The sequence below is a fragment of the Chlamydia gallinacea 08-1274/3 genome, assembly GCF_000471025.2.
Lineage (GTDB): Bacteria > Chlamydiota > Chlamydiia > Chlamydiales > Chlamydiaceae > Chlamydia > Chlamydia gallinacea.
Genome location: NZ_CP015840.1, coordinates 749,726 through 865,068, shown reverse-complemented (window position 1 = coordinate 865,068; position 115,343 = coordinate 749,726). Strand labels below are relative to the sequence as shown.

Sequence of the window (115,343 nt, the reverse complement as noted above, 5' to 3'; positions counted from 1 at the left end):
ACGCAGGAACTTGACTCACTAAGGCATCGCCTATAACTGTCAGCCAAAAACTGTAACTATCACAATCTAAAGAACTGGCAAAATAAATAGCAGCACAGGAATTGACGATTAGCAAAATGCATCCTACAATGGCATCCCCTTTAATAAAACGAAATACTCCTTCCATTGAAGAAAAAAAATCACTTTCTTCAAATAAGTCCTGCTTCACTTTTTCCACGTCGACACTTGAAAGCCTTCCTTGGAATACATCAGAATCTAGAGACATCTGTTTCCCTGGAAGAGCTTCTAAAATAAAGCGTGCACGTACCTCAGCAACACGTTCGGCTCCTTTAGCAACAACCAAAAAATTAACTAAAAAAAACAGACAACAGGTAATGACTCCGGCCCCCAAACTTCCTAAAGAAAAAAATCGTCCCAAAGAGAAAATCATGGGGGAGGCCCAACCTGACGAGAGAATCCAACGTGTTGAGGCAAGGTTCAGGCCTAAACGAAACAAACAAAGATAGAGAAATAAGGGTGGGAAAAGCTTAGCTGAGTAAATTGACTTTAAAGAAAACACCCAGAAAACTAGGGTGAATGTAAAGATCAAGTTAATGCATAACCCAATATCTAATAAAACTTGGGGTAGTGGGAACACGAGAGAAAGAAGAATCCCTAAGGGAATAAGAGTCATTTGCCATGTTTTCTCTTGTGTAGTTATCACTCAGCGCCTCCCTTATGAGACTCTTCTAGCTTTTTCAATACTGTCAGAAAATATATATCTTCAAGCAAAACTCTTCTGGAAACGAATACAAGTTTTTATTGATCTTTATCTTGTAGACTATTTTCTTCTATGCTAACTTTCTTCTGACCTAATATCCATTTGTACGGAGTATAGCGCAGCCTGGTTAGCGCGGTTGCTTTGGGAGCAATAGGTCGGGGGTTCGAATCCCTCTACTCCGAATTCTTAAAGTTATATGAACTATAGATTTTTGAGAAAGCCATGGCAAAATTAATCGTTTGTTCTGAAGGTGAAGAAAAAGAATTTGATCTTGAAGAAGGATCGAGTATTGCCCAACCTTGCGAAGCTTCCGGAGTCCCCTTTGCTTGTACGGAGGGAGTATGCGGGACATGTGTTGTTGAAGTACTTGAGGGAAAAGAAAATCTTTCTGAATTCACTCAAGAAGAAATGGATTTTTTAGGGGAGGCAGAATTTAATGAGCGTTTAGCTTGTCAATGTAAAATTAAGTGCGGTTGCGTAAAGATCACATTTTAAATGTAATTGTAGCAATATGGAATGGAATTGCAATGTATCCTGCCAACGCGACGAGTGTTTCTTCAAATCGTCCTGATAGTGGCGTTTTGCGGCTAGAAGTTAAACAAAAATCCCATATAGTATTTCTCTCATCCCTTATTGTCTTGGTTACTTTAGAGATCATAATGGTAGCCGGCTTATTCTTTGCAGGAGTGATTAGCTCCTCCATCGCCATTCCTTTACTTGTGCTTACTCTTGTTTTTACAGGTGTTCTGGCTGCCCGGCATGCTACCAAATATCATTTGTCTCAGCCCCCAAGAAAAATTCTTCAGCCAACTACTAAAGACTATAAATCTATATTGCAATTTCATGCCCGTACTGTATCTAGCCTAAAGGAAATTTCTCTAGGGAGTGTAGCCCCCGTAACCACAACATCATCCTATTCTATATGGAAAATCCCCGCGACAAGTACCTATTTGATCTCTGCAGTAGGAGATATTGCTTCTCCTCGATTCCATACAAGTTTACCTAATCTCATGCTTGTAAATGCAGCAAACGCTTATATGCTCTCAGGAGGCGGAGGAACTAATCTAGCATTTACATCTGCTGTAAGTTTCGAGGGATGGATAAACTCAACCGAAGGCAAACAGAAGCTTCAAGTTGGCGAATGTACTGTAGGAAAGTGGGAAAACCCTGATGGTACGTGTAACGAACAAAACTCAGGTTTACCGAATTATTTAGCACAATTATTAGGTCCTAATGCTTGTGAGTGTCATAATAACCTAAGCTTATGTCAACAATATGTCTTCCAAGCCTATGAGAATTGTTTTCACAAGGGCACGTTAGTACAATCCCACCATATCCAATTGCCCCTAATTTCTTCCCATAATTTCGCCCCAGCAATAGGGGAAACCGTTGAAGAGAATGATTTATACACTGCTTGGATAGACACAGTAAAGTCTTCGTTTGTGCAAGCAGTTATAGCTTTTGCACGCAAACACCCTAGGTACCCCATGCTTATTGTGATAGTAAATAAAGATTCTCCAATTATTTAAAAATTGGAAAAATTATGATGTTATAAATTTTTATAATCACCTACTTTTGTAGTAAGAACCATTTTACTATCTCTACAATCAAAAATATCATCTAGACAGTAAGCATTTAATAAAGTAGAATTACATGAAATAAATTAATTTTATTAACGTCAAAATTCTCATCAGCAAATAAAAAAGCTTCTATACGATATAACTTTAAAAATACATGCATATCTTTCCCTCGAATAGAAATTCAGCCTTTAAATGACCACTATCGTTAATCATCCTTCTTCAGGAACACTCATAACTTTTCGCGAGAGGACACTTTCAACAACGTCCAAAATTGTTCGCATTGTCATTGTGATTATTGCTGCTCTTGTTGCTATAGGTTCAATTCTTGCTTCATCTCTCTCCGGGATCTTACCTCTTCTTTCTATTTGTGGTTTCTCTTTACTTTTACTTTCTATAATTGCTATTAAGCCGCTTCCTCCTCAACTGATAGGATCAACAAAAATTCCTCCACCTACACCGAATGAATCTCCTTTTCTTCTTACGGTGAATGAAACTACATCCCATACAAAAGTATTAGAAAATTGTGCGGAATTAGTTACTGATAACTGGAAACATCTTCCGAATATTATAGAAAACTCCTCAACAGTCTTTGTACAGAAAGTATGGAAATTTAATAACTCGCAAACGGTTCTTTTCTCCACGATAGGATCAATGTTTACACCACGAATACAGTGCTGTTGTAATCTAATGATTGCTTTAGAACCTAATACTTTTACATTTACTAATCTAGATATGCTGAATATTCAATATGACAACGTCAACCTCCTTGAGGGTCAGTGTTCATCTCTGCCTTGGAAAAATCGTGATGGCTCAACTAACAAACATCACTTAGGCCTTCCTAACTCTTTAGGATTCCTCCAAGGGCCTGATCCCTCTATTCACAAAAACAATCCTCTTGTTGCCTATTCGCTAGCCAAATCTGCTTATACTCACTGTATACAACATGCCGTGATGCTAGGTATGGATATGATTCAACTACCTCTGATCTCTACCTCTCCTTCACAAATGTCCAAAAATCCTCAAGAAGCTATGGCATGGAAATCTGCAATACAAACAGGTTTAGCTACCGCCGTGGCACAATTTGCTTTAACCAATCCAACTATGAATATGAATATTGTTGTCGTTAGTCCTCCAGGCTTGGGTTACCCTCTATAAAAACTACTAAACTTCAGTAAAATGGATAGATCACCTCCCTTGCAGAATGTTCTTTTTCTTGTAGACATAGTAATTTGTTTTATGAGAAATCTACCTACCTAGTAATTTTCTATTTTCTAAATACTTTATAATAAATTAAACTAATCCCTTTCTCATAGTGATAAATAAACTGTATCTACAAAATAATTATCTTAAGATCTCACAATGACATCCTCCTTTCCCAAGAACACAACTCGGCGCTATGCCCATTCAGTAAAAATAGGCAATCTATACATAGGTAGTGATCATACCATTAAAAATCAGTCCATGACTACAACCCCAACTGCAAATGTCGATGCTACAGTGGCACAAATTTGCGATCTTGTGGAAGCTCAATGTGACATTGTACGGGTTGCTGTACAGGGTATTAAAGAAGCTCAGGCATGCGAACGCATTAAAGAGCAACTTATAAACAAAGGGATTTATGTTCCTATAGTTGCGGATATCCACTTTTTTCCCCAAGCTGCTACACATGTTGTAGACTTTGTAGATAAAGTACGCATTAATCCAGGAAATTTTGTTGATAAGCGAAATATGTTTACAGGAAGAAGCCCTGCAAACTATGCGGATAGTCTTAAGCGCCTGGAAGATAAATTCACTCCTCTAGTTGAGAAATGCCAACGCCTTCAAAAAGCCTTGCGTATTGGAGTAAATCACGGCTCCCTCTCTGAACGCATATTACAACGCTACGGAGACACTATTGAAGGTATGGTAATGTCAGCTCTAGAATACATTACCATATGTGAAAAACTTGGCTATCGTGATGTTGTTTTCTCAATGAAATCCAGCAATCCTAAAGTTATGATTGCTGCTTACCGTCAACTTGCTAAAGATCTCGATGCTCGTGGCTGGCATTACCCTCTCCATTTAGGAGTTACCGAAGCAGGAATGGGAAGAGACGGAATTATCAAGTCTGCTGTAGGCATAGGTACCTTACTTGCTGAAGGATTAGGCGATACCATTCGTTGCTCTCTGACGGGATGCCCCACACAAGAAATCCCTGTGTGTACAGCTCTATTAAAACATACAACAGTGTATCATGATCTTCCTAAGCAACATAATCCCTTTGCTTTAGAGAATTCTGAAAGTTTTACCCGTGCTGCAAAAAACATCACCAAAACCACCCCATGGGGAGCTGTATACGGTGTATTTCTCAAACTCTATGAGCACCATCTAGAAGGAGCTTCCGCAGAGACTCTCTTAGAAGCTTTAGGTATTGATACAGAAACAAAGAAAACATCCCCAACAACTCCTGACGGAGTGGTTGTTCCAGAACATTTTCTAGACACTCCTATCGTGGAAAAGTTAAAAAACTACATCCTTGTCTTTCACTATTATCAAGTGCCTTGTCTATACGATGACAATGAAAATCTATGGGATACTGCATCTACACTAACATCTCCTTTTGTTCATTATCACGCCTCCCCTCCATTTATGCATAGTGTTAGAAACTTCTTTAAAAAGAAAAAACAACAAACGCAACCCGTAAAGCTTGTATTTTCTCAAGATACACAAGATGAATGCACTGCTACAGTATCTATAGCTACAGAATTTGGAGCCGTACTCTTAGACAATCTAGGCGATGCTGTAATCTTAGATCTTCCCTATATTCCTCTCCAAGTGTCCAGAGAAATTGCTTTCAGCACACTACAAAGCGCCGGAGTACGCTTAGTAAAAACCGAATATATCTCCTGTCCCGGATGTGGAAGAACTCTTTTTAATCTCCCTGAGGTAACAAAACGTATTCAAGAAAAAACTAAACATCTTGTAGGATTAAAAATTGCTGTCATGGGATGTATTGTAAACGGTCCAGGAGAAATGGCGGATGCTGATTTTGGATTTGTAGGATCTAAGACAGGTATGGTGGACTTGTATGTAAAACATACGTGTGTAAAATCTCACATTCCCATGGAAAATGCCGAAGAAGAATTAATCCACCTGTTAAAAGAGCATGGTGTTTGGAAAAATCCTGAATAATATGCGAGACCATGGGTACAACACATAAAGGCAATAACTTAACTAAGCTCGTATTCCCTGAGCTTGCGACTTTCCCCATTCGTCACGGCTTATTTCCTAAGCAACTAGATAATGAAGGAAAAGTCGACTCCCCTAAAAACGAAGATATTTGCCAATCTTTAGGAGCTCAGAGGTTTTGTGATCTCCACCAAGTACATAGTACAACAGTACGTCATGTGAAAAAAACAACACCTCAAGGATTACCTGGAGATGGTTTATATACTCAAGAGCCCTGGTTTTCTTTACATATTCGTCATTCGGATTGCCAACCAGCGATCTTCTATGATCCTGAGAAACATGTGATTGCTAATGTCCATGCCGGTTGGCGCGGACTTGTAGGGAATATCTACTCTGTCACAGTTGCTACTTTAAAAAAAGTATTTCACTCCCGTCCTCAAGACCTTATCGTGATTGTTGGCCCTTCTTTAGGTCCTGAATATGCTGTCTATCCTGATTACCAGGAACTCTTCCCCGCAAGCTTTTTCCCCTTAATGCCAGAAAAAAATCATATGGATTTTCGTGCTGTAGCTAGAAAACAACTTCTTGATTTAGGTATTTCTCGATCGAAAATTACGATTTCTGAACGATGTACTTATAAAGAACATGACACTTTCTTTTCTTCACGATACCGAAATCTTCATTCGGATCCTCAAGAGAAGAATCCTCACACAAAAAAAAGTAACGTGACCGCCGTTCTTCTTCTTCCTAGGGAATAAAATTAAAAACTTAGTAGAGATTCGGGACATTCGATAGCATCCTTAATTTGAACTAAGAACCCTACAGCTTCCTGCCCATCGATAATGCGATGATCATAGCTCAAAGCTACATACATCATATCTGCAATGGTTATTTCATCATTTATAACCACAGGGCGTTTCTGTATTTTATGCATGCCTAAAATCCCAACTTGAGGAGGATTAATAATTGGTGTAGATAGCAGAGATCCGTAAACACCACCATTGGTAATGGTAAAGCATCCGCCCTCTAATTCAGAAACAGAAATTTTTCCTTCACGTGCTCTCGAAGCTAAATCGGTAAGTTGTCCTTCAATATCCCCATTAGAAAGAGTATCACATCCTCGAATCACAGGGACAAGAAGGCCTCGTTCTGTTCCCACAGCTATACCAATATCATAATACTGGCGATAAACAATCTCATCCTTATCAATAAAGGCATTGATACATGGATAGGACTTGAGAGCTGCAACAACAGCTTTAACAAAAAAAGACATTAAACCTAATTTTACATGATACCGAGACAAAAACCTCTCCTGATTTTCCCTACGTAAATCCATCAATGGATTCATATGAATTTCATTAAATGTGGTTAACATAGCGGATTCATGAAGGGACGATACCAAACGACGGGAAATCGTTTTTCGTATCGAAGACATACGCTCACGAACTTCATTTTGCTTTGTTTCTTTAGGATTGTTTTGTATCTGATCACGCAAAGGAACAAAGGTCTTTCCTTTTGCTGGAGGTTCTTGGGAGGTTGTTCTTGGGAAACAAATGATTTCTGCTTCTATTGTGGTATTTTCTTCAGGAATGTGTTCTGTAGTTTCAGGAATTGCTTCATTAGCATCGTATATCTTAGCTACAAGTCCTCCTACAGAAACGCTATCTCCCTCAGAAACTTCCCAAACAATTCTTCCTGAAGCTGGAGAATAAATCAGTTGATTTACCTTATCACTTTCAATCTCTAGAATCCCTTGATTTTCTTGTACCAAACTTTCTGAAGTAACTAAAAGAGACGCTATAGTCACTGTACTTATAGATTCAGCAACATTAGGAATGCGCACTTCTGTAATCATACACTACCTAAAGAAAACAGTGTTTCCATTAATGTTAACAATTCTTGCTTGTGAAGACGTGAAGATCCTGTAGCCGGAGAACTACTTCGAGGCCGCGTTACACATAATAACTTCTTAGGAAATAGATCTTGAGTTGCCATGAATATATAATCATAGGCTCCCATATTCTGAGGCTCTTCTTGAAGCCAAACATAATGAATTACTTGAGAATACTTCCTAAGCAAATGCGATAGCTTCTCAAGATGCAAAGGATACAAACTCTCAATACGTAAACACGCAAAATCCTTTTCTCTCTTCTTCTGAGCTACAGTAGATTGAAAATCGTAATAAATTTTTCCTGAACACAAGACTAAAATTTTAGCATGATAATTCGGTTCACTATCTTCTAAAATTGCCTGAAATCCCCCATAACTAGCAAAGTCATCTATAGAACTAGTGCATTCAGGATATCGCAACAACATTTTGGGAGTGAAGACAATAAGGGGTAAGGAAAGATCCCTTTTTGTGTGCTCGCGAAGAATACGAAAATACTGAACAGGAGTCGAAGGAAGAACGATTTGAAAATTCCAATTTGCTGCCAACTGCAAATACCTTTCTATACGTGCAGAAGAATGCTCAGGCCCTTGCCCTTCATAACCATGAGGTAAAAGAACAACAAGATCGGAATGCAAATCCCATTTTTGAATAGCTGAAGAAATATACTGATCGAAAATGATCTGCGCCCCATTGGAAAAATCACCAAATTGTGCTTCCCAAATGACTAACGTACGTTCTGCTTGTTGTGCATATCCATATTCAAAACCTAAAACAGCATATTCAGACAAAGGAGAATTATAGATTTCTAAAGAACCTTGATCTGGAGACAAATGATACAAGGGCGTATACGTATCTCCGGAGTGTATATCACTCCACAACAAGTGCCTCTGACTAAAAGTTCCTCGGATCGAATCTTGACCAGAAATCCTCAAGGAAAACTTTTCTATGAGTAGTGAGGCAAAAGCCAGTTCCTCAGCCATCCCCCAGTCAAACCCTATTTCTCCACTAGCCATTTTCATTCTTTTTTCAATAAGAGATTTTATCTTAGGGTGGGGGGTGAAATTCTCTGGGAGACCACATAACTTCGAGCTAATTCCACGTACTGTATCCTGATCTAAAGAAACATCAAGAGAATTCACTAATAATTCCCCAAGATTCATACGATCACAATGTCGGCATCCCCTTGGAGAAAGTTGGAAATCTTTTTCTTTCAATAACTGAAATTCCTGATGTAAAATCTCGTGAACATCATTTTCTATCTGTACTAATTTGTCCTCAGAAATCTCTAAAAACTTTTGACTTAACAGGAATTTTCTAAAAATCTCACGAATCGAAGGTTTTTTCTTAATCTCATCATAAAGCAAAGGAGATGTGATTGAAGGATCATCACTTTCATTATGCCCATGTTTACGGTAACAACAGAAATCAATAATCACATCACATGCAAATTTCTCTCGTACCTTAAGGGAATATTCTATAGCTCGTAAACAGGAGACAACATCCTCTCCATTAACCCGAAATACGGGAATCCCAAACATCTTGGCAATATCTGTACAATAGGGTGTAGAGCGAGATTCTCGAGGTTGGGCAGTAAAGCCAATATGATTATTAATTACAATATGTAGAGTGCCTTTTGTCGCATATCCAGGGATCTGACTTAATTGTAAAGTTTCATAAACAACTCCTTGTCCTGAAAATGCGGCGTCACCATGAATCAAAATGGCTAAACAAGAATGTTCTTGATCTTCAGAATCTCTGTGTTGCAAAGCAGCGACAACTCCTTCGACCACGGGATCTACCGCTTCCAAATGGCTGGGATTAGGAAGCATAACACGAACAATTTCCTTTCCGCATCTATCCTGAGATCTCGATACATAGCCCTTGTGATACTTGACATCCCCCACATGATCAATTCCTCGAGATTGGGGATCATCTTCAAACTCCATGAACACATCTCTATAGGGTTTCCCAAAGACATTAGTTAACACATTTAATCGCCCACGATGGGCCATTCCAAACACATAATCTGTAATTCCTAGTCCCACTCCAAAATGAACAAGATGTTCCAACATGGGGATAAGGCTCTCTCCTCCCTCCAAAGAAAATCTTTTCTGACCTGTAAATTTAATCTGAAGGAACTCTTCAAAAAAGGATGCTTTACATAGATCTTGGTAACTTCTCAGCAACTCTTCTACAGATCGCGACGGTACCTTCCCCTCCATGAGCTGCCACACATATTCCTGCAATTGCGGAGAACACGTTAAAGCTTCTACTGCTAATCCACAACAATAACAGTTATCCAACTCTTGAATAAGCTCTCGAACAGAAACTTGTTCTTTAGGAAGCAACCCTAAAGAAGGCACCATTTCATTAAGATCAATTTTTTTGATTTTTTCTTGAATCAATGATGAGGGACTAGCAGAAGTCAATGGAGAAATTTGACTTTGCAAATACCCATAATACCTATAAATCATAAGAAGAAACTGAGCTTTTTTCTCCTGTAAAGTATCATGATCTTTCATCTCTTCTGATGAAGACAATGTGCTTTCAAGCCCCAATTGATATCCCTGAAAAAAGTATTTCCATGAAGAATCTATGGTTTCATTACGCAAAAATCGTTGAAACATAGACTCAATCCAAGCAATATCTAAAGAATGGACTTGTCCAGCAAACTCAGAATCCATATGATATTTGTTCTCGATAGATGCGATCAGAATTTCGTTTCATAGCAAATTTTTATTTTTCAAAAAAATAATCTTTATTTTTTTCTGTTGTTGAAAAAAAGCAGGGGATACATTACATCTGCCCTCTAGCATACAGGATGGTACCTACTAGATGAAAAGTGAACGACTTAAAAAATTAGAAGCCGAATTACATGACCTTACTCAATGGATGAAATTAGGGTTAGTCCCTAAAAAAGAAGTAGATAGGCACAAAGAAGAAATTCGTTCTTTAGAAAACAAAATCCATGAAGAAAAAGAACGCCTACAGCTACTAAAAGAAAGTGGTGAAATTGAAGAATACGTCGCTCCACGACGCTCCCCTACAAAAACCGTATATCCTGATGGCCCAAGTATGTCAGATATTGAGTTCGTAGAGTCCACAGAAACAGAAATCGAGCTGGACCCAGGGGAAACCTTAGAGATGGAATTCCACGATGAGGAACGTGAAGAAGGGGGAATAGAGGTCGATTATTCCCATGAGGATGACGAAGATCCGTTTAGTGATCGCAATCGCTGGAGACGAGGGGGAATTATTGACCCCGATGCTAATGAGTGGTAAGCAGCCTCTAGCTCTTTACATCCATATTCCTTTTTGTTCAAAAAAATGCCATTATTGTAGCTTTTATACAATTCCTTATCGCGAGGAATTAATAGAGCTCTATTGTGATCAAGTTCTTCAAGAAGGGTTACATAAGTTTGCATCCCTAAAAGAACTCTATTTTATTGATACGGTATTTTTCGGAGGAGGAACTCCTTCATTAATTCCTCCTCATTACTTAAATAAAATCCTTAATGTTTTATCTCCCTGTGCACGAGAAATTACCCTAGAAGCAAATCCTGAAAATCTATCGGAATCCTACTTATGCCAGCTAATGCAGACTCCCATCAATAGAATTAGTGTGGGAGTACAAACATTCCATGACCCCCTTTTAAAAGCTCTAGGAAGAACACATTCATCAACAACAGCTATTCAAGCTTTACATCGTTGCCATCAATATGGTTTTACAAATCTTTCTATTGATCTTATTTATGGTCTACCCACGCAAACTCTTGAGGATTTCATCTCAGACATCTACCAAGCTCTTTCTCTTCCTATTACCCATCTTTCTCTCTATAATCTCACTATAGACCCTCATACGTCGTTTTATAAACATCGACATGCTGTCCTCCCTGCCATTGCTAAGGATCAGTCCCTAGTAGCTATGAGCCTCTTTGCTGAAAACCACCTCACAGCCCAGGGATTCTTACGCTACGAACTCGCCTCCTATGCAAAACCAGGTGCAGAAGCCAAGCATAATCTCTACTACTGGACAGACCGCCCATTTCTAGGATTAGGCGTTTCTGCTTCCCAGTATCTGCACCACACGCGATCCAAAAATCTATCGAGAATCTCTCACTATCTACGTGCTGTACGTAAACATCTTCCTACTCAAGAATTCTCAGAGTGCCTCCCAGAAAAAGAACGTATTAAAGAATCCCTGGCTCTTCGACTACGACTAACTCAAGGAGCACGATGGAAAGACTTTCCCCTGGAGCTTCTGCACGCCTTGACCTCCCTACCGCATCTTCACGACCTCTTCGACAAAAACGATGAATTCCTTTTACTCAATCAACGGGGTCGTTTATTTCATGATACTATTGCAGAAGAAATCATGAATCTTTCTTTTTAATTTTAATAAAACAATAGTAATTGTTATTAGTTTCTAATAAAAAGAATTGATAATAACAACAAATTATGAAAAATAATACTGAGAATAATAAAATATATCAAAGCAATCCTTTTACTAGAAACACAAGAACCACGACCTCTGCAATCTTTACTGTCACTAGCAGCGGGATCTCATCTTCACAATCCATCAATATGAATAATCAAAATATTAGTGGACTAGGTACTCCCTCTAAGAGTTCTGATGCCGTATCTTTAGACTATCTCCAATCTAATTTCGTAGCAAAAAATGATCCTAATTCAGGATATCTTCCTACCACAGGAGGTACCTTGCAGGGGAACATTAATATGGGAGGGAATACCATTACCAACTTAACCATGTCTAGTTCTCCCCAAAATTCTGAGGCAGTAACTTTTAAGTACCTTTCCGACAAGGTAAATGAGGTTACAAATAACCAGAAACTCAATGAAGCAGTCACTCAAATGACTAACGCATTAGATACTATGTCTAACATTGAAGCCGCTCTGGGTATTGTCAATGAAGACCCCAATAATCCGGGAACTTTACCTCCAGCAAATCCTAAATTCATCAGTGTAAACGGTGGAACAATGAACGGTGATTTAAATATGAGTAATCACACCGTTACTGGCATAGCAACCCCCAAAGACACAGACACTCAAAGTGCTGTAAACGTGGAGTATGTCCAGAGTAAAACTACCCTACCTAAAGTGGGTATTCTAGGAAATACTGTGACTACAAGTGCAACTTCTTCAAGTTATCTTAACTGGAAAGAAGTCTCAACAACACCGCCTACGCCTACACCTTCCCCTTCGCCTACTTCACCTACAATACAACAACCCACATCGCTCATCTCACCAATAAAAACATCAACCTCGTCCTCCACACCGCCTTCTTCATCTACAACACCGTCATCTTCCTTAATCACCACCCCCAATTCTGAAACTTATTTAAAAATTGAAGATTCCGACACAACATCAATGAAAATTCTAGGAGCAGGAGTTCTCACACTCTGCTTTTCTGTTACCTCTACCTCACAAGACAAATCCAATATTAGTGTCATCCTAAATCCTAATACCACATCAGGTAGCGGAGGCGGATCAGGATCCTCAGGATCAACAGACACCGTGGTATACGAAGTTTCCGCCCTAGCATCAGGACAATCCGTATGTTGTCAAATTCCTGTGCAAACTGCAAACTCAACACTGAAAATCAAAGACAATGGAAACTCTACAGGAGGTTCCTCAGGGGGAGGCGGCTCATCAGGAACAGCAACAATCTCCTCATGGTCTTGGCAAGTTACCCTACTACCCGCAACATTCACTGCATCAACAAATCCATAAGAAATAAGAAAAAGGCTAAGAATATCTTAGCCTTTTTAGAAATTGTTTAATAACATGCTCTAAAAGACACACCCCACATTTTTTTAGATGCAGGAGTTGGTGTCACTTCTATAGATAAAGTCGTGGAAACTGATGGGGTATCCCCCGCGACAAAGACATAGTACTGCCCCACTAAATTCGCATCTGATTTCCCACTGCATGTATAGACTTCTGTTTTCGTTCCTCCATCTGGAGTTAACGATAGGGTACAGCTCACATCTGTTGCTGGAGATGAAGATGTCGAAGAAAAGTCATAGCAAAAGGATACGAAATACACACCCCGACGCAATAATTTTAGAGAGCTCTCATCCTGATAAGTCATAAACTTATCTGCACTTTTTGATGCCGTATGGGTATTATTTGATGAAGTAGAACTGGGGTAATTTAGACAAATAAAAGGCATATCCATGCCCGTCCACTCAGGATATGTGCTTGTCGTGGTTCCGGTTCCTGTTCCTGTAGAAGGAGTCAGAGAGGACAACGTCTTTGTAAAATCATCTACAGTAACTATTCTAGTTAGCGAAGAAGCATCCGTCCCATTAGAAATTGCTCCCAATGCCTGAGTCTTAGTTGATGTTCCTGATCCTGATCCTGAAGATGAAGTAATACACAACCCTGTAATCGTCGGGGCCTTATTTGACAGTCCATCTTCTTCCAACTGCTTAAAATTTAACGTTCCCTGCATGGTATTACCTTGAGCAATAACCAGCCATTTTGCTTCATTTGGCTTTTGTAAATCGCCACTTTTATTTGGAGATCCCAAATCCTTTGACAGCTGGTCTAATCCAGAACTAGGATCGGTCATTTTATCCATATGTTCAACTAGAGTGGTAACGTTATCCGCAATAACACCAATATCTTCTTGTACCATGCCTACAGAAACAATATCTTGTAGATTTACTTGGATATTCTTATACGAAGCGGGGAGACCGGAAATCACATGATTATTCATATTGATACCCCCTACCATAAGGCCACCACGTGTCCTTAAATAAGTACCACTAGTAGTGATATTCCCTTTGTTTAAATAATTATCTAGATCACTCTTTAGTGCAATACAGCCAGAAGGAAGAGCATCTGGTGGAGTTGTTATAGGTCGTGCTATGTTCTTAATTGTGGCATTACCTACATCCCAGGGTTTATGTATTCCTACTTCCGTCTCATTGCAGGAAACCGTAAGCTGATCATTAGGAATGGTTGTTGCAGAATTTTGTGAATTTATACTTTTTAAAGATTGTTTCATTTGTTAATCTTGAACTTATTTTTTAATAATTAACAAATAAAATAAAATGTTTTTAATTATAAACAACAAAACAAATAAAATAAATTCAATTTATATGAAAAAAGAATAGCTTCCTACTCTATAAATAACAAATTATAAACGCACCACTCTAATGAGTAAAGTTTCAATTGCTATTCGAGCATCCTGAACGTTGTTTTTAATTAAGCTCTCAATATAAAACAAATGGCTCAATGCCTGATATAAACGTTCTTTCCCATAAACAGAAAAAAGACGATTCTTCTGGTCTTTGTTATTTTCTTCCAGCGCACGCAATCCATACAAACATTGCCCACGTAAAAACATGATTAACTCTAAAGGGTCTTCTCCATGTTCATATAATAAAAAATGTAGGAATGTCTGGCTGTCCTGAACCTTTCTCTGTAATATGGCATCGCGAAATTTCCATAACGACACATGTTCTTCTTTCTCTACTCCTTCCACATCCTTATATTCTAAGACTTTCCTACTCCCAATACTACAAAGTAGCTTATGAAATTCCCCAAGAAGGTAATGCACTTCCTTCTGAGGAAATTTCTTTACAAAAGCTGATGCCAATGCAGAGGAACAAGAAATACCCAAAGACGCCGCTTTCTGAACTAGAAGAGTCGCCATACGTTTTTCCCTATCCGAAGGCCATTCTCCAAATAACGAAAGGAAAATTGCAGTAGGAAGGCATTTCTTCAAATCTTGAAAATAGGCTTGTTTAGTAGTAAATAAGACAAAGGTTAGGTGGGGATGCGGATTTTTAGCATAGTGAATCAAAAAATCTCGCATCGGTTGGGAAAATTTTTCTGCACGATAAATAGATATCGTCTCCCGAGAAGAAAATAATCCATAAGAGTCAGTCCATTGAGATACATCGCTAATGGCTAATCCGAAACCATCAAACTCTTGTATTTTCCCGGAAACTAATAACTCCATACAGACATGTTTATCTTCTTCAGAGTTAGAACCTATAACAACAAAGGAAGGGATCTTTTCCTGAAATAAGCGAACCAAATCCTCAAAGCTAGTATAATCTTGCACTCTCCCCTTAGCCTTCCCTCTATACACGATTGCCTATGGATGAACTATACCAAATTTCCTTCCTAACTGTACAGAAAGAGAGACATGCGATACCAGGAGTAAAAAAACGGCAAGAGATACCTCTTCATCTCCTACCGTTCACCCTCGCTTAATGAAACCCACTCCTAGCGAGCAACTAATTTCATTAACTGCTGACGCCAACCATGAGCTGTGCGAACACGACCTTTAGAACTGTATCTTCTTTTCGCAGAAGAAGAGCATACTTGCTTACAAGCTGCGGTATGCTTATGATTTTTGCAGCAAACAGATTTTGTTGCGCATTTTCTTGTAGCTGTTTTACTTACAACTTTTTTAGCAGCTGGCTTTTTAGTAGCAGTTTTCTTAGCTACACTCTTGCGAGATGTCGCTTTTCTTACTGTCTTACGTGCTGTCGCCTTACGAGCCGTAGACTTTTTAGCAGCTGGCTTTTTAGTAGCAGTTTTCTTAGCTACACTCTTGCGAGATGTCGCTTTTCTTACTGTCTTACGTGCTGTCGCCTTGCGAGCCGTAGACCTTTTAGCAGCTGGCTTTTTAGTAGCAGTTTTCTTAGCTACACTCTTGCGAGATGTCGCTTTTCTTACTGTCTTACGTGCTGTCGCCTTGCGAGCCGTAGACTTTTTAGCAGCTGGCTTACGTACAACCTTCGTTGCCGTTTTCTTGCTGCTACGTTTTTTTTGTACTCCTAACATTTTCATTTCCCCTAATTAGACAGGTCATTACTTACCTCATCTATCGGCAGGAAATTGAAAAACTTTAATAAAACAGCCATTTAATTTTAATAAATTAAAAACACAAATTCTCCACTAAAAAGTAAGAAACTAAAAAAACAATTACTTAGACAAAAATTTTGCTAAATAATAAGTGAGGCACCGGACGCCAAAACCCGAAGCATATTTCGGAAATAGATCTTCGTCTTTCTCACGATACGCCGTACCAGCAATATCCAAATGTGCCCAAGCTACAGAATGCTTATCTAAAAATCGTCTTAAAAAAAGCGCTGCTGTAATAGCTCCTGCACGATTATTTCCTATATTCTTCATATCGGCAATATCCGAGTTTAATGCTTTATCATACTTGTCAACGAGAGGTAATCTCCATAAAGATTCTCCTGTTTCTGCTGACGTTTCCAAAAGATCTTGAGCTAAAATATCATTATTCGAGAACAAACCTGCTACGTCCTCTCCTAAGGAAATTACCATCGCTCCCGTTAAAGTAGCAAAATCAATAATTCGTGTAGGATTACAGTATGTCAAAGCATAAGTCATTGCATCTGCAAGAATTAGTCGTCCCTCAGCATCTGTACTACCAATTTCTACAGATAGTCCTGACATCCCTATATAAACATCCCCCATCTTATACGCAGCAGCATCAATAGGGTTTTCTGTAGCAGGGATAATTCCTGTTACATTGACTGAGAGTTCCAACTCTGCTACCGCTGAAAGAATCCCTAAGACAGTCGCTGCTCCTGCCATGTCTTCCTTCATAGTTAACATAGCTTTCCCTGGCTTTAGATCGAGCCCTCCAGAATCAAAGGTTACCCCTTTACCAATCAATACAGTATGATCCTTGGATTTTGGCTTTCCCCGATAACTTAAAACAATAAAATAAGGATCTACAGCCGCGCCTTTAGCAACAGCAGCAAATAATCCCATTTTTTCCTTAAGAATTGCTTCTTTGTTAAGAATATTCACATCCAAACTAGGAAATTCCTTAGCTAGCCCTTGAGCAATACTTGCTAATTTTTTTGGAGTAATGTCGTCGGCATTCCCATTAACTAAATCTCGGGTAAGGTATACCCCCTCAAAAATACTCTCTTCTCTTCTAAAAATCGGCTCAGCAATCTTGGAGACAATACCATAGACAGTAACCTTAGTTAACAGAGGATCTGTAGAACTGTTGTCCCTACAATACTTAGGATAGCTGTAATTTAAGGATAACATTCCCGCTGCCAGATTTTTCACAAATTCCTCTGCAGAAATACGTAACGTAGAAATTGTAGGAAGAAGGACATTGATAGTCTTACACTTTGCTTTACGCAGCACGCGTGTTGCCCGAGCATAAGCTTCTAAAACCTCTTGTGAAGTTAATTCCTCATTTTTCCCTAAACCTAAAAGTAGGATACGCTTTTCAGGGACCTGCCCTAAACTATACAGCAATTCCATCCCACTACTTTTCCCTGTAAAATTATCCAAAGCTGCTTGATATACGGCTTCACAATCTTTTGTTACTGCTACAGCACATTTTGCCTTATTGTTTACCTTCCAAAAAGGCAAAATCACTGCGTCAGCCTTAACACGTTTATTACAAGACGCTTGAGAATAAAACAATACCACAGGTCACCTCTTCATAACTTTTCATTCGATTAAAAAGGAACATCTTCACAAACGTATTGCTGACCTTGTCCACAGCCAGCATACATATCCTTATCTGATAGGACTTCTGTATCTAAGCTTTCCCCTTCAAAACCTAAAGACATAGAATCTTGCTGAGAAACATTTTCCATTCCTGCTGAAAAACGCGTCTCTCCTCTGCCATTAAAAGGACTAAATTTCAAGGTATCTACACTAATTACTAAAGAAGACTGTGGTGTACCATCTTTACTCATATAGCTTTCCACAGCAATGTCTCCAGCAACAATCACTCCTGATCCTTTTTTCAAGTATGGGAGCATCTTATCATAACGATTATGCCAAATATTACATTTACACCATACTGTCTCGTCTTTTGTTCCCACACGAGACTTTACTCCTAAACGCAAAACAACAACACGTTTGCCTTTTGAAGTCATTCTTTCTTCAGGGTCAGCTCCCAGATACCCAAAAAAATAACCGCACATCATAACAACCACCTATTGCATCCTTCATTCCATTATAGATGCCCAGTAGCACTCTTAAAATTATGTAAAATTTCGATATTGGATCTATTTCCTAATCTAGAAAAAAACAGAATACACAAAACGAATGATGCTACCTAGAAGCCCCTACATGTAAGGAGTGTTATACATCTGCTAGTGAATATCGTCAATGAGTCTTCACATAGAAAAGTTAAAAACACTAGAGCAGTCAAAAAGACACCTCTTACACGTAATTCTAAAGCAGATAAAGAAAATTTAAGGCCAGCACTATAATTATGAAAAGTGCCCTTACCTATATTCAGAAAATATAAAATGATAATTTTCACAGAAAACGCGTCCTTATTTTCACCAAGCAAAAAGACGCGTTAATTTTACTAGGCGCGGATTCCTGAAGGAGGTGGTTGCATTCCTCCTCCTGTCTGAGGCATTTGAGGCATAGTATCTACAGAAGGTTCTCTACCAGCACAAATATCAGCACAAACAGTTCGCCATTTCACAACAGTTTCAATAAACAATTGAGCAAAAGCTTTTAATAGATTTGTTTCAGCATATTTCATATCAAGAACACAATGCATTAAAATTAATTGCTCTTTAGTTGCAACTCCAACACCACCGCCAGCCATTTGTCCACCAAGCATGGATCCCTCTAAGAGCTTTTCATATAAAAGCAACTTTCTTTGTGTATTGTCTGGCAAGCCATCTAATAAAGGAGCATAAACATACAAACGATCTGAATGCTCTTCGTAAGTGAGGTGAAGAGAAAATTCGCCATCAACAAACAAAATGCACGTATTATTTTGATCAAAAGCTACATCAGGGAGCTTGAGTTCTTTAGCAAAATTTTTTAGATTTTCCTCAGCATTTTGCCTGGACATGAGGGAATCTCCTTGTAAATGAGTTTTATTTCCTTAGGTTAACATAATGTAGATTTGTTAGTAAACGATTTCAAAGACTTAAAACCAAAAACTTTCTTGTGCTTCTGTACTAATTTTGGTATCAGATAAGTAATGTATAAAATTCATGTTTCCCCCGGTGCTCCATCACCTTTAGGAGCAACACAACTTACGTCTACACATTATCGTTTTGCTTTATTTTCATCCCATGCGGATCGCGTCGTTTTAGCTTTATCCGATCCTCAGGGGCATATACATGAAATTGCTTTATCCGATAGAGAAAATCGTACAGGAGATATATGGCATATCGAAATTGATGGAATTTCTGATCAATGGTCATACGCCTTTCGTGTTTGTGGTCCAGAAAGTACTCAAGAAAAATTCAACTTTCAGAAATATCTTGCCGATCCCTATGCGAAAAACATTCACTCCCCACACACATTCCTTTCTGAAAAAACATCAAAGGATTATGCCTTTAGTTATTTAAAACAGGAGAAATTTTCTTGGGATGGAGATCGTTGCCTTCATTTACCTAAAGAAGACCTTATCATTTACGAAATGCATGTACGTTCATTTACTTTAGCCTCTTCGTCACAAGTACGTCATCCCGGAACCTTTTTAGGAATTATTGAGAAAATCCCCTATCTAAAAAAATTAGGTGTTACCGCCATTGAGTTGCTTCCTATTTTTGAGTTTGATGAAAGTAGCAATCCATTTCGAAATTCTGATTTCTCTTCTCTTTGTAATTATTGGGGATATGCTTCTCTCAACTTTTTTTCTCCTTGTCGTCGTTATACCTATGCTTCTGATCCTTGTGCTCCTGCACGTGAATTTAAAACCCTTGTCAAAGCACTGCATAATGCAGGAATTGAGATTATCCTTGATGTTGTGTTTAATCACACAGGAATGAATGATACTCTTTGCTCCCTACCGTGGATAGATCGCTCTTCCTACTACATACTCGATTCTCAAGGCCAATTTTGTAACTATTCTGGTTGCGGGAATACAATCAATACCAACCATGTCCCCACAACACAGTGGATATTAGATGTTTTGCGTTATTGGGTACAAGAAATGCATGTGGATGGATTTCGTTTTGACTTAGCTTCAGTCTTTTCTCGCGATCCCAAAGGAAATCCTATTTCTCCTTCACCGATTTTATTAGCAATTACCTATGATCCAATTCTTGCGAACACAAAAATTATAGCAGAACCCTGGGATGCTGCAGGCTTATATCAAGTAGGATATTTTCCCACTCTTAATTCTCGATGGAGTGAATGGAATGGGTCCTACCGTGATACTGTGCGAGCTTTCTTGAATGGGAATGAAAATCTTATTGGCACTTTTGCCTCTCGTATCTCTGGATCCCAGGATCTTTATGCTCAGGGATCTCCGCACAATTCTATTAATTATATTTGCATTCACGATGGGTTTACTTTACATGACACTGTTGCTTATAATAATAAACACAATGAAGACAATGGAGAAAACAACCAAGACGGAACTGACGCCAACTATAGCTACAACTTTGGAGAAGAAGGGGCTACAGAAAACCCTAAAATTCTCGAGTTACGCCAACGCCAAATGCGGAATTTCTTTTTAACCCTTTTCTTATCCCAAGGTATTCCTATGTGGCAATCAGGAGATGAATACGGCCATACGGCAAAAGGAAATAATAATCGCTGGGCCTTAGATACACCTGCAAACTACTTTCTCTGGGATCAGTTAGAAAAACATCCCCACCTTATGGAGTTCGTTAGCCAAGCCATCAGCTTTAGAAAACAACATAAGGAACTCTTCAATCAAGGTTTCCTCACTCCTGAAAGGATCTCTTGGCTAAACTCTGAAGCACAACCTATACAATGGCAACCCAGTCACTATTTAGCTTACGAATTAAAGTACTCACGTTATAGCCTTTTCGTTGCTTTTAATTCAGGAACAACACCTATGGATATCAGGTTGCCTAAAATAAGAGAAAAGTTTCTTCCTTACCAACAAGTTGTCAATACAACAATAGGATTCGCACCACAAAAGATACTAGATAAGGTAACCTTAGATGCCTTTACGATCTTTGTAGCTATAAGTTATGCACAATAACTAACTCATATCCGCTACGTCGTTACTCCAAGATTCTATAACCACAAAATCGGCATTCTTATAAAACTTCTCAAGAATTTGGCGTGCGTTATAACCTTCTACAGCAAGCCGATCAACATTTGCTTGTAATAAACCATCTGCATCTATAATTAATCCTTCAGGGTTATCTACAATTAGCCTTGCTGTCCAATCTACAGCATCTTCTACGCCATAAAATTGCTTTGTAGCTCCGTAGCCAAAATAATGATCTTCCTCAGCAGTGACATGCCAAAATGTTTGAGGATTTTTAGATAGAAGTCTTTCATATAAAGCAGTTCTCTCTAAAATAACACAAGCAGACAAAGCTTCTTTATCTAACTCTTTTAAATATTTTGTAGAGAGAATGGATTTCAAATATTCTTCAACAGTCAACTCATTTGTGATTACAATGCAATTTCTCTCTGTTTTATAAATATAGAGAGCGCCTTTGTATTGTAATCCATTAACAAATAGCAATGCCGTATCTTCTATAGGCTCAATTTTTAAACATTGCACCCCAGAAAAATTTTCTCCCCAACGTACTCCACCATAAAGAGCATGAGCAGCACAACGCAAGCCTTGTGAAGCTGTTTGCAGCAATACATTATCTCCATATAAGCGGTAAGGTCCTTTAGCTTCGATTAAAGCTGTAGTACTTTCATCCAATAGGAGAACGCGGATTTTAGGCTCAGAAACCATAGATTGTTCTACAAAAGCATCGGAGACTTTGACTTCTGCGTAACTTGAAGCCCCTATACTCAAGGAAAGACTCAAAAGAACATACTTCCATATCTTCACTTTTCTTCTCCTAAACTCTGTAAGTTATCTGAACGCTTTTTCAAGTGATTGTAGGCGAGCGGGGTTACCATTCTTCCTCGAGAAGTTTTTTTCAACAAGCCTTTTAAAATTAAAAAGGGCTCGTACACATCTTCTAAAGTTTTAATATCCTCACCTACAGCCACGGATAAAGTCTTAATTCCTACAGGACCACCTTGATAATAATCCATTATTGTAGTGAGAAGTTTAACATCAATTTCATTTAAACCCCAATCATCTATTAATAGCATAGCTAAAGCTTTTTCTGCTACGACACGATTAATACAATTCCCTTCTCTTATTTGAGCAAAATCTCTTACCCAGCGTAAAAGATTATTCGCTAATCGAGGAGTGCCTCGTGATCGACGAGCAATCTCACATAAAGCATCTGTGTCTGCATCGACTCCTAACAAATACGCTGAACGTTTGAGAATGTTTGTCAAATCTTCATCTGAATAATACGACACCCTGCCTGTAAAAGCAAACCGTGCTCGCAAAGGTTCACTTAACATTCCTGAACGTGTTGTCGCTCCTACCAAACTAAAAGGAGCTAAATCTACTGAAACAGAACGCGCTCCTGGGCCAGAATCAATAGTAATATCAATTTTAAAATCCTCCATTGCTGAGTACAAATATTCTTCAGCTACTTTCCCCATACGATGGATTTCATCAATAAAGAAGACATCGCCTTCCTGAAGACTCGTTAATAATCCCAGTAAATCAGATGGTTTAACTAGCTGCGGGCCAGAAGCAACCACAAACCCTTTACCTAGGGTGAAAGCGATAATATGTGCCAAAGAAGTTTTCCCCAAACCCGGAGGACCAAAAAAAAGACAATGTCCAGGAACTTCCCCTCGTTGCATAGCGGCATGAAGAAATAACTCTAACCGCTCTGTCAACTGTGTTTGACCGCAAAATTCTTTTAGCCCCTTAGGGCGTAAAGAAATATCAAACTTTTTATCTTGATGTAAGACGGATACCTGATGTGTCATTACGTTACCGTTCTCTTCTCAAGTTTTTGAGAAGAGATATGAAATACTTTTTAAGAATTGTAATTCGTTTTTTGTACTTGCCTCACTTACCAGATCCCCAGCCGAAGGAGAGCTCTCTCAAAGCATGTATCACATTATCACTCCGTATGCAAGTACTAAGCTAACATAGCTTATTCATTTAAGGAATTCCTATCTACTAGAACATTAAGCCATCCTTACTATTAAAGAAATGCTCATCCCTATGCTGTAGGAAGATATCCATAGTGCTATAGACACATAGAAAATTTTCCCTTATTTAAATTCTACACGTCTCTTCTAGCCCTTTCCTAAAAGGCAAAGAAAATAAGCAGCTGCTTAGAATCTTTCCTATGAGGCATCAATAGTATTTTATAATTACTTATCATTTTCTAAATTCCACTCACTACAGTCATTAAAAATATTCCATCACAATTTATTTGAGATTTTTAGGTGTTTGCATATACACAAGAAAAGTGTATTCTAAGTCCAAAGATGATGTTTTCTAATATGTTCAGCATCTACAAGTCTAACCATAGGGTTTCTATATGAGCATTAAAGAAGATAAATGGATTCGCAAAATGGCACTTGCTTATGGCATGATTGAGCCATTTGTTGATAGGCAAATAAATACCCATGTTGAAACTGGAGAAAAGCTAATTAGTTATGGCTTATCGAGCTATGGCTATGATTTACGTCTATCTCGAGAATTCAAAGTGTTTACCAATGTATATAATTCTCTTGTAGATCCTAAACATTTCACAGAAAATACCTTTATTTCTATCACAGACGATGTCTGTATCATTCCTCCTAATTCCTTTGCTCTCGCCCATAGCGTAGAGTATTTTCGTATTCCCAGGAATGTTCTTACGATGTGTATTGGTAAGTCTACCTATGCTCGCTGCGGGCTTATCGTAAACGTTACTCCATTCGAACCAGAATGGGAGGGCTATGTTACTATAGAAATTTCCAACACGACGCCTTTGCCTGCAAAAATTTATGCTAATGAAGGGATTGCTCAAGTTTTGTTCTTTGAAGCTGATGAAACTTGCGAAGTTTCTTATGCAGAAAGGAAGGGTAAGTATCAAAAACAACAGGGCATTACTATTCCTATTGTCTAAAGTTTAGTCATGCAAAAAGTCACTTGGTCCAAGCACCTTGAAGAATTGGTATTGAATTCTTGGTGGTTAATTCTTTGTATACTTATCGGTGGATTTGTATATGATCGTGCTATTCATGAATTGCGAAAAGAAGAATTACGTTTGCAAAAACGTGCTTCCGAACTCCGGGAAAAAATTTTTCTTGCTGACAAAAAACAAAAAGAATTGCGTTTACATATCCAACATTGGAATAGTCCCTCGGTCATTGAGTCTGCGTTAATTTGCCGACTAGGATTAATCCCCCAAGGGTACACTAAGGTATGTTTTTCTCCTGTAAAAACCAAAAACACGGATTGAGATCAATATGATGATGCCTGCTGTATTAATCTTTTTCATCATATTGTTTACACTATGCTCGGGCTTCATTTCCCTATCACAAATAGCGCTTTTTTCTCTACCTACCTCGTTAATTTCCCATTACAAACGTTCGAAATATAAAAAACAGCAACTTGTCGCCTCTCTACTCTCTCATCCTCATCATTTATTAATTACATTGATTTTTCTTGATATTGGATTAAACGTTGGCATTCAGAACTGCGTGGCCATGCTAGTTGGAGATCAAGCTTCTTGGCTACTTCTTGTTGGCCTTCCTCTAGCATTAACACTATTCCTTGGGGAAATTTTGCCTAAAGCTGTTGCTCTACCTTATAACACACAAATTGCTTCTTTTGTTGCCCCACTTATTTTACTATTTACCAGGTTGCTTCGTCCTCTACTACATTGGGCAATTAGTGGTATTAACAATGTTGTACACTGGATACTTTCTACACAAAAAATGGACATTATTCAACCTCAGCAACTAAAAGAAGTCCTTCAAAGCTGTAAAGATTTCGGTGTTGTAAATCAAGAAGAAAGCCGTCTCCTCTATGGATACTTATCTCTGAGCGATTGCAGCGTTAAGGAACGAATGAAACCACGTCAAGATGTCCTTTTCTACGATATCCAAACCCCCATTAGCCAACTCTATGCTTTATTTTCTGAACAACATTGTTCCCGTGTTCCCGTATGCAATGATAATCTTCAAAATCTTTTAGGCATTTGTACAGCAAAAGCATTACTACTTCACGGTAAACCTCTACAATCTTCTGACGACCTTCTCCCACTACTTAATAAACCTTACTATATGCCAGAAACAATCTCAGCAAAAACAGCTTTATGCCACCTTGCAGCTGAAGATGAAACTTTAGGTATGATTATTGATGAATACGGTTCAATCGAAGGTTTGATTACTCAAGAAGATCTGTTTGAAATTGTTTCTGGTGAAATTATAGATCAACGAAGTGAAAAAGTTCTATATACAATGTCAGGGAAAGACGTTATTATTGCTGCAGGCACGATGGAACTTAGTGATCTAAGCGAAATTTTTAATATTAATCTCCCTACACATAATAATAGCGCTACCTTAGGAGGTTGGCTAACTGAGCAGATGGACTCTATTCCTAGTACAGGAACCAAACTCTTATGGAGGAATCTCATGTTCCAGGTCTTGGATGCTGCTCCCAATCGTATACGCAGAGTTTATATAAGGAAACTGCATGATTAATTCTTCTATTTTTTGGTTTGGGATCAATCTTCTGTGTATTATCCTGCAAGGATTCTATTCCATGATGGAAATGGCTTGTGTTTCCTTCAATCGGGTACGTTTGCAATATTATCTAACAAAAAACCATAAAAAAGCTCGTTACATTAACTTTTTGATTCGCCGACCCTATCGTTTATTCGGCACAGTAATGCTTGGAGTTAATATTTCCCTGCAAATAGGCTCCGAATCTGCAAGAAATTGTTACAAAGTATTAGGATTATCTCCAGACTATGCTCCCATAACGCAAATTATTTTGGTGGTGATTTTTGCAGAATTACTTCCTTTAACAATATCCCGAAAAATCCCCGAGAAATTAGCTCTTTGGGGAGCACCAATTCTCTATTATTCTCATTATATCGTCTATCCATTAATTCAGTTTATTGGTGGACTCACTGAAAGTTTGTATTTCCTATTAAAAATAAAAAAAGAAAAGTTAAATTCTACTTTGAGTCGGGATGAATTCCAAAAAGCTTTAGAAACTCATCACGAAGAACAAGACTTCAATGTCATTGCAACCAATATCTTTTCCTTAAGTGCGACTTCAGCAGAACAAGTATGCCAGCCCTTAGATCAAGTTGTCATGCTCCCTTCTACAGCCAATGTAAAAGACTTATGTCGTACAATTCAAAATACCGACATGGACTTTGTTCCCGTATACCACAAAGAAAGGAAGAATATTATTGGAATTGCTCTACCTAAAGACTTTGTAAATAAAAACCTTACCGACTCTTTAATTCACAACTTACATTCCCCTTGGTTTATCACAGCTAAATCCAAGCTCATACGTATACTCAAAGAGTTTCGAGATAACCGTTCTAGCGTCGCTGTCGTTCTCAATGCTTCTGGGGAGCCTATAGGGATTTTAAGTTTAAATGCCATTTTTAAAATCCTTTTCAACACATCGAATATTGCACAGTTGAAACCGAAAACCATATCGGTAATCGAAAGAACATTTCCAGGAAATACTCCACTCAAAGATATCCAAAAAGAACTTGGGATTGAACTCACACATTATGGAGCTGAGACTCTTGCTCAGCTTGTTTTACAACTTTTAGATACCCCAGCAGAAATTGGCACTTCAGTGATTACGAATAATCTATTACTTGAGGTTAAAGAAATCTCCTTATATGGAATTAAAAGCATATCCATTAAAAACTTACTTTCCTAATACTTACCAAGCCTCGTGTAACTGAGTAACCACCTTAACAACTTTTTCTATTGCTAAGTCGATTTCCTCCTGAGACAATAGGTAACTAAAGGAAAACCTCAAAGTAGACACAGCTATCTCTTGTAACACATTCATAGCAACTAGGGATTTAAATGCAGTAGTCGCTCCTGAAGAACATGCAGTACCATAACCACAGGCCACTCCTTCCATATCTAAGGCAATTTGTACTACCTCACCTTCTAAAGGGGGGAAAGCTAAAGAAGATATATTGCTAACACGTACCTGATCTTCACAATGAATCACTACCCCAGGAAGACGCTCCTTTATGTTCTTCTCAAAATAATTCCGGTACTTTATCAAGATTGTTGTAATCTCTTCTTGACGTGTCTCTAAAATAGAAAAAATATAAAATAAAGAGGCAATTCCCCAGAAATTTTCTGTTCCTGAGCGAAGGCCTCCTTGCTGCCCTCCACCAAAAAATACAGGAGAGAGCTTCGTCCCGGGAGCAATAAGCAAAACACCAATGCCAGAAAGGGCATGAAACTTATGTCCACTAAATGCCAGCATAGAAACTCCCTCAGGAACGTGCACGGCTTCTCTACCAACAATTGCCGTTGCATCTACAATAAACTGCACATGGTGATCACGAGCAATAGTCGCGATAGATGCAATATCAATCTTCGATCCTATCTCACTATTTACCCACCCTAAAATAATTGCTGAGGTAGATGGAGTGATGGCTTGCAAAATCTGTTGCGGAGAAACCACACATCTTCCGGGCTCAGGATCAATATACGATACGGATACATCAGCTTGCTTTAAAGGCTCAATAATAGCAGCGTGTTCCATACTGGATGTAACCACGTGGCTTCCCTTAGGAAGATTAGCTATAGCTAAATTTAAACTTTCCGTGGCACCCGAAGTATAGAGCACTTGTCCTGAAAAAGAAAGAACCTTTTGAATCAAGGTAGAGGTATCATATAGAAACTTCTTAGCTTTCTTCCCTGCACTATGCACGCTAGAGGGATTTGCATACACTCCTTCGGAAAATAACTGTTGTAAAAACTGAAGAAGACCGGGTTCAAGAAAAGACGTGGCATTATTATCCAAATAAATCATTACAGTTCCTGAATATCTAAACCAAGCACTACTGTATTCGGACTAACACTATAGTAACATTATCGACTCCACCACGACTATTCGCAAGGGAAATCAATAAATTTCCGCTTTCCTCTAAAGAAGAAGAACTCAATAAAATATCACGCATATCCCTATCAGAAACCATATTTGTCAAACCATCGGAGCAAAAAAGAAACAAATCTTTTTCTTCATAAGTAATATCTCGAATATCCGGAACAACGTGAGGACGACTTCCTAAAACATTAGTCAAAATATGGCGGTAAGGATACAACTTATCTAATTGTTGCGAAAGGCCATAACGATGTTTCAATCGATTTGCTAAGGAATGATCTTCCGTTAAACAACAAAATTCTTCTTCTCTCAAGCGATAAATACGACTATCCCCTACATGAAACACCCAGGCTTTACTTGCCAGAAACTGCATACAACTCAATGTTGTTCCCATTCCACGAAGATGAGATTCCATCAAACTATGGTCATAAATCAATTCATTAACTTTTGAAAGAATGTCTCGCACCGTCTTTCGATACTGATCATCTTGAAACCTGACTAATTGTGGCTGTTGCGCATCTATCATCTCCATTAAATTTATAATAGCCTCATGAGAAGCAACATCTCCTCCTAAATGCCCTCCCATACCATCAGCAATAGCCACTACTTGAGATGTAAGATTTACCTGCCAGAAATCTTCATTCCTTGATCGTACCATTCCAATGTCGCTCAACCCAAAATAATCAAAATTTACAGATTTATGCATATGAACTTAATCAGCAACCAATAAGTAGATAGAAAAAGAATCTGTTCTATTTTTCAAACAAATTAAAAACACTATTATGTAATATTCACTTGGATATAGCAGATTTCCATATTTATAGAAAAATTTATATGGTCTTCTAGATCTGATCCTAACAAGGGAACTTAAAAACGTATTTAAAGACCATAAATACCAAAATTTTAAAAGAAACTATCTAATTAGATGAAAAATATTCCCAAAATATGGCGAAAGCTTCTACAGCTTGTAGAGCCGTGCCTCCTGATGAGCAACCATGGGGTAATTGTAAAAAAGCGCGAGCGGCTAAGAACAACAATTGTGTTTGTACTGATCAAGGACATAACAATCGCGCTTTCATTCTAAAGTAAAAGAAATCTTAACCTCGTGGCATCGGTGAATCTAGCAAATGCCTCGAAGACGACCACTCGTCCCTATATCTTTACAAAACTTAAACAAAATAAAATTATCTGATGAATAAATAAATTAATGTAAATGAGTTATAATAGAGTCCTATTTTCATTTAAAATTAAAATAAGCAAATAAATTATGAACACTACAAATTATGTAAAATTTTTGGTTAAACCATTAACTAAGAGCTATTCTACTGAGAACCTCATATCAGAAAGTCAATACAATAAGAAGATACGACAACTTAAAGTCGCAGCTCTCATCATTTCCTTAGCTGCCATCCTAATTTCCACAGCAGGTATTGTCGCAGTCAGTCTAACAGGCTGTCTTCCCTTGATTGCCCTTCCTGTAGCAACAATGCTTCTTTCTATCGTATTACTTAAAGTTGTTTATCGACTCCGTCCTCGCATTTCTCCTGTTCCTATAGGTTTCTCAAACCTCGATCCTGACGATTTATTTACAGAAAATGACACAGCCCGATCTGCTGATGAAATATAAACACAAGGATCTATCTATAATCACCTAAGTAAGACCAGGATTCCAGATACTCTGCCCCGCATGAAAACGCATAAGCCATATTTTGATCACAGGCACAACCTCAAGAAAAATACAATCTATACCATTGAAATTCTTATACTTCTGATTGTTTTCAACATAACATTAAAAAATCAGAATGAAATAATCATAAACTAAAAAGACTTAAAATCATTGATTCTATAAACTGTTTCGCATCTACTACTATTTTATGGAAACGAACTATGACAACACCAATACAACAGCCATTGACACCGATAACAACGGTTCGCTGCCCTTCACAACCAACTCAATTACAACAAAGAAGACTGGCCGCAGTTCTTTGCACCATTTCCTTCATCTCCCTAGTACTCTTCTCTGCTTGCGTAGCTACAGCTATTACTTCGGGATGTCTACTTCTATGGACCTTACCTGTTACTGTAGCACTGGTCTTTGTACTAAGCGTCCTGGCTCTTCGCCGTTTATGTCCTAAATCTATTCCCGCCACTCAAGAACCAAAACCCTCCGAACCTTCCGAGAGCCCCGCTATAATAAAGTCTTAGCATAAGAAAAAACATTCAGAGTGTGGGAAACTGAATTATTTATTCATAGACAAAACGGCTTTCTATGATAAAGTAATCATTTCATCTAAAGCTTAGAGGTTTTCCTCTAAGCTTTTTTCTTTCAACGCTGTCCCTGCAGTATATTTTGACATGAAAATAATATACCTTTGCAGAAAACACGACTTATCCTATGAACTGATAGAAAAAGGCTCTAGTAAGGATACAACAGCAATGAAAACAAAATGGCTTATTTCTCTCCTTATATTCACATCACCCATGATGTTGCTCCCCGGTTGTACATTAATTCCTCAAGAATCTTGTGCCCCGACTCCTTCAAGTCTTCACGTCTAGAATAAACTTTTCAAGAGGCAATGTTTCAGTTTCTTTCATCTCTGGGACTTGTTTTTATTCTTTTCTTTGTTATAACTTAGCAGAAAGAATAAACTATTGGTGTATTCTTTTAAGGACGGGACGGGGAAACAGGATTCAGAAAATTTTCCCCAAGAAAAATAAATAAAAATATTCTGTTAAAGGACAGCGAATATGCGTAAACTCCTACTACTAGGTTTTTTGGGACTTCTGTCTATGAATTTATCTAGCTGTTCTTTTTCAGCTTCAGGAAGTTACCATCCTAAATTATATACCTCGGGAAGCAAGGCCAAAGGTGTTGTAGCCATGCTTCCCGTATTTTATCGTTCTGATAAAGTTTCTGAAGCTCTTCCTTGGAATTTACAAACGGAATTCACCCAAGAAATCAGTAAACGATTTCTCGCGTCGGATAAGCTTTTTCTTATTAAACATAATGCATCACCTCAAACCATTGCGCAATTTTATTCTGTAATTCCTCAAATCTCTTTGGACGCCTTAGGCTCCCTTCTTCCTGCAGAATTTATTGTAGCCACAGAAATTTTAGATCAAAAAACTGTGACAGATGCATTTGGAAATAATTCGATCACTGCTTCTGTACGTGTACGTGTTTTTGACATTCGTCATAATAAAGCATTGATGATCTATCAAGAAATCATTGAATCCAGCCAGGTAGCTCTAGCAGGCGCTAATAAAGATTATCATCGTTACGGATGGCAAACTAAGCATTTTGAAGCGACGCCTATGGGTCTTATGCACCAGCGACTATTTCGCGAAATCGTTGCTAGAGTCGAAGGCTATGTTTGTGCAAATTATTCGTAATCCATGATTACTTCTTTTTATTTATTGTTGTTATCCTTAGCATTAGCATGCTTTGCCTCACATAATTTTTTCTTATGGCCCAAGCCTGCAGGGAAAACTCCTCTACAACTATACCATGTTCTCTGGGGCGTAGTCCTTTTATTCCTCCCCGGTATCCTTCCATTTATCACAGGATCCTATTCAGAAGTTGTTGCCCGTTCACTACATGGCATATTCTTAGTTTGTGCTTTTATATTTTATCTTTTAGGGTTACCTATTGATGTTACCCGTAGTGTTATTTACTCAGCCAACCAACCTCTAGCAACATTCTCCTCAGCTATAGTTTCAGCCTTTCGCATGTGGATTATTTTCCTGCCAATGCCGACCATCATTGGGTACATTTTAAATGTTTTTTTAACTTTTTTATTCTCTAAAGAAATATTTCATGAGCAAATTCTTACTCAAGAAGTTCAGCAAAGTTTAACTTCAACAACATATGATCAGGGATTTTTTTTAAGTTTAAGCATCCTAGTCCCCTTTGCTGAGGAAATTTTTTTCCGAGGCTTCTTACAAACCTTTTTAAAAAATAAAATGCGGAGAGAGTATGCTCTTATCTATACCTCAATTATATTCGCACTTGCTCATTTAGAGCATTCCCTAGGATCTTTGCTCTTCGTGCCTATCCTTTTTCTTTTCTCTCTGTGCGCGGGATTTCTTTATGAAAAAGAGCGTCATATTGCCGCCCCAATTACATTTCATATTCTCTTCAATAGCACAAGTATTGTCATGCTATTCCTAAGAAATTATTAAGAAAAAGTAAGCTAGAGAAACACTTCTAGCAAAGAAAAAGACTTCTTAGGGCTGCTACTTCCCAGTCCTGACCCGGTTCAAAGGTTTTCTCTCTTAAAAGGTCCCTAGCTCACTGTTCCTTAATAATATAACTCACGAATTTTACTAAAGAGAAAATCCATAATAGTATCTTATTTTTCGCTTTTTTCTTTCAGTTTCCCTAGAAGCCATGCTTGTCGTGCTTCCTCATAAGAAATCGCTTTACTGGAAAACACATGAGGGGCTCGTCGTTGAATCTTAGAAAAAGCTTCGTGAATTACCCCATTGACAGAAGTCATTTTAAGAAATTCTAACTTAAAACACAGAACAAAAACTAACATGAGAATATCACCCGCTTCCGAAGTAATTTCTTTATTTGAATGGCCCTGATGAATAGCTTCTATAAGTTCTTCGCACTCTTTAAGAATACATTCAATTAAAGACAAAGCATCTTGCTTATCCGTCCAGGGACATACCCCATCCATGACCATTTTCCTAGATAAATCAATTAACTTAGAAAAATCATAACCTTGTGGCATTCCCTACCCCCTAGTACCATGGATTAAAGTATGTGCATTCTCTAACAACCAAGTTTTAATTTTTCGATGTCCCGAAGAAAAAGGCAATGCATCTATAGTATCTAGAGAATACAGTAATGCCGATTTCGGAAGAGATACTGCATGAAAAACCTTAGGTACTAAACGTACCCTATGATAAGTAAATGCATGGTGTTGTTCAGCTATATCACAGAAAAAAACTAATTGCGTACCTAAATGGCTCTCCATAGAGTGAACTAATGTAGCTGTATCAGAAAGCATTTCATTAGACCCTACCTCTATATAGGGAAATTCATACAAACCTGCCATCATTTCCTGAGGTTTCCTCTGCTCTAGCACAATGGCTCCTTCATAAAGGATAATGGCAACCCAACGATATAGCATAACAGTCTTTTTCCTAGCATGACGCACAGGCAGACACGCCTGTTTCCCCTCTTTAGCAGCTCCACAAACCCCGCGAATAGGACAAATCTCGCACTTAGGAGAACGCGTACACACACAAGCTCCAAGCTCTATTAAAGCTTCAGAAAATACTTCAGGATCTCTCGAAGGTAATAAAGATTGAGCTATGCGTGATATCCACGTCTTTGTAGATTCTAAATCTATAGAAGACTCAATTAAAAACACTCTACTAATCACGCGTAAAACATTGCCATCCACTGCTGCGACTTTTTTCTTGAAAGCAAAAGCTAAAATAGCATGTACAGTATAGGGTCCCAACCCATTAATCAATAATAGATCCAAATGATTATCTGGAATCTGTCCTGAAAACTCTTGCATCACCATACGAGCGCCGTACAATAAATTTCTTGCTCGCGTGTAATACCCTAACCCCTCCCAAAGCTTAATCACTTCATCTTCACTGGCTGCAGCTAAAGATTCAAGCGTAGGAAATTTTTGCATCCATTCAATAAAATAATTTACAACAACTTCTGCTCGAGTTTGCTGAAGCATAACTTCAGATACCCACACCCGATAAGGAGTAGGATTCTCTCTCCAAGGAAAACTCCGTTTATTTTCCCTAAACCACTGCTTTAATCTTTCTTTAGGAAATTTCTTTACCCTCTCAGAAAACACTATCTTTGTCATACAAATTCTCGTAAAATCTTACCTGAAGCTTTAAATATTCATGTTTTATGAAAAAGTTTACATGGATTGCCCATCATGCAGAAAGGCTATCCTCCTTTCTACGAACACAACTACCGGAATATGATAAATGTACAGTCGTGAGCTCTATACACTATCATGGATGCCGAATAAATGGCCGTGTCGAAAGATTTGAATCTTATAAAGTACAACCCGGGGATTGTGTCAGCTTAGTTATACAAGTACCTGAAGAACCTCAAATACTATGGGATCATCCCCAATGTTGTGTTTATGATAAACCTGCCTACCTATCCACAGAAAAACTTGCGAATAAATTACAACTACATATTGTCCATAGGTTAGACAGAGATACAACAGGATGTATTCTCTTTGCAAAATGCTCAGAAGCTATTTCTCCCCTCATGCAACTTTTCAAAAAACGAAAAATCACTAAACATTATACTGCTTTAGTCTTTGGCCATCCAAAAAAATCTTCAGGAACAATTATTTCTTATACAGCACCTAAATCACGCCGTTGTGGCGCTGTTCTTTTTGGAAACACCGACTCCTCTCGAGGAAAATTAACAATTACACGATGGTCTATCCTCTGCACCTATAAAAAATACTCCTTGATACACTGTGAACCCGTTACGGGAAGAACGCATCAAATTCGCTTACACATGCAAACATTGGGACATCCTATTGTAGGCGATATAGACTATGGTTCTCATAACCAACCAAAAAACATTTTTCGCCCCTTACTACATGCTCATTCCCTGAGTTTCCCCTTGCCATTCTCTAATGAAAATATTCATATCATAGCATCCTCTTCAAGAGATCCTAGAAAAGAAGCTGCCCACCTTCTAGACAAGTAACTACTACTGGTTAACAGTAGGAAAATACACGTGAATGATAGAAAGTAAACCCCACTCCCGTGAGGGAGTAGGGGAGGTGAAGTAGAATTAGAACTGGAATTTTGTTCCAAGGTCTACGGTGTAATTTCGAGAAGAACCTCGCAACTCGAAACCAAATTGAGAGAAAATTTCCATGCTAGGTGTTGGAGCTAGATGTGTTCCTGCCTGGACAATGAAGGCTTGTCTTGCAAGATTCGTTCCATAAGTTGTCCACACGCCTGTTGTAGGACTGACCAACAACGACACTAAACAATCAGGATTGCTTCTTACAAGATCGGGAGAATACGCAAGAGTAAGGTCATACGACGCTTGATTTTCATCTGAAAATCTCTCAAATTTCACACCTAAAGGCATAGCTAAATTCGTCAGATGACTACTCTCAAAATACCTACCCTCAGAACTATTGTTCTCCTTAAAGTCTTCTTGATGAGCATATACCAACTGGAACTTCAGGAAAGGAGAATAACTGTCGAAAAATCTCCATGTCTGGAATTCTATAGGTGTCTTAGCTCCTAGCTCAACAGCAAAGCAGTCATTGCCCCACTCTCCACGAATCTCTGGAAAGACTGTATTAGGGGGGGCGTATGTCGTTGTCATGTTGGTTTTCATGTCGTTGGACGCATGACTATAAGCCAACTGGGCATTAAGAACTAAAGGTGCCTGTGTCCCTAACATATTCTGAAGCAGTTGGTTCCACACATCCCAGAAAGAAATGTGTTGGTAGTAAACAGATCCTGCATATACATCCGATTTATTCTTAGAGACTAAGTAATCTTTATCTCTTCCGAACAATTGGCAGAAGGCTGCTGAGAAGATATCTTCTGTAGGGGTTGTTGCTAAGACTCCTAAAGCATAACCTGCACCTGAATGGCGGAATTTCCTTTGTGTGGGTGTTCCACTGCGATTTAGAAAGCTCGCTATTCCCGATACCCAGAACCCTCTATGGTAATCCGCACCTTGGATACTCATTTCCATAAGGTTTTGTAAAGCACGGATGTCGGCAAAAGCTCCCCAAAGGGTATTAGGAACTAAGGCACCTACACGCTCAGGGTTAGGGTTGTAGCCTGTTTGTTGCCAAGAAAGCGTAGTAGAGTTTGTGGCAGCGTTCGCTGCTTGAGACCAAGTTACCGTCCAATTTCCCTGATAACCATAATGTGCCGAAGGAATAAAATCTGTCAGGTTATCCGTAGGAATAGTTATTTGGCCGCTATTTGTCGATACTGATAATGCTGAGAAAGGAGTCGTTGTAGAAAAGACCGGTTGTTCGTAAGCGTTGCCGTCAGAATCAACTAAATTAACATTATTGATAGTGACGTTTTGACTTGCTGTCTGTGAAGAGATCTTGGCAGGAGTACCCCCCCCCCCCCCCAGAGATGCTACGTTAATCTCAAGGTTTTCTAAAGTAATCGTTTCTCCTCCAGAATTTGGAGTCTGTAGTGTCGTGCCTACATCCATAACCACCGCTGAACCCGCTGTCTGCTCAACTTTTTTAGCTTCTAAAGTCACTCCATCACGAAGAACCAAAGATCCCGCTGTCACTTTAAGTGGCTGTTTAAAGTAGGACTTTAGGTTATCATCCACTGCTCGCTCCGTTACTGATAGCCGCTCTCCTGAAAACACTATCTGACCCGTATAAGTAGCTGAGCCACTTCCTTTGTTGAGCTCTATATCTCCAGTGGTAGTTCCTGTATTAGAAATAGGATCATAAAAGTAGATCCCATAACCTTCACGAGCATTCAATGTAGTAAACTTCCCATTCGTACCCAAGTCAATCGCATTCCTTTTCGTAGTCGTAGATCCGCCTGTAGTGATAATAGTATTCCCATCAAATATTAAATCACCAAGCTCCGCTGTCAAACTACATTCGCCACTCGTACTATTAATACAAATCGCTCCTCCTGTAGGTGATGATGTCGATTTCACGGAGTTCCTCGTAAACAAAGTCGGACCTCCCGTCACTATCGTCAACTTATCCGCATAAATCGCTCCTCCACTCGTCGTAGAACTATTCCCTGAAAATATCAGCTCTTTGTTCCCCTCAAATTTCAAATCTAAATTATTGTTAGATGTATCTGTACAACAAATTGCTCCACCTTTACCATCTGTACTAGAGTTATTAGCCATGTTATCTTGAAACACAACAGAAGCATTACCAGAAAATGTCGTAGCTTTTGAAGAATGTAATGCTCCTCCTGCTTTTTCAGAGTTATTTTGAGAGAACAAAAGCTTCACATTGTTCGTTAAGTTAGTAGATTCAGTAGATTCAATGGCCCCACCATTATCTTTTGAAGTATTACCAATAAAACTTGCAGATATGGATGTCCCTTGTAATGTCAATCCTTGGCAGCTAATAGCTCCTCCCGCAGCAGTCGAGCAATTTTTCTCAAAAAGAAGCGTAGCATCATTACTAAAGGTTGTTGTCCCTGATGATTTTATTGCTCCATTTCCTGTGGCTCCAGGAGGGCACGATGTGCAAGAAAACAAAGAAAATCCAGATAAAGATAAATTCTTACTAGTATCACCTACTTCTATAACAGAGGGGGATGATGATGCATTAACATGGTCAAAACATAAGGAATACCCATTACCTACAAAAGAAAGATCTCCTTGACTTTCTTTAAAGCAGCTACTACTGAGCGCTGTGTTTGTGCCTGAACCTGTTCCTGCATACATAATGCAAACATCCCCAGTACAAATATATTGCGTTCCATTAGAATTAGAAGTCGTTAATGGACTGAAGCCTGAGCTAGCCGTATTCCCGTTATAACTCGTAGATGAATCCAAATTCTTCTCCGTAGGATTTGTAAAACCTAACGACGTAGACGCTATCATCCCCGAAGACACTAAAAACAAATAAACCGAATACTTCATTGTCATTTTCTAAAGTAAATTAAAGATAACTCAAGAAAAATCACAAAAATTATTAAAAGTAAAGATACGCTAAAGAAGTAATTAGTACTTACTAAATTAATAAAATGGGTACTACATCGAAATGTTCTTTTAAGAAGACTATGGGTAGTTCAACTTCAACTATCCTGTTATCTGCAAATTTTCAAAAAGAATATACCCTTCTCCATAGACCATAGAAATTCAACATTTTTCTACTATCCGCAAAGTATTTCTTAATAATGAAGAATCTGCTAACCTCGTTATCACTCTGCAAAATAAAGAAGGTAAGGGATGTTAAAAATTGATTTAACTGGGAAAATCGCATTCGTAGCAGGAATTGGGGATGATCAGGGTTACGGTTGGGGAATCGCTAAAGCATTAGCAGAGGCTGGCGCTACGATTCTTACAGGAACCTGGGTACCCATTTATAAAATTTTCTCCCAATCCTGGGATTTAGGAAAGTTCAATGAATCTCGGAAACTGTCTAATGGTGCTCTCTTAGAAATTGCCAAGGTCTATCCCATGGACGCAAGTTTCGACTCTCCTACAGACATTCCTCAAGAAATTGCAGAAAATAAACGCTATAAAGATGTTTCAGGATATTCGGTATCCGAAGTTGCTTCCCAAGTCACTGAAGACTTTGGACGCATTGATATCTTAGTACACTCTTTAGCAAATAGTCCTGAAATTTCTAAGCCTCTATTAGAAACCTCAAGAAAGGGTTACCTATCTGCTTTAGGAACTTCAAGTTATTCCTTAGTGAGTTTACTCCAACACTTTGGTCCCTCTATGCCTTCTGGTAGCAGCTGCATTTCTTTAACTTATCTAGCCTCGTCACGCGCTGTTCCTGGATATGGAGGAGGAATGAACGCTGCTAAAGCTGCATTAGAAAGTGATACGAAAATGCTTGCTTGGGAAGCAGGAAGAAAATGGGGTGTTCGCGTAAACACAATTTCTGCAGGCCCCCTAGCGAGTCGTGCAGGAAAAGCCATTGGCTTTATAGAACAAATGGTCGATTATTATTTGGATTGGGCTCCTATCCCCGAGCCTATGACGGCGGAACAAGTAGGAGCTGCTGCTGCATTTTTAGTTTCACCGCTAGCTTCAGCAATTACAGGAGAAACTCTTTATGTCGATCATGGAGCCAATATTATGGGAATTGGTCCTGAAATGCTTCCTAAGAATTCTGCAGACTAGAGTATTTCCCCATACCTGCCTCCCATGCTGGAAGAATCCCCAAATCTTTTGCTGGGGAGGCGAGAAAATCAGCCAAGCCATGCATATGCTTAGGTGAGGTGTTCATAACAATTTTAAAGTCCCCTCGCTCTAGTAAATCAATATCATTAACATCATCTCCAGAAGCTATAATAAAAGGCTTGTCTCCTTCGTAAAGCATATGGACAACACGATCAACAGCATAACCTTTAGACACAGATTTCTCAGTCATAAATAGTAAAGCATACTCAAAATCGAAAGGCCAACGCATTAAATTAATATTTAATCGTGATACTAGCTCTGTAGTTCCTTGTATTTTACGATATAACTCTTCGATATCGTTTTTTCTCCCAAAGACTTTCGCTACGGCTAACAAATCATAGGGATAATCTTGAGAAATTTTGTTCATTTCTACAAGACGAGAACGATCTTTAGAAGTAGGAAAGTACACAGAATCTAAACGCTTTAATAAATGATTTTCATGCGGAGAGGCAAAACGATAATATTGATCATTATGAATCACTCCAGACTCTATGCAAAATACTACAGGACTATCTTCTACATACTTTTCTAGAATAGGTAAAACATCACGAGAAATACCCTGAAAATAGAGAAACTTTTCTTGTTCAGACAACCATACACAAACCCCATTTTGGCATCCCAATAAGTAGGGAACTTGAAGAGAGGTAAATAACTGCTGTGCATAAAAAAAATATCGACCTGTCAAAAAAAATAACTCCCATCCCGATTGATATGCTTGAGTTAAAGTATTCAGCACTTGGGGAGGTAAGTGATGAGGCAAGTGAGTAATCGTTCCATCAATATCTGTAACTAATAATTTTCTCATAAAATCACCCATTTCCTCTATAACCTAGATGTATTTCCAACGATTCACAAAAAAAAATACAATGAAAAATCCTTAAACCACACTATTCCGTATTTTTGTAAAATTTAAGACCCTTGCTCTAAGTACATCATTGTTGCAGGAATAATAAAATTACAGTTTAATCTACTCTTAGCACTAGATCACATATTAACTTAATATAAATAAAAGTAATCTCTAAGATGATTTTCTAGGTAGCTTATATTGGGGTCTCAACTTATGACGCACGATTTTTTGTCTCGATTCCTTTTTCTTTCTGATGAGCTTGCCCTTTCTGATTCTCTACACGAGTCTGCCTCATTCCAAAGTATGTTCCCAGATAATATGAAAGTAGAAATGCTCAAAATGCTAGGATCCTTAGTGTTAGTCCTCACCTTATTCGGCATCGGAGTATGGATATTTAAAAAGTTCCTTAAATCTAGGGGGCAAAGTTTTGGTAATCACTCTACTATTAAAATTTTGGATAGGCGTTCTATCAACCCGAAAACCTGTATCTACCTTATCCGAGTTGTGAATAAAATCCTCGTTATTGCAGAAACTAATGATCGTATCACTATGCTATCTGAATTCCCTCCAGATACAGACATCAATGCTCTTTTAAAAAATGATGAAAACAAAAATTCCTTCTCTACTTCAGACGTATTGAGTAAGAGCATAAAAAAATTGCAAAGATCGCATAGCAATGAGCCAGTCCCTGCTCTTATAAACAAAGAGTAACAAAGTATATTTTACAAACTACTGAGAGAAAATCATATGACAACTTGGTCGTTAAATCAAAACAATCTATCCAATTTTCTAAAACAAGCTGAATTACAGCCCTTATTGGAAAGAGAAAGCCAACTTACCTACATTAATATCCAAGCGGACGACCATGAATTACCCTTGTTTTTTGTTATTCGTAATAAAGGAGAAGTCCTTCAAATGATTTGCTACTTCCCTTACCAACTACATGATGAGCACAAAGGAGCGACAGCACGCCTACTTCATTTACTTAATCGTGACTTGGATATTCCAGGGTTTGGAATGGATGAAGAACAAGGGCTGATCTTTTATCGCCTAGTTCTTCCTTGTTTAGAAGGACAGATTCATGAAACTTTATTACGCATATACATCGACACAATTAAATTAGTATGTGATAGTTTCTCACACGTTGTTGGCTTAATATCCTCAGGAAATATGAATCTTGATGAATTAAAAAAACAAGCAAAAAAAGAACAAACAAATACATAGAGATCATTATGACAGCTCTTATTTTTTATGACACTGAAACTACAGGAACACAAATAGATAAAGATCGTGTTATAGAAATTGCTGCTTTTAATAATGTCACAAAACAATCATTTGTAACCTATGTGAATCCCGAAATTCCTATTCCTGAGGAAGCTTCAAAAATTCATGGAATTACAGATTCTACAGTAGCTTCTTCTCCAAAATTTCCCGAAGCCTATAGGCAATTCCGCGACTTTTGTGGGAGCGACTCCATTCTTGTAGCTCATAATAACGATAGTTTTGATTTTCCCTTACTAGAAAAAGAATGCCGTCGGCATTCTTTAGATCCCCTAAACTTACGTACCATAGATTCCCTAAAATGGGCGCAAAAATATCGCCCGGATTTACCAAAGCATAATTTGCAGTACTTAAGACAAGTGTATGGTTTTTCTGAAAACCAGGCACATCGCGCTTTAGATGATGTCATTACCTTATACAATGTTTTTTCTTCCCTTATTGGGGATCTCTCCGCAGAGCAAGTTTTTTCTCTTATGCAAAATAACTGCCACCCTAAAGTATTTAAAATGCCTTTTGGGAAATATAAGGGTAAGCCCCTTACTGAAGTCCCCGCTTCCTATATCCAATGGTTAGAAAACCAAGGAAGTTTAGATAAAGATATGCAAGTAGCCATTCAATTAATGAAACAAATGTCCTCATGATACTCTCAGCCGCGTTTTCCCCTTGTCCCAATGATATCTTCTTATTCCGTGCTTTTTTAGAGCGTCATCCTGATATTCCGTTATTACAACAAATTACTGTTGCTGATATCTCTAGGCTAAATTCCCTAGCTTTGTACAAGAGATGCTCACTCATTAAAATTTCTGCTGCCTTACTACACCAAGTCTCTGAGCACTATCAGCTTATGGAGGTGGGAAATATTATTAGTTATGGGGTAGGGCCTTTGCTTCTATCTTCGTCTTCCCAACCTATAACTAAGATAGCTACTCCGGGAACAACAACCACAGCGCATTTATTATGTAAAATATTTTACCCTCAAGCAACTCTGATCCCCATGAAGTATGATACTATCATCCCCGCTCTGATCCGCGGAGAAGTAGAATCAGGAGTCGTGATCCATGAGGACAGATTTCATTATCCTCCACAATTATACCTTCGCGAAGACCTCGGAAACCTATGGGAAAACACTACGGGTCTTCCCTTACCTTTAGGTTGTCTTATTGTAGAAAAACATTTGCCTCAATCGACTATAGACATCCTAACATCTGCTTTACACACATCACTATCCCAAGCTCTTCAAGAAACTGAACAATCTATACAAACGGCTCTAGCTTATTCTAAAAATCCCAACGCTAACGTGATTAAAAAATTTATTGATACTTATGTAAACCAAGAAACCTTAGCATTATCCGGGTTAGGTAAACAAGCGCTGCAAAAATTATCTGAGTATGCAAATTCTTACTAACTATACTCGTCTTCTTTTCATCTTTGCCGATATGTGTGAAGCAGAGGCAGTAATTCAAGGATATCCTTTTGAGAAAAAACACCCGAATTTCTATACCTATAGAGATACAAATCACCTATGCTTTATGGATTTACTTATTCTTAAACAATGGGGAAGAGACGGGGTCATTTCTTCTTTAACCCCAGAACTCCTCTCTAACTACCATGCCTGTGTAAATATGGGTTTTGCGGGATCATCTTCATTTTGCTTTCCCCTGCATAACTGCTATACAATTACTAGAGTTGCGGAATTGAATTATGAGAATCCTCGGGATCCTTCCCCCCAACAGGAACTTACACTTCTTCCTCTGCCATCTCTTTCTTCGGCACACCTAGCATCTTCTTCCATTCCTTATAAATATGGTATGCTGGAGCACTTGCAGCTCATTGATATGGAGGGTTATACAATTGCCCAACTATGTAAAAACCATAACCTGCCATGTATAATGATAAAAATTGTTTCTGATTATACAACTCCAAAAGGTAGTGACTATCTCAAAAAAAACAAACATGCTTTAGCAGAGACTCTGTGCGTAACACTAAGAGAATGCTTAATTTCGATTATAGCTTTGGTGACCCCATCTAACGTAAAGAAGAGCTTACCAATTCTGCATTAGAATGAGAATCCTCCCGATCTTTAGCTCCAGACAATTTCCACATTTTAAAAAATGATGGGCACGTTGCTAGGAGTTCATCTTTCATTCCCTCAGCAACTTTCTCTCCATTCTCTAAATAAATTACTCGATCAACGTACTCTAGCGTAGATAACCTATGAGCAATAATGATCTGAGTACACTGTCCTTTCAGCTTGCCAATAATTTCTTTAATGTAATTTTCACTAATTGCATCTAAAGAAGAGGTCGCTTCATCTAAAATTAAAATCGAAGAATTTTTTAATAAGGCACGTGCTATTGTTAATCGCTGCTGCTGCCCTCCAGAAAGATTTTTCCCTGCTTCTTCTAATAAGCTATGGATCCCTTGCGGCATATTTTTCACAAATTCATAGGCACAGGCTTGTTTTAATGCGTCAATCACATCCTTTTCTGGGATATCTTTTCCACAAGTAAGATTATTCCAAATAGTATCGTAAAATAAAAAAGGCTTTTGTAAAACACAACCTATATGATCCCTCAACGAAGATTTACTGTAATCTTTCACAGAAAGACCGTCGAAAAGAATTTCTCCTTCAGAGACTTCATATAATCGAGGAAGCAATTGTATAATTGTTGTTTTCCCCGCCCCTGTGGGACCAACAATCCCTATAGCTTCTCCTTTCGCTATGGTAAAATTGACATCATGAAGAACCTTAGTACGTTCATCATAGGCAAACGATACATTCCGAAACTCAATACAACTTTGTAATCCACAAAATGTTTTCCCTTCATCGTCACGGTAAAGACTCGGATGAGAAAGAACCTCATAAAAACGCTCAGCGGCAGCGCAGCCTTTCATAATATTTGTATTTTCATCAGCAAATTTCTTTACAGGGTCATAAATAAGGTATAACAACCCGCAAAAAACAATTAACTCTTCAGGAGGAAGATGAAATTTATAGAGACCGATAATCACAACAAAAGCAAAAAACAAAGAAGCTATTGTATGCAATAATGGGCGAGGTAACAAAGCATAAGCAGCGCTCTTTTCTTCTAAAGCAGCAATTTGCGTATTTTGATCACAATATTTTTTAAAAGCAAATGCCTCTGTGCGAAATACTTTCACTGTAAGGATTCCTGCTAAAAAATCTAAAAGTACTGAGGAAAACTTATCCTGATTTCTTTGAATCTTTTTCGCCAGTAGTTTGATTTTCCTAGCAATCACAACAATGGGGAGTATCAATACAGGAAAAGCTACACAAAGAAGAAGAGAAAATTTCCACGATATTGATAAACAAATAATTAACGCTAGAACGAGAGTAATGGGAGCCTGCACATAATTCATCATCAGAGAATTTACTGCTAAGGCAATGGATGAAGAATCCGTAATCACACGACTACTTAAATTTCCCATATCGTGAGAATGAAAAAATGTCATGGGAAGATGCTGTAACGCAGCGAAATAATCTTTACGCAAATCACAACTCACACGAATAGAGACCACCTGAGCTAAAAACCGCTGAAAAAATAATGTCACAGCTTTGAAAATAGCTACTATTACCAAAAACAGGGCTAATGACGAAAAACGGGATAAATCCATATATTGAGAGATTTTTTTCGATAACCTAGCTGTTATTGAAGAAGATCCATTTCCATACTGGGCAATATAGGCGTTTGCCTGAGATAAGGTTATCCGATCAGAACCAGGAGAAATTTCTGACCACTTTGCTAAAATCTGTTGTTGGCTAAGCTCATACTCTTTTACGAGTCGATTATTTTTCTTATTAGCAAAAAGGACAAAGGCATCGGGACCTGTTTTAGCAATCATGCCTAGGGAAAAAATCTCTGCTTGTGAAGAGATTGTCAATCCAAGAATAGAGAGCAGAGAAAATCCCAATAAAATTAGGTGTTTTTTATGTCTGAGAACTGCTTTCAGAAGAAGTTTCATAAAGACCTATAGTCCGAAATTTCTGGTATCGTTTCTCTAATAAATTCTCTATGGACAGATCTTTTAATCGCAACCATTCCTGAAGTATGAATTTTTGCACACTGTCGTATATTGCCGCAGGATCATGGTGCGCTCCTCCCACAGGCTCTTTAATAACCACATCAACAATGGCAAACTGCTTGAGATCCTCACCATGCATTTTTAACATAGCAGCTGCTTCACTATTTTTCTTAGGATCTTTCCATAGAATGGAAGCACAACCTTCAGGAGAAATTACAGAGTAGTAGGAGTGCTCTAACATAGCAATAACATCGCCAATTGCCATGCCCAAAGCTCCTCCAGAACACCCTTCCCCAATAATAAGAACAATGATTGGCGTCTTCAATCTAGATAATTCAAAGAGATTATTAGCAATTGCCCAGCCTTGACCGCGCTCTTCAGCAGTCAATCCGGGAAACGCCCCGGGAGTATCTACAAGAAAAATAATAGGCAAATGAAATTTTTCTGCCATTTTTGCTAGACGGAGAGCCTTGCGAAATCCTTCGGGACATAGCATGCCAAAATTACGATGAACACGAGAAGCTGTGTCACATCCCTTCTCTTGGCCAATGAGCATGAACTTTTGTCCTTGAATTCTCGCTAATCCACCAACAACAGCAGGATCATCCCGAAAGGTCCTATCTCCAGCTAGTTCCATAAATTCATCACACATCCCTTCAATATAATTAACTGAACGAGGACGTGAGGGATGGCGACAAATTTGCACACGCTCCCAAGGAGTCAAATCGGAATAAATTTTTTCTTTTAACTTGTCTAGACGCCTTTCCAATTTTTGTATCTCAGAAGAGGAAAGTAAAGAATTTTTTTTGTTCTTTTCCTTAAACTCAGCGATTGTTTTCTCATACTCAACCACTTGTTTTTCGTGGGGAAGAAGCTCCATAATCACTCCTCTTACAGAAAAGGATAATTTTAATACAAATAATTCTTAAAAAACAATTATAAGATCATTTTAATGAGGATTAAAAAATGATTCTTTTTAATTACTTTTTTCAAAGACTAACGATACAGAGGAATCCTGATAAGGAATGTTAATTAAAAAATTACTTCCCCAAAAACTTTCCTTGCCTTGTAAAGAAAATATTTCCATATATCGACTAGAAGTTAAAATACGTAAAGAATCACGTTCTCCCTGGATAATGACATCATTTGCTGGCCCCTTATAAGAATCCAAAGAACCTGCTCGTAGCCGGGGCCCCTCTATCACCTGGCACATTTTTCCCTTACAAAAAATAGAAAACGTTAGGTTCCCTGTATTTTCTTCTGTTAAAAAAGAATTTACTTGACACCCCATCCCTGAAATCCGGAAATCATGACGCACCTGTATGCCCAAATGAGCGTCTTGTAAATAAGAAAATCCAGTGGACCTAGAATAAGGAAGCGAGGTTGAAGAAAGAAAAGAACAGATAACTTCTCCTATGTTCTCTACACAGGAAAACTCTTTAACTACTCCTGAAATTCCAAACCCCTGACAATCACTAATATCACCATAACAGGGACCGTAATTAACAATACCAACATCACCAAAATAATATGCCCCAACGCCACTCTTACAACCCGATCCAGAAATAAATGCAGACGACGAACATGTTCTCTGCATCCAAAAACCTAAATTCGGTTCAACAGAGGTGAATTCATTTACAATTTGTTGATCCAATTGATAAAGAAAAGATCTACTCAAAGAGGTTTTTTCCTTCGCAGGACGCGTAATCTCCTGGCTCCACAGAGAAGGAAAAATCGTTTCTTCATGCATAAACATTGACTGGTGAAAAGAACTCATCATTTCAGCAAGTTTTAAACTTGCGTCGTAAAATCTAGATATTTGTAAAAGCAATAAACCGAGCTCGGCATGCTCTCCAGGATAAGGTAGCCCTTTCCAAGGAAATCCTCCGCAACAAAATAAGCGTACAGCTCCAGAATTCTCCTGTTGTAGCTTTAAGAAATCTAACCCTAAATCCTGGCCTTCTTCTAAAGCCATCAATAGGTAAATAGCTCGAGCAATATCATGAACTTTTATCAGAGGATGATAGCGAAAAAATTTAAAGACAAAATCTCGAAGCTCTTTATTCTGACAAGCATAAATGAGCTCCTTCACTTGCGCATCAAAATTCACACGGGGAAACACTTCGATACATTCTTGTAATCTTGGCTGTAATCCCATCGTTATGCACAATTTTACTCAGAAATAGATTGCGTCCAGACAATAATAATAACAAACTTTAGAGTCAAGTCTCTAAATCATCTTAAAAACTTGACTCAAGGATTAAATACAAAAGGCACAAAAAATTAAGAATTATTCGAAGGAGTTTCAATCAAACGCTTCATCCGTTTTCCTGGTGTAAACTTTACAGCACGTCGTGCAGGAATATGGATGGGCACCGCAGCATTTTTAGGATTACGACCCACCTTAGGTTTTCTTTCTACTACCTGGAGAACACCGAAATCCCTAAATTCCAATCTATCACCTTTGACTAGAGCATCTGTCATCTTATCCAAAAAATTTTGGATTACGGTGCGCACATGATTCGGATGAATCTTATGGTCCTGAGATATTGTACTGATCAGTTTTTTCTTAGTCATGGTAGCCATATTAGCCGTTGCCTCCCTAATTAAAGTGCCCTAAAGTAACTAATTGAGTAGCCCTAAATAATAAACTTTTGAAGTATAAGCGTATCATATCTATTCATCCTTTGGATTCAAGATATTTTTTAAAATATAAAGCCCTACCATAAGTTCAATCAAGTTCAGGAGGGGAGAAAACTATACGTAACAAGAAATAAAAATTCACATGTATGCTAAATGAGGCAAGTACGTGACTTCTTTAGCCCAAATTGCTACAGTACTAATCCAAGTGTCCTCGTAGCTCAGTAGGATAGAGCGGTTGCCTCCTAAGCAACAGGTCATGCGTTCAAATCGCATCGAGGACGGTATTATAATTTTTAATTTGCACTAGTTTTGATAGATTTTTTTTTCGTATTGAATGAGCCTATCTTCTGAAAATCTGGCCCAGTAAGAAATGTATGAATCCCTTCGGCAATTCCCTTAGCTATATGCATGCGGTAACGCGCATCTAAAAGAGCAGCTCTTTCTCTAGCATTAGATAAAAATCCAGTTTCTATTAGCACAGCCGGCATCGTAGTTTCTCGAATAACAGCAAAGTTTCCTTCCTTCACTCCACGACTTTTCAATGCACCATGTTTTTTCATAGAATTTAAAAGATTTTTAGCCAAAGCTTCTGAAGCATGCGATCGTACTGCTGTTGCTTGTTTCCCACTATAAAAATAAATCTCTGTGCCAAAAGCAGATGCATTAGATGAATAATTGCAATGAATACTAATAAAAACATCTGCTGTATTTTGATTAGCTAAAGCAACTCTCTTCCCTAAATCCACATACACATCCGACGTACGAGTGAGAACAGGCCTATAACCCATACGCTTAAGATAATTCTGCACAGCAAATGCTAGTGATAAAGCAAGTGTTTTTTCTTCATAGTGGAACTCTTTACTCGCAGTTCCTTGATCCTTACCTCCATGTCCCGGATCAATAAAAATCACCTCATTACGACGCACTCGCTGCAGGGGCTCAGCACCTTCTCCACAACTTCCTCTCAACAGACAAAATATAAGTAAAGCGCAATTACTCGACCGAGGATAGAATTTCCCGAACAACTTCCCTATCATCAAAAACAATAGTTTGATGCTTAAAGACTTGGTATGTCTCATGGCCTTTCCCTGCGACTAACACTATATCCTTACCAGAGGCAATGGACAAAGCATATGTAATTGCCTGTTTTCTGTCGATTTTGATAGAAAAATTTCTTTTCACAAAGCCCGAGCAAATATCTTCAATAATTGCCTCAGGATCCTCGCTACGAGGATTATCCGAAGTCACAACAGAAAAACCATAGGCTTCGGCTACCTGTGCCATAATTTTCCTTTTACTATGATCTCGATCGCCTCCGCAGCCAAAAACAATAATCAACCTCCCTTGATTCGGAAGTATTTTCTGCAACGCCCTACAGACATTATCCAAAGCATCTGGAGTATGTGCATAATCAACATACACGGGACAAGGAGAAGTTATCACAGGCTCTAACCGTCCACGAGGAGAAGAAACATGAGCTAAAGATGCGATACATTGCTTCAAATCGCAACCTAGCCGTTGATGGACAACAGCTACTGCCGCGAGTGCATTATACATATTGTACTCACCAATTAAAGGTAAAACACAAGGGAAATGCTCTCCACGATATACTATGTCACACTGTGTTCCTAAAGGCGAACAATGCAAATTACATGCCCGATAATCTGCAGGGCTATCCACTGCATACGTAATAGGACGCGCTTTCGCCACTTCTAAAAATTGCGACTTATACGGACAATCCGCATTAACAACAGCAAGACCGTTAGAAGGTAATAAAGAGAATAATCGTAATTTCGCTTCGATATAATTCTCAAATGAACCATGAAAATCCAAATGATCCAAAGTGATGTTAGTCAAAACACCAACATCAAAATCGATACAAGCTAAACGATTCTGAACTAACCCTATGGAAGATGTTTCCATGACAGCAACAGAAAGTCTATTTTTTACCATTTCTGCTAAATATTTCTGCAACAAACAGGCTTCGGGAGTAGTAAACCCATCTTGCACAGAATTATTTCCTAAATCATGTGCAATCGTTCCTATCAACCCCGAACGATAATGAAAGGAATCAAATAAAAACTTAATTAAATGTGATACCGTAGTTTTCCCATTTGTTCCTGTAACACCCACAACAGTTAACCTACTCGAAGGATAAGCATAATATTTTGCTGATATCTCTGCCTCCAATAAAGGAACATCTGGAGACACGATTTGAACCACAGGAATAAAAGGATTATATAGAGAAGAAGCAACAGCTATGGCACCATTTTGCACAGAAAAAGAAGAAAAGGTATTCCCATCATACTTCCTTCCCCGATGAGCTATGAAAATATCTCCAACACCCACACTACGCGAATCCTTAGTGATATTCCTAATCTCTAGTGGAGAAATTTTCCCATAAACTTTCGCATTGATATTCTGTAAGAGCTGTTTTAAATTCATCGTTCACCCTAAAGTCTGCTTAAAGAGTTACCTCTAATTTATTTACAGAACTAGCACACGTAGAAGCACCATACCGTTGCCTCAATCATATGCTCCCTACATGCATTAAGGGCTCATTTCCTGATCAGAATCTATCTAATCGACGGACATCAAGGCGAAAAGCTTTATCCATCTCTTTTATAAAACTTTCTTTAAATTTCACAAGTCAAAATATAACGTATTCGATCTATTTTCTATAAACACAACCTTCTAAGACATAAAATTCTAGCCTAGATTAATCTCTAGAGCAAATCTATCTATTTCCCTAAACGATTCCACTCCTCATATAAAGACTTTATTGCAGAAACCTCACTCGTATAATCATAAGTTTTCTTATCCTCTCTCACCCCAAGGTAAGGCAAAACACGATCAGCCACACGTGCAAATATAGGAGCTGCACATCGCCCTCCCATATAATTTTTGGTTCCATCTTCTCGCAAACCATGGTCAGGATCATCAATAGAAATCAACATTACTAAAGGAACACAAGATTCTTGAGGATATAAAGGAGTGATACCAATAAATGAAGAAATATGACGCTGCTTATCATACCTACCGTGAACTAGCTTTTCTGTAGTTCCTGTTTTTCCTGCACTAGAATAATTTTTCGGAGAAGCTCTATATCCTGTGCCCCCAGGATATGTTGTAAAGCGCATTGCTCTTAAAACATGATCCACGATTTCTTGAGAAAGTAATCTTTCTCCCTTTTCCTGAGGTCTGAATCTATATTCCTCTCCAGAAGAAGAGACGATTTTTTTAATTAACGTAGGTCGTATATCATACCCTCCATTAGCAAGAATAGCATATGCTCTAACCATTTGCATTCCCGTAACTAAAAGATTATACCCCATAGCTAAAGAATAAGGAGTCGATAGCGACCATTCAGGAATACCATGAAGATGAAAGCGTTTAGGGGAAGGAACTAATCCCGAGGCTTCTCCCGGTAACTCAATACCCGTTTTTTTACCAAAACCCAGAGCGGATAATTTTTCTTCATACCAAAGATTTCCTAAATTCTGAACAATACGATCTGCAAGCTGAGCAACATAAACATTAGAAGACTTTTGAATCGCCATATACATATTTAAGCGACGATTTAAAGAGATATCTCTTAAAGGAAATTGTTTTCTACCTGGAAATATGGTGCGTGTAACATCAATAGGATCATTAGGATGAAAAAGAGACTTTTCCCCTCGTTTTTCCATCTCTTCATTGGCAAGCAAAGCGATAGCAACCGTGATTGGTTTCATAATAGAACCCGGTTCGAAGACATCACTGACCGATGAAACTTTGGTATATTCTATCTTTTCTTTATCATTAAAAAAAGTTTTGTAATCCGCGGGATTAAAAAAAGGATACTGGGCAAGAGCAAGAATCTCTCCTGTATAAGAGTTCATTAAAATAAGGCGTCCTCCCTTTGCCTTAGCTTCCTTAACGCCTCTCTCTAACTCTTCTTCCGCAATAGTTTGTATGCAAGGATTTACCGTGAGGTAAATATCTGCACCATCTTTAGGAATTTTTGTGATCTTGTCAACATCTAAACGATTTAAAGGAGACCGTAAAAGTTTACGTTCCCCCGGCTCTCCCTCTAAAATATGATTAAAATAGGCTTCTAACCCTCCAGTAGGGAATGCTTTCCCCGTTTTCTCATCTTTGTAATCCCTAAGTGTATGAAGAACTTGCCCTAAAAGTTTACCAAAAGGATAAGAACGTTGGTAATCAGAGATAAAAAATAGCGCATTAGAAGGCAATTTATGCTTCACAGCGTATTTTCTCCACCAACTAAGAATACGATCCCGTTCCACATGATTTAACCAAAGAACTAATTTACGATGGCGAGATCGTTTATCAAACTCCCCACGCATGCACGCATAATTCCCTTCGCCAACTAGGGAAAATATGGTTCTTGCTATCGTGTCCCGATGACATTCAGGAATAGCAACAGCATCTACACACAAATGAAATTTAGTAATATCTACAGCTAAAGGCTGAAACTGCTCCTGTTCACCAGAACGAGCATTCATCTGAGAAAAAAATGTTCCCCGACGAAAAGGATCTTTAACACGAAATTCATGTTGACCGAGAGCCTCAATGGCCCAATGCTTTCCTTCGCAAATCTGAATTTTATAATAACGTAGGATAAGAAGAGAATAAGAAAGTAGCACCCCACAAGTAATCAGAGCTAAATATTTACGATGATTCATGGATCAAAATATATTCTTTCTCTTCACTAGGATAATGTAAATATTGATACTCAGACAAACGAGCAATGTGCATCAAATGCTCGGGACTTTCTAACTTATCAATAAGAAAACCCAAAGCTACATTCTCTTGTTCTCTTTGACGCAAGGTAGACCATAAACAAGGAATTTCCAACCGAAGCTTTGTTAAATCATTTTGTTTATTCACATACGAATACAACAAACTCCCAAGAAAACAAAAACATAAAACTAATCGTAAGAAACGATACTTATTCATGAGATAGATTTTTCAAAACACCGTAATTTTGCTGATCGCGCTCTAGGATTGTTACGAATTTCTTCATAAGTTGGCATAATGACTTTCTTAGTCAAAACTCTTCCTAATCCCTGGTCCTGAGCTTTGCGGAAAAACCATTTTACAGGACGATCTTCAGAACTACAAAAAGAAATTACCAAAAAACGCCCCTGAGGAGCTAACCAATGGATAGCAGACTCTAACAATACTTGCAATTGACTATCCTCTTGATTCACATAGACACGTAACGCTTGGAATACTAAAGTAAGTGGGTGGATCTTTTTTCGAAAACGATAAGAAGGCAAAGCCTGGGTCACAGCCTCTTTTAAATCACTAACTGTAAGAATTTTCTTGCGTTTACGGAAATTGACAATTGCTTTGGCTACACTTTTCCAATGAGGTTCTTCCCCATATTCACGAAATACCTTTCCCAAAGTTTCCTCATCCAAAGTATTCAGAACTTCACTTGCTGTTATCCCCTGCGACCTATCCATACGCATATCTAAAACATGATCCTCTCCCTGAAAACTAAACCCACGGGATAATGTATCTAATTGCATAGAAGAAACTCCAAGATCAGCTAGTATCCCATCATATGCATGATTCCTTCTAAAATCTTGAGAGAGATCTTGAAAAGAAGCATGACGAATCTGCACTCGATCGCCAAATTTCCTTAAGCGTTCACGAGCTAAAGACAGAGCGGACTGATCTCTATCAGAACCATCATACAGCTGAAGTGAAGGATAAGCAGAAAGAAATGCCTCTGCATGCCCTCCCGCACCTACAGTAACATCACAAAAAAATTTTGGATGACGATCAGAAAAAAAAGATAAACACTCTTGAAGTAAAACAGGAATATGAGGAGAACGCTCACCCATGGTTACTTAAAATCTTCTATGAACCCAACATGCAGCATCAATATACATCATTAAAAAGAATGGCGAAAGAATTCTCTTCATTGCCTCCGGAATTTCCCAGAGTAACGAAGACTATTGACTTTTTCCCTCACCCTACTATGATTTAGAAGTAGGGTCTTAAAGGCTATAGTATGGTAGAAATTTTCAATTACAGTACATCCGTTTACGAAAAACACGCCTCTAACAATAAGGCAGTGAATGATTTCCGTAAGGAAGTTCATATGGAAGGTGTGGCTATTCGTGATGTTGCCAAGCATGCTCAAATTTTAGATATGACACCTAAACCTTCAGCTCTGTCATCTCTAATGCAAACAAATCAAAAAACCCACTGGGCCTTTTTCTCTCCTCCAAGAAATTTTTATAAACAACGTTTTTCTACTCCTTATCTAGCTCCCTCATTAGGATCCCCTGATCAACAAGATAGCGATATAGAAAAAATTTCTTCTTATTTAAAAGTTCTCACACGTGGAAAGTTTTCTTATCAAAGTCGTGTGACTCCTTTTCTTTCGTATAAAGATCAAGAAGAAGAAAACAACGAGAATGAGGCAAGTGAAGATTGGGAAGAAGATACTTTAATTCAAGAAGGAAAGGTCTTGCTCAAAGCCATTGATTTAGGCTTAAAATCTTCCAATGTTATGATTGACTACGTCATTTCTCGTATTTTTCAATTCGTCCAAGGCTAAGCTATGTTAGATAATGAATGGAAAGCTATTTTAGGATGGGGAGATGAAGAATTAGAAGAATTGCGTATTTCTGGATATTCCTTCCTTCGTCAAGGGCACTATCAAAAAGCTATCCTTTTTTTTGAAGCTCTCGTCATTTTAGATCCTCTTAGTATTTATGATTTTCAAACCCTTGGGGGATTATATTTACAAGTAGGAAAGAATGCTGAAGCTTTGGTAGTCTTGGATCAAGCATTGCGAATGCAAGGAGATCATCTACCCACACTACTAAACAAAACAAAAGCACTTTTTTGTTTAGGTCGCATTGAAGAAGCCTCAGCTATTGCTGTCTATCTTGCCTCATGTGACCAGCCCCTTATTGCTAATGATGCTGAAGCCCTACTGATGAGTTACGCCAATAAAACCATAAAAAGAACTACAACTCTTTCTCAATAGCTTTTCCTTAGATTTATCTTGCTCATTTTGAAATTTCCCAATGGCTTTTTATAGAAAAAGTATTGATTGCTTATCAATACCAATGGTACATTGGCAATTTCTTCCGTAGCAAGTGCAAATTACCTGTCTCGGAGAAATCCTCAGCATAGAAAAGAGAGCAGCATGTTAACCTGTAGCGAATGTAATACTTGGGAACAGTTTGTCAATTATGTGAAAACGCGTTGCTCAAAAACGGCATTTGAAAACTGGATTTCCCCTATTCACGTCATAGAGGAAACTCAAGAAAAAATTCGTTTAGAAGTTCCTAATATTTTTGTTCAGAATTACCTTCTGGATAACTATAAAAAAGACTTATGTTCTTTTGTTCCTTTAAATGCTCAAGGCGAACCCGCTTTAGAGTTTGTTATCTCAGAAATCAAAAGACCTCCTACACAATCTCTATCTCCTCGAGAATCTCAAACGCTGTCTTTAGAAAATTCTGATGAACCTAAAGACTTTGAATTAAAGCTGAATTCTCTCTATCGCTTTGATAACTTTATAGAAGGTCCTTCCAACCAATTTGTCAAATCTGCTGCCATGGGGATTGCAAGCCATCCAGGACGTTCTTACAATCCTCTATTCATTCATGGAGGTGTGGGGTTAGGAAAAACTCATCTTCTTCACGCTGTAGGACATTATGTTCGGGAACACCATAAACATCTTCGCGTACATTGCATTACAACAGAAGCCTTTATTAATGATCTTGTTCACCACTTAAGAGTAAAGTCTATTGATAAAATGAAAAATTTTTATCGCTCCTTAGATCTACTTCTCGTGGACGATATCCAATTCTTACAAAATCGACAAAACTTTGAAGAAGAATTTTGCAATACGTTTGAAACTTTAATTAATTTAAATAAGCAAATTGTCATTACTAGTGACAAACCCCCAAGCCAGTTGAAATTATCTGAACGCATTATAGCAAGAATGGAATGGGGTTTAGTTGCCCATGTAGGTATTCCTGACTTGGAAACCCGTGTAGCTATATTACAGCATAAAGCAGAACAAAAAGGCTTGAATATCCCGAATGAAATTGCTTTTTATATTGCAGATCATATTTATGGCAATGTGCGACAGTTAGAAGGAGCCATTAATAAACTCACTGCTTACTGCCGCTTGTTTGGGAAAACTCTGACAGAAAATGTTATCCGTGACACCTTAAAGGAGCTTTTTCGCTCTCCCATAAAACAAAAAGTATCCATAGAAAGCATTTTAAAAAGTGTTGCTATGGTATTTCAAGTCAAGTTACAAGATCTCAAAGGTAACTCACGGGCAAAGGAATTGGTTTTAGCCCGCCAAGTCGCTATGTACCTAGCAAAAACTTTAATTACAGACTCTTTAGTCGCTATTGGTTCTGCTTTTGGGAAAACACATTCCACCGTACTCTATGCTTGTAAAACTATAGAAGAAAAAATAGAGAAAGATGAAACTTTAACGCGTCAGATTAATTTATGTAAAAACCACATTGCTGGCTAATCTAGGAGAACTCCCATGTTTCGTAGAAGTGGAAAAAGTCCTTTTGAAGATGTGCAAACACTATATGAAGAAGAAGCTCCTTCGCATTCCAACTATTCCTACTCTCGAACTGAACACCTAGATTCCCCTCCCAATCTCTTTGATACACCAAAATCTGTAGAAACACGCCCCCTGTCTTCCTATCCTGTAAATGAAGAAACACAAAAATGGACATCATCCTCCTCAGAAATTGAACCCTCTTTCCTTGTATCAGAAGAACCAGAGACTACCTTAGGAGAAGGAGTTACTTTTAAAGGAGAATTAGCGTTTGAACGTTTACTACGTATCGACGGAACCTTTGAAGGAATTTTGGTGTCTCAGGGAAAAATTATTATTGGCCCCAAAGGTTATGTAAAAGCAGATATTCAACTTCAAGAAGCGATCATCGAAGGTGTTGTTGAAGGTAATATCACAGTTACAGGAAAAGTGGAGCTACGGGGAGAAGCTATGGTAAAAGGAGATATTCAGGCAGCTACTCTATGCGTTGATGAAGGAGTCCGCCTTCTGGGTTATGTAGCTATTTCGGGCCTTCCCGAGGATCCACAAAAAGACTGATAAGAATAACCGGTTGAGGAGCATATCTTTCTATCACGTTTTGCCACTCCCTGGGTAAGGGATACGCAGAAAGAATACAAATAGGTCCTTTCTTTACATATTTTGTTAGGCTCTGTAGAAAGTATTTTATCGGAAGGATCCCTTGGTAAGGAATTCCAGTATCTTGATGTAATTTTTTCACGCATTCTTTAGATATCTTTGAGATAATATAAAAAATCTTTGTAGGCACTACTTGGTTCCACTCCCACTCTTTTCGTATTCCTCGTGCAAAAAATCCAATAGCAAATTTTTTTCCTCTGCAAGCTTGAGAATATAAATTAAGAGCTTCTGGTACTGGAGAATATAAATGAAAAGATTTCCGGGAAAATGAAGAAAGACATTGGTCACACGTAGACGCCTCTTCAAGTCCTAACAAAGAAAAACAATGAGGACATCTCCCAGTGCTTGAATGCATTCTCAATGCTTCTATGCAATGCCGACATAGAACTTTTCCTGGAAAGCGACAACCATAACATAAAATAGGAAAGAATAAGCGCGCAAAAAATATAAAAAATTTCCAAATCACAAAAAAATTTATTCCTAAAATTTCAACTAATTTGCTACTCTCCTGAACGTGTAGAAGCCTCGATTTCCCATCTCAAATAGAATGCTTAAGCGATTTGTTCATTCGATCTGGAAAATTTGTCAAAAAGACAAACTTCAACGTTTTACTCCAGTTGCAGACGCTATTGATACGTTTTGTTTTGAACCTATTCATATTCCTTCATCCCCCCCATTTATTCGCGATGCTGTAGATATTAAACGCTGGATGATGCTCGTAGTCTTTGCTTTATTTCCAGCAGTGTTTTTTGCTATCTGGAATGCGGGAACACAATTCCTTATCTACAGCTCACGAAATCCTCAGCTAATGGAAACATTCTTACATATCTCGGGATTTCGTAAATACCTTACTTTTGTCTGTCATGACATTGGCGTGTTTTCTATTCTTTGGGCAGGATGTAAAATCTTTTTCCCCCTACTTATCATTAGCTACACTGTAGGAGGAGCTTGCGAAGTTCTTTTTGCAATAGTCCGCAAACATAAGATAGCCGAAGGCCTTTTAGTTACGGGGATTCTCTACCCACTTACATTACCTCCAACTATTCCCTATTGGATGGCAGCTCTAGGCATTGCCTTTGGAGTTATTGTGAGTAAAGAGCTCTTTGGAGGAACAGGAATGAATATTCTCAATCCTGCATTATCTGCACGTGCGTTTCTATTCTTTACCTTCCCAGCAAAAATGAGTGGAGATGTGTGGGTAGGAAGCAATCCAACACAAATCAAAGCAAGCCTTCTAACCATGAATACCACTGCTGGGAAGTCTGTAATTGATGGTTTCTCACAATCTACATGTCTACAAACTTTGAATTCCACCCCCCCTACGGTTAAAAGGGTTCATGTCGATGCCATAGCGTCAAGTATTTTACACATGTCTCATGTCCCCACGGAACAGGTACTACAAACACAATTCTCTCTATGGTCTCAGTCCCATCCAGGGCTCACACTAAATAAATTAACTCTAGCACAACTACAAGAGTTTGTTACAGCTCCCTTGAGTGAAGGTGGGCTGGGCCTTCTTCCCACACAATTTGATTCTGCGTACGCTATTACTGATGTTATCTATGGATTCCAGAAATTTTCTTCTGGGAACCTTTTTTGGGGTAATATCCTAGGTGCCTTAGGTGAAACCTCAACTTTTGCTTGTTTGCTAGGCGCCATATTTTTAATTATCACAGGTATTGCTTCTTGGAGAACCATGCTCTCCTTTGGCATAGGAGCATTCCTCACAGCTTGGCTATTTAAAATCGTTAGTATTTTTGTTGTAGGCAAGCATGGTGCTTGGGCTCCTGCTCGTTTTTTCATTCCTGCTTACCGCCATATGTTCCTTGGAGGTTTAGCTTTCGGCCTCGTGTTCATGGCTACAGATCCCGTATCTTCGCCTACAATGAAATTAGCTAAGTGGTTGTACGGACTCTTTATTGGCTTTATGACGATCATTATCCGATTAATCAACCCTGCTTATCCTGAAGGAGTTATGTTGGCTATTCTCTTAGGAAATGTTTTCGCTCCCTTGTTTGATTACTTCGCTGTCAGAAAGTACCGACAAAGGAGTATTTAAATGTCTTCTAAAAAGCTTAAAAGCTATTTAAATCAAACTTGGTACATCATCTGTTTTATTTTATTATTAAGCTTTTTATCTGGAATTCTTCTTTCTACTGTTTATTACGTCCTTTCTCCCTTTCAAGAACGTGCTGCTATCTTTGATCGTAATAAACAAATGTTAACAGCAGCACATGTTATCGATTATTCCGGGAGGTTTCAAATCTATACAGAAGGTGAGTGGAAATATGCAATTTATGATAAGCAATCCCATGTATTAAAAGCTGTGAATGCGTATCCTCCCGCAGTTACAAGTTCTGTCTTAGATGCCTATTCTAAAAATTTTGTCCGCCCTTTGCTTACAGATAGGAAAGGACAAATTTTTTCCTTTGAAGAAAAAAACATGCAACTCTCAGAGTTTTTAGATGCACAACCCCAAGGGGATCTCCAAAAACAATCATTGCTACTTTTTTATGTCATTCTATCTAATACTGAACAAGCACGTACCATGACTACCGAAGCAATTATTAAAAATCCTCTTGTTGTTCAAGCCATCGTTCTCCCAATTTCGGGATTCGGCTTATGGGGACCGATGTATGGGTATTTGAGTCTAAAAAATGACGGAAACACTGTATTGGGAACTGCATGGTATCAACAAGGAGAAACTCCAGGATTGGGGGCAAACATTACAAATCCTCAATGGCAGAAGCAATTTTATGGAAAAAAAGTTTTCCTGCAGTCTTCCTCAGGGAATACAAGTTTAGCAACAGCTCCTTTAGGGTTGGAAGTTGTTAAAGGATCTGCAGAAGCTCTATATGGCACATCCCCTAAGGTTTTGTCTACGATCGACGGCATTTCAGGAGCTACCTTAACATGTAATGGGGTAACTGAAGCCTATTCTCAATCCCTCGCTCCTTATCGCAATCTGTTGTTATATTTTGCAAAGCTTCATACCCAAAGAGATTCCTATGACAACAAGTAAATCTTATAAAAATTATTTCATAGACCCTCTATGGAACAATAATCAACCTCTGATTGCAATTTTAGGAATCTGTTCTGCTCTTGCTGTAACAACAACAATAAGCACGGCCATAACTATGGGACTAGCGGTCAGCTTTGTCACAGGATGTTCTTCCTTTTTCGTCTCCTTATTAAGAAAAGTAACTCCCGACAGCGTACGTATGATTACTCAGCTAATTATCATTAGCTTGTTTGTTATCGTTATAGACCAATTTCTTAAAGCTTTCCTATTTAACATTTCAAAGATGCTTTCTGTATTTGTAGGATTAATTATTACCAACTGCATCGTTATGGGTAGAGCAGAAAGTCTAGCAAGAAATGTCCCTCCTCTTCCCGCGTTTTTAGATGGATTTGCTTCTGGATTAGGCTATGGTTGGGTATTAGTTTTCGTAAGTATTATTCGAGAAGTTTTTGGGTTTGGAACCTTATTCGGCATACGCATAATCCCTAAATGCTTTTATGCCTCGGAAATACATCCTGATGGCTATGAGAATTTTGGTTTGATGGTTCTTGCTCCCTCAGCATTTTTTCTTTTAGGTACCATGATTTGGGTAATAAATATTCTGAGATCTAAAAAAGTGAAAAAGTAAGTATGTGGTTAGGCGAATATACATGGCTCAATGTTTTGGGTATTTTTTTACAAGCAACCTTTATCCAGAATATCCTTCTTTCGAATTTTTTAGGGATGTGTAGCTACCTAGCTTGTTCTGGAAGAGTCTCAACGGCAAATGGATTAGGCATGTCCGTAGCTTTGGTTCTCACCATTACTGGAAGCATTAATTGGTTAATTCATACTTTTATAACTAAGCCCCGTGCTTTGGCCTGGCTATCTCCAACCCTAGCGGATGTAAATTTAGGTTTTCTGGAGCTAATTATTTTTATTGTCGTGATCGCTGCTTTCACACAAATCTTAGAACTCTTCCTAGAAAAAGTTTCACGAAATCTCTACCTCTCCTTAGGAATCTTCTTACCATTAATTGCTGTAAACTGTGCCATATTAGGAGGCGTGCTTTTCGGTATTACTCGTAATTATCCTTTTATTCCCATGATGATTTTTTCCTTAGGATCTGGATGTGGCTGGTGGTTAGCCATTGTACTATTTGCCACGATTAAGGAAAAATTTGCCTATTGCGATATTCCTAAAAATCTACAAGGCACAGGCATCTCATTCATCACCACAGGCCTTATGGCCATGGCATTTATGAGCTTTACAGGAATTGATATTGCAAAACCTGCAACAATTTCCGTTTCCGTAGAAGAACAAATACCCCCAATAACAGAAATTCCTACAGATACAGAAACCATTCCATTAAAGAAAAGTCGTCTTACTCGTCCTAAGATGAAACCCTTTATTAAAAGAGGAAAAACTGCAGTAAATTAACTCGGCTCATCGTGCCTCATAACCTTCCATTGGATCCATAGCCAATTTAACGGGAGAAGAAGAGCATGAAAGCATGCTTTGCACAATAAAAATCGCCATATAAATAAGAATACAACAAGCTAAAAAAGCTGCTGTATATAAAGCTAAAGGAGTAACTACTGCCGTTTGAACAGTAAAGACTATCATGACTAATAAAGCTAAAGCAGCCATAAATACAGAAAAAGCTTTCGAAAAGACGTTTATATTTATTGTTCTTTCCGAACTTCTTTCTAATTTGCGTAATAATGCCGCTGTATTTTCACATTGCGAAGAAGAAGTTTGAAATCTACGAACATGAACAAGCATAAATCAGCTATCCTTTAACTATTGTTTATAAGATTCCCACTATCAATGACCAATTTCCCATAATGATGAAAGAAATAATACTGCACACAAGAACAAACTAGTGCTACTAACGTTATGGAAGCACTAATAATTCGTATGACAAGTTGCGTAGAAATCAAGGGAACAACGAAAAGCCCGTAAGCCGCAAGAGAAATCACAAACAAGCTCAATAATGTAATGGTAAGAGAAAGTCCCTTCAAACATCTGGATGGCATAACTTGATTACTTGCTACCTGTATTACAGGAGAAACGCAACTATTCACAGATGAAGACATAGTAAAACAAGCGTTTATTTTTCTGTTATCAGATAAAAGCTTACTACTTAAGAACAATAAATACAAACTATTGTAAAAATGCATTACTATCTTTTATAGAAAACTAATAAAAGAATTAATCCCTAGCCGATAAGTTTTCTGTATTTAGCGGCTGTCCTAAATCAACAACAACAAACCACCCTAAATCTTCAGGAGAGGTATTCAAAAGTTGGATATCATCTAAAAGGCTTTGGTTTACTTCTATAACCTTCCCAGAGACCGGACTTAAAATTTCCACTGCTGATTTTGAAGATTCTAAGATAACTAAGGGCTCGCCTTCCTTACAGGAACTTCCTAACATAGGAAGATCAATATGAAGAATCTGACCTAAATTACTACACATTTTTTTAGTTCCACCTAAGCGAACAATACTGTCATGAATAGGTAAAATCCATACATGATAATCAGAATACCACATTTATCTAACCCCTCTTGCCTGATCAATAAAACGTTCCATACAGCCAACAAGAATTTCCTCATTTAAGTGCTCCTTAGCAAGGAACAATTTTTCTATACATGCGGGATTGCCAAAGATCTCATGGGATAGACATTTATAGAAAAAAGGGCCTTCTTCCACATGAAATTCTACTTGAGATAATGCTCCCTCCTCCATAGAAGCTAGGACCTCATAAGGCTGAGGAAGCTCCTGATCACCTCGAGTAAATATTTTTATTGATTTATCTAAGTTCCAAGGCAAAGTTCCTGCTTGATATGCTCCCGATCGTTGTTCTTCTACCAAATGCCAAAGGCGTCTCTGCCATAAGTCTTTCCCATCAACCCCCGGATAACGAGACTTTAAAGCGGTTACTACCCGATCCATATGTGCAGAATCTTTATGTGCATCCACTAGAATTTTTCCTAATCCCTTACGCAAAACTTCACGATAAGGAATAATCTCTTCATCACCAAAGCACGTATCTACAATAAATGTGTAATAATGCTCTTTATCTTGGGTATAAAACTCGAGAGCTTCATTCTCAATAAGTAAGGCGGCCAACTCCCTGCCATCCAGAATTCCTTCAAGTACGCTATCTTTTCCTGAAGATAAAAACACTTCATTATTTTTACTTACACTTTGAGACAAACATGCTTGAATTTTTTCGGGACACGCACGAAGGATTTCTTTACGAGTAAATGAATGAATTTTTTCTACAAGCGAAGGCGGTAAATTCTGAAAATCTTTACTCGAAGTGCATGTTTCAATTTTAGGAAATTCTTGCAATAAGATGTGAAAATTATCAGGATTTTGCTGCCATTGATGAACCTCAATCATAGGTACTTTAGTTTCCAAATCCTGAAGACGAATTGTTTGATAAGTAAGCAAGAATCTTCTCCCCACGAGTTTAGGCTCTTTTGCTTTTATTTTTTTTATCGGCAATACAAATCGAGGGACATCAAGGCAGTCTTGAGGACTCTCACCAACTAAACGAAGATAAACTTCAAAAGCTTCTAAATCTGTAAGTGTTTTGAAATGATATTCTCGAGGAAGTTTAACTATTTCTACTGAAGTAGAATCTTTCCCCATAGAAAAAAATTCCTGCAAAGGACGATAGTCAAAGGTTACACCACCCTCTAGTTGCAAAAAAGCTCGCTTGCAAAGAAGAATTTCTCTATAAATTTTAAAGAACTCTGAAGAACTCACACCAATAAAATCAAAATAGCTAGCCACAAACTGATCAAAAGTAAGATGGACATCGGTATGCTTACTTAGCTTTGTAAATGCTTGCTTTGCTTTATCATAAAAATCTTGCTGTGCTTCTTTTATTGAGGGCATACTAATATGTTTTTTTTGCTCATTTACAAAGCGTAATAACGTTTCTACTGCTGTAGATACATAGGCATCCCCAAACCAATCACTCAGATTCCCATAACCAAATAAACGAAGGTCCTTACCTTTAAGAAGAGCCGCATCATGAGGTAAATGAAACATCTTCCTACGATACTCAAGCATTTGCTTTAAAATATAATGAGGAAATTTCTTTTCCTCCAAAAACAAACGCACACGTGCAGCAAATCCTGAGGGAGACACGGGGTCGTCTATTTGCTGAAATTGCGTAAGTGCTTCATATAAATGCGGAGCTGAAGATTTCCATACCTCTTCAGCAGAAATAAAAGGAGTATCAAAACGACGATAAGCCTGATAGTTTTTTTCTTTACTAAACGCAGGAAATTGAGAATAAACTTTTAAAAATAACTTCTCACCTAATTTATTAGTTAAAAATCGTTCAGTTAATAGACCCTCATTTAAAAAATTCCATTCTTGAGGATTGCCTGTAAAAGGATAGGCCTCATGCATGAAAAATTTTTTAAAAGCATGAAACTCTCTTTCGGAGTACTTCTTCCCTTCTATAGTAAAAACAATTTTCTTGCGTTGCTTCTTATCTATGGACTCTCCTGGATGGCGTCCCCAGCCTATGCCTATCCCCGACACACATACTGCAACAATCACAAAACCAATAAATTTTTTCTGATGCTTATAGAAAAATGCTAGCAAAGTGAACCTCAGAGGATAAACAATAAAAATTTAGTGTAAACGATTAATCAGAAAAAAACCAAGCAGGATCCCCTAAGAAACAAAGGAGATTCCCTTACCACAAAGGTTTTCTCATATTACGCAGGCATAAAATTAATCTGCAAATGACCAACAAAGTGATATATGGGATCAAAATACCACTGTAAAATCTCGTTAGAATGTACTGGTTGAGATAGTGTAAGATCCTTTTGAAATACTTGATTCGCCCGTGCTGCTATCTCAGGGCTACGAATAATCACAATACTTTCGTAATCAAAAAGATCGCTTTTTTTCCCAAAATTATAACTACCAATAACAAAAATATTGCTATCAATGATCATACATTTTTTATGTAGCTCAGTATCGGGAACTGAAAATTCGTGAACAGCAAAAGCAGTATTAGGTGGTTTAAGGAAAATATATTTTTTCCATAGAGCAGGACGTTCTCCATAACATAGGAAAAAATAATTCATCCGATTCCCCCAAGCATATACAGATGTCAAAGCAGGACTATTTTCTGTACAACCATTAGTAATGATTTCTGTAGGAATTTTCTTTTGGAAACATGCTGCTTGTAAACTCTCCATAATTTCATCTTTAGGAATGAAATACATGTTCGCAATCTTTATCGAAGTTTCTGCCTGATCAATCAAAGATACGTAAGCTTCTGTAATTTCATTCTTGGATTCATCAGGGCCGGAAATAATCATACAAATATTACTTAGATCAGTAGAAATGAGATCCGAACTTTCTTCAATTTCAGGGCAGTAGCATGCCTTAGCCTGCTCTTGAGCTAATTCAGGAAAAGGTAGACTACGAAATGTATCAAGATATTTATTCAACCAGTGCTTACTAGAAAAAAAACTCCAAAGAGAGTAGTGAGCATAAAATTCTCTTCGAAGAGATAAACCTAGCGTTTCTGAAACTATGGTAATATCTTGATCTCGAAAAGCTAGAGGACGTTTAACTCCGCTGACAATTAAACGAGGGGAATCTACAGGCTCGGGAACAACATCCCCACGAGTACACATAAAATCCTCAAAATTGGTTCCTCCAATAAAAATATATTTCCCATCAACAATCGAAAATTTCATGTGCATTTCTATAACATTTGGAGATAGAATACTCGATCCCGGCGCACACCCAGTAAACATATAAGAAAATCTTTCAGGCCATCGTGCTTTCATATCTATCAGTAGTTGCTTATCTTGATCGTCAATCATTGTTGGCTGAATAATCATGGAGGAACATAAAGTAGAGACTTGAGACATGCGTGCATCTAAATGCACGATGACCTCTTTCAAAATCTCCCCTCCTGCCATGCAAGGACAAAATTCGAAATAATATTGAGCACTATCAATGGCGGCTAATAGCTTATGGTAGACTTCAATGCTATTATCATGAACAATCACCCCTGCCTTCTCATTAGAATCAGGAAAAGCTAGGGTAATAGCTAAGGCATCTTTTGCTATAAAGGAATAAGCAAAAGTAAGAATACAGCCCCAAAACACACATTTCATAAGCACTCACGGGAGAATATTTGAATAAATTTTTCCTTAATTTCTTTTCTTGTCCCCACTAAATCTGCGGAAGAAGCAGCAATGCCTAAAGGAAAAAACGCACAACGATCAATTGCTGAGATAACGGAATCGGCGACTTCAGGTAAAAGAAACTTGTAGTAAACATCTGGAGTGCTTCCAGAAAGAAATATAGAACCTTGATGTAAAAATCCCTGCTTTACGGTGCGCTGAGCTGCTCCACCAATTTTCTTATTTCCCATTAACACGTCATATTTTGAAATCTTAGCCATGCAAAAATTGGATTCTTGAAAATGATGAAGATGTTCATCACATGACAGCATTCCGTCTATACGAAAAATTTTATTTAACACTTCTAAAACCAAAGAATTCACACTAAAATAGTTCTCCAAAATGCTACCCCGATACATAGGGTGCTCTGAAGAAACAAGCAGAGAAAAAGCAAAATCTCCGTGATGGAATACAAATCCTCCCCCGGTAGAACGTCTGGCTGCATCCATGCCTAGTTCTTCCCTATTACTTACTAAAAACTTTTCTGGGCGCATAAACACTCCATACGTAAGGGGATAGGCACTCCTCCATTCATAAAGATGAAGAATTGCCTCTCCCTTCTTTAGGTGGGCAAGGAGTTCTTGATCCCTAGTCATATGCTCACTTGCACTTGCTTTTCCTGAGTCTATAATACGGATATTCGTTGCCATAATAGAAAAGGTTTCAAAAATTTAAAGAGATTATTTTATTAAACGTTATTGTATTCACAAAGATTTATGATTAAATCATTAATAGTTTTAAAATGTTAGCATCTTAATTATAGATTACACAGCAGTAGAAAACGTATCTCAGAATAACTAAAAATAAAAAAGAGGGCTGCCAGAATAAATAGACGTAAGCTCAAGAATGGCTGGATCTCCTACACTAAAATCTGCGTGAATACTGTATAACAACAAATTCTTAACTACTTTTGTGCAACTTTGTATTACTTTAATCTAGATGATCGAAAAGTTGCATCATTATTTTAAATTTCGTATATGCTTAAGGAAAGTTCTAGCGAATCTTTTAGGTTTCTATGTTTGAGAAGTTTACTAATAGAGCAAAGCAAGTGATCAAACTCGCGAAAAAAGAAGCTCAAAGATTAAATCATAATTATCTAGGCACTGAACACATACTCTTAGGCTTACTCAAACTAGGTCAGGGCGTCGCTGTTAATGTCCTCCGTAATCTAGGTATTGACTTTGATACCGCCAGGCAAGAAGTGGAAAGATTAATTGGTTATGGACCGGAAATTCAGGTCTATGGTGACCCGGCTCTTACAGGAAGAGTGAAAAAATCTTTTGAATCAGCAAATGAAGAAGCCAGCATTTTAGAACACAATTATGTAGGCACTGAACACCTTTTACTAGGTATTTTAAACCAATCTGACGGAGTGGCCTTACAAGTGTTGGAAAATTTGCATGTCGACCCTCGAGAAGTTCGCAAAGAAATTCTCAAAGAACTGGAGACTTTTAATCTACAACTCCCTCCTTCTTCGTCCTCTCATTCCCGAGGTTCTTCCTCTACATCCAAATCCTCCTCTCTAGGACATACCTTAGGTAGTGATAGAAGTGATAAATTATCTGCTTTAAAGGCCTACGGCTATGATTTAACAGAAATGTTTAAAGAGTCTCGCTTAGATCCTGTGATTGGCCGATCCACAGAAGTAGAGAGATTAATTTTAATTCTTTGCCGTCGTAGGAAAAATAATCCTGTGCTAATTGGTGAAGCAGGTGTAGGGAAAACAGCTATCGTTGAAGGTTTAGCTCAAAAAATTGTTTCTAATGAAGTTCCTGATGCTTTACGTAAAAAACGTCTAATTACTCTAGATCTTGCATTAATGATTGCAGGAACAAAGTACCGCGGACAGTTTGAAGAGCGCATTAAAGCCGTTATGGACGAAGTGCGCAAACATGGAAATATTCTTTTATTTATCGATGAATTACATACTATTGTTGGTGCTGGTGCTGCTGAAGGAGCAATTGATGCTTCTAATATCCTAAAACCTGCGCTTGCTCGTGGAGAAATTCAATGTATTGGAGCTACAACTATTGATGAGTACCGCAAACACATTGAAAAAGATGCTGCCTTAGAACGTAGATTTCAAAAAATTATTGTTCAGCCCCCCAGTGTAGAAGAAACGATAGAAATCTTACGTGGGTTAAAAAAGAAATATGAAGAACACCACAATGTAGCGATCACAGAGGAAGCATTGAAAGCTGCAGCTACATTATCAGATCAATATGTACATGGGCGTTTTCTTCCAGATAAAGCTATTGATTTACTTGATGAGGCTGGAGCTCGCGTACGCGTTAACACTATGGGGCAGCCTACAGAACTTATGAAGTTAGAGGCTGAAATTGAAAGTACTAAACAAGCCAAAGAACAGGCTATTGGCACTCAGGAATATGAAAAAGCAGCTGGGCTACGTGACGAAGAGAAAAAGCTCCGTGAACGCCTTGCAAATATGAAGCAAGAATGGGAAAATCATAAGGAAGAACATCAAATTCCGGTTGATGAAGAAGCTGTAGCCCAAGTTGTCTCTTTACAAACGGGGATTCCTTCTGCAAGATTAACAGAGGCAGAAAGTAACAAGCTCTTAAAACTGGAAGATACTCTTCGTAAAAAAGTTATTGGTCAAGATCAAGCTGTGAAAAGCATTTGCCGCGCCATTCGTCGCTCCCGCACAGGAATTAAAGATCCTAATCGACCTACAGGATCCTTCCTATTTCTTGGTCCTACAGGAGTAGGAAAAACCCTATTAGCTCAGCAAATCGCTATTGAAATGTTTGGTGGTGAAGACGCCTTAATTCAAGTCGACATGTCCGAATATATGGAAAAATTTGCTGCAACAAAAATGATGGGATCTCCTCCAGGATATGTTGGTCATGAAGAAGGAGGCCATCTTACTGAGCAAGTCCGACGTCGTCCTTATTGTGTAGTCCTGTTCGATGAGATTGAAAAAGCGCATCCAGACATTATGGATTTAATGTTGCAAATTTTAGAACAGGGCCGTCTCACAGACTCCTTTGGTCGCAAGGTGGACTTCCGTCACGCCATTATTATCATGACTTCGAATTTGGGAGCAGATTTAATTAAAAAAAGTGGAGAAATTGGCTTCGGTTTACGATCTAATTTCGATTATAAAGTCATGCAAGAAAAAATCGAAGCTGCAGTAAAAAAACATTTAAAACCAGAGTTTATTAATCGTTTGGATGAAAGCGTAATCTTCCGGCCTTTAGAAAAAGAAGCCCTTTCTGAAATCATCCATCTAGAAATTAATAAGCTCGATTCCCGATTAAAAAATTATCAAATGGCGCTCAATATTCCCGATTCTGTGATTTCTTTTCTGGTTACGAAAGGACACTCTCCAGAAATGGGGGCTCGGCCCCTACGTCGTGTTATTGAACAATATCTCGAAGACCCTCTTGCCGAGCTATTACTTAAAGAGTCTTGTCGCCAGGAAGTCAGGAAATTACGTGCTCATCTGATAGAAGATCGCGTTACTTTCGAACGTGATGAAGAACATGCTGAAGACACGGGAGAAAAACCAGCAATTACTACGTCTGAGGAAGCATAGGGACATCGATAATCCCTCCTCCCAAGCAGGTATCTCCTTGGTAGAAGGCTATGGTTTGGCCTGGTGTAACGGCCTTGACAGGTGACATAAATTGTACGTGAGCCCTTCCCTCGCTGTCAAGAGAAACTGCGCACTCCTCATCATCACTACGGTAACGCACTTTTGCGCTGCATTTCATAACAGGATCTGGAGATACTAGCCAGTTGATTTCTCTCGCTACGAGTTCTTTTCTGTATAAGAGTGGGTGATCTTCACCACGAACAACATAAACTAGATTTTTTTCCATATCCTTACCCACTACATAGCATGGCCTGGGTGATCCTCCTAAGTTCAATCCACGACGTTGTCCTACAGTATAATAATGAGCTCCCTCATGTTGGCCCACCACACATTGAGAGTCATAATCGATAATGTTTCCTGGAGCATTAGGGACAAATTTCTCAAGAAAATTTCTGAAAGGACGTTTACCTATAAAGCAAATACCTGTGCTATCTTTTTTCTCTGCGGTCACCAAACCTGCTTCTCTAGCAATAGAACGTACTTGACTTTTTGTCATTTCACCCAAAGGAAAAAGCACATTGTTCAAAAACTTTCTTCGCGTACCGCAAAGAAAATAACTTTGATCTTTCTGAGAATCTTTTCCTCGTAACAGCTGCGCGCCCTCAGCAGTTGTGTGCAGACGACAGTAGTGCCCTGTAGCAAGATAATCTCCACCAAGTTCACGAACTTTCTTTTGTAATAAATCAAATTTAATTTCCCGATTGCACAGGATATCTGGATTTGGTGTGTATCCCTGGGAATACTCTTTAAGGAAATGGGAAAATACCCGATCTCGATACTCACGGGCAAAAGATACTGTATAATAGGGAATATTTAACTGTTCTGCTACGCGCTCAACATCTTCATAATCTTTAGCAGCAGAACACCTACCATTGCTATCCTCTTCTTCCCAATTCTTCATATAAATTCCTATAAGACGATAGGAAGTATATTTTTTCAGAAGATAAGCGGCTACTGAAGAATCAACTCCGCCGGACATCGCAATAATAACTATTATATTCATAATCAACTATAAATAATACAATACTGCAATACTGTATATTAAACATTGAATAAAATGAATATTTTCTTTAATTTTATTTTCCTATGATTTTAAGGAATGGCGTGGCGCATTACACTTCTACTTCCCTTTCTCCCGATCTGCTTTCTCTACCCAGCCAATACTCTCTTTTATTTAATGCCGATAGAGAGGATACAACTATACAAACTAAAGTTGCTGTACTGATTAAACAAAGTTCTTTTGCTTATATTCTAGCTATCATTCTTTTAGTTGGAGTAGTCGCCGGCAGTGCAGCATTGCTAGCTTCAGGATTTATTTATTCGAGTCTGCCTGAAATAGTGGCAGGAATTTTACTTATGATTGTTTCTTGTGCCTGCATTACTTTATTAATTAACGCCATTCGCCTACTGAAGTGTCTTCCTTCTAAAGTGCAAGAAACAATTACACAATTGAAAAGCAAAACCTCTTCACTATCCTCCTTTCAATTACTTCAGAAAGCGTATTCTCAATTAATTTCTACAATTATAAGAAATGAAACGCACTTAGAACAATTAAAACAAGAAGAACAATTACTCAAGGAATATTTTAATAAATGGCAAGAACTTACTCTCCCTCCTCAATTCCTTGATAAAATGCAACCACCCCCTCTAGCTTGAGCAGTCTCTATGACGTTACCTATATCCCCCCTTCCTTCGCCTACTATAAACACCCACGAACCCAGACGAAAAAAAACTGTAATTTTTCTTCTCCCTTGGGATACCTACCGTGCGAACTTAGTATTCTATAATACGATATGCCTAGCCTTAACTCTTCTTGCTTGTCTAGGGATGACCGCCCTGATGAGCTATGCTGTACTATATAATCACTGGTCACTATTTGGAATCAATTTAGGAATCATCGTTCTTTTGACTGCCGTAGCAACTATTTTAAATTTCCCTTTAAAAAATAAAATCCTCGGTTCTCAACTCATAAATGAAATTTCCCAGGATATCCTAGAGTCTGGTAGGGACTCTGCAGAAAAGTTTCGTTCTACGTTTATTAACATACGGAAAAATTTTATTCCTAAAATGGAAACATGGTATAACCAAATACAAAATATGCAAGAGAATATCGTCTCCAAAGAAACTCACATTCGTGAATTATCACATACTCTGGATACCATGGTACAAGAGAAACGCAAAGAATTTAATCTAATTCAAGAAATACATCCGTCTACCCCACAAATGGAAGCATTACATAAGCTCATTCAGTTCTGGGAACAATTTAAGAATACAAATTAGCTATTCCTTAGCAAGGAAAGACATCACTCACGATTTCCTTCGGACTCCATCAATTTCTGCAAAGTGAACTGCAAATTCTTTAAAACAGTTAAACAAGCATACGTAGAAGACTGCACATTATACCAAATAGCTATTAGAGCCTCGGATCCCTGTCCTGCTTGCAATTTAATCTCCTTAGCCCGGCGTAACTGTTCTAATGTCTTTTGTATTTCTTGTTTAATCGCATGGATTTCTTTTTTTAATGTGACAAGCTCTCCCGCTATTCCTTCAGTTAATAAAATCTGATCTTCTCTTTCTAAATCCACATGGGCACTCCAGAAGTTTTCTAACTGGCGCGAGCCTCTAGGGTGCCAGGAATCACCAAAACTCTGTTCTTCAACAGAAAGCATTGAGTAATCACCTATCACGAGAGATTCTTCGCGATCTCTTCTACGTCTTTCTTGTGCAGCACGTTTACCTTGAGTAATGAGATCATCAAAGCCTTCTGATCTATCCTCCTGTTCTCCTACTCTTGGTACTCTTTCATTGTCCGATAGCTGGCTCAATCCTTTTTCTAACATTGCAGCACGCCGATCATAACCCCGATGCATAAATCGCAATTTAAATTCCATCTCTTGAAGCTGTTCTTGAAGATATCGAAGCTGTTCCTCTATAGAGGTATATTTTTTGTAAATAGGCTGAGATAATTTGGCAACCTTGATTTCTGAATGCAATGTCTTTGCTAATAACTGTAAAAGAGTGTCTTGATATTTTGTCATATCCTTTAACAATCGAATATCTATGATCCCTATCAACTCGCGATACAACTGTTGCTTGTTTGTTTTTGTTCGTTTAAGAATTTCACGCAATCCATAGGATAATCCCATCACAGCAAGACCGATACCTAATGTAGCAGAAACAAGTAAAGGAAGAGCAAGAATACCTCCAGGAAGGAGAGCAGCAATGATAGCGATACAGGCAATACCCCCAACAGCCAACCCTACAGTAACCCACTTATGAATTCTCTCCATACCTTTGCTTAAATCTTTGAATTTTAAAGATAGCGCGCCTCCTGCTCGTGGTAATGCATTCGCAATACTCATTCCTATGTTGACTAGAAAAGCATTTTTCACCTTGTAACTTTCAATGTTATCCTTGCTTTCTACTATAATTTCTTCTTGATGCGCTTCTTGACGCTCTTTCAATAGATCAATACTTGCGCGATAATTTTTAGAAATTCTCTCTATTCCTTGTAGAATTTCCTCTCCGTCCTTTCCTGCATTTTTAAAAACTTCACGAGTATGACTACTGAGTGTTATGTCCAATGCTTGCAATCTCTCTACCATGGCATCGTAAGAAGCCCTAGATCCTAATTTTTCTTTATTCTCAGAGATAGCTGTATGCATAGAAGACAAGTAAAGTTGATCCTGGTTCTTTTTCTGAGAATGTTCTTTAATACTATCTACCAAGGCTCGTACAGAAGAAAATAGAAGAGCACTTCCTACACCCAGGAATAATCCGACTACTCCCATAACGATAGGCAATCCTGCAGGAAATGCCACAAAAGCAGCAGATGCAACTAGTACTGCAAGTACACCAAGAATAACTGCTGTAATCTGCAAAGCACGAACAGCTTGAGGATGCTTATTAAGAAAGGATTTCCCCACATCCACATTTAAAAAACTTGGTGTATTTTGTACAGGCTTCATATTTAATAAGAAAAAATAATTAATTATCTTATTTAAATAATAGACTATACTAACTATTAATTCTAAAAACTAAATATATGAATGAGAAAAAACCATAAGAGACAAAAAAACAGAACCCCTTTAGATTCTGCTTTTTACACTACCCTATACTCTGCCAAAAAAGAAATTAAGGAGTTGTTGTCCCCCCGGACTGTGTTGTCGAATCAGCCGAGGCATTACAAATAATAATGGCACCAATAATAATAGCGAGTACTGTTACTGCCATCGTACATATGGATATACTTGAGTTAGCACGTCGTTTAGAAACACAAGAGTCGCATGGCCAGTCAGTTTCTCTAGAATCACATCGATATTGTTTAGCTTTTATATAACTATTAACATTAGTATTTCCGGCTGAGGAAGCCTCCTGGAAATAATTTTCTGTAATATCTTGTTTTTCTGATCGTTCCCTAGAACCCGTTTTTTCTTGTTTTCCTGGTTCTCCTGCAAGATGAGTTGTTTCTAATTTTGCTGCTTTAAGAGCTGCTGCAGAGGCGCGACGAGAATGCGCTGTTTTTTGCTCGCGTAGATGAGAATTCACAGATGCATTGCGTTTCACCTTAAGAGCTGCTGCTTTTTCCACATCGTAGCGTAGTGTAGAAGTCACACTGCCCCCACGAGGAATTTTGCTATCCTTTAAACGCGTTTCAAGCGCACTGCGAGAGGATTTTCTTTTGGAAATCCTTTGTTCTCTAGCGAGTTCCTGAAAAAGCCTTTCTTTTTCTTCTTTAGAAATCTTACTAATATCGAAATGCGTTAGAGCAGCATCTACACATTTATCCACTTGAGATGGTTCCTCTTGAGATACCTTGTGCTGAGGCTGGACTTCCCTTTGTTTAACAAAAATAGTCTGTAAAAATGAAGAATTTGGTGTTTTCTGCGCTTCTTTTACACAAGATTTTTGCTTTACTCGCTTCAGACGAAGCTTTCCTTTCTTAGAGGACCCTTTGCAGGACTTATTTTCAGCGGCATGAGCTTGAGCCTGTAGGACCTTTTGTTTCTTTGATTTAACTTGAGCCTGTAGGACCTTTTGTTTCTTTGATTTAACTAGTGAAACCTCTTCTTTTTGAGAACCTACACTCTTTACTTCACTATCTAAACTGCATAGAGGTTGCGAAGAAGCTATAGAACAAACCTTAGCAGGAACCGTAAGGTTAGCGTGGCTTACAGTATGAGTAAAAATTAATAAAATAGAAAGCATTGCCAGTTGCGAAACACGCTTAGAGCTCATCATGCTGCTACTATCTCCTAGATCAGCCTATGAGATCACCATAACAACAATGGGACTTTTTTCACAACTTGGACTTACAAATCTTTTATAGAGATTGATTATCAATGAATTTGCGATTCCCAATTCTTAATATAGGCTAAAAGTTGGTCCTTGTCTGGGTAATTTGTTAGAAAACTTCGTGCTTCTAAAGACATAGCCAGGTGCACAATTTTATTAACTAAATTCAAATGACTTTTGTCTTGTGAAGCAAAAAGAAAAAAAAGAACATAAACGGGTTTATTATCAAGAGCTCCAAAATCAATGCTTTCAGAAAGAAACATGGGAACGACAATGTCGTAATGGGAATTAATTAAAAAATCCTTAGTATGGGGAAGAGCAATACCCTCTCCGATACCTGTAGACATCAGATTTTCTCTGTAAGTCAACATATCGAAAAGCACATCCGCATCTAAATTAAATTTCTCTGCAATGTAAGAGGAAGCATAGTATAAAGCCTCTTTCTTATTCTTCACAGAAATATCGCGGATTACTCCCCCACGATAAATTGCTTTATATAGACTATATTTTAAAGAAAGATCACGAAACTCGGGGTGTACGAGAGCCCTTTCTCCTTCTAAAAACGCAGGATTATTAAGAATCCAATCTTCAATTTCTTCACGATTAAAGCGATGCTCATTATTCATGCTATAGCTAGGTATCGTGCCTTCATCCATCCAGCGCCGCACAGTATTTTCAGAAACATCTAATAAAGAAGCAAGTTCCTCTAATTTTAAATCCATAACCCTATATTCCTAAAAATACGTTCATGACTTCTTCTATTGTCTGTACCTGTAACAACTTTTGACGCCGAGATTCATCTTTTAAAGAAAGAGTAAGAGCAGATAGTAACTGTAAATATTCTGTTTGGGCATTATCGGGCCCTCCGATTAAAAATATTAAACGTACTAAAGCTTCATCTATAGCATCCCAGAGAATCCCTTGAGGATGAATACCTATGACAATGAAAAAGTTAGAACAACTAGCTAACTTCCCATGAGGTATAGCAATACCCATGCCAATACCTGTGGACATGATATTTTCACGCGTCAGTAAAGCTTGGAAAAATTCTTCTTTACTTTCAAGAAAACCTGCAGAACTCGCAAGATCAGTAAGATCTTGAAGAATCTCATCTCGCGAACTTTTATTCAGAAACATAACCAGCTTGGGAGATAACAGAGAAAATAACGAAAAATCAGATTGGTGCTTACAATAGCAAGGCATATTACTTTTCTCCAGTATGCCCAAAACCCCTGCTTCCTCTAGCTGTTTCTGCTAATTCCTCAGCGGTATCTATAGCTATAAATTTAGCTTGCACTACAGGAGCCATAACTGCTTGGGCAATACGCATTTTTGGTTCGATAATAAATGTGCTCTCACCCATATTTGCTAGGACAACACAAACTTCTCCACGATAATCCGAATCAATCGTTCCTGGAGAATTAAGAACCGTAACACCATACTTTAAGGCTAATCCACTTCGAGGACGCACTTGCACTTCATAACCTGAGGGAATTTGCATTTTTATCCCTGTAGGAATTAATAAACGTTGGCCTGGAAGCAAAGCTATGGGTTCTTTAATATTTGCTCGAAGATCTGCTCCCGATGCACCTTCTGTAGCATACTCTGGAAGATCGACTCCAGACTCTAGTTCACAAAATATAGCCATAAAAAGCAGCCGTTGTTACATAAGTAACGGTTATGATGTTTTATTCACAGTCATCTGTCAATAAAAAATTTCTTTTAGGAATAAGGGATAAAATTCTTAGAAATTTTACTCTTGGCTACCCAGTGTATTCTCAGGAAGAAAAGTAATCAAGCAAACTCTGCACAGTACTTTTTAATTGTTTTCTTTCGACTACTTTATCAATCATCCCATGCTCTAATAGAAATTCAGACTTCTGTGCACCTTCTGGCAGGTCTTCACCAATCACTTGAGCAACAACTCGAGGACCTGCAAAACAAATAAGAGCCTTAGGTTCTGCAATAATCACATCGCCTAAAGAAGCAAAAGACGCAGTAACTCCTCCGGATGTGGGGTTAGTTAATATAGAGATATAAGGTAGTCCTGCCTCATGAAGTTTGGCTAGTGCCGCCGATGTTTTAGCCATTTGCATAAGTGAAAATACCGACTCTTGCATTCGCGCTCCACCTGAAGCACAAACTATAATCACGGGAAGTTGGGATACAATTGCCCTTTCTATCAGACGTGTGAGTTTTTCACCTACAACAGCCCCCATGGAACCTGCCATAAAATTAAAATCCATGACTCCTAGAGACACGGGATGATCTCCTATCGTACAAAGACCAACTAAAATCCCCTCGCTTTCTGTATTATCTTTACGGGCTTTTGCTAAGCGACTTTGGTACGTTGCAGTATCCACAAACTTCAAAGGATCCTTAGACTTCAAGTTGGTATACAGAGGACGCCAGGAATCCTTATCTGCAAGCAATTGAATTCTTTCTGTTGCAGTAATACGATAGTGGTAGGAACATTTAGGACAGCAATTGAAATTCTGGCCTAATTCATTAGCATGAATCATCTCATGACAATGCGTACACTTTAACCAACCACTAAAACCGTCAGCTTTAATTTTTTGCACTTTAATCTTAGGTTTGTCGTAAGAAAATAAACGCACACACCACCTAAATCCAATTTTCTAAAGAAATAATTTTAAATTAAAGCTATTAACTATACAATTAAAATCATTTTTTAATTAGTCATATCAGAAAATCTTTCTTCAATATATCCCCAATTAATTATTTGAGGAATTGCTTTCAAATAATCTAATCTAACATTTTTATATTGGAGATAGTAAGCATGTTCCCATACATCTACTCCCAATAGAGGAAGTTTCCCAGTCGTTGCCTCTAGGGGATCTTGGTTTACTGTTGCATGTAGCATAAGCTCTCGTTTTTTGGGACAAAAAGCTAACCATGCCCAACCTGATCCCTGAATAGGAGCGGCGAATTCAATAAAATTTTTTAAAAAGTTATCAAAAGTTCCCCAAAATCTTTCAATAAGCTTGAGTAGCTCATGCTTAGGAGGAGTACCCCCTCCCTGACCTATGGGAGCTAACATTTCCCAAAACAGAGAATGATTAATGTGTCCCCCCCCATTAAAGCGTAATGCAGGCTCAAGAGAAATGATTCGTGTAAGGTCCTGCTGCTGATTGGCAAGATCCATCTTCTTCAAAGCATCATTCAAATTATTCACATAACCTTGGTGATGCTTTTGGTGATGTAAAAACATAATTTCTTCACTAAGTACCGGCTCCAAATCGGCATAATCATAGGGAAGTTCGGGTAGAGAATAGGAAAGGGTCATGAGGAAATCCTTCGTGTTTATTCAGAAACTTTTAAGAATATAATTTAAGAAATTATTTTTCTATAAGCAGCATAGACGCTTAAAATTAAGAAAATGCAAAAGGGGCTCACTCGAGCTACCAAGTCCATGAAGATATTCTCTCAAGAAAAGATATCCAGAAACCCTAGAGAGGTAAATTTCTCTTGAAACTCTTCAATAAAGGCATTGAGCAGATGCAGACTCTCACGTTCCCTATGAACCTGCAATTGCTTATTCTTTTCAATCGTGGGGTAATGATTTACTATTTCAAAATAAAATTTCACCTTCGATTCTGTCCCTGAAGGGCGAATGATAATTCTGCCTCCATTCTGATAATAATAACAAAACATCGAAGTCTTAGGAAGAGACAGGGAATATGTGGTATTCTCTGCTATATTTTTCCCCTCCCCCTGAGAATAATTTTCAAATCTTTGTACTGAATAACTTTTTAAAGAGATCGTTGAAGGATGACTTTCTATAAGCTTCCCTAGGCGCAGGGTGATTTCTTCATTTTCATATTTATTTAAAGACACGGCAAGAGTCTTATTCATAAAATATCCATGTACTTCGTACAAATCTAGAATCGCATCGCGCAGTGTTTTCCCTTGCAACTTCTGCTGCAATGCTGCTTCTGCAATAAGCGCAGCAGAACTCACAGCATCTTTATCTTCCACTTGGGTTCCGTACAAATAACCGTACGATTCTTCAGCTCCAAAAATATAGTGGGCTTCACTACCTCTCCACGCCTCAATTTTCTCTCCTATATATTTAAATCCCGTAGCAACATTAACAATACTTCCCCCATAAGAATGGGTAATTGCTGTCAGCATTTCTGTAGTCACTAAACTTTTCACTACTCTATCCTCCTTAGTCAGAGGAGAGCGTGCTGCCAATGCACTGAAAATATGATCAACAAGTAAACATGCGATTTGATTCCCATTGAATATATAAGCTTCATTACCATCTAAACACACAACTCCCAAACGATCAGCATCAGGATCTGTGGCAATAAAAATATCATCACGATTGCTAAGCATTTGGGAGATTCCTAATTGCAAAGCCTCTGGATCCTCCGGATTGGGAATAGATACAGTAGGAAAATCCCCATCAGGGACTGCTTGTTGTTCTACAAGATGCACTTGACTAAATCCCCAATCTTTCAATACCTGGGGAATAAGAGTAACTCCTGTTCCATGTAATGGAGAGTAACTTACGTGCATCGCGGGTCCTGAAAGACGGTTATCTTCGGGAAACAAAGATAAAGCTTTCACCACTTCTCTATAATGGTTTTCCTGTTCTTTTCCTATACTATGGATATACGCATTCTCCAAAGAATCAGCGACCAGGACCTGATCCACACAAGCTACCTCTTCGATAATCTCCTGATCCAACGGAGGGAGAACTTGTCCTCCGGAAGCCATATAGACTTTATACCCGTTATATTCTGGGGGGTTGTGCGAAGCAGTAATCATGACTCCTGCTAGAGCTCGTTCTTCTCTAACAGTAAAAGAAACTAAAGCTAAAGGCTCGGGATCTTGAAACAGCAATGCGTGAATATGATTTGCTGCTAATACTTTTGCTGTTTCCTGAGCAAAGTCTAGAGAATTCTTACGTGTATCAAAACCAACCACAACACGAATAGGATCCCCTGAATGAGGGTTTTTTCGTTTCAATACTTGAGATAGCCCTTGGGTGGCCCTCCTAACTGTAAAAGCATTCATTCTATTCGTCCCTAATCCCATAGGGCTACGTAATCCCCCTGTGCCAAAAACCAGAGTTTTTCCAAATAATTCATCAAGAGATTGAGGATCCTTTTCCACTAGGAAATGAATTTCTTGCTTGTCCTCAGGATTACAAGACAGCCAGGCAAGGATGTTTTTTACAGTTACGGGGTTAGGGAGAGCTTCTATTTTCTCTTGCAGATCTTTCATGAAAGTTCCTAAAACATACTTCCTGATATTTTTTACTTGTCATAGCATAAAAATATCTCTAGGCAAACAATTTCGTTCCATTACTTGAAGAAATATAAATTTTTACTGAATAGGAATTCCCGCAGATGAAAAAATAAAAAGAAGAGCGGGTTCTTGTAATTGGGCAGAATATTGCTCAGGATACGTTCCTACAAAAAAAACTCCCTGACCACAGGCATTCCCTGATAAACAAAGTAATAATTGGCAGTCCTCTGTGCTTTCTGGAAGCTTTTCTCCAGGGAACACCCAAAAATCCCCTACTAAAGAAACTTTGGGACGATGGATAAGTTCTGCAGCAAAAGCCGCTAAACGCCGCTTCTTTACTAAAGCAGAAACTTCGGGAACTGAGCGAAAAACATTTTTTCTCCACCGAAGACTCTGTACATCTTTGGCAACTGTTTTTATAAACTCTTTTAATTTTATTTCTAAGGCAAGACAATCCTCAGAAGAAACAAGATCTTCAAATATTATGCTGCCTTGACGTTGAAAATGGCGTAAGTGTTCTAGATGCAGAACAAACTTCATGTTCACTAATTTTGGAGAATGTAATTAAAAAGTACTATAGACTTTAAGCCATTTTCCTCCTATAAAAAAGCTCTAGCAATCAAGTACGTAACTCTGAAGCTACCCTATGGACATACCAATCAATATCAAACAAGTTGAAGCTAAATTAAATTTTACTTTTACACAGCCAAAACTATTGATCACCGCGCTCACGCACCCTTCGTATAAGAATGAGTCTCCAGAAAAAATTGAGGATAATGAACGTTTAGAATTCTTAGGAGACGCTATTTTATGCTTAATAGTTACGGAACACTTATTCCTACTGTTCCCTTCTTTGGATGAAGGAACACTATCAACAGCAAGATCTGCCCTAATTAATGCCCATTCGTGTTGCCAATATACCGACGCCCTAGGCCTAGGTGATTATCTTCTCATCGGGAAAGGAGAAAAGCTGCAAAATACACGAGGCAGAATCTCAGCATATGCAAATCTATTTGAAGCTATTTTAGGAGCCGTGTATCTTGATGGAGGCTTAGCTCCTGCAAGGCAAATCACTGTTCCCCTATTACCTGAAAAAGCAGATATCCTTCCCCTAATGCTTGGAAACCCTAAAAACCGTTTACAACAATTGACGCAAAAATACCAACGTATCCTACCTGTATACCAATGTTCTTCTTCTCAAAATTCTCCGGGATATCACGTGCAAGTCTTCGTTAATAATGAGATTTGGGGAGAAGGGTATGCCTTATCAAAAAAAGAAGCTGAAAAACTCGCAGCACAAAAAGCACTAGAAACTCATGAGTACAAAACTAAAAATACAATGGACATGTAATGTTTGTGGCGCACATACACCTAAATGGTTGGGGCAATGCCCCGGGTGTTTGCAATGGAATACTTTAAGTGAGGAAAAAGTATCCCCCTCGTTTCAAAGAAAAAAAACATTGTCTCAAACTACAGCTATTTCTTTAAACCATGTGGAACTGTGTGAACAAGAACGTTTACCTATAGGAGAACCCGGCTGGGATCGCCTTTTAGGTGGGGGAGCTGTGCGCGGAAGCCTCTCCTTGTTAGGGGGGGATCCTGGAATTGGGAAATCTACGCTTTTATTACAGATATCAGCAAAATTTGCTCACCACAATTACAAAGTATTGTATGTCTGTGGAGAAGAATCGGTAACGCAGACATCTCTACGTGCACGACGTTTAGGAATTTCTGATGCCAATATCTATCTTTTTCCCGAAACGAACTTCGATGATATTAAACAGCAAATTTCTTCCTTACATCCAGATATATTAATCATTGATTCCATACAAATTTTATTTCATCCAGGTGTTCAAGCTTCTCCTGGATCTGTAGTCCAGGTTCGTGAAATTACTACAGAACTTATGCATATTGCTAAACAATCACAAATCACTACTTTTATTATTGGTCATGTAACGAAGTCTGGAGAAATTGCCGGTCCCAAAGTTTTAGAACATCTTGTCGATACCGTACTGTATTTTGAAGGAAACTCTCATGCAAACTACCGCATGGTTCGTTCTGTAAAAAACCGTTTTGGCCCAACAAATGAGTTGGTCATTCTATCTATGCATGCTGATGGATTGAAAGAAGTTCTGAATCCTTCAGGATTATTCTTACAAGAGAAAATTACTGAAACCTCGGGTTCTATAATTATTCCTATTGTCGAGGGATCTGAAACCTTTCTCATTGAAATGCAAGCTCTAGTCTCCCCATCTCCTTTTTCTAACCCCATAAGAAAAACCTCTGGATTTGATGCGAACCGTTTCCTCCTCCTCTTAGCCGTTTTAGAAAAACGCGCTAAAATTAAGTGCCACACAGCAGATGTGTTTCTTTCTATAGCAGGAGGATTAAAAATTACAGAACCAGCTGCTGATTTAGGAGCAGCTTTATCAGTGACTTCATCCTTATACAACCGCTTAGCGCCTACAAACGCGACTTTTATGGGGGAAATTGGTTTAGGAGGAGAAATCCGTCACGTCACCCATTTAGAAAGACGTTTAAAAGAAAGTAAACTTATGGGATTTGAACAAGCGATTATCCCTAAAGGACAAATAGCCAGCCTTTCTTCAGAAATTAAGGAACAATTAACTATTCGAGGAGTAGCCACAATTCAAGATGCTATCCGCATGTTACTCTGACCCTTTTTTATCGGATTTCTGTTTGGGAAAGCGCCCCCTACGTCTAGCCTCTCGAAAATCTGCTTTAGCTAAAGCTCAAGTACAGGAGTGTGTCTACTTATTACGCTCCTGGTACCCCAAATTATGGATTCAGGATTATACCGTGGATACTCAAGGAGATGAAGATAAAACCACACCTCTATACTGTGTAGAAAATTCTAATTTTTTTACTGATTCAGTGGATGATCTCGTACTCCGCGGTATTTGTCATCTTGGCATTCATTCTGCCAAAGACCTCCCCTCTCCTCCAGAACTACCTGTTGTCGCGATTACTCGTAGTCTTGATCCTGCAGATATGCTGGTATACAAAGAAGAGTATGTAAAAAAACCTTTTCCTAAGAACCCCAAACTCGGCAGCTCCTCTCCCCGACGCAGTGCCATACTAAAATCAATATTTCCACGGGGACAGATCTTAGATATCCGCGGTACCATAGAAGAAAGACTCTACCAACTAGAATCAGGAAAATATGATGCAATTATCGTTGCTAAAGCAGCTCTACTGCGCTTACATATTACTCCTCCGTATGTCCAAAAATGCCCTCCCCCCTACCATCCTCTCCAAGGATGCCTAGGTATAACAGCATCAAAACATATAGCTGCTTGGAAAAAGTTTCTTTCCCCTATTCATGTACCGAATCCTTTTCTACCTCAGGTAGGTTTGTTACTAGAGAATACACCATCTACTTTCAAAAAACGTGTAGGACAAACTCTCTGATCTAATCCGAAGAAAGGGGGATTCGTGTTCTTGCTTAATCAATTTATTTCTGTCTTTATAACGAATTTGCCTAATCTAAAATTCGATTATTCTCTACCTTGTCTTATAGGTAAAGGATGCACCATCCTTCTTTTAGCTATAAATAATAGAAATTAAAATGAGGGACAATTTCCAAGACTTTGTACTATAATCAACTTAGAAAAAGCTTTCTTAGGCTCTCATAAATTTATGCATGCACATTGGAAATATTTCATCTAAAAATTCTGAAAAGAAACTAGTCAACTAAATTAAATAAATACTATCGTGCAAGAGTACATTTAAGGTATCCATCTATGTCGGCATCCTCCTATCAAGTCTCTTCTAGAAAATATCGTCCTCAAACCTTTGCTGAAATCTTGGGACAAGACTCTGTGGTCACTGTCTTAAAAAACTCTCTTCAGTTTCACCGTGTGGCTCATGCCTATTTATTTTCGGGGATTCGCGGAACGGGGAAAACAACAGTAGCAAGAATTTTTGCCAAAGCTCTGAACTGTACCTCCCTAACAGAGAATTATGAACCCTGTAACTCCTGCTGCCAATGCCAAGAAATCTCTTCAGGCACCTCCTTAGATGTAGTAGAAATCGATGGTGCTTCCCATCGAGGTATAGAAGATATCCGCCAAATTAATGAAACTGTGCTTTTTACTCCTGCCAAATCCCAATATAAAATTTATATTATTGATGAAGTGCACATGCTTACTAAAGAAGCTTTTAACTCCCTACTAAAAACTTTAGAAGAGCCTCCTCGTCATGTAAAATTCTTCCTTGCCACAACAGAAACTCACAAGATCCCAGGAACCATTTTAAGCCGTTGTCAAAAAATGCAACTAAAAAGAATTCCTGAACTCCTTATTGTGGATAAACTCCTTTCTATTGCAAAAGAAAATCATATAGAAGCTTCTCGAGAAGCTCTTCTACCTATTGCACGATCTTCTCAAGGAAGCTTACGTGATGCAGAATCTCTTTATGACTATGTCACGAGTTTATTTCCTCAAACACTGTCTCCTTCTTCAGTAGCAGATGCTTTGGGATTATTACCCCAAGATGCTCTGACTTCTCTAACAGAAGCGATTCGAACTAAAAATTATACCGAAGCTCTGCTTCCAGTAACCAAAGCAATCAACTCTGGAGTTGCTCCCATTACCTTTTTACACGATCTCACGATGTTTTATCGTGACTTGTTAGTGTATAAAGAGGATACCAACTCTCCTCTAGCTCTACTAAGTCAACACTATTCCTATGAATGCTTACTAGAAATTATTGATTTTCTGGGAGAGTCTGCAAAATATCTGCAGCAAACAATTTTTGAAAAAACCTTTTTAGAAACAGTCATTATTCATCTTATTCGCATATACCATCGACCCTCTCTTGAAAATCTGTTATCCCAATTAAAGACAGAAGTATCTCCCAAGTCAACTCCCAGTACCTCTTTCCAACCGTATCCACCCGAAGATCTCACACAACCCAAAGCTCATTACAAAAACCAAAGTTTTCTATCCCCTCCCGCACCAACAAAAGAACCTCTTTCTTCCCCCACAGGAGGAGCAGCTATAGATACATTATTACAATTTGCCGTTGTCGAATTTTCTGGAATTTTAACCAAGGAGTAAACCATGGGCAGTGGATATGCTAAAAAGAAAAAAGAAGCCAAAATCATGGAACAACAATTTCTTGAAATGGAGGCAGCTCTAGAAGAAAAACGTTATGAAGGACAAGCAGGAAACGGCTTAATTTCTGTAATCATTAATGGCAAATGCGACCTCATTTCTGTAAAAGTTCAGCCACAATGTTTAGATCCTGAAGAACCTGAAGTTGTCGAAGATCTCTTTCGAGCTGCTTTTAAAGAAGCGAAATCTGCTATGGATAAAGAAATGTCCTTAATGCGAGCTGGAATGCCTTTTTAAATTAATAGCGTTCGAACTTCCTCACAAGTCCGAGCTCTTAAAAGCTTTTCCGCACACTCAATACAATCACTTAAATTTAATGAGGCTATCCTCATACGTAATTCTGGAACTACGGGTATAGCCACGGATAATTCTTCAACTCCCAGTCCTAAAAAGAAGGGAGTTAAAGAAAGATCCGCTGCGGCTTCTCCACAAATAGAAACAGAAATCTCTCGTTGTTTTGCACTACAAACTACACGACGAATCATGCGCATGACTGCAGGGTGTAGAGGTGTATTCAAATACGGAGGGGGCACCAACTCTCGAAGATTCCCTAAAGTATACTGCATTAAATCATTCGTTCCTATAGAAAGGAAATCACATTCAGAAAGGATTTCATCTATCATCATTACTGCCGAAGGAAACTCAATCATACATCCCAAGGAAATATTATCAAAAACATACTCCTCTACAGAATGGCGTAGCATATCTATGCGGCGTTTAACCTCTAGAATTTCTGCCACATCAGCCACACCTGGAATAAGTATTTTTAAGGGGCCGCATGATGACGCAGCTAAAATTGCTAATAGTTGTTGATCCAGTACTCCCGTATTTTTTAACAAGTACTGTACAGAACGCTCAGGTACCACATCTTCCCCCGGACAGGGCTTATCCTCACTAAAATCAAACAAACGTAATACTGGGCTTCGTTCGGAACATACAGCTAATTCCTGATAAACATGTACTTGCTCTGCATATGTAGGTAACCTATCTTCCGCAATCGCTAGAAACTCAGACCGAAATAATCCTATGGGTGTTTTCGGAAGGCTACCTGCAAGCATATGAATTTCTTCAAGGCTAGCTGCATGCGCAGACACTATAGTAGAGGATTCTTCTTGCCGTGCATAGAATAGCGTTGCATTGCACAAAGTACTTTTCTTATTATAATAGCTTTCCAAGGTTTGCGCTTTCGGATTAAAAATGATTTCCCCACGAATCCCATCGATAAATACCAGTTTGCCAATATATTCTTGGATCTTATCCCAATTTTCCTGAGAAAGATTGGCCAAATAAGGAATATTCTTTGCTCGAGATACAATTGCTGTATGCGATGTAGGGGCTCCTACTAAAGAAACAAAGCCACGAATATAGGCGGGATTCGCACTTGCAACTTGTGAAGGAGCTAACTCTTTAGAAAAAACAATAATATTTTGATCTAACTCTCCTAGTGGACTCTTACGTTGGCAGCGCAAATATCCCAGAACACGATTGGAAATATCATGAATATCTTGAACACGATCTAAAACTGCGGAAACTCCCTGAACAGCTGTTAAAGATTCTTCTATCTTCCCCATCACAGAAGAAAACACATACTCAGCATTTTTACGATCTTTCCTAATCGTATTGACAACCTCTTCTGTCAAAATAGGATCTTTAATAATTTCTAAATGGGCCTGTAAAATAGAAGTAATTTCTTGTTGATCCTGCTTACTATGTGCTTCCTGTTCTAAAGCAACAATATCCAACTTAGAACGATTAAGTGCTTTGTAATAACGATGTATCTCATGTTCTACCTCCTCTTGAGGTAGAGTGAGTTCATGAATTTGCAATGGAGAAGAGCCTAAGAAAAAAGCCTTACCTATAGCCACTCCTGAAACTATAGCCATACCAGGAATCCGCCATTCCTCTGTTGTTTCTATAGAACGTGCTGGCATATTCATCTACAATTCTCCAAATCCCGAATCAAAAGCGTTCTGTAATTTCTGCAATACACGATAAGCATTCTTCCCACGAATGCGCACATAAATCTTTCCATTTTGTGGAGCACCTAATATAAGGATACTCATGATACTCTTGGCATTCACCGTTTTCTCAGCATAGGTAAAACTCACCTCACAATCTTCGCCAGCTAATAACTTAACAATAGCACTTGCAGGACGCACGTGAACCCCCGAAGCATTCTTTACCACACACGTGCCTGTGCACTCTTCTTCAGGATCATAACAAGTTGTGGCTATTTCTTGTCTCTCACCAATATCTAAACTATGCTCTTTAAATTCTCCCACTATCAAGTCCTTCACTATATAAGCAAATAATTCTCTAACCATAAAAGGAAAGAAGCATACTGACTTGTAGTTAAATGCAAAAGCTCTAAACTTTCTAAATTTCTATAAGTTAAACTTTCTTCGCTTAATAATATATTGGGTGAAGGAAAACCTCTACGCACTTCATTATCAACAAGAAAACACTGATAGGTTAAAGGAGCGGCATAACCGTAAAAAGGAAATAGTCCAAGAGATGTGCAATTGTCTTCAGGAGAAATCTTTTCTAAACGTATTAACAATTCACGTAGCTTATACTGAGCCTTAGCTAAGGAACGATAAGAAAAAATACCCTCATCTTCCCATTTCCCAAAACCATTGTGAATACTAAAAAAGCGAATATAATCTCTGTCCCCTAAATTAGGGAAAAACAAATTTTCGGCGTCTATTAAAGGGGGATTGCCTTGAAATCCATAGCGTCCGTGATTAAACGTATAAAACATCCTGACATGATAAGGTTCGTTAGCATAACGGTAAACATAGATATCTAAGCTATCTAAGAAAGAAAAAAAACGACAAATACCAGGATAATGGTTATTATTGATCCCTAAAGCTGTAATCCAATACTCTTGGAAAAAATCTATACGATCTTTTTGTGTTAACCCTACAAGTTCATACCAACCTCTGGGTAAACGCGGAACTTTGTGAGAAATAGCTTCCCAAGACATTTCCTCTCGCAACTGTTCAACAGAATACACTTCTAACTCAGAAGAACACAATATTGATGTCAATGCGTTTGAGAGATTTTTCATATCCTACTCTTCAATATATACATTCCCTATGGTTAGGGTTAACTAATAAATGCCAGTGTTTCCAAAAACATCACCCCTTCTGTATTTGCTCTCTTTATTGGCTATCAGGGCTCCTATCCCGTCCCTACCCCGCATGTGGTGCTATCCTTTTAATCATCCTTCATCTTTTTACACCAAAAAAACAACCTAAATACCAAATTCTTCTCGGGATCTGTTTTCTTGTTCCTTTGTTTACCTGTTCTCCTCCCCCTCTGCATCACGCAGGACCAGCTTCTGGAAAATTTTTTATTAAATATAAATACAAAAGAGAAAATTCCTACTTAGGAGAAGCTTTAGTTCTTAACTATCCTTGTGGAACAACCTACCGCCAACTTCCTTCTTGCATCATTCTTAGCGCTACCCCTCTAGAAATTGGCAAGAAATACTATCTACAAGGAGCAAGAGTACACCATACATCTCAATTTATTTTTCAGTCTAATGATCGGCCACGCGCCATACTCCCGTCTAAAATCTCTCAATGTCACAGCTATTTGCGACACTTATGTGAAAAAAGACTTCTTCATCTTTTCTCTTCTCAAGATGTAGGAAAATTCGCTTCTAGTTTGGTTCTAGGAACCCCCCTCCCTTCCCAAATAAAGAAACACTTCCAAAATAAAGGACTTGCTCATCTATTTGCAATTTCTGGTTGGCATTTCTCCTTACTTTCCTCAGGAGTGTTTATCCTACTTTCCTTTTTCCCTACAAAAATAAAGTGTGGACTAGCTTTACCCATTCTTTCTCTTTTCACTCTACTCTTTCCCTTTTCCCCCTCAGTATGGCGTTCCTGGGTCTCTTTTGTTCTTTTTTGTATCTCTCCCTATTTTTCAGGAAGCTGCTCCTCTCTTAACCGTCTAGGTGTAGGTTTTATAGTATGTTCTTCTATATTCTCTATCTATCTTCCAGACTTCTCTCTAAGTTTTCTAGCTACTTTAGGCATTCTTCTTTTTTTCTCCCGTTTATTTTACTTCCTCTACTCTCCTTGGGAACAGATGGCACCTTCCTATTGTCAACCTATTTTGCGCTATATTCTTGGATCTATTTCCTTATCAATTTCTTCACAAATTTTCCTAATATTTCCCATAATGAAATTTTTTGGTTCCCTACCCTTAGAAGGTTATCTTTATAATCTCTTCGTTCCCCTAATCCTTCTGCCCCTATTTTTTCTTATTTGCTTTTCCTTTTTTCTTCCTTTTTTTGCGCCCATAACAGAATTGTACATTCACTACATTCTTTCCTTTCCCTGGCTATATTCTTCTAATATTTTTCTTTCACTCTCACTTCCTTTTCTATCCCCACTACCTTTAACTCTCCTATTCTCTATCCTTTTCTTAATTGGAATAGGTTTAGAAAAAACACAAACTACAAATATCACGCAATAAATCTTAAGAAGATAGGTATTTTCTATTGTGAATTCTCTGAATTTCTTTTAAAATTTTTTTGCAATCATTTCCTAACCTATAAAAAATAATGATTCCATCTCCAACAAGTCCAACAAGCTATTTGCCCTGCCAAACATCCCAGAATTCCCCTAGAACATCTTACGTTATGATCCATAATATTATTGCCCTGATCTTTACGGGCATATTGATGATGCTAGTTGCCATAACTTCCTGGCTTTGTGGATTTTCCTTGCCTATTACTCTACCCTATATTGTGTTTGGCCTCATCATATTAGCAATAGGCTATGCCTGGTTAATCTCTTATAAATGCGCGTGCAGAAAGCAGGACTCCTTATCCACTCTTGAAATCCATCCTTCTACCCCCCTCCCTTCCCCACAGCCTATAGAACTCTTTCCCACACAAAACTTGCTGCGAATCCCTACATTATCCGAGCTTAAAGGACAACCTGTTTCCTACATGTTAAACACGCATTTTCATCATTTCCTTACGGAACCCAAGGGGTTGATTAAATCCACTACCCGGCTTGTGACTATAACGAATAACAGCACAGGAAAACAACTGAACTTCTTTCGCGGCCATCCCTCTGATGATAGCTCTATAAAAGTTCCACGATCTGCGATTCTCATATTCACTAATTCATCAAAAGAGTATGGTCTAGCTGTAGGAAGGACACTAGCCGTCACTGCTCTGATAGATAAATCCTGCTGGGCACAAATTACGGGGGATTCTAGTGTCTCCTTCTCTCCAGGATCTATTGCTATAGGTCCTTGGATACGGTCTGCAGGAAATCCACCGGCTTCTCACCTCATCATTATGAATCCTTTAAGTCTGGAACATTTGGTGGATCTCCGCCAAGAACGGCGTGCGATTACTTTCAGAGATTTTTGTCATCGACAAGCATTTATCCAACTTGTAAATATGTACCAACAATGTTTCTTCCAGTGTCAACAAGAAGGAATCACTGCATTACAAATCGAGTGTTTGGGACTGACAAATTTAGGGGAATGTCAAGAAGAGTACCCTCAATGGGAAGCTATGTGCCAACTGGCTCTACTAGAAGCAGTACGTCTTTTAGAGTCTACACACCCACTAACATGTGTGACTATAAATCATCAAAAAAGTCTTCCCTTCCTTAAAGCACTGCAAAACGCTTTTAACTAAAATTCTGCCAAACTTTTAGCAGCCTGGAAAATCTTTCCTTTTTGAGGTAGAACCTCATTTTCAAGTATCTTAGAGTAGGGTACTGGTGCGTGTAGACCAGCAATACGTCGAATGGGGGCATCAAGATACATATAGGCTTGCTCCGCTATTGTTGCAGAAAGCTCCCCACCAAAACCACAAAACTCTGAAGCTTCATGAGTAATTAATAACTTACCAGTTTTCTTTACTGACTCCAATACAGTAGCGTAATCCCAAGGAACTATCGTACGCAAATCAATCACTTCTACGGAGATGCCTAAATCTTCAAGCTCTTTAGCGGCTTCGACGCTTAATACTAGAGTCATTCCCCAAGAAACAATCGTTAGGTCTGATCCTGGACGCACAATCTTTGCTTTCCCAAAGGGAAGTATGTATTCAGAAGAAAACACGGGACAGGAGCTAAAAGCCCGGCGTTGGTATAATGCCTTATGCTCTAAGAATACTACAGGATTTGGATCACGAATTGCTGATTTCAATAATGCTTTTGCATCGGCAGCATTAGAGGGGTAAACAACCTTAATTCCTGGGCAATGAGCAAGAAACGCTTCTATACTCTGCGAATGGTAGGGGCCTCCCTGAATATACCCGCCACAGGGAGCGCGAATCACTAAAGGAACCTCCCATTCTCCAGCAGAACGATAGTATATACTCGAAGCTTCTGAAAATAGCTGGTTGATACCCGGCCAAATATAATCAGCAAATTGAATTTCAGCTACGGGTTTGTGGATACCATCTAGTGCCATTCCTATAGCTGTACCAATAATTGTTGCCTCTGCTAAAGGCGTGTTAAAACAACGATGGGAGCCAAATTTACGGGTAAAATCTCGTGTGACGCCAAAAACCCCTCCTTTATCCCCAGCAACATCTTCACCAAAAATAACTACACCGGAATCTCTATACATTTCTTCCATCAAAGCCTCAGTAATGGCATCACGCATTACCTTAGGTGGAGCATCGCTTAGACGCGCAACATCTAAAGAATCCTCATAATCAATTAATGCTGGTGTATAGGGAGCAAAGACTTCATGGTTTGTTGATCCTTTACTCGGGAAAGGTGTTGACTCTGCAAGAGAACATGCATAACCTACTTCTTCTTCTGCTGTAGCCTTAATTTCTAAAATTTCTTCAGGAGTAATACCGTACTCCACTATCAGTTGCTCCTCTAAACGCAGTAAAGGATCCTTGCTTTCACAACTATGTAAATCTTCGGGAGTACGGTATTTCTCATGATTATCAGAGTTGCTATGAGGTTGTAAACGCACTACATTAATCAAAAGTAAGGATGGTACTGAAGCAACTCTTGCCTGCTCAACAGCTTGAGAAAAAGCTTTTGTAAGAGCTAGATAGTCTCCTCCATCAACTTCATATACTTCCAGACCACGATAACTTTTTCCTAAACACGATAAATCTGCCGAACATTGTTCAGAGAAAGGAACAGAAATAGCCCAGCCATTGTTTTGTATTGCAGTCACTAGGGGAAGCTGATGTAGGGCCGCGTAATTTAGCATTTCGTGAAACTCCCCTTGAGAGGTAGCACCATCCCCTCCAGAGACATAAACAACTTCATTTGCTTGCGTGTGCTTAACAGCCCATGCACGCCCAGCAGCTTGAAGGAATTGCGTCCCTACAACACTAGACTGACAACAAATACGTAATTTTTTATGAGAATAATGATAGGGCATCATTCTTCCAGCAGAATGATTGGTAGTCGGGCGTGCAAGAAAAGCTGCTAGAATCTCATGAAGATCACAACCTAGGCCTAGGGGGAAGCCTTGATCTCTATAATAAGGAAATGACCAATCTTTCTCAGGCAGCAAACTCTTTCCAGCAACAATTCCTGCTAGCTCATGACCAGCACAAGATAACTGAAACGTACCTCCAGAATCACTCTGTCTAGACAACAAGAGCATTTTGGATTCAGCAAACCTTAGACTCCATGAAAGTCTTAAAACCTCTTTTACTGAAGCTACTAATTCATACCTTGTTGTTGTCATGACTTCTCCTTATAAAGAAAAGAATAGACCGCTCTATTCCCTATTTCTATACAGCGAAATCAGAAAAAAAACCTTTAATTTTATCTAAAAAACTCCGCTTCTTAGGAAAGTTATCTTCTTTTTCTATAGCAGAAAACTTACGAAGAACCTCTTTTTGTTCCTCTGATAAATTTTGGGGAGTCTCTACTGAAACTCGTACCAGTAGGTCTCCTCTGCCTCGTCCACGAACGTTGGGAAATCCTTGATTTTTTACTTTAAGAACAGTTCCACTTTGAATACCTTCAGGAATAGTAATGCGGCACATCCCTTCTTTTAATAAAGTAGGAATCTCCTTCTTCATTCCTAAAGCAGCATCAACTAAACTAATGGGAAGCTCTAATATTAAATCATCACCCTTACGTTCAAAAACAGGATGTGGTTCAACATCGATAAACACATAAAGATCTCCTGCAGGGGCACCATTTTGTCCCGCATCTCCATACCCCTCCATTTTCAAACGCATACCAGAGTCCACACCAGCAGGTATCTCGACACGAACATTACGTTTATCTTTTACTCTTCCCTGACCGCGACAATTGGTGCAAGGATCCGTAATAATGCGCCCCTCACCTCCGCATTCGGGGCACGTAGATGCCATAGAAAAAAAACCCCGACTTTGCACTACTTGGCCAGAACCCTTACAGCGCTCACAACACTTAATCCCTTTCTCACTAGCAACACCACTACCAGAACAAGTTTCACATGTCTTATATCCAGAAATGATTAATTCCTTTTCAGTGCCGTGTGCGGCTTCTTCGAATGATAGGGTAATATGGACTTTTTTACTCGCTCCTTGACGTGCGCCTGCGGGATCACCACGCATGCCAAAAGCTTCTCCTAAGCCACCAAATAAGCCTTCGAAAAAGCTTCCCCCACTAAATTCTCCTCCAAAGGCCCCCATAAACGTACGAAGAGCATCTTCCATGTTGCCCATTCCTGCGCCGCCAAAGCCTCCGGCTCCAGCAAAGGGTCCATCTTTACCATAACGATCGTAAGATTCGCGTTTTTGTGCATTACTTAGCACTTCATAAGCCTCGGAAACTTCTTTAAAGCGTTTCTCTGCTTCAGCATCTCCTGGATTTTTATCAGGATGATATTTCACCGCTAACTTACGATAAGCTTTTTTAATTTCCTCTGGAGAAGCAGTTTTAGAAACCCCTAAAACATCATAGTAATCCATATGCCAACACCGATAGAGACATTTTAACGACTGCGATATTTTGCTGCCGCTTTAGACTTAGCCCGTTTCTTTACCGAAGGCTTATCATAGAACCTATGTGACTTAGCAGCCTTTAAGATTCCCTCTTTGTCAATTTTCTTTTTTAAAATTCTTAAAGCACGATCTACAGGCTCACCAACTCTAACTTTAACACTGGGCATGCACCACCTAATTCACATCAATTAAATTTAACCCTAAACATTAAGGCTACTTATGGTAACCTACATATTCTAAGGCACCTTGATTGTAGCATCCCAATTATTACCCTTCAAGAGTTAGTTAGTATCGACTAGAATAACCAATAAAAGACTAAAAGACTCTTATCTACTAACAATATTTAGGTAAAACTGGCTATACAACTAAAAAAAACAGGAGCAACTGCGATAATCAGGAACCAGTTGCTGACTACACTCTACAAACATAAGTTGGGCAACAATATTTCTTCTAATGTGATCAACAGCGGGCGCGGTTTTCTCTAAACGAATTCTGCTTGAAAAACTATGACGAAACAGATCGGGATTCGGAGAAACTACGTGATAACATTCATGAGATAAACAGTAGGCTGATGCTTCATCATAAGATAATAAGACTCCAGGACCAACACCGTTATTCGCAAAAATAAACCCTTCTTCCGAAAGATCCGAGCTTAGGGTCACTACTCCGCCCTTTCTCCCCAAAGGAAGGACAAGAGCCTTTCCCTTATCCTGTGGAGTGAGGTATCCTTCCAATGACGAGTAGCCGACCACAGGAATACTTCTAGATAAGGCCAAACCTTGAGCAAAAGATAAACCAACACGAGTTGCAGAAAAATTTCCAGGACCAACAGCTACACCAATCCCCTGAAAAAATAAATTACTATTTTTTAAAATAAATTCTAATACCATCCCTTGATCAGGACCAGTAGGAAGACTCCATTGCTGTATTATCTTCTGATGGTCTACATAAGCTAAAAATGGTTGATACCCTGAGGTATCAATAATGATATACCTATAAAAATGCATAATCAAAAATAGAAAAAAAACAGCTGAGCAATAAAACTATAACATTTAATTTTTTTTAATCAAAAAATAATAATAAATAATGGGCCATCATTATTATAAAACTATGCACAGAGAAATACGCAGAGGCAAATCTTATAAAAAAAATTTGAATAACGCTGACTCAAACACTGTCAACATCAATCATAAAAAATTTTCTTTCTCCCTCCCAGCTAGTCTGCAAGTATAATGCTTTTTCTTTGAATTAACTTCTTCTCTAGTTGTGTAGATGCACGAATTTCTCTAATTTTGTAGTATAGTGAAATAGGTTGAAATGGGGTTTTCTTTACCCAAAATCTGTGTAACTGTAGTTACCATAACTTAGACTAAAGTATCTAACAATTATAAGGACCATTGTGGATTCTACGACAAATAATGACCCTCAAATCTTGGATCCTCATCCCGAAGAAGTAGAAAAAATATTAGATTCATCTGAAGAAGTTGAAGAAAAATCTAACGATGACCGCTCCCTACCTTCAGATCTATTTATCCTTCCCTTAAACAAGCGTCCCTTTTTCCCAGGAATGGCGGCACCAATTCTTATTGAGTCTGGGCCTTATTATGAAGTCTTAAAATTATTAGCAAAATCTTCTCAAAAATATATCGGCTTAATTCTTACTAAAAAAGAAGACGCTGACATTTTAAAAGTTGGATTTAATCAACTCTATCGTGTGGGCGTGGTAGCTCGTATTCTTCGCATCATGCCGATAGAAGGAGGAAGTGCTCAAGTTCTATTAAGTATTGAAGAGCGCATTCGCATTATTACACCAATTAAAGATAAATATCTTAAAGCACGGGTCTCCTATCATAAGGATAATAAAGAACTAACTGAGGAATTAAAAGCGTACTCTATCAGTATTGTTTCAGTAATTAAGGATCTTTTAAAACTCAACCCCTTATTCAAAGAAGAATTACAAATCTTCCTTGGTCATTCTGATTTTACAGAACCAGGGAAACTTGCAGATTTTTCCGTAGCTTTGACAACAGCGACAAGAGAAGAGCTTCAAGAAGTTTTAGAAACTACAAATATGCATGATCGTATCGACAAAGCACTGATTCTATTAAAAAAGGAATTAGATCTTAGTCGATTACAAAGTAGCATTAACCAAAAAATTGAAGCTACAATCACAAAAAGCCAAAAAGAATTCTTTTTAAAAGAACAACTAAAAACAATCAAAAAAGAACTCGGCCTAGAAAAAGAAGATCGCGCCATCGACTTAGAAAAATTCACGGAACGTTTAAAAAAACGTGAAGTGCCGGAATATGCTATGGAGGTTATTCAAGATGAAATTGAGAAATTGCAAACCCTAGAAACCTCCTCTGCAGAGTATACAGTTTGTCGTAATTACCTTGATTGGTTAACAATTATTCCTTGGGGAATTTACAGCAAAGAATATCATGATTTAAAAAAAGCAGAAGTCATACTGAATAAAGACCATTATGGACTTGAGGAGATTAAACAACGTATTCTCGAACTCATTAGCGTAGGAAAGCTTTCTAAAGGTCTTAAAGGAAGTATTATTTGTCTTGTAGGCCCTCCGGGAGTAGGAAAAACTAGTATTGGACGTAGCATTGCAAAGGTTTTGCATCGAAAATTTTTCCGCTTCTCTGTAGGAGGAATGCGTGATGAAGCAGAAATTAAAGGACATCGTCGTACCTACATTGGCGCCATGCCAGGAAAAATGGTCCAAGCTTTGAAACAAAGTCAAGCAATGAATCCTGTAATTATGATTGATGAAGTAGACAAAATTGGCGCCAGCTACCACGGTGATCCAGCTTCTGCTTTACTTGAAGTTCTAGATCCTGAACAGAATAAAGACTTTTTAGATCATTATCTAGATGTACGTGTAGATCTATCTAATGTATTGTTCATACTTACAGCCAATGTATTAGATTCCATTCCTGACCCTCTTTTGGATCGTATGGAGATATTGCGCTTATCGGGTTATATTCTTGAGGAAAAACTCCAAATAGCGACAAAATACTTGATCCCAAGAGCGCGTAAAGAAACAGGATTAACAGCTCGTGAGATTACTTTTCAACCGGAAGCTCTTAAGCATATGATTAATCATTATGCTCGCGAAGCTGGGGTCAGGACCCTGAATAATAACATTAAAAAAGTCCTAAGAAAAGTTGCTTTAAAAATAGTTAAAAACCAAGAAAAAGCTCATCCTAAACACATCCAATATAAGATCAATACAAAAAATCTTCAGGATTATCTTGGGAAACCTATTTTTTCTACTGATCGCTTTTATGATGCAACACCTGTGGGTGTGGCTACAGGTTTAGCATGGACATCTTTAGGAGGAGCAACTCTTTACATCGAGAGCGTTCAGGTTCCCTCACTCAAAACAGATATGCATCTTACAGGACAAGCGGGAGATGTTATGAAGGAATCTTCCCAAATTGCTTGGACCTATCTACACAGTGCCTTAGAAAATTATGCTCCGGGTTATAGCTTTTTCCCAAAATCTCAAGTACATATCCATATTCCTGAAGGGGCGACCCCTAAAGACGGGCCTTCTGCAGGAATTACTATGGTAACTTCCTTGCTTTCTCTGCTTTTAGAGACACCCGTGCTAGACAATCTAGGTATGACAGGAGAAATCACTCTAACAGGTCGCGTATTGAGCGTGGGAGGCATCCGAGAAAAACTTATTGCAGCTCGCCGTTCTCACCTAAATGTATTGATCTTTCCCGAAGACAATCGTCGCGATTATGAAGAACTTCCTTCTTACTTAAAAAAGGGTCTTAAGGTGCACTTTGTAGCACATTATGATGATGTGTTTAAAGTCGCTTTCCCCAATTTAAATTAACTGCTTACAACATAGTATAGAGCCATTTTTAAATAGTACGCATGGCTCTACTATGATATCTAAAAAAAACTGTATATTTACAAACGTCTTGAAAGTTTCTAAACTGCACGTATTTTAATTAATGCTGCAATCACTATGGCTCTCTCTCCCATTCACAAACGCATAGACACTGCTACACGACCTCATTCATCTAAAAGTACACCAATACAAAAGAACAAGATATTCGCCTGGATTACTTTACTTCTACTCACCTCACTTCCCTTAGTTGCTATTGGTAGCATTCTGGCCACTCCATTTATCCCTCAAGCCATATTTATTGGCCTTAGTTCTCTTGCTATCTTCCTCGTCTCTATCTTTGCTCTTTCTATCGTCGTAAACTATGTATCCACATCTCTCTCCACTCCATCCCCCTCATTACAACCCACAACACGTCCTCGAGATCTTGATCTTTCTAAACTAGATACGAGACATAACCGGTTGCTTCACCATGTGATTCAAAGAGATGAACAACAATACCAACTGAAAACAAAACCTAAATCCAGGAGAAAAGCAGCGCGACCTTATGATCCATCTTCAGACACCTCGCCAAATACGACACCCTCAACTAAAAAACGATCCTCTGTTCTTCAATTTTTACAGCATAAACTCTCTTCATCCAGTCTATCTAGTGATTCTGATAGCTCTGCGAAAACGATCCATGCAAAAAATCCTGAGGTGCGTAATCAACCTTGGACTTCTGCTTCATCAAAGAGAACCCCAACTGATTGAGCAATTTCTTTTTACAAAGATGATTCTAGTAGAGTATTTTACTTCATTACGCTACCCTATACTTTTCTCCAGAAAAATCTCCTTAATTTTATGAGCTGTAGAGAGTTAGTTATTTTAGGTTGCTCCAGCCAACAACCTACACGTATGCGAAATCAAGGTGCTTATTTATTTCGTTGGAATAATGAAGGGTTACTTTTCGATCCGGGGGAAGGAACGCAAAGACAATTTATTTTTGCCAATATTGCACCCACAGTTGTTTCTCGAATTTTTATCAGCCATTTTCATGGAGACCATTGCCTAGGTTTAGGCTCTATGCTCATGCGACTTAACTTAGATAAAGTGACCCATCCTATACATTGCTACTATCCCGCTTCTGGAAAAAAATATTTTGATAGATTGCGATTTGGAACAATTTATCACGAAACAATTAATGTTGTTGAACATCCTATAGATAAAGAGGGCATTGTTGAAGATTTTGGGAATTTTCGTATTGAAGCTCTATACTTAAATCATCTTGTTGATACCTTAGGATGGCGCATCACAGAACCTGATACGATCAAGTTCATTCCAGAAAAAATCCAAGCCTTAGGATTGCGTGGAATGATCATGCAAGATCTCTTGAAAAATGAGCTAATCACATTAAATGGCAAAACCATTTATCTTAAAGATGTTAGCTACATTCGTAAAGGAGATAGTGTCTCTATTATTGCCGATACTTTACCCTGCCAGGCTGTCGTAGATTTATCTAAAAATGCACGCATCATGCTCTGTGAAAGCACCTATTTAGAGCAACACCGGCATTTAGCAGAAAGTCACTACCATATGACAGCAAAACAAGCGGCTACACAAGCATTAATGGCAGGAGCACAACAGCTAGTGCTTACGCATTTTTCTGCACGTTATTTAAATACTCGAGATTTTGAAATCGAAGCTGGGAAGGTTTTCCCTAATGTCATGGCTGCAGAAGAATTTCGTAGTTACCCCTTTCCTAAAAACTCTTCTAAATAAATCTATTGAACGAGATAATTGAGAAAAGCAACGGAGAAGCCATGATCTCTGCCTTTTATGAATTTCTAAATTATCTAAAAACAATTAAAGTGGCCTCTCCTCATACATTAAGAAATTACTGTGCCGATCTTAACTATTTTAAAAATTTTTTAGAATCTCATGAAGGATTAGATTCTTCCCCCTCTCTGAATCCCTCTAGAGAAAATCAGACAAAACAAAACATTTCTTTCTCTCTATTTACCAAAGATACTCTTCGTATCTATATTCTCCAACTGATGAAAAAAAATAAGGCTAAACGTACAATAAAGCGCCACCTTTCTACCTTAAAAAGCTTTTCTCGCTACTGCATACAAAAGGGTATCCTTACTGAAGACCCTACAGAAGGCCTTTCTGGGCCTCGCTTACCTAAAGAAATCCCTTCTCCTATTACTTACGAGCAAGTGGAAATTCTCATGGCTACCCCAGATCTATCTACATATACAGGGTTTCGCGATCGCTGTCTGTTAGAATTATTTTACAGCTCAGGATTACGTATTAGTGAAATTGTCGCTATCAATCACGAAGATATTGATTTTGATACAAATCTAATCCGCATTCGAGGGAAAGGGAAAAAAGAACGCTTGGTCCCTATGACGCCTCATGCTGCGCAATGGCTACAAAACTACCTTCATCATCCTCAAAGGGCGCACATAGAAAAAGACAGTAGAGCCGTTTTCTTAAATCGTTTTGGGAAAAGACTGACAACGCGGTCTATTGATAGAAAATTTCAAAAATATTTAACTCTTTCTGGTTTATCTGGAACAATTACTCCTCATACCATCCGTCATACCATAGCCACGCATTGGCTAGAAAATGGCATGGACCTAAAAACAATCCAAACTCTTCTTGGCCATAGCTCTCTAGAAACTACGACAATATACACTCGAGTATCCATCAAGCTAAAAAAACAAACCTACGATCAAGCTCATCCTCACAGTTGATGCTGAGGCAAACCTCTTGTGCTCTAAGCCTTTCTTTGTTATGCTGGTCCCTATGAGTATCGTACTTGATAAAATTAGTAAAACTGTAGGCACACGCGTACTATTTGATGATGTATCCGTAGTTTTTAATCCGGGAAATCGTTATGGACTCACAGGACCTAACGGTGCGGGAAAATCTACGTTACTCAAAATTATTACAGGAGCTATTGAGCCTACACGGGGTTCTATTTCTTTACCTAAAAAAGTAGGTATCTTACGTCAAAACATTGATAGTTTTAGTGAGCATACAGTTTTAGATTGCGTTATCATGGGGAATTCTCGATTATGGGATGCTCTCCAACAACGAGATGCTTTATATTTAGAAGAGTTTACTGACGCTATTGGCATTCGCTTAGGAGAAATTGAAGAGATTATTGGCGAAGAGAATGGGTACCGTGCTGAAGCAGAAGCAGAAGAACTCTTAACAGGTATTGGGGTTCCCGAAGAATTTTTCTATCAAAAGATGTCAACGATTCCCATTGACCTCCAGTTTCGAGTTCTCTTATGCCAAGCACTCTTTGGCAATCCCGAAGCCCTTCTTCTTGATGAACCTACAAACCATTTGGATATTCATTCGATTAATTGGCTGGGGAATTTTTTAAAAGACTATGATGGCACAGTGGTTGTTGTCAGTCATGATAGGCACTTTCTAAATACCATTACAACACATATTGCCGACATTGATTATGATACCATAATTATCTATCCTGGAAATTATGATGTTATGGTGGAGATGAAAACAGCTTCCAGAGAGCAAGAAAAAGCAGATATTAAATCAAAAGAAAAAAAAATTGCTCAACTTAAGGAGTTTGTTGCTAAATTTGGAGCGGGGTCTCGAGCAAGTCAAGTACAGTCTCGTTTAAGAGAAATTAAAAAACTCCAGCCTCAAGAATTAAAGAAAAGTAACATCCAGCGTCCCTATATCCGCTTCCCTGTGACAGAAAAATCCCCAGGAAAAGTTGTTTTTTCTTTAGAGAACTTGAGTAAAAGTTATCACGATCATAATGTGTTTCAACCGTTTTCCTTAGAGATATACCAGGGAGATAAGCTAGGAATTATTGGAAACAATGGTCTTGGGAAAACTACGCTAATGAAACTACTGGCAGGAGTAGAAGATCCCTCTCAAGGATCCATAAAACTTGGCCATCAAGTAGCTCTTTCTTATTTCCCTCAAAACCACTCTGATGTGCTAAAGCATTGTAAAGAAGAAACCTTATTTGAATGGTTGCGTAATCGTAAAACAGGGATTAGTGATCAAGATATTCGCAGTGTCTTAGGTAAAATGTTGTTTGGAGGTGACGACGCTTTTAAACAAATTCACACATTATCAGGAGGAGAAACAGCACGGTTATTAATGGCAGGAATCATGTTAGAAAATCACAATGTATTGCTTCTTGACGAAGCAAATAATCATTTAGATCTAGAGTCGGTTTCTGCTCTATCCTGGGCTATTAATGACTATAAAGGCACAGCAATATTTGTTTCTCACGATCGCACTCTAATTGACGAATGCGCAAATAAATTACTTATCTTTGAAAAAGGAAAAATTATCTTCTTTGATGGCACTATGGCGGACTATACAAAAAGTAAATCATAAAAACGATAACAATTGAGAATATTCTTGTGAGGACGCATGGAGCCGTATCTCATTCTTGGTTCTTCTTCTCCACGAAGAAAATCTATTTTGCAGTACTTTCGTATTCCCTTTACGTGCATTTCATCAGATTTTGATGAACAATCAATTCCTTATTGTGGTGATCCTATAGCTTATTCCGAAAAATTAGCCCTTGGTAAAGCTAAAACTATACAAGCAATTCACAACCCCAAAGGATTGATTCTCACCGCAGATACTATTGTTGTTTATCAAGGAAAAATCTTTAATAAACCCACTTCTCTTGAACATGCAGTTGCTATGTTAAAGACATTAAGCAACCAAACACACTCTGTAATTACTAGTTTGGCCTTACTTCAAAACGATCAACTCATTACAGGAAATGAGACTACCCAAGTCACTTTCTCACAACTTCCAGAAACATATCTCAGGAAATACGTACAAGCTTTTTCTTCTTTAGATAAATGTGGGGGGTATAGCATTCAGGATGGTGGAGGACTCATTGTCCACAGTATTACCGGTTGTACCTATAATGTACAGGGACTTCCTATTAACACACTACGACGTCTTCTTTTAAAGTTTGGTATTAACTTATGGGATCATCTCGTTTAATTGTAACTTTGGGATTCCTATTAAGTTCGAGCATAGTATTGGGTAATTTCCCAGAATCCGTAAGCCATAGAATTCTTTATACTAGTCAAAAATCTATAGAACAAGCTCTTACTTCTTATCTAGATGCTTTGGATACCCATGGAGAACATGACTTTAGATTATTAAGAACCATTTCTGTAAATTGTTTAAAACAGGGCCTATATTCCCCTGACCCTTATATTCGTAAAAGTACTATTGTTGGGGCAGGCCTCGTGGGATCATCAGAAGCTTTGGATATTCTCTCACAAGCTATGCATACAGAAGATCCTTTACAACAGTTACTAGTTTTATCTGCAGTTTCCCAACATCTAGGCAATGCTGCCGATGAACTTTTATTTCAAGCGTTATCCTCTCCTTACCCGGTGATTCGTTTAGAAGCTGCCTATCGTCTTGCTGGTCGTAAAAATATTAAAGTCATTGACCACTTACACGCCTTTATTCATAAACTTCCAGAAGAAATTCAATGCATTGCATCAGCGATCTTTTTAAAATTAGAAACCGAAGAATCTGATACCTATATTCGTCAACTACTGGCCTCTCCTAAAAGTTCAATACGCAATTATGTAACACTACTCATCGGAGAATACCGTCAAAAGCGTTTTCTCCCTACGTTAAGAAATCTGTTAACAAGTGCATCACCTTTAGATCGTGAAGGCGCGCTCTATGCTTTAGGCCTACTCAAAGATGGTCAAAGTTATCACGTGATCCAACAGCTTTCCGAACACCCCCACCCAGATATCTCTCTAGCTGCAGCGCAAGCACTCCTTGCTTTAGGGAAAGAAGAAGAAGCCCTTCCTATTTTCATAAAACAAATCCAAGAAAAACGTTGCCACGCTATCTACACAGCTCGCCTATTATCCAAAGAGTTAGGAACTCCTCTGATTCTTCCCTTATTCTTAACAACGTCAAATCTCGAGGTTAAGTTTAATGCGGCTTTAGCATTAATTCATTTAGGATGCACTCACCCGCATCTACTAGATTTTATGACAGAGTGGCTCATACAACCACACTATAGCCAAGTTCTCCTTCCAACGTTTTCCCCAGGTCACGCTACACAAGCATGGAAATATAGAAACTTAATTCTTCCTACTAACCCTGGAGAGCGAGCAAAAGCATTAACTACAATTCAATCTACTGAAGAACAAATTCTTGTTTCTTTACTCGAGCTCCCTAAAGAAGCGTATCTTGCCTACATAGAAAAAATACTTAAAAGTCAAAAAACTTCCCTTGCAGCCAAAGCCATTACTTTTCTATCCCATTCTTCTCATCAGCACGCATTAGAAATTCTCCAGCAAGCTTCTCAGCTTCCTGGAGAACCCATTATTCGTGCTTACGCGCACCTTGCTTTATATAATCTGACTAAAGACCCTCAACATAAATTCTTTTTACATCATTATGCGCAACGACTCATTACAGAAACTCTCCTATTTATTGATACAGAAGAGGAACAACCTCATCCGAACTCTCCTTACCTACGTTACCAAATCTCTCCTGAAACACGAACTAAACTCATGCTCGATATTCTGGAATCCTTGGTGACATCAAAAAATCACGAAGACATTCGTTTATTGATTCAGTTAATGACACAAATACAAGCTAAAAACCGTCATATTTTAGCCGGATTACTTATGAAAATCATCGAATAAAGGCAAAATATGAAACGTAGTCTCTCTTGTGTTCTTTTAGCTCTTCTACTGTCCTATAATTTCTATTCAGAAGCACTTACACATAAAGAAGCAGCAAAAAAAAAGGTATCTTACTTAAGTCATTTTAAAGGACTATCTGGAACGTTAGATATTGAAGATGGTGTGCTCAACATCCATAATAATCTCCGCATACAAGCAAACCGTGCTTATGTAGATAATGTTCCAGACCGGGGGTTAAAGCTCATTGCCCATGGCAATATCATGGTCAATTATCGAGGAAAAACCTTAATCTGTGATTATTTAGAGTATTATGAAGATACAGATTCTTGCTTATTAACCAATGGAAGATTCGCCTTATATCCTTGGTTTTTAGGCGGCTCTATGATGACTCTCACTCCTGAAACCATTATCATTCACAAAGGGTACATCTCTACCTCTGAAGGTCCTGATAAACACATTTGTCTATCAGGAGATTATTTAGAATACTCTTCCGACGGAGTATTATCTATTGGGAAAACAACATTTAGTCTCTGTAATATTCCCCTCATGTTTTTCCCTAAGTTTTCCATTATGCCTATGGAAATTCCTAAACCTCCTATTAACTTTCGTGGAGGAACTGGGGGATTTTTAGGTTCTTACTTGGGGATCAGTTACTCTCCTATCTCTAAAAAACATTTCTCATCTACGTTCTTTTTAGATAGCTTTTTTAAGCACGGCATTGGCATCGGCTATAACATACATTTCTCTCAAAAAGAACATCCTGAAAATGTCTTCAACATAAAAAGCTATTATGCACACCGATTAGCTATTGACATGCCAGAACCTCGAGATCGCTATCGTTTTCATGGAGATTTCTCGCTAGAAAAATATCGAGCTAAGCTCTCTGGAGAATACCATGTAAGTGATAGTTGGGAAACAGTTGCCGATATCTTCCCAAATAATTTTTCTTTAAAAAATACAGGTCCTACACAGGTTTGTCTTTCCTGGAGAGATCCTATGTTTTATGGGAACATATTCTCATCCGTAAAAGTCAATTCCTTTCAAAATGTCAATCAAGCACTCCCCTGCGTATCTCTACATCAGCACCCGAAAAACATCAAAAATACGAAAGTATATTTTGAAAATTTCTTAGAATGCGGGTACTTTAACTTTGCCTTCAGTAATAATATCCCTGGAGAAAATTTTTCTTCATTACGTGCGGCTATTTCTCCTAAACTCTACCGCGCATTTCCTTTAATTTGGGGGACGATCACACCAACTCTCTTAGCTTCTGCTATTTACTATAGCTCTGTCCCTAAAGAATCTACGCACCATACTCAAGCTTCGGCCCAAATACATGTAGATTACCGGTTTTCAGCATATAAAAATTACCTACAGACAAAACACATTGTTGAGCCTTTTATCTCTTATACCCTGGCTTCACGGCCTGTAATGAAAAATGATGAGCATTATATTTTTTCGATTCACGATGCCTTTTCTTCACTACATCTAATGAAGTTAGGAGTAGAATCCTTCCTGTCTCACAGAATGTCTCCTCATGCACCTCAAATAACTGCAAAACTCTGGACAACCCATATTTTTAGAAATGCATTTGCAAAAACTACATTTCCTAAAACCGCATGTACCCTTTCTTTACCTTTAGGATCAAAAAATACTTTCTCCTTAGATGCAGAATGGATTTGGAAAAAACACTGCTGGGACCACATGAACCTTTTTTGGCAATGGGTGGGCAGCGAACATATGGCTATTACTCTAGAGTTCCTGCATCGAAGTAAGTACGGACTACGTAAATGTGATAAGGAGAACTACATTCTTGATGTTAGCCGCCCTATAGAAGAACTTCTGGACTCTCCTTTATCCGCTCGTCGTAATTTTCTTTTAGGTAAGGTATTTCTACGCCCCCACCCCTGCTGGCACTATCACCTGATCTTGAGGTATGGATGGCACCACACCAATATGCCTAACTATTTAGAATACCAAATGACTTTGGGGACTAAAATTTTTGAGCATTGGCGACTATATTCTGTATATGAAAAGCGTGAGGCGGACAAACGATTCTTCTTCTATCTTAAATTAGACAAATCTAAACACAATTAATGCACGCCTTATCATTAGGGTTGTTCCTATAGGATATAAAAAATCTACTCAATCTAATCCCAAGCACCCTACTAACTAAACTGAAAAACCCGTTGTCAATGAAGTAGCATAGAAATGGAATAAACTTCCTTCGTAATGGGTAGGAAGATTCGAAGAACACGCTTAGACAAATGATACAATCACTTTACTCTTGTGGAGCTTCTTTTCCTTCATAAGGGGTTTCTTCTACAGTAGAAAAATTATCGTGAAAATTTTTTCCTAGATAATTTGTAGCAAAAGATAAAAACAAACACCCACAACAAAAGATAAGAGCTAGCCAGGCTGTTATTTTTTTTAAGATGTCCGGAGTAGAAACTCCAAACATGGAATCACCAGAATCCACTCCAAAGGAAGACCCTAGGCCCATACTCTTGCTTTCTTGAATTAAAATCAAACCACAAAGAAATACACATAAAACAAGAAAAACAAATAAAAATGTATAAAACAAGCCAATCACGGTGTTCTCCTAAAATTCTTTATGCACTACCCACTTCATAGAAAGATAATGGGCAAAGAGCTGTGTGCTTTGCATCAATAATAAAAAAATCCTAAAAAAGCACATAGCACATTCTCATGTTCTTACAAGAATAGAAAAAAATCTATATCTAATAATAAAGTTATTTTTCACATTCTTAGACTACATGGAATTGTTCAATTACATGAGAAAACTCTTTAGGGTTCATAGAAGCTCCCCCTACTAATAAACCATCAACATCAGGACAGCTTGCAAAGCTCCTAGCATTATCTGCTTTAATAGAACCTCCGTAAAGGATAGGTACTGTCTCGGCTTTTTCTTTAGAAAAAATTTGTGACAGTACCTGACGACAAAAAGAATGGACTTCCTGCACATCAGTAATGGAGGCTGCCTTTCCTGTTCCGATAGCCCAAACAGGTTCATAAGCGAGGATAATAGATGCGGTCTCTGTAAGTCGTGACAACCCAGACACTAATTGGTTGGACAACATTTCTTGTGTTCTTCCCCCTTCCTTAACTTCTAATGTCTCTCCTATACACAAAATGGGAATGATCCCCCCGCGAGCCGCTCTTTCTATTTTTAGTGCTATTGTTTCGTCGTCTTCGTGGAAAATATGTCGGCGCTCCGAATGGCCAAGCAAAACAAACCGCACACCGAATTCCTGAAGCATAGGAAGAGCCACTTCCCCTGTAAACGCTCCGGATAACTCCTGATGAAGATTCTGAGCTCCTAACCAAATAGGAAAATTATGAACCTGTATGCTCTCAGAGCACGCAGACAAAGCAGTAAATGGTGGTGCTATACCAATGACAGAAGTAGAAGAACTATCCCGAACTAAAGGGCAAAAAATGGACAAAAACTCTCTAGCCTCCCGAGAAGTCTTATTCATTTTCCAATTACCAAAAATATAACGCTTGCGTTTCATCTGTTCATCCTTACATTCTTTGTGCTATGCTTGGCGGGGAAAATCCTAGGAAAATTACGATTCTCCCTAGTTTTCTAAACAAAGGTTAAAGTATTTTTTCAATAAATAAAACGCGAAACCACAATGTTTTGTTGCTCATGCTGATGTCATCTTCTCCTCAAACAGTAGCCTCTCTCACAAAATCCATAAAAAATCTTTTAGAATCTAATTTTTGCCACATTGTGGTTAAAGGAGAACTGAGTAATGTCTCTTTACAACCCAGCGGGCATTTATATTTCGGTATTAAAGATAGTACCGCCTTTCTGCACGGAGCCTTTTTTCATTTTAAAAGTCAATATTTTGATCGTTATCCCAAGGACGGAGATTCGGTGATTCTTCATGGAAAACTTGCTGTCTATGCTCCGCGAGGACAATACCAAATCATTGCTCATGCGTTAATTTATGCAGGAGAAGGAGACCTTTTACATAAACTTGAGGAAACAAAAAAGCGGTTAGCAGCTGAAGGATACTTTTCTAAAGAGAGAAAACAACCCTTACCGCATTTACCCCAATGCATTGGTGTGATTACTAGTCCCACAGGAGCTGTGATTCAAGATATTCTACGCATTCTTTCTCGTCGTTGTCATCAATATAAAGTACTCCTCTATCCTGTCACGGTACAGGGAGAAACTGCAGCAAAAGAAATTGTGAAAGCTATTGAAGTTATGAATACTGAGAAATTAGCTGATGTTCTCATCCTAGCTCGCGGTGGAGGGAATATTGAAGACCTTTGGGCATTCAACGAAGAAATCCTTGTAAAAGCAGTAGCTACAAGCTCGCTTCCCATTATCTCTGCTGTAGGCCATGAAACCGACTACACACTTTGCGATTTTGCCGCTGATGTCCGAGCACCTACTCCTTCAGCAGCAGCAGAAATTGTCTGCCAAAGTAGTGAGCAGCTTCTTCACACACTGCAAAGTTCCTTAACTCACCTGCATACGCACGCACAACAATTTCTGTCTGCAAAAAAACAACAGCTCCTACAATGGAGACGCCACCTAACTCGTATTGATCTATTCCACTCCGCCCAACAATCGTTAGACTACCTAAGACTCTCTATCGAGAGGTTAATGCAAACAAAACTTTCCCAAGCACTGCAGCACTACAAACAATCTTCTCGTTGGCTACGAAGCAATTTCTTACACCGCACATCCCAACGTCTTTGTAATATTGCTCACCTGCTTTATATGGGTTTATGTAACCAACTATCTGCTTGGAAACATCGGTATTTTCATATCAAAAAAAATCTTACTATCCCCTATACACAGCCGTTTTCCCAAAAGCTTTTTCTCTGGAAACTCCAAGTCTTACGCGTCTTACGTCAACGCATACAAAGCTCTCTTTACTTTTTTAATCATAAACAAAAAAGGTTAGCTTACGGGGCGCACTCTTTAAATCAAAAAATTTTTCAAGAAAAACAATCTCTACTCAATATAAACAAGCGGATAATTAGCCTTACTTCCCATCAACTCCATGCCTACAAAGAGAACATGATTACCTATGACAATACTCTCTATCAGGCGTTACGCCGGATCATAGAAAGAAATCAAGAAAAGTACCATACTTTATACAAACAGCTGCTTTCACTAAATCCCAAACACGTTTTACAACGTGGCTACGCTATGCTCTTTGATTTTAATAAACATTGCGCTATTATTTCAGTTAAAAATCTGCAGAAACATCATCAAATCAAAGTGCGATTGCACGATGGAGAAGCGATTCTCTCTGTAGAAGATGTGCAGTATTTGTAAATTTAAGAGTCTTAAAATTATGGAAGAAATTTCCTTTGAAAAGGCTATGGATAGGTTAGAAGAGATTGTGGATTTAATGAGTCAACCCACAACATCGTTAGATGCCTCTCTACAACTCTACGAAGAAGCAGAATCCTTAATGCGTATTTGTGAGTCACGCATTCGTCAAGCTGAAGAACGCGTACGTCAACTATCAGAAAAGCATAAAGAAGAGTTTCCTGCTTTAGAAGAAGTGCCTACGCATTAAATTAACCAGATGAGGAGTCTAGTGACCCTTTCCCAAGATCTTAGCTCTATACTTCAGGAACTTTCCATTACTGAACAACACCTAGAAACTTTAGAGTCTTTTGATGCTATTGTATCTACTTATGAAAAAGTGTTTTCTTTAATTCATCAGGGAATGGCATTACTATCTGTTAAAAATCAGCAATGCTATATTCTTTCTATACAACCTAACGGCGCAGTGACAAAAAATACTCTAGGACAAGTTGCTCTACAACCATTTGTACCGGCTAAACAGCAATGACTTCAGCTTTTCTTTTAGACCAAATTTCTTCTCCTGAAGACTTAAAAAAACTGTCCTACGCAGATCTTTCTCTTCTTGCGGAACAAATGCGCCATAAAATTATTGCAGTTTTGAAACAAACGGGAGGGCATCTTGCTTCAAATCTGGGAATTATTGAGTTAACGATTGCCTTACACTATGTTTTCTCTTCTCCCGAGGATAAATTTATTTTCGATGTGGGCCATCAAGCCTATCCTCATAAGCTAATCACGGGAAGAAATGATGCGCAGTTTGACCGTATTCGTCATGATCACGGGTTGAGTGGTTTTACTTCTCCCTTAGAAAGTCCGCATGACCTCTTTTTTTCAGGACATGCAGGAAATGCTTTATCCCTAGCCTTGGGTATGGCAAAAGCAACTCCACCAGAATCCCGATCTCATATTCTTCCCATTCTAGGCGATGCGGCATTTTCCTGCGGTTTAACTTTGGAAGCCCTAAATAATATCCGTTCTGACTTGTCAAAATTTATTGTGATTTTAAACGACAACAATATGTCGATTTCTCAAAATGTGGGAGTAATGTCTCAAAGCTTTTCTCGATGGATACACCATCCGAAAATGAGCTCGTTTTCTAAAAAAATGGATAAATGGCTAGTTCGTATTCCCCGCTATGGTACGGGCATTGCTAAGCAATGGCATCGCTTATCTCTATGTTTAAAGTCGTTATTTTGTCCTATTCCTATTTTTGAACAATTTGGTTTAGCTTACGTGGGCCCTATTGACGGGCATAACATTAAAAAATTAATCTCTGTATTACGCATCGTACGGGATTTACCTTTCCCTATTCTTTTACACGTATGTACAACCAAAGGAAAGGGTTTAGAAATTGCTCAAGAAAATCCTTCAAAATACCATGGGGTTTCCGCCAATTTCACAACCCATGAAGAAAATACTCAACTTCCCGTAGTTAAACAACCACCAACGTATCCCGATATTTTTGGTGAAACCCTCTGTCAGTTGGGAACAATGATTCCTAATTTACATGTAGTGACCCCAGCAATGTCTTTAGGATCACGCCTAGAAAAATTTAAAACAAACTTCCCTGAGCGTTTTATTGATGTGGGTATTGCGGAAGGTCATGCCGTCACTCTATCCGCAGGAATATCCAAAGCCCAAGTTCCTGTAATTTGCTCTATTTATTCCACATTTTTACAACGTGCTATCGACAATGTCTTCCACGATGTGTGCATGCAAAATCTCCCCGTAATCCTTGCTATTGATCGTGCAGGATTAGCCTATGCTGATGGATGCAGTCATCATGGGATTTATGATCTAGGTATTTTACGGATGATGCCTAATATGGTAATCTGCCAACCTCGCAGTGCTGTCGTCCTCCAACAATTACTATTTTCTGCTATTTCTTGGAATTCCCCAACAGCTATTCGTTATCCCAACATACCTGCTCTTCAAAAAGATCCTCTCTCTGTGGATGTCCAGGCTCACCGTACTCCAGGGGTAGGAGAGATCCTAACTCAAGGAGAGGATATTTTAATTATTGCCCTAGGGCATATGTGTAGCGCTGCACTTTCTATACAGGCACAATTGTTAAAGCATGGAATTTCCGCTACTGTTGTTGATCCTGTGTTTATTAAACCTTTCGATAACAATCTATTTGGTGTTTTGCTCATGCATCATACAAGAGTTGTCGTCATTGAAGAGCATGCAATTCGGGGGGGACTGGGATCGGAATTTAATGACTTCCTAGCTACATATAGCTTTAAAATTGATGTTTTACATTTTGCCATTCCCGATACATTTGTTTACCATGGAGATAAGGAAAGTTTACAAAAAAAGACGGGTTTACATGTAGAAACTATGGTCAAACGTATTCTGACACATTTTAACTTCAGAGCAATACCATCTTTTTCTAGTCATTTGAGTACACTGTAATCAAAGATACTTCGTATGTTTCCAGGTATTACCCAATTACAGAAGCTACAAAAATCTTACTATCAGAACACCGACTAAATGGGGATAAATAAAGAGTGGGAAGGCATTGATCTGCTTGTAGCATTACGGGAGAGAGTATAGGTAAACAGGCAATAGGAGTTTTCTTACTCAGCGAAAGACAATATAACCAGGTCTCCATTTCAACACCCCTGCATTAGAAAACAGCCGTTATAAATAAGCAATAAAAGCTTTTCCTGTGGTTTATCTCAATAAGATACTACCAGGTTCTTTTTTCTATTTCTTTCTTTTTTTCGAGAAAGTAGTCTAAAAATAAATTAAAAATTCAATTTTAATTTACTCTTCAATAAGACCCCCTCTCTCCTCAAGACTGTGAGAGCAAATGAAACAGACGGATATAGTCATGCAATGATAAAGTTTCCGGACGCGTTTTGTCAGAAAAATGGAGTTCCTGTAAAGCAAGTAAAACCTTTGCTTTGGGGTAAAGATCTTTTAATGCATTAGCTAAGAATTTCCTTCTTTTCCCAAATGCTGTTCTTGTAAGAGTAAAAAATGCATCGTGATCTTGATCTTTTAGAGGGAAAGTATCTTTAACAACCATATGGACAACAGCCGAACCAACGTTAGGTTTTGGGAAAAAACAGCTAGGACTTACCTTAAAGGCATAACGCACATCAGAAAAAAAATTAAGGAACACCGTGAGGGCACTGTATTCTTTCCCCCCAGGCTGTGCCGTAATCCGGCGAGCAACTTCATCCTGAACCATTACTGTAACTGTTTTCCATAGATTTGGAGTTTCAGTAAAAAATTTTACTAGTAAAGGCGTAGTAATATGGTACGGAAGATTAGCAACAATACGTCCTTTCCCTCGATAGCCCTCCTGAGGTAAACTAGCTAAAGGATATTTACAAGCATCTGTAATGTGTACATTTATAGGCAAGAGACGAAGAGTCGATGCAAACATACTATCCTTCTCCAAGGCGATAACTCGAGCTCCTCTATTGACCAAAACCTCAGTAAGAGCTCCATACCCAGGACCAACTTCTAATACCCAATCTTCTGGTTGCACACAGGAAATCTCAAGAATCTTTTTGAGAATATTCCCATCAATTAAAAAATTTTGCGACAACCCCTTTTTGGGATAGCCCCGAACTTCTTTTAAAAATTGTATGAGCTGTTCCGGGGAGCTGCGGGACACAAGATCTCCTAAAGTAGAGAAAATAGTGGGGGTGCTTCTTGAGAAAGCAATGTAGAAATTATAGAAGGATCGAAGCCATAACGCAAACGTAATTTTTCTTTATACTGAGCTTCTATTCCCTCCGCATAACGCATAAATAACATATGTTTGATCTGCATTTCCATATCTTCGAGAGATCGCATTACCATAGAAGACTTATCCAAAAGTACGTGAATTTTATATCCTGATTTGCATAGTTTCGGTTGACCACAAATACATTCCGGATAGTTCACTTGGAGCAATTCATTCTTATGAGCCTCGGAAAGTTCCTTATCATTACGAACGAATTCTTCGGAATACATCAACTCCCCTCCCTGAGAAAGAACAAAAGCGGAAAGTCGTTCTCTATTCCACACACGTGCTTCATTTAGTTGCGCACACACGTTACTCGCAATTTGACTAGCTAAAGACTCTGTAGCTGCCTTCACTGTGACTACGCGATATTTCCATACCGATGTTTTCGCTGCCTCCTCAGCTAACGCATCATAATGCTCTCGGATTTTCCCCGGGGTGACTTTTAACATAACTTTAGAGCGTACCATCATTCCCATAACTCTTTGGGCAACTAATGTACGATGAATAACCCTAAAAATATCCTCAGCTGTCATATCGAAATGCTCATAAAACGGAGATAGATCTCTACCAAACATAGCTTCAATTTCTTGATTGACTGTTGTTGGATCTATAAAAATTTTTTTAGATTTTGCATCAGCAACCATAAGAAATTCATCAATAACAGACTCTAACACTACAGGCCACATAGAAGCATAGTATTGTGAGCGCGCAGAAACAGAATCTAAAAGATGAGGATACGAAGAAGCAAAAAGAAGATTCAATTTTTGTATAACATCTAAAGTGGTCACAACAATGTCTTCATCGACCTTAAATAAAACTCGATCATGAATAGCAATCCCTGACGGATCTTCTGGAACTTTCTCTAAGTAGCTGGAAGGC

At 38.4% G+C, this 115,343-nt stretch carries 109 protein-coding genes, 2 tRNA genes and 1 other RNA gene (2 of these 112 running past the window's edge); 56 read left to right on the top strand and 56 right to left on the bottom strand.

The genetic code is table 11. The features are described 5' to 3' along the window. Positions 1-673, bottom strand: the start of a protein-coding gene (locus tag M787_RS03905; protein WP_040429755.1) for an FHIPEP family type III secretion protein. Its footprint begins 1,052 nt before the window's first position; 673 of the gene's 1,725 nt are visible here — the first part of the coding sequence; the start codon lies at positions 671-673; its stop codon lies beyond the left edge, outside the window. Between the two features lie 194 nt (positions 674-867). Between M787_RS03905 and M787_RS03900 the strand changes: the two genes are divergently transcribed. The 6 genes from M787_RS03900 to pgeF all read left to right on the top strand — a co-directional run bounded on the left by M787_RS03900 (position 868) and on the right by pgeF (position 6,266). Next, a tRNA-Pro gene (locus M787_RS03900) sits at positions 868-942 on the top strand. Between the two features lie 40 nt (positions 943-982). Then, positions 983-1,255, top strand: a complete 273-nt coding sequence (locus M787_RS03895; RefSeq protein WP_021828270.1) for a 2Fe-2S iron-sulfur cluster-binding protein — start codon at positions 983-985, stop codon at positions 1,253-1,255. Positions 1,256-1,287: 32 nt separating this feature from the next. After that, the gene (locus M787_RS03890; RefSeq protein ID WP_021828269.1) at positions 1,288-2,289 is read left to right on the top strand and encodes a macro domain-containing protein; all 1,002 of its coding nucleotides are present in this window, start codon (positions 1,288-1,290) and stop codon (positions 2,287-2,289) included. Between the two features lie 243 nt (positions 2,290-2,532). Next, the gene (locus M787_RS04935) at positions 2,533-3,495 is read left to right on the top strand and encodes a hypothetical protein (RefSeq protein WP_021828267.1); all 963 of its coding nucleotides are present in this window, start codon (positions 2,533-2,535) and stop codon (positions 3,493-3,495) included. Between the two features lie 204 nt (positions 3,496-3,699). Next, positions 3,700-5,511: a 4-hydroxy-3-methylbut-2-en-1-yl diphosphate synthase gene (locus M787_RS03880; RefSeq protein ID WP_021828266.1), complete on the top strand. Its 1,812-nt coding sequence runs from the start codon at positions 3,700-3,702 to the stop codon at positions 5,509-5,511. Positions 5,512-5,522: 11 nt separating this feature from the next. Beyond that, positions 5,523-6,266, top strand: coding sequence for a peptidoglycan editing factor PgeF (gene pgeF / locus M787_RS03875; RefSeq protein WP_021828265.1), 744 nt, complete (start codon positions 5,523-5,525; stop codon positions 6,264-6,266). A 2-nt stretch (positions 6,267-6,268) separates the two neighbouring features. Here pgeF and sucB read toward each other — a convergent pair whose 3' ends face one another. Continuing rightward, positions 6,269-7,363, bottom strand: a complete 1,095-nt coding sequence (gene sucB / locus M787_RS03870) for a dihydrolipoyllysine-residue succinyltransferase (RefSeq protein WP_021828264.1) — start codon at positions 7,361-7,363, stop codon at positions 6,269-6,271. Then, positions 7,360-10,083 carry a 2-oxoglutarate dehydrogenase E1 component gene (locus M787_RS03865; protein ID WP_021828263.1) on the bottom strand — a complete coding sequence of 908 codons (2,724 nt, stop codon included), beginning with the start codon at positions 10,081-10,083 and terminating at the stop codon, positions 7,360-7,362. Before M787_RS03865 ends, sucB begins: the two co-directional genes overlap by 4 nt. A 151-nt stretch (positions 10,084-10,234) precedes the next feature. Between M787_RS03865 and M787_RS03860 the strand changes: the two genes are divergently transcribed. The 3 genes from M787_RS03860 (at position 10,235) to M787_RS03850 (ending at position 13,150) form a co-directional block, all read left to right on the top strand. Continuing rightward, positions 10,235-10,681 (top strand): hypothetical protein, encoded by a 447-nt coding sequence (locus M787_RS03860; protein ID WP_021828262.1) that lies wholly within the window; start codon positions 10,235-10,237, stop codon positions 10,679-10,681. Further along, on the top strand, positions 10,671-11,792 hold the full coding sequence (gene hemW, locus M787_RS03855) for a radical SAM family heme chaperone HemW (RefSeq protein ID WP_021828261.1): 1,122 nt from the start codon (positions 10,671-10,673) through the stop codon (positions 11,790-11,792). Before M787_RS03860 ends, hemW begins: the two co-directional genes overlap by 11 nt. 65 nt (positions 11,793-11,857) lie before the next feature. Next, the gene (locus M787_RS03850; RefSeq protein ID WP_021828260.1) at positions 11,858-13,150 is read left to right on the top strand and encodes a hypothetical protein; all 1,293 of its coding nucleotides are present in this window, start codon (positions 11,858-11,860) and stop codon (positions 13,148-13,150) included. A gap of 46 nt (positions 13,151-13,196) precedes the next feature. Here M787_RS03850 and M787_RS03845 read toward each other — a convergent pair whose 3' ends face one another. From M787_RS03845 to M787_RS03820, 6 genes are all read right to left on the bottom strand, one after another. Beyond that, positions 13,197-14,432 carry a hypothetical protein gene (locus M787_RS03845; protein ID WP_021828259.1) on the bottom strand — a complete coding sequence of 412 codons (1,236 nt, stop codon included), beginning with the start codon at positions 14,430-14,432 and terminating at the stop codon, positions 13,197-13,199. A gap of 132 nt (positions 14,433-14,564) precedes the next feature. Further along, the gene (locus M787_RS03840) at positions 14,565-15,497 is read right to left on the bottom strand and encodes a hypothetical protein (RefSeq protein ID WP_021828258.1); all 933 of its coding nucleotides are present in this window, start codon (positions 15,495-15,497) and stop codon (positions 14,565-14,567) included. Between the two features lie 164 nt (positions 15,498-15,661). Continuing rightward, positions 15,662-16,225, bottom strand: coding sequence for a histone H1-like DNA-binding protein Hc2 (hctB, locus tag M787_RS03835; RefSeq protein WP_021828257.1), 564 nt, complete (start codon positions 16,223-16,225; stop codon positions 15,662-15,664). 141 nt (positions 16,226-16,366) lie between these two features. After that, on the bottom strand, positions 16,367-17,869 hold the full coding sequence (locus M787_RS03830; protein ID WP_021828256.1) for a leucyl aminopeptidase: 1,503 nt from the start codon (positions 17,867-17,869) through the stop codon (positions 16,367-16,369). A gap of 29 nt (positions 17,870-17,898) precedes the next feature. Continuing rightward, on the bottom strand, positions 17,899-18,375 hold the full coding sequence (locus tag M787_RS03825) for a single-stranded DNA-binding protein (RefSeq protein WP_148660157.1): 477 nt from the start codon (positions 18,373-18,375) through the stop codon (positions 17,899-17,901). A gap of 389 nt (positions 18,376-18,764) precedes the next feature. Further along, entirely contained in the window at positions 18,765-19,265 is a 501-nt protein-coding gene (locus M787_RS03820) for a type III secretion chaperone Slc1 (RefSeq protein WP_021828254.1), read from the bottom strand. A gap of 132 nt (positions 19,266-19,397) precedes the next feature. On the opposite strand from M787_RS03820, the gene M787_RS03815 reads away from it, so the two are divergent. Then, positions 19,398-21,380, top strand: a complete 1,983-nt coding sequence (locus M787_RS03815) for a glycogen debranching protein (protein WP_021828253.1) — start codon at positions 19,398-19,400, stop codon at positions 21,378-21,380. Here M787_RS03815 and M787_RS03810 read toward each other — a convergent pair whose 3' ends face one another. After that, positions 21,381-22,196, bottom strand: coding sequence for a SpoIID/LytB domain-containing protein (locus M787_RS03810; protein ID WP_021828252.1), 816 nt, complete (start codon positions 22,194-22,196; stop codon positions 21,381-21,383). Then, on the bottom strand, positions 22,193-23,206 hold the full coding sequence (gene ruvB, locus M787_RS03805) for a Holliday junction branch migration DNA helicase RuvB (protein WP_021828251.1): 1,014 nt from the start codon (positions 23,204-23,206) through the stop codon (positions 22,193-22,195). Before ruvB ends, M787_RS03810 begins: the two co-directional genes overlap by 4 nt. A 563-nt stretch (positions 23,207-23,769) precedes the next feature. On the opposite strand from ruvB, the gene dcd reads away from it, so the two are divergent. Genes dcd through M787_RS03785 form a run of 4 tightly spaced genes read left to right on the top strand, consistent with a single transcriptional unit; the run spans position 23,770 to position 27,131 of the window. After that, positions 23,770-24,342, top strand: a complete 573-nt coding sequence (gene dcd / locus M787_RS03800) for a dCTP deaminase (RefSeq protein WP_021828250.1) — start codon at positions 23,770-23,772, stop codon at positions 24,340-24,342. A gap of 9 nt (positions 24,343-24,351) precedes the next feature. Further along, a complete protein-coding gene (locus tag M787_RS03795; protein WP_021828249.1) occupies positions 24,352-24,678 on the top strand; it encodes a hypothetical protein in 327 nt (108 codons plus the stop codon). 10 nt (positions 24,679-24,688) lie between these two features. Then, entirely contained in the window at positions 24,689-25,924 is a 1,236-nt protein-coding gene (locus tag M787_RS03790) for a hemolysin family protein (RefSeq protein ID WP_021828248.1), read from the top strand. Continuing rightward, positions 25,917-27,131 (top strand): CNNM domain-containing protein, encoded by a 1,215-nt coding sequence (locus M787_RS03785; protein ID WP_021828247.1) that lies wholly within the window; start codon positions 25,917-25,919, stop codon positions 27,129-27,131. The genes M787_RS03790 and M787_RS03785 overlap by 8 nt, the downstream gene beginning before the upstream one ends. A gap of 3 nt (positions 27,132-27,134) precedes the next feature. Here the strand turns inward: M787_RS03785 and M787_RS03780 are convergent, their stop codons facing one another. Both M787_RS03780 and M787_RS03775 read right to left on the bottom strand, forming a co-directional pair. After that, entirely contained in the window at positions 27,135-28,250 is a 1,116-nt protein-coding gene (locus M787_RS03780) for a cysteine desulfurase family protein (protein ID WP_021828246.1), read from the bottom strand. 28 nt (positions 28,251-28,278) lie between these two features. Then, the gene (locus M787_RS03775; RefSeq protein WP_021828245.1) at positions 28,279-29,028 is read right to left on the bottom strand and encodes a PP2C family protein-serine/threonine phosphatase; all 750 of its coding nucleotides are present in this window, start codon (positions 29,026-29,028) and stop codon (positions 28,279-28,281) included. A gap of 588 nt (positions 29,029-29,616) precedes the next feature. Between M787_RS03775 and M787_RS03770 the strand changes: the two genes are divergently transcribed. The 4 genes from M787_RS03770 (at position 29,617) to M787_RS03755 (ending at position 32,504) form a co-directional block, all read left to right on the top strand. Continuing rightward, complete coding sequence (locus tag M787_RS03770; RefSeq protein ID WP_169814967.1) at positions 29,617-29,949, top strand: hypothetical protein; 333 nt, start codon at positions 29,617-29,619, stop codon at positions 29,947-29,949. Between the two features lie 260 nt (positions 29,950-30,209). Further along, positions 30,210-30,527 (top strand): hypothetical protein, encoded by a 318-nt coding sequence (locus tag M787_RS04850; RefSeq protein WP_021828243.1) that lies wholly within the window; start codon positions 30,210-30,212, stop codon positions 30,525-30,527. Between the two features lie 543 nt (positions 30,528-31,070). After that, entirely contained in the window at positions 31,071-31,715 is a 645-nt protein-coding gene (locus M787_RS03760) for a CT253 family lipoprotein (RefSeq protein ID WP_021828242.1), read from the top strand. Positions 31,716-31,718: 3 nt separating this feature from the next. After that, a complete protein-coding gene (locus M787_RS03755) occupies positions 31,719-32,504 on the top strand; it encodes a CPBP family intramembrane glutamic endopeptidase (protein WP_021828241.1) in 786 nt (261 codons plus the stop codon). Positions 32,505-32,514: 10 nt separating this feature from the next. Here the strand turns inward: M787_RS03755 and ffs are convergent. The 3 genes from ffs to mutY all read right to left on the bottom strand — a co-directional run bounded on the left by ffs (position 32,515) and on the right by mutY (position 34,168). Further along, positions 32,515-32,612, bottom strand: an RNA gene (ffs, locus tag M787_RS03750) — signal recognition particle sRNA small type. 62 nt (positions 32,613-32,674) lie between these two features. Continuing rightward, positions 32,675-33,061, bottom strand: coding sequence for a MazG nucleotide pyrophosphohydrolase domain-containing protein (locus M787_RS03745; RefSeq protein ID WP_021828240.1), 387 nt, complete (start codon positions 33,059-33,061; stop codon positions 32,675-32,677). A gap of 3 nt (positions 33,062-33,064) precedes the next feature. Continuing rightward, positions 33,065-34,168 (bottom strand): A/G-specific adenine glycosylase, encoded by a 1,104-nt coding sequence (gene mutY, locus M787_RS03740; protein ID WP_021828239.1) that lies wholly within the window; start codon positions 34,166-34,168, stop codon positions 33,065-33,067. A gap of 47 nt (positions 34,169-34,215) precedes the next feature. Between mutY and M787_RS03735 the strand changes: the two genes are divergently transcribed. Then, positions 34,216-35,040, top strand: coding sequence for an RluA family pseudouridine synthase (locus M787_RS03735; RefSeq protein ID WP_021828238.1), 825 nt, complete (start codon positions 34,216-34,218; stop codon positions 35,038-35,040). A gap of 87 nt (positions 35,041-35,127) precedes the next feature. Here the strand turns inward: M787_RS03735 and M787_RS03730 are convergent, their stop codons facing one another. Continuing rightward, entirely contained in the window at positions 35,128-37,950 is a 2,823-nt protein-coding gene (locus tag M787_RS03730) for an autotransporter domain-containing protein (RefSeq protein ID WP_064317835.1), read from the bottom strand. Between the two features lie 309 nt (positions 37,951-38,259). Here M787_RS03730 and M787_RS03725 point away from each other — a divergent pair, with 309 nt between their 5' ends. Further along, a complete protein-coding gene (locus M787_RS03725) occupies positions 38,260-39,165 on the top strand; it encodes an enoyl-[acyl-carrier-protein] reductase (RefSeq protein ID WP_021828235.1) in 906 nt (301 codons plus the stop codon). Here the strand turns inward: M787_RS03725 and M787_RS03720 are convergent. Then, positions 39,146-40,030: an HAD-IIB family hydrolase gene (locus M787_RS03720; protein WP_021828234.1), complete on the bottom strand. Its 885-nt coding sequence runs from the start codon at positions 40,028-40,030 to the stop codon at positions 39,146-39,148. The genes M787_RS03725 and M787_RS03720 overlap by 20 nt on opposite strands. A gap of 255 nt (positions 40,031-40,285) precedes the next feature. Between M787_RS03720 and fliO the strand changes: the two genes are divergently transcribed. Genes fliO through M787_RS03695 form a run of 5 tightly spaced genes read left to right on the top strand, consistent with a single transcriptional unit; the run spans position 40,286 to position 43,413 of the window. Then, positions 40,286-40,783, top strand: coding sequence for a flagellar biosynthetic protein FliO (fliO, locus tag M787_RS03715; RefSeq protein ID WP_021828233.1), 498 nt, complete (start codon positions 40,286-40,288; stop codon positions 40,781-40,783). A 36-nt stretch (positions 40,784-40,819) separates the two neighbouring features. Further along, positions 40,820-41,296: a type III secretion system chaperone family protein gene (locus tag M787_RS03710; RefSeq protein ID WP_021828232.1), complete on the top strand. Its 477-nt coding sequence runs from the start codon at positions 40,820-40,822 to the stop codon at positions 41,294-41,296. Between the two features lie 8 nt (positions 41,297-41,304). Then, positions 41,305-41,994, top strand: coding sequence for a putative quorum-sensing-regulated virulence factor (locus M787_RS03705; protein WP_021828231.1), 690 nt, complete (start codon positions 41,305-41,307; stop codon positions 41,992-41,994). Further along, positions 41,991-42,758, top strand: a complete 768-nt coding sequence (locus tag M787_RS03700; protein ID WP_021828230.1) for an MqnA/MqnD/SBP family protein — start codon at positions 41,991-41,993, stop codon at positions 42,756-42,758. Before M787_RS03705 ends, M787_RS03700 begins: the two co-directional genes overlap by 4 nt. Then, positions 42,742-43,413 (top strand): phosphorylase family protein, encoded by a 672-nt coding sequence (locus M787_RS03695; RefSeq protein ID WP_021828229.1) that lies wholly within the window; start codon positions 42,742-42,744, stop codon positions 43,411-43,413. The genes M787_RS03700 and M787_RS03695 overlap by 17 nt, the downstream gene beginning before the upstream one ends. Here the strand turns inward: M787_RS03695 and M787_RS03690 are convergent. The 4 genes from M787_RS03690 to M787_RS03675 all read right to left on the bottom strand — a co-directional run bounded on the left by M787_RS03690 (position 43,379) and on the right by M787_RS03675 (position 47,983). Further along, positions 43,379-45,337: an ABC transporter ATP-binding protein gene (locus tag M787_RS03690; protein WP_021828228.1), complete on the bottom strand. Its 1,959-nt coding sequence runs from the start codon at positions 45,335-45,337 to the stop codon at positions 43,379-43,381. The genes M787_RS03695 and M787_RS03690 overlap by 35 nt on opposite strands. Next, positions 45,303-46,277, bottom strand: a complete 975-nt coding sequence (locus M787_RS03685) for an acetyl-CoA carboxylase carboxyltransferase subunit alpha (RefSeq protein WP_021828227.1) — start codon at positions 46,275-46,277, stop codon at positions 45,303-45,305. The genes M787_RS03690 and M787_RS03685 overlap by 35 nt, the downstream gene beginning before the upstream one ends. Before the next feature lie 96 nt (positions 46,278-46,373). After that, positions 46,374-47,555, bottom strand: coding sequence for a hypothetical protein (locus M787_RS03680; protein ID WP_021828226.1), 1,182 nt, complete (start codon positions 47,553-47,555; stop codon positions 46,374-46,376). A 125-nt stretch (positions 47,556-47,680) separates the two neighbouring features. Then, on the bottom strand, positions 47,681-47,983 hold the full coding sequence (locus tag M787_RS03675) for an HU family DNA-binding protein (protein WP_021828225.1): 303 nt from the start codon (positions 47,981-47,983) through the stop codon (positions 47,681-47,683). A 264-nt stretch (positions 47,984-48,247) separates the two neighbouring features. Between M787_RS03675 and M787_RS03670 the strand changes: the two genes are divergently transcribed. Further along, positions 48,248-48,321, top strand: a tRNA-Arg gene (locus tag M787_RS03670). 12 nt (positions 48,322-48,333) lie between these two features. Here M787_RS03670 and M787_RS03665 read toward each other — a convergent pair. The 5 genes from M787_RS03665 to rsmH form a co-directional block, all read right to left on the bottom strand. Further along, complete coding sequence (locus M787_RS03665; protein ID WP_077974683.1) at positions 48,334-49,119, bottom strand: N-acetylmuramoyl-L-alanine amidase family protein; 786 nt, start codon at positions 49,117-49,119, stop codon at positions 48,334-48,336. Beyond that, positions 49,034-50,485 (bottom strand): UDP-N-acetylmuramoyl-L-alanyl-D-glutamate--2,6-diaminopimelate ligase, encoded by a 1,452-nt coding sequence (locus tag M787_RS03660; protein WP_021828223.1) that lies wholly within the window; start codon positions 50,483-50,485, stop codon positions 49,034-49,036. Before M787_RS03660 ends, M787_RS03665 begins: the two co-directional genes overlap by 86 nt. Positions 50,486-50,781: 296 nt before the next feature. Continuing rightward, on the bottom strand, positions 50,782-52,728 hold the full coding sequence (locus tag M787_RS03655; RefSeq protein ID WP_021828222.1) for a peptidoglycan D,D-transpeptidase FtsI family protein: 1,947 nt from the start codon (positions 52,726-52,728) through the stop codon (positions 50,782-50,784). Continuing rightward, entirely contained in the window at positions 52,715-53,002 is a 288-nt protein-coding gene (locus M787_RS03650) for a hypothetical protein (RefSeq protein WP_021828221.1), read from the bottom strand. Before M787_RS03650 ends, M787_RS03655 begins: the two co-directional genes overlap by 14 nt. After that, entirely contained in the window at positions 52,999-53,898 is a 900-nt protein-coding gene (gene rsmH / locus M787_RS03645; RefSeq protein WP_021828220.1) for a 16S rRNA (cytosine(1402)-N(4))-methyltransferase RsmH, read from the bottom strand. The genes M787_RS03650 and rsmH overlap by 4 nt, the downstream gene beginning before the upstream one ends. Before the next feature lie 170 nt (positions 53,899-54,068). On the opposite strand from rsmH, the gene M787_RS03640 reads away from it, so the two are divergent. The 4 genes from M787_RS03640 to M787_RS03625 all read left to right on the top strand — a co-directional run bounded on the left by M787_RS03640 (position 54,069) and on the right by M787_RS03625 (position 57,164). Beyond that, positions 54,069-54,620 (top strand): DUF5399 family protein, encoded by a 552-nt coding sequence (locus tag M787_RS03640; RefSeq protein WP_021828219.1) that lies wholly within the window; start codon positions 54,069-54,071, stop codon positions 54,618-54,620. 3 nt (positions 54,621-54,623) lie between these two features. After that, positions 54,624-55,055: a tetratricopeptide repeat family protein gene (locus tag M787_RS03635; protein WP_021828218.1), complete on the top strand. Its 432-nt coding sequence runs from the start codon at positions 54,624-54,626 to the stop codon at positions 55,053-55,055. 162 nt (positions 55,056-55,217) lie between these two features. After that, entirely contained in the window at positions 55,218-56,570 is a 1,353-nt protein-coding gene (gene dnaA, locus M787_RS03630; protein ID WP_021828217.1) for a chromosomal replication initiator protein DnaA, read from the top strand. A 15-nt stretch (positions 56,571-56,585) separates the two neighbouring features. Beyond that, on the top strand, positions 56,586-57,164 hold the full coding sequence (locus M787_RS03625) for a bactofilin family protein (protein ID WP_021828216.1): 579 nt from the start codon (positions 56,586-56,588) through the stop codon (positions 57,162-57,164). Here M787_RS03625 and M787_RS03620 read toward each other — a convergent pair. Continuing rightward, positions 57,127-57,729 carry a hypothetical protein gene (locus M787_RS03620; RefSeq protein ID WP_021828215.1) on the bottom strand — a complete coding sequence of 201 codons (603 nt, stop codon included), beginning with the start codon at positions 57,727-57,729 and terminating at the stop codon, positions 57,127-57,129. The two genes, M787_RS03625 and M787_RS03620, sit on opposite strands and share 38 nt — an antisense overlap. Positions 57,730-57,810: 81 nt before the next feature. Between M787_RS03620 and M787_RS03615 the strand changes: the two genes are divergently transcribed. The 4 genes from M787_RS03615 to nqrE are packed head-to-tail and all read left to right on the top strand — an operon-like array spanning position 57,811 to position 61,704. Next, positions 57,811-59,322 carry a Na(+)-transporting NADH-quinone reductase subunit B gene (locus tag M787_RS03615; RefSeq protein ID WP_021828214.1) on the top strand — a complete coding sequence of 504 codons (1,512 nt, stop codon included), beginning with the start codon at positions 57,811-57,813 and terminating at the stop codon, positions 59,320-59,322. Continuing rightward, positions 59,323-60,285, top strand: coding sequence for an NADH:ubiquinone reductase (Na(+)-transporting) subunit C (gene nqrC, locus M787_RS03610; protein ID WP_021828213.1), 963 nt, complete (start codon positions 59,323-59,325; stop codon positions 60,283-60,285). Continuing rightward, entirely contained in the window at positions 60,272-60,913 is a 642-nt protein-coding gene (nqrD, locus tag M787_RS03605; protein WP_021828212.1) for an NADH:ubiquinone reductase (Na(+)-transporting) subunit D, read from the top strand. Before nqrC ends, nqrD begins: the two co-directional genes overlap by 14 nt. 2 nt (positions 60,914-60,915) lie before the next feature. Further along, entirely contained in the window at positions 60,916-61,704 is a 789-nt protein-coding gene (gene nqrE, locus M787_RS03600; RefSeq protein ID WP_021828211.1) for an NADH:ubiquinone reductase (Na(+)-transporting) subunit E, read from the top strand. 6 nt (positions 61,705-61,710) lie between these two features. Here the strand turns inward: nqrE and M787_RS03595 are convergent, their stop codons facing one another. From M787_RS03595 to M787_RS03570, 6 genes are all read right to left on the bottom strand, one after another. Next, positions 61,711-62,049: a hypothetical protein gene (locus M787_RS03595; RefSeq protein ID WP_021828210.1), complete on the bottom strand. Its 339-nt coding sequence runs from the start codon at positions 62,047-62,049 to the stop codon at positions 61,711-61,713. A 14-nt stretch (positions 62,050-62,063) separates the two neighbouring features. Beyond that, positions 62,064-62,363: a hypothetical protein gene (locus M787_RS03590; RefSeq protein WP_021828209.1), complete on the bottom strand. Its 300-nt coding sequence runs from the start codon at positions 62,361-62,363 to the stop codon at positions 62,064-62,066. Between the two features lie 115 nt (positions 62,364-62,478). Next, on the bottom strand, positions 62,479-62,820 hold the full coding sequence (locus tag M787_RS03585; protein ID WP_021828208.1) for a glycine cleavage protein H-like protein: 342 nt from the start codon (positions 62,818-62,820) through the stop codon (positions 62,479-62,481). Further along, positions 62,821-64,896, bottom strand: coding sequence for a hypothetical protein (locus M787_RS03580; RefSeq protein WP_021828207.1), 2,076 nt, complete (start codon positions 64,894-64,896; stop codon positions 62,821-62,823). A gap of 116 nt (positions 64,897-65,012) precedes the next feature. Beyond that, positions 65,013-66,434 carry a phospholipase D-like domain-containing protein gene (locus tag M787_RS03575; protein WP_021828206.1) on the bottom strand — a complete coding sequence of 474 codons (1,422 nt, stop codon included), beginning with the start codon at positions 66,432-66,434 and terminating at the stop codon, positions 65,013-65,015. Then, on the bottom strand, positions 66,431-67,153 hold the full coding sequence (locus M787_RS03570; RefSeq protein ID WP_034733884.1) for a lipoyl protein ligase domain-containing protein: 723 nt from the start codon (positions 67,151-67,153) through the stop codon (positions 66,431-66,433). Before M787_RS03570 ends, M787_RS03575 begins: the two co-directional genes overlap by 4 nt. Before the next feature lie 365 nt (positions 67,154-67,518). Here M787_RS03570 and M787_RS03565 point away from each other — a divergent pair, with 365 nt between their 5' ends. Continuing rightward, on the top strand, positions 67,519-70,062 hold the full coding sequence (locus tag M787_RS03565) for an ATP-dependent Clp protease ATP-binding subunit (protein WP_021828204.1): 2,544 nt from the start codon (positions 67,519-67,521) through the stop codon (positions 70,060-70,062). Here the strand turns inward: M787_RS03565 and mnmA are convergent. Continuing rightward, positions 70,043-71,125 (bottom strand): tRNA 2-thiouridine(34) synthase MnmA, encoded by a 1,083-nt coding sequence (mnmA, locus tag M787_RS03560; RefSeq protein WP_021828203.1) that lies wholly within the window; start codon positions 71,123-71,125, stop codon positions 70,043-70,045. The two genes, M787_RS03565 and mnmA, sit on opposite strands and share 20 nt — an antisense overlap. 101 nt (positions 71,126-71,226) lie before the next feature. Here mnmA and M787_RS03555 point away from each other — a divergent pair, with 101 nt between their 5' ends. Continuing rightward, on the top strand, positions 71,227-71,778 hold the full coding sequence (locus tag M787_RS03555) for a hypothetical protein (RefSeq protein WP_148660156.1): 552 nt from the start codon (positions 71,227-71,229) through the stop codon (positions 71,776-71,778). Positions 71,779-71,787: 9 nt separating this feature from the next. Further along, positions 71,788-72,402 carry a hypothetical protein gene (locus M787_RS03550; RefSeq protein WP_021828201.1) on the top strand — a complete coding sequence of 205 codons (615 nt, stop codon included), beginning with the start codon at positions 71,788-71,790 and terminating at the stop codon, positions 72,400-72,402. 23 nt (positions 72,403-72,425) lie between these two features. On the opposite strand, the gene M787_RS03545 is transcribed toward M787_RS03550, so the two are convergent. From M787_RS03545 to M787_RS03505, 9 genes are all read right to left on the bottom strand, one after another. Then, positions 72,426-74,090, bottom strand: coding sequence for a hypothetical protein (locus M787_RS03545; protein ID WP_021828200.1), 1,665 nt, complete (start codon positions 74,088-74,090; stop codon positions 72,426-72,428). Between the two features lie 166 nt (positions 74,091-74,256). Next, the gene (locus tag M787_RS03540) at positions 74,257-75,363 is read right to left on the bottom strand and encodes a hypothetical protein (RefSeq protein ID WP_040429720.1); all 1,107 of its coding nucleotides are present in this window, start codon (positions 75,361-75,363) and stop codon (positions 74,257-74,259) included. Between the two features lie 98 nt (positions 75,364-75,461). Beyond that, positions 75,462-76,139, bottom strand: a complete 678-nt coding sequence (locus M787_RS03535) for a PTS sugar transporter subunit IIA (RefSeq protein ID WP_021828198.1) — start codon at positions 76,137-76,139, stop codon at positions 75,462-75,464. A gap of 4 nt (positions 76,140-76,143) precedes the next feature. After that, positions 76,144-76,620, bottom strand: a complete 477-nt coding sequence (locus M787_RS03530) for a PTS sugar transporter subunit IIA (RefSeq protein WP_021828197.1) — start codon at positions 76,618-76,620, stop codon at positions 76,144-76,146. Position 76,621: 1 nt separating this feature from the next. Further along, entirely contained in the window at positions 76,622-77,065 is a 444-nt protein-coding gene (gene dut / locus M787_RS03525; RefSeq protein WP_021828196.1) for a dUTP diphosphatase, read from the bottom strand. Positions 77,066-77,195: 130 nt separating this feature from the next. Beyond that, a complete protein-coding gene (gene accD, locus M787_RS03520; protein WP_021828195.1) occupies positions 77,196-78,035 on the bottom strand; it encodes an acetyl-CoA carboxylase, carboxyltransferase subunit beta in 840 nt (279 codons plus the stop codon). A 74-nt stretch (positions 78,036-78,109) separates the two neighbouring features. Next, entirely contained in the window at positions 78,110-78,724 is a 615-nt protein-coding gene (locus tag M787_RS03515) for a superoxide dismutase (protein ID WP_021828194.1), read from the bottom strand. A 140-nt stretch (positions 78,725-78,864) separates the two neighbouring features. Continuing rightward, positions 78,865-80,673 carry a phospho-sugar mutase gene (locus tag M787_RS03510; RefSeq protein ID WP_021828193.1) on the bottom strand — a complete coding sequence of 603 codons (1,809 nt, stop codon included), beginning with the start codon at positions 80,671-80,673 and terminating at the stop codon, positions 78,865-78,867. Positions 80,674-80,775: 102 nt separating this feature from the next. Next, positions 80,776-81,237, bottom strand: coding sequence for a DUF5070 domain-containing protein (locus M787_RS03505; RefSeq protein WP_021828192.1), 462 nt, complete (start codon positions 81,235-81,237; stop codon positions 80,776-80,778). 106 nt (positions 81,238-81,343) lie between these two features. On the opposite strand from M787_RS03505, the gene rnc reads away from it, so the two are divergent. The 5 genes from rnc (at position 81,344) to M787_RS03480 (ending at position 86,072) form a co-directional block, all read left to right on the top strand. After that, positions 81,344-82,048 (top strand): ribonuclease III, encoded by a 705-nt coding sequence (rnc, locus tag M787_RS03500; RefSeq protein WP_021828191.1) that lies wholly within the window; start codon positions 81,344-81,346, stop codon positions 82,046-82,048. Further along, the gene (gene radA, locus M787_RS03495) at positions 82,014-83,375 is read left to right on the top strand and encodes a DNA repair protein RadA (protein ID WP_021828190.1); all 1,362 of its coding nucleotides are present in this window, start codon (positions 82,014-82,016) and stop codon (positions 83,373-83,375) included. The genes rnc and radA overlap by 35 nt, the downstream gene beginning before the upstream one ends. After that, on the top strand, positions 83,353-84,129 hold the full coding sequence (locus tag M787_RS03490) for a hydroxymethylbilane synthase (RefSeq protein ID WP_021828189.1): 777 nt from the start codon (positions 83,353-83,355) through the stop codon (positions 84,127-84,129). The genes radA and M787_RS03490 overlap by 23 nt, the downstream gene beginning before the upstream one ends. Positions 84,130-84,461: 332 nt before the next feature. After that, positions 84,462-85,778: a DNA polymerase III subunit gamma/tau gene (gene dnaX / locus M787_RS03485; protein ID WP_021828188.1), complete on the top strand. Its 1,317-nt coding sequence runs from the start codon at positions 84,462-84,464 to the stop codon at positions 85,776-85,778. A gap of 3 nt (positions 85,779-85,781) precedes the next feature. Further along, complete coding sequence (locus M787_RS03480) at positions 85,782-86,072, top strand: YbaB/EbfC family nucleoid-associated protein (protein WP_021828187.1); 291 nt, start codon at positions 85,782-85,784, stop codon at positions 86,070-86,072. On the opposite strand, the gene ptsP is transcribed toward M787_RS03480, so the two are convergent. From ptsP to M787_RS03465, 3 genes are read right to left on the bottom strand one after another with little or no spacing between them, the layout of a single operon-like run. After that, positions 86,069-87,766 (bottom strand): phosphoenolpyruvate--protein phosphotransferase, encoded by a 1,698-nt coding sequence (ptsP, locus tag M787_RS03475; RefSeq protein ID WP_394809849.1) that lies wholly within the window; start codon positions 87,764-87,766, stop codon positions 86,069-86,071. The genes M787_RS03480 and ptsP overlap by 4 nt on opposite strands. A 6-nt stretch (positions 87,767-87,772) precedes the next feature. Then, positions 87,773-88,159: an HPr family phosphocarrier protein gene (locus M787_RS03470; RefSeq protein WP_021828185.1), complete on the bottom strand. Its 387-nt coding sequence runs from the start codon at positions 88,157-88,159 to the stop codon at positions 87,773-87,775. Then, complete coding sequence (locus tag M787_RS03465) at positions 88,132-88,905, bottom strand: hypothetical protein (RefSeq protein ID WP_040429718.1); 774 nt, start codon at positions 88,903-88,905, stop codon at positions 88,132-88,134. The genes M787_RS03470 and M787_RS03465 overlap by 28 nt, the downstream gene beginning before the upstream one ends. Here M787_RS03465 and M787_RS03460 point away from each other — a divergent pair. Together M787_RS03460 and M787_RS03455 are read left to right on the top strand one after the other, a co-directional pair. Continuing rightward, a complete protein-coding gene (locus tag M787_RS03460; protein ID WP_040429715.1) occupies positions 88,878-90,323 on the top strand; it encodes a ComEC/Rec2 family competence protein in 1,446 nt (481 codons plus the stop codon). The genes M787_RS03465 and M787_RS03460 overlap by 28 nt on opposite strands. 166 nt (positions 90,324-90,489) lie before the next feature. Then, on the top strand, positions 90,490-91,506 hold the full coding sequence (locus M787_RS03455) for a hypothetical protein (RefSeq protein ID WP_238582553.1): 1,017 nt from the start codon (positions 90,490-90,492) through the stop codon (positions 91,504-91,506). Here the strand turns inward: M787_RS03455 and M787_RS03450 are convergent. The 4 genes from M787_RS03450 to M787_RS03435 form a co-directional block, all read right to left on the bottom strand. Further along, positions 91,503-93,539: an alpha-ketoacid dehydrogenase subunit alpha/beta gene (locus M787_RS03450; RefSeq protein ID WP_021828181.1), complete on the bottom strand. Its 2,037-nt coding sequence runs from the start codon at positions 93,537-93,539 to the stop codon at positions 91,503-91,505. The genes M787_RS03455 and M787_RS03450 overlap by 4 nt on opposite strands. Before the next feature lie 46 nt (positions 93,540-93,585). Then, positions 93,586-94,758, bottom strand: coding sequence for a molecular chaperone DnaJ (dnaJ, locus tag M787_RS03445; RefSeq protein ID WP_021828180.1), 1,173 nt, complete (start codon positions 94,756-94,758; stop codon positions 93,586-93,588). 23 nt (positions 94,759-94,781) lie between these two features. Further along, positions 94,782-94,958: a 30S ribosomal protein S21 gene (gene rpsU / locus M787_RS03440; RefSeq protein WP_010882681.1), complete on the bottom strand. Its 177-nt coding sequence runs from the start codon at positions 94,956-94,958 to the stop codon at positions 94,782-94,784. A 198-nt stretch (positions 94,959-95,156) separates the two neighbouring features. After that, a complete protein-coding gene (locus M787_RS03435; protein WP_021828179.1) occupies positions 95,157-95,798 on the bottom strand; it encodes a tRNA threonylcarbamoyladenosine biosynthesis protein TsaB in 642 nt (213 codons plus the stop codon). Between the two features lie 392 nt (positions 95,799-96,190). Here M787_RS03435 and lon point away from each other — a divergent pair, with 392 nt between their 5' ends. The 8 genes from lon to M787_RS03395 all read left to right on the top strand — a co-directional run bounded on the left by lon (position 96,191) and on the right by M787_RS03395 (position 107,451). After that, a complete protein-coding gene (gene lon / locus M787_RS03430) occupies positions 96,191-98,650 on the top strand; it encodes an endopeptidase La (protein ID WP_021828178.1) in 2,460 nt (819 codons plus the stop codon). Between the two features lie 135 nt (positions 98,651-98,785). Continuing rightward, the gene (locus M787_RS03425; protein WP_021828177.1) at positions 98,786-99,418 is read left to right on the top strand and encodes a hypothetical protein; all 633 of its coding nucleotides are present in this window, start codon (positions 98,786-98,788) and stop codon (positions 99,416-99,418) included. A 90-nt stretch (positions 99,419-99,508) separates the two neighbouring features. Then, entirely contained in the window at positions 99,509-100,426 is a 918-nt protein-coding gene (locus M787_RS03420) for a ribonuclease Z (RefSeq protein WP_021828176.1), read from the top strand. Positions 100,427-100,467: 41 nt separating this feature from the next. Then, positions 100,468-101,406 (top strand): tyrosine recombinase XerC, encoded by a 939-nt coding sequence (locus M787_RS03415; protein WP_021828175.1) that lies wholly within the window; start codon positions 100,468-100,470, stop codon positions 101,404-101,406. Positions 101,407-101,458: 52 nt separating this feature from the next. Then, positions 101,459-103,042, top strand: a complete 1,584-nt coding sequence (locus M787_RS03410) for an ABC-F family ATP-binding cassette domain-containing protein (protein ID WP_021828174.1) — start codon at positions 101,459-101,461, stop codon at positions 103,040-103,042. 36 nt (positions 103,043-103,078) lie between these two features. After that, the gene (locus M787_RS03405) at positions 103,079-103,669 is read left to right on the top strand and encodes a Maf-like protein (protein WP_021828173.1); all 591 of its coding nucleotides are present in this window, start codon (positions 103,079-103,081) and stop codon (positions 103,667-103,669) included. Continuing rightward, on the top strand, positions 103,651-105,354 hold the full coding sequence (locus M787_RS03400) for a HEAT repeat domain-containing protein (protein WP_021828172.1): 1,704 nt from the start codon (positions 103,651-103,653) through the stop codon (positions 105,352-105,354). Before M787_RS03405 ends, M787_RS03400 begins: the two co-directional genes overlap by 19 nt. A 9-nt stretch (positions 105,355-105,363) precedes the next feature. Beyond that, positions 105,364-107,451 (top strand): CT351 family outer membrane beta-barrel protein, encoded by a 2,088-nt coding sequence (locus tag M787_RS03395; RefSeq protein ID WP_021828171.1) that lies wholly within the window; start codon positions 105,364-105,366, stop codon positions 107,449-107,451. 184 nt (positions 107,452-107,635) lie between these two features. On the opposite strand, the gene secG is transcribed toward M787_RS03395, so the two are convergent. Continuing rightward, positions 107,636-107,947, bottom strand: coding sequence for a preprotein translocase subunit SecG (gene secG, locus M787_RS03390; protein ID WP_021828170.1), 312 nt, complete (start codon positions 107,945-107,947; stop codon positions 107,636-107,638). 175 nt (positions 107,948-108,122) lie between these two features. After that, the gene (gene tpiA / locus M787_RS03385; RefSeq protein WP_021828169.1) at positions 108,123-108,890 is read right to left on the bottom strand and encodes a triose-phosphate isomerase; all 768 of its coding nucleotides are present in this window, start codon (positions 108,888-108,890) and stop codon (positions 108,123-108,125) included. Positions 108,891-109,027: 137 nt separating this feature from the next. Between tpiA and xseA the strand changes: the two genes are divergently transcribed. Genes xseA through M787_RS03365 form a run of 4 tightly spaced genes read left to right on the top strand, consistent with a single transcriptional unit; the run spans position 109,028 to position 113,134 of the window. Next, on the top strand, positions 109,028-110,680 hold the full coding sequence (gene xseA / locus M787_RS03380) for an exodeoxyribonuclease VII large subunit (protein ID WP_021828168.1): 1,653 nt from the start codon (positions 109,028-109,030) through the stop codon (positions 110,678-110,680). A 19-nt stretch (positions 110,681-110,699) separates the two neighbouring features. After that, positions 110,700-110,927 (top strand): exodeoxyribonuclease VII small subunit, encoded by a 228-nt coding sequence (locus M787_RS03375; RefSeq protein WP_021828167.1) that lies wholly within the window; start codon positions 110,700-110,702, stop codon positions 110,925-110,927. A 21-nt stretch (positions 110,928-110,948) separates the two neighbouring features. Further along, positions 110,949-111,206, top strand: a complete 258-nt coding sequence (locus M787_RS03370) for a hypothetical protein (RefSeq protein WP_021828166.1) — start codon at positions 110,949-110,951, stop codon at positions 111,204-111,206. Beyond that, positions 111,203-113,134, top strand: coding sequence for a 1-deoxy-D-xylulose-5-phosphate synthase (locus tag M787_RS03365; RefSeq protein ID WP_021828165.1), 1,932 nt, complete (start codon positions 111,203-111,205; stop codon positions 113,132-113,134). Before M787_RS03370 ends, M787_RS03365 begins: the two co-directional genes overlap by 4 nt. A gap of 28 nt (positions 113,135-113,162) precedes the next feature. Here M787_RS03365 and M787_RS04910 read toward each other — a convergent pair whose 3' ends face one another. The 3 genes from M787_RS04910 to M787_RS03355 form a co-directional block, all read right to left on the bottom strand. Next, positions 113,163-113,333, bottom strand: a complete 171-nt coding sequence (locus M787_RS04910) for a hypothetical protein (RefSeq protein WP_021828164.1) — start codon at positions 113,331-113,333, stop codon at positions 113,163-113,165. 183 nt (positions 113,334-113,516) lie between these two features. After that, positions 113,517-114,350 carry a 16S rRNA (adenine(1518)-N(6)/adenine(1519)-N(6))-dimethyltransferase RsmA gene (gene rsmA, locus M787_RS03360; RefSeq protein ID WP_021828163.1) on the bottom strand — a complete coding sequence of 278 codons (834 nt, stop codon included), beginning with the start codon at positions 114,348-114,350 and terminating at the stop codon, positions 113,517-113,519. Positions 114,351-114,358: 8 nt separating this feature from the next. Continuing rightward, positions 114,359-115,343, bottom strand: partial view of a hypothetical protein gene (locus M787_RS03355; protein ID WP_238582556.1) — the 3' portion only. The gene runs 26 nt beyond the window's last position; 985 of the gene's 1,011 nt are visible here — the last part of the coding sequence; its start codon lies off the right edge, out of view; it ends in the stop codon at positions 114,359-114,361.

Excerpts from the sequence above, each read along its gene's own strand:
- M787_RS03540 (WP_040429720.1), bottom strand. The coding sequence starts at position 75,363 with ATGATGAGCTCTAAGCGTGTTTCGCAACTGGCAATGCTTTCTATTTTA.
- M787_RS03860 (WP_021828262.1), top strand. The coding sequence starts at position 10,235 with ATGAAAAGTGAACGACTTAAAAAATTAGAAGCCGAATTACATGACCTT.
- M787_RS03590 (WP_021828209.1), bottom strand. The coding sequence starts at position 62,363 with ATGTCTTCATCTGTGAATAGTTGCGTTTCTCCTGTAATACAGGTAGCA.
- rpsU (WP_010882681.1), bottom strand. The coding sequence starts at position 94,958 with ATGCCCAGTGTTAAAGTTAGAGTTGGTGAGCCTGTAGATCGTGCTTTA.
- M787_RS03685 (WP_021828227.1), bottom strand. The coding sequence starts at position 46,277 with ATGGAGCTTCTTCCCCACGAAAAACAAGTGGTTGAGTATGAGAAAACA.
- tpiA (WP_021828169.1), bottom strand. The coding sequence starts at position 108,890 with ATGAAACGCAAGCGTTATATTTTTGGTAATTGGAAAATGAATAAGACT.
- M787_RS03565 (WP_021828204.1), top strand. The coding sequence starts at position 67,519 with ATGTTTGAGAAGTTTACTAATAGAGCAAAGCAAGTGATCAAACTCGCG.
- ptsP (WP_394809849.1), bottom strand. The coding sequence starts at position 87,766 with ATGCCAGCACGTTCTATAGAAACAACAGAGGAATGGCGGATTCCTGGT.
- dnaX (WP_021828188.1), top strand. The coding sequence starts at position 84,462 with ATGTCGGCATCCTCCTATCAAGTCTCTTCTAGAAAATATCGTCCTCAA.
- M787_RS03710 (WP_021828232.1), top strand. The coding sequence starts at position 40,820 with ATGACAACTTGGTCGTTAAATCAAAACAATCTATCCAATTTTCTAAAA.
- M787_RS03400 (WP_021828172.1), top strand. The coding sequence starts at position 103,651 with ATGGGATCATCTCGTTTAATTGTAACTTTGGGATTCCTATTAAGTTCG.
- M787_RS03880 (WP_021828266.1), top strand. The coding sequence starts at position 3,700 with ATGACATCCTCCTTTCCCAAGAACACAACTCGGCGCTATGCCCATTCA.
- M787_RS03545 (WP_021828200.1), bottom strand. The coding sequence starts at position 74,090 with ATGAAGCCTGTACAAAATACACCAAGTTTTTTAAATGTGGATGTGGGG.
- pgeF (WP_021828265.1), top strand. The coding sequence starts at position 5,523 with ATGGGTACAACACATAAAGGCAATAACTTAACTAAGCTCGTATTCCCT.
- M787_RS03825 (WP_148660157.1), bottom strand. The coding sequence starts at position 18,375 with ATGATGTGCGGTTATTTTTTTGGGTATCTGGGAGCTGACCCTGAAGAA.
- M787_RS04935 (WP_021828267.1), top strand. The coding sequence starts at position 2,533 with ATGACCACTATCGTTAATCATCCTTCTTCAGGAACACTCATAACTTTT.
- mutY (WP_021828239.1), bottom strand. The coding sequence starts at position 34,168 with ATGACAAAGATAGTGTTTTCTGAGAGGGTAAAGAAATTTCCTAAAGAA.
- M787_RS03790 (WP_021828248.1), top strand. The coding sequence starts at position 24,689 with ATGATGCCTGCTGTATTAATCTTTTTCATCATATTGTTTACACTATGC.
- M787_RS03700 (WP_021828230.1), top strand. The coding sequence starts at position 41,991 with ATGATACTCTCAGCCGCGTTTTCCCCTTGTCCCAATGATATCTTCTTA.
- M787_RS03375 (WP_021828167.1), top strand. The coding sequence starts at position 110,700 with ATGGAAGAAATTTCCTTTGAAAAGGCTATGGATAGGTTAGAAGAGATT.
- M787_RS04910 (WP_021828164.1), bottom strand. The coding sequence starts at position 113,333 with ATGGAGACCTGGTTATATTGTCTTTCGCTGAGTAAGAAAACTCCTATT.
- M787_RS03815 (WP_021828253.1), top strand. The coding sequence starts at position 19,398 with ATGTATAAAATTCATGTTTCCCCCGGTGCTCCATCACCTTTAGGAGCA.
- M787_RS03650 (WP_021828221.1), bottom strand. The coding sequence starts at position 53,002 with ATGAATAAGTATCGTTTCTTACGATTAGTTTTATGTTTTTGTTTTCTT.
- M787_RS03420 (WP_021828176.1), top strand. The coding sequence starts at position 99,509 with ATGAGCTGTAGAGAGTTAGTTATTTTAGGTTGCTCCAGCCAACAACCT.
- M787_RS03425 (WP_021828177.1), top strand. The coding sequence starts at position 98,786 with ATGGCTCTCTCTCCCATTCACAAACGCATAGACACTGCTACACGACCT.
- dnaJ (WP_021828180.1), bottom strand. The coding sequence starts at position 94,758 with ATGGATTACTATGATGTTTTAGGGGTTTCTAAAACTGCTTCTCCAGAG.
- M787_RS03480 (WP_021828187.1), top strand. The coding sequence starts at position 85,782 with ATGGGCAGTGGATATGCTAAAAAGAAAAAAGAAGCCAAAATCATGGAA.
- xseA (WP_021828168.1), top strand. The coding sequence starts at position 109,028 with ATGCTGATGTCATCTTCTCCTCAAACAGTAGCCTCTCTCACAAAATCC.
- dnaA (WP_021828217.1), top strand. The coding sequence starts at position 55,218 with ATGTTAACCTGTAGCGAATGTAATACTTGGGAACAGTTTGTCAATTAT.
- M787_RS03570 (WP_034733884.1), bottom strand. The coding sequence starts at position 67,153 with ATGGCAACGAATATCCGTATTATAGACTCAGGAAAAGCAAGTGCAAGT.
- M787_RS03575 (WP_021828206.1), bottom strand. The coding sequence starts at position 66,434 with ATGAAATGTGTGTTTTGGGGCTGTATTCTTACTTTTGCTTATTCCTTT.
- M787_RS03615 (WP_021828214.1), top strand. The coding sequence starts at position 57,811 with ATGCTTAAGCGATTTGTTCATTCGATCTGGAAAATTTGTCAAAAAGAC.
- M787_RS03655 (WP_021828222.1), bottom strand. The coding sequence starts at position 52,728 with ATGAATCATCGTAAATATTTAGCTCTGATTACTTGTGGGGTGCTACTT.
- dcd (WP_021828250.1), top strand. The coding sequence starts at position 23,770 with ATGAGCATTAAAGAAGATAAATGGATTCGCAAAATGGCACTTGCTTAT.
- M787_RS03535 (WP_021828198.1), bottom strand. The coding sequence starts at position 76,139 with ATGGATTTAAAATTAGAGGAACTTGCTTCTTTATTAGATGTTTCTGAA.
- M787_RS03640 (WP_021828219.1), top strand. The coding sequence starts at position 54,069 with ATGGTAGAAATTTTCAATTACAGTACATCCGTTTACGAAAAACACGCC.
- rnc (WP_021828191.1), top strand. The coding sequence starts at position 81,344 with ATGGACATACCAATCAATATCAAACAAGTTGAAGCTAAATTAAATTTT.
- M787_RS03515 (WP_021828194.1), bottom strand. The coding sequence starts at position 78,724 with ATGACCCTTTCCTATTCTCTACCCGAACTTCCCTATGATTATGCCGAT.
- M787_RS03745 (WP_021828240.1), bottom strand. The coding sequence starts at position 33,061 with ATGCCACAAGGTTATGATTTTTCTAAGTTAATTGATTTATCTAGGAAA.
- M787_RS03415 (WP_021828175.1), top strand. The coding sequence starts at position 100,468 with ATGATCTCTGCCTTTTATGAATTTCTAAATTATCTAAAAACAATTAAA.
- M787_RS03530 (WP_021828197.1), bottom strand. The coding sequence starts at position 76,620 with ATGCCTTGCTATTGTAAGCACCAATCTGATTTTTCGTTATTTTCTCTG.
- M787_RS03895 (WP_021828270.1), top strand. The coding sequence starts at position 983 with ATGGCAAAATTAATCGTTTGTTCTGAAGGTGAAGAAAAAGAATTTGAT.
- M787_RS03465 (WP_040429718.1), bottom strand. The coding sequence starts at position 88,905 with ATGAAAAATCTCTCAAACGCATTGACATCAATATTGTGTTCTTCTGAG.
- M787_RS03365 (WP_021828165.1), top strand. The coding sequence starts at position 111,203 with ATGACTTCAGCTTTTCTTTTAGACCAAATTTCTTCTCCTGAAGACTTA.
- nqrD (WP_021828212.1), top strand. The coding sequence starts at position 60,272 with ATGACAACAAGTAAATCTTATAAAAATTATTTCATAGACCCTCTATGG.
- M787_RS03625 (WP_021828216.1), top strand. The coding sequence starts at position 56,586 with ATGTTTCGTAGAAGTGGAAAAAGTCCTTTTGAAGATGTGCAAACACTA.
- M787_RS03730 (WP_064317835.1), bottom strand. The coding sequence starts at position 37,950 with ATGAAGTATTCGGTTTATTTGTTTTTAGTGTCTTCGGGGATGATAGCG.
- M787_RS03695 (WP_021828229.1), top strand. The coding sequence starts at position 42,742 with ATGCAAATTCTTACTAACTATACTCGTCTTCTTTTCATCTTTGCCGAT.
- hctB (WP_021828257.1), bottom strand. The coding sequence starts at position 16,225 with ATGTTAGGAGTACAAAAAAAACGTAGCAGCAAGAAAACGGCAACGAAG.
- M787_RS03780 (WP_021828246.1), bottom strand. The coding sequence starts at position 28,250 with ATGATTTATTTGGATAATAATGCCACGTCTTTTCTTGAACCCGGTCTT.
- radA (WP_021828190.1), top strand. The coding sequence starts at position 82,014 with ATGAGTACAAAACTAAAAATACAATGGACATGTAATGTTTGTGGCGCA.
- M787_RS03660 (WP_021828223.1), bottom strand. The coding sequence starts at position 50,485 with ATGAATTTAAAACAGCTCTTACAGAATATCAATGCGAAAGTTTATGGG.
- nqrE (WP_021828211.1), top strand. The coding sequence starts at position 60,916 with ATGTGGTTAGGCGAATATACATGGCTCAATGTTTTGGGTATTTTTTTA.
- M787_RS03460 (WP_040429715.1), top strand. The coding sequence starts at position 88,878 with ATGTCAATGCGTTTGAGAGATTTTTCATATCCTACTCTTCAATATATA.
- M787_RS03760 (WP_021828242.1), top strand. The coding sequence starts at position 31,071 with ATGCGTAAACTCCTACTACTAGGTTTTTTGGGACTTCTGTCTATGAAT.
- M787_RS03490 (WP_021828189.1), top strand. The coding sequence starts at position 83,353 with ATGCTATCCGCATGTTACTCTGACCCTTTTTTATCGGATTTCTGTTTG.
- M787_RS04850 (WP_021828243.1), top strand. The coding sequence starts at position 30,210 with ATGACAACACCAATACAACAGCCATTGACACCGATAACAACGGTTCGC.
- ruvB (WP_021828251.1), bottom strand. The coding sequence starts at position 23,206 with ATGACACATCAGGTATCCGTCTTACATCAAGATAAAAAGTTTGATATT.
- rsmH (WP_021828220.1), bottom strand. The coding sequence starts at position 53,898 with ATGGGTGAGCGTTCTCCTCATATTCCTGTTTTACTTCAAGAGTGTTTA.
- M787_RS03795 (WP_021828249.1), top strand. The coding sequence starts at position 24,352 with ATGCAAAAAGTCACTTGGTCCAAGCACCTTGAAGAATTGGTATTGAAT.
- M787_RS03785 (WP_021828247.1), top strand. The coding sequence starts at position 25,917 with ATGATTAATTCTTCTATTTTTTGGTTTGGGATCAATCTTCTGTGTATT.
- M787_RS03595 (WP_021828210.1), bottom strand. The coding sequence starts at position 62,049 with ATGCTTGTTCATGTTCGTAGATTTCAAACTTCTTCTTCGCAATGTGAA.
- M787_RS03455 (WP_238582553.1), top strand. The coding sequence starts at position 90,490 with ATGATCCATAATATTATTGCCCTGATCTTTACGGGCATATTGATGATG.
- M787_RS03585 (WP_021828208.1), bottom strand. The coding sequence starts at position 62,820 with ATGTGGTATTCTGATTATCATGTATGGATTTTACCTATTCATGACAGT.
- M787_RS03635 (WP_021828218.1), top strand. The coding sequence starts at position 54,624 with ATGTTAGATAATGAATGGAAAGCTATTTTAGGATGGGGAGATGAAGAA.
- M787_RS03705 (WP_021828231.1), top strand. The coding sequence starts at position 41,305 with ATGACAGCTCTTATTTTTTATGACACTGAAACTACAGGAACACAAATA.
- M787_RS03395 (WP_021828171.1), top strand. The coding sequence starts at position 105,364 with ATGAAACGTAGTCTCTCTTGTGTTCTTTTAGCTCTTCTACTGTCCTAT.
- M787_RS03725 (WP_021828235.1), top strand. The coding sequence starts at position 38,260 with ATGTTAAAAATTGATTTAACTGGGAAAATCGCATTCGTAGCAGGAATT.
- M787_RS03405 (WP_021828173.1), top strand. The coding sequence starts at position 103,079 with ATGGAGCCGTATCTCATTCTTGGTTCTTCTTCTCCACGAAGAAAATCT.
- M787_RS03775 (WP_021828245.1), bottom strand. The coding sequence starts at position 29,028 with ATGCATAAATCTGTAAATTTTGATTATTTTGGGTTGAGCGACATTGGA.
- M787_RS03675 (WP_021828225.1), bottom strand. The coding sequence starts at position 47,983 with ATGGCTACCATGACTAAGAAAAAACTGATCAGTACAATATCTCAGGAC.
- sucB (WP_021828264.1), bottom strand. The coding sequence starts at position 7,363 with ATGATTACAGAAGTGCGCATTCCTAATGTTGCTGAATCTATAAGTACA.
- mnmA (WP_021828203.1), bottom strand. The coding sequence starts at position 71,125 with ATGAATATAATAGTTATTATTGCGATGTCCGGCGGAGTTGATTCTTCA.
- M787_RS03410 (WP_021828174.1), top strand. The coding sequence starts at position 101,459 with ATGAGTATCGTACTTGATAAAATTAGTAAAACTGTAGGCACACGCGTA.
- M787_RS03505 (WP_021828192.1), bottom strand. The coding sequence starts at position 81,237 with ATGAAGTTTGTTCTGCATCTAGAACACTTACGCCATTTTCAACGTCAA.
- M787_RS03820 (WP_021828254.1), bottom strand. The coding sequence starts at position 19,265 with ATGTCCAGGCAAAATGCTGAGGAAAATCTAAAAAATTTTGCTAAAGAA.
- nqrC (WP_021828213.1), top strand. The coding sequence starts at position 59,323 with ATGTCTTCTAAAAAGCTTAAAAGCTATTTAAATCAAACTTGGTACATC.
- M787_RS03550 (WP_021828201.1), top strand. The coding sequence starts at position 71,788 with ATGACGTTACCTATATCCCCCCTTCCTTCGCCTACTATAAACACCCAC.
- M787_RS03865 (WP_021828263.1), bottom strand. The coding sequence starts at position 10,083 with ATGGATTCTGAGTTTGCTGGACAAGTCCATTCTTTAGATATTGCTTGG.
- M787_RS03470 (WP_021828185.1), bottom strand. The coding sequence starts at position 88,159 with ATGGTTAGAGAATTATTTGCTTATATAGTGAAGGACTTGATAGTGGGA.
- M787_RS03680 (WP_021828226.1), bottom strand. The coding sequence starts at position 47,555 with ATGGGATTACAGCCAAGATTACAAGAATGTATCGAAGTGTTTCCCCGT.
- M787_RS03890 (WP_021828269.1), top strand. The coding sequence starts at position 1,288 with ATGTATCCTGCCAACGCGACGAGTGTTTCTTCAAATCGTCCTGATAGT.
- M787_RS03690 (WP_021828228.1), bottom strand. The coding sequence starts at position 45,337 with ATGAAACTTCTTCTGAAAGCAGTTCTCAGACATAAAAAACACCTAATT.
- dut (WP_021828196.1), bottom strand. The coding sequence starts at position 77,065 with ATGGCTATATTTTGTGAACTAGAGTCTGGAGTCGATCTTCCAGAGTAT.
- M787_RS03450 (WP_021828181.1), bottom strand. The coding sequence starts at position 93,539 with ATGACAACAACAAGGTATGAATTAGTAGCTTCAGTAAAAGAGGTTTTA.
- M787_RS03510 (WP_021828193.1), bottom strand. The coding sequence starts at position 80,673 with ATGAAAGATCTGCAAGAGAAAATAGAAGCTCTCCCTAACCCCGTAACT.
- M787_RS03735 (WP_021828238.1), top strand. The coding sequence starts at position 34,216 with ATGAAAAAGTTTACATGGATTGCCCATCATGCAGAAAGGCTATCCTCC.
- M787_RS03435 (WP_021828179.1), bottom strand. The coding sequence starts at position 95,798 with ATGCATTTTTATAGGTATATCATTATTGATACCTCAGGGTATCAACCA.
- M787_RS03845 (WP_021828259.1), bottom strand. The coding sequence starts at position 14,432 with ATGAAACAATCTTTAAAAAGTATAAATTCACAAAATTCTGCAACAACC.
- M787_RS03755 (WP_021828241.1), top strand. The coding sequence starts at position 31,719 with ATGATTACTTCTTTTTATTTATTGTTGTTATCCTTAGCATTAGCATGC.
- hemW (WP_021828261.1), top strand. The coding sequence starts at position 10,671 with ATGAGTGGTAAGCAGCCTCTAGCTCTTTACATCCATATTCCTTTTTGT.
- M787_RS03665 (WP_077974683.1), bottom strand. The coding sequence starts at position 49,119 with ATGAGACATACCAAGTCTTTAAGCATCAAACTATTGTTTTTGATGATA.
- M787_RS03720 (WP_021828234.1), bottom strand. The coding sequence starts at position 40,030 with ATGAGAAAATTATTAGTTACAGATATTGATGGAACGATTACTCACTTG.
- M787_RS03850 (WP_021828260.1), top strand. The coding sequence starts at position 11,858 with ATGAAAAATAATACTGAGAATAATAAAATATATCAAAGCAATCCTTTT.
- fliO (WP_021828233.1), top strand. The coding sequence starts at position 40,286 with ATGACGCACGATTTTTTGTCTCGATTCCTTTTTCTTTCTGATGAGCTT.